Source organism: Tsukamurella spumae, assembly GCF_012396015.1.
Taxonomy (GTDB): Bacteria; Actinomycetota; Actinomycetes; order Mycobacteriales; family Mycobacteriaceae; genus Tsukamurella; species Tsukamurella spumae.
On sequence record NZ_JAAXOQ010000012.1, the window covers coordinates 1 to 113,041 of the forward strand.

The following is a 113,041-nucleotide window of genomic DNA, read 5'->3' on the forward strand; positions in this document are numbered from 1 at the left end:
GGGCGGACGCTCCAGGTCGGCGCTCTCGCGCTGGATCGGGCCCGACGGGCGGGCCAGGCCGGCGAGGTCGGCGCCGGGCTGCGAGGCCGGACGGGGCAGCGGGTCGCTCGGGTGCGAGTAGGCCTGCGGCGGCGCCGACGGTGCCGGGCGCCGGCCGGGCTGCCCCGGGGCCGGGCGGTGCGGACGCGCCGCGGGGAAGTTCTGCGTGGGCGGCTGGGGGGCCTGCGGTGCGGCACCGTCGACCTGGCCGCGCTTGATCGCCCGGAAGCGGTCGGTGAAGTACACGGGCTCCGGGTCGCCGGGCCGCTCGTTGTAGGCGCGGTCGAAGTCCTCGCGGCGGATCGCGGCGAACGAGCCCGAGGTGACATCGCCCTCGATGGGCTCCCAGTCGTCGTCGACGTCGTCGTCGTCCTCGAAGGCCTGCGCCGGGAAGGACGTGGACGGGATCGCGCCGCCGGACTTGCTGGACTCCTGGGCCGCCTGCCCCTCGGCGACCTCCTCGGGGGTGAACCGCATGAACGGCACGACCACCAGGCCGGCGACGATGAGGATCACCGCGCACGCGATGAACGCGAGGCCGTAGCCGGAGGCGAGCGCCTTGAGCTGGTCCGCGTGCACCGCCGGATCGGAACTGAGCTCGCCGCTGGTGGGCCCGCCGTCCGCCATGATCCGCGAGGTCACGGCGACCTGGACCGACGCCAGGCCGATGATGCCGCCCAGGTTCTGGCACACCTCGACGAGCGCGGACATGGGGCCGATCTCGGTGGGCCGCACGCCCGCGAGCGCACACAGCGGCAGCGGGATGATCGCGAAGCCCACACCGATGCCGATGAGGAACACCGGCACGCCGATGTACGGGAAGTAGGTGACCGAGGACGGGTCACGGGTCATCAGGGTGGGCACGTACAGGCACGGCAGGAAGACGATGACGCCGCCCAGCAGCACGAGCCAGCGCGCCTGGTACTTGAGCACGAGCTTCGATGCGACCAGGGTCGAGATACCCATGCCCACCGCGAACGGGACGAGCGCGAGGCCGGACTGCAGCGGCGTGTACCCGAGCACCTGCTGGAAGGTGAGGGCGACGTAGAAGCCGAGCGTCGGGATCAGGGCGCCGCACACGAGGATCGCGATCATCGCGGCCACGCGATTGCGGTTGTGGAACAGCGAGAACGGCAGGATCGGGTTCTTGGCCGTCCGCTCGACGTAGAGGAAGGCCACCAGGCACACGGCGCTGACGGCGGCCGCGGCGTAGACCGCGGGGCTCTGCCAGTGCGATTCCGGTCCCGCGGTCAGCGCGAACACGCCCGTGACGCACCCGGCGACCGCGAGGATCGCGCCCTTGACGTCCAGCGCGTGCCGCCGGTCGGACATCGACTCCTCGAGCGCGAACCGCCCGCCGATCACGCAGGCGACGCCGACCGGGACGTTGATCCAGAAGACGAGGCGCCAGTCCCAGGTCGCGAGGAGACCGCCGGCGATGAGGCCCGCGACCGAGCCGAGCCCGCCCATCGCGGCGAAGATGGCGAACGCCTGATTGCGGGCCTTGCCGGGCGCGAAGGTGGTCGCGATGAGTGCCAGCGCCGTCGGACAGGCGATCGCGGCGAAGAAGCCCTGCCCGGCGCGGGCCGCGAGCAACCACACCTCGTTCGTCGCGAAGCCGGTGAGCAGCGAGGCGAAGGTGAAGCCGCCCACGCCGAGCATGAACATCCGTTTTCGGCCGAAGGTGTCGCCGAGCCGGCCGCCGAGCAGCATGAAGCCGCCGAAGGTGACCGCGTAGGCGCCGAACACCCACACCTTCGCGGCATCGGACAGGTGCATGGCCTCCTGGATGCGCGGCATCGCCACGAACACCACGGTGCCGTCGAGCACGGCGAGGAACATCATCCCGGACAGCACGACGATGGCGATGCCGAGAGCGCTGCCCTTGACGCGATAGGTCTGCGCCGGGCCGCCGGGGGCCATCGTCGTGGAAGTCATGGAGTCCGAGGCTACCGGCTGATAGAAGGTGCCCGGAAATCGTTCATGCCGATTTTCGCAACCCGAGTTACTGGAGTGACGAATATTCCGTGCAGTCAGCACCCATTTCCGACGGCTGTTTCCGCAGACCACAGGGCCGATCCGGGGATCGGGAGCCGGGCGGGCCATCGGAAGATCACAATTCGGACGACACGCCCCCGCCGACGGCGCTCGACCGCGGTCTCGACCGGACCTTCAGTCCTCCCGACGGTGCCGGCGCGCCCGGCTCACGCGGTCCGCCTGCTCCGAGGACTCCGGATGGTGCATGCCGTCGGGCGCGGGCGCGGCGTGCCGGCCGCCGCCCTCACTCGGGGCCGGCGCAGGCGCCCGCTGGGGCGCGGGCCGCGGATCCTGCGGCTGCGGGCCCGACCCGCGGTACTGCGGGGGCTGATTCTGCGCGGGGCGCGGCATCGTGCCGCTCGGGCGTTGGATCGGCGGGCCGGCAGGGGGGACCCGGCCGCCGGGCCGGTGGATCGGGGCGCTCGGCCGGTGGATCGGGGCGCTGGGCCGCTGCGCGGGTACGCCGGGCGGGTACGGCTGCTGCGGTGCCTGCCCTCGCCCCTGCTGCTGCGGGGGCGCGGGTGGGCGCGGCAGGTCCGCGCTCTCGCGCTGGATCGGTCCGGACGGGCGGGCCACGCCGGCCAGATCGTCGCCGGGCGCGCCGGTGCGGCGCGGCAGCGGGTCACTCGGGTGCGCACGGGCGCGGTCGGGATCCGACGGTGTCGGCCGCTGCGGCCGCGCCGCGGGGAGGTTCTGCGTCGGCGGCTGCGGGGCCTGCGCGGGTCGCTGCGGAGCCCGCGGCGGCTGTGCCCCGGGCGCCTCGACGGCGGAGCGCTTGATCGCGCGGAACCGGTCGGTGAAGTAGACGGGTTCCGGGTCACCGGGCTTCTCGTTGTAGGCGCGGTCGATATCCACTCGGCGGACCACCGGGATCGGGCCCGAGGTCACGTCGCCCTCGATGGGCTCCCAATCGTCGGCGACATCGTCGTCGTCCTCCTCGAAGGCCTGCGCCGGGAAGGAGGTCGACGGGATCGCGCCGCCGGACTCGCTGGACTCCTTGGCCGCCTGGCCCTCGGCGATCTCCTCCGGGGTGAACCGCATGAAGGGCACCACCACGAGGCCGGCGAGGATCAGGATCGCCGCGCACGCCAGGAACGCGAGCCCGTAGCCGGAGGCGAGCGCGTGGATCGCCTCGCCCGTGAGCTCCTTGTGCCGCAGGTGCCCGGTGGTGGGCCCCTGCTCCGCCATGATCCGCGAGGTCACCACGACCTGCACGGACGCCAGCCCGACGATGCCGCCGAGGTTCTGGGCCACCTCGATCAGCGCGGTCAGCGGGCCGATCTCCGACGGTCGCACGCCGGCGACCGCGCCCAGGGGCAAGGGCACGACCGCCAGGCCGACGCCGATGCCGATGAAGAACACGGGCAGCGCGATCTGCGGGAAGTAGGCGATGGTCGCGGGCGCCCTGCTCATCAGGGTCGGCACGTAGACGCAGGGTAGGAAGACGATCACACCGCCCGCGGCGACCAGCCAGCGCGCCTGGAACCGCCGCACGAGCGAGGCGCTGACGGCGACCGAGATGCCGAAGCCGACGGCGAAGGGCAACAGCGCCAGACCCGACTGGAAGGGCGAGTACCCGAGCACCAGCTGGAAGGTCAGCGCCACGTAGAAGCCGAGCGTCGGGATCAGGGCGCCGCACACCAGGATCGCGACCATCGCCGCGACCCGGTTGCGGTTGTTGAACAGGGAGAAGGGCAGGATCGGGTTCTTCGCCGACCGCTCGACCCAGAGGAACAGTGCCAGACACACGACGCTGACCGCGGCGGCGACGTAGACCGCGGTGCTCTGCCAGTGCGCCTCCGGGCCCGCGGTCAGTGCGTAGACGCCGGTGACGCAGCCGGCGACGGCGAGCACCGCGCCCTTCACGTCGAGGGCGTGCCGCCGCTCGGACATCGCCTCGTCCAGGGTGAACCAGCCGCCGATCGCGCAGGCGATGCCGACGGGGACGTTGATCCAGAAGATGAGGCGCCACTCGATGGTGGCGAGCAGGCCGCCGGCCACGAGGCCGGCGATGGAGCCGAGCCCGGCCATGGCGCCGAACACCGCGAAGGCCTGATTACGGGCCTTGCCGGGCGCGAAGGTGGTCGCGATCAACGCCAGCGCGGTCGGCCCGGCGATGGCGGCGAAGAAGCCCTGGCCGACGCGGGCGGCGAGCAGCCACACCTCGTTGGTCGCGAATCCCGCGAGCAACGAGGCGATCGTGAACCCGACGACGCCGAGCAGGAACATCTTCTTGCGGCCGAAGGTGTCGCCGAGGCGGCCGCCGAGCAGCAGGAACCCGCCGAAGGTCAGCGCGTACGCACCGAACACCCAGACCTTGGAGGCGTCCGAGAGCCCCAGGGCGTCCTGGATCTCGGGCATCGCGACGAAGACGACGGTGCCGTCGAGCACCGAGAGGAAGATCATCCCGCACAGCACGAGGATCGGGATGCCGACGGCGCTGCCCTTGACGCGATAGGTCTGCGCCGGGCTGCTGGGCGCCATCGTAGAGGTCATGATGCCCGAGGCTACCGAGTGAGCAGGCGGATTCGGAAGTCGATCCCGGTCACGAGTGGGGCACAAGTTGCTGAAGTGACAGGTGTTATGCCGGATCGGCGGCGGTGAATCCCGCCGTCGTCCCGACCACCAGCACCGCGGGCGGCTTCACCTCGGCGGCGGCCGCGTCGGCCGCGATGGTGGCGAGCGTGCCCCGGACCGTGCGCTGCCCCCTGGTCGTGGCGTTCTCGACGACGGCCGCCGGGGTCTCGGCGGGGCGGCCGCCGGAAATCAGGGCCGCCGCGATCGCGGCGAGCCGCTCCACGGCCATGAGCACGACGACGGTGCCGCGCAACCGCCCGAGCGCGTCCCAATCGACCAGGCTGTCCGGGTGACCGGGGGCCACGTGCCCCGACACGACGACGAACTCATGGGTGACGCCGCGGTGCGTCACCGGGATCCCGGCCGCCGACGGCGCCGCGATCGACGACGTGATGCCCGGGACCACCGTCACCGGCACGCCCTCGGCCGCGAGCGCCTCGAGCTCCTCGAACCCGCGGCCGAAGACGTACGGGTCGCCGCCCTTGAGCCGGACCACGAACTTCCCCTCGCGCGCGCGGTCGATGAGCACCTGATTGATGGCCTGCTGCGCCATCGCGCGGCCGTACGGCACCTTCGCCGCGTCGATCACCTCGACGTGCGGCGCGAGCTCGGCGAGCAGCCGCGGCGGCGCGAGCCGGTCGGCGACGACCACGTCGGCGAGGGCCAGCAGCGACCGCCCGCGCACCGTGATCAGGTCCGGATCGCCCGGACCACCGCCGACGAGCGCCACGCTCCCCGCCAGTCCCGCCTTCCGGCCCTCGGTCGACGGCGCACCGTCGGACTCCCCCGTGAGGACCGCGCGCAGGCCGTCCCGGACGGCGGCGGACCGTCGGTGATCCCCCGACGCGAGCACGCCCACCTGCAGCCCGTCGGCGGCGACGGTGGCGGGCGTGACGGCGGTGCCCTCGCGAGCGAGGTCGGCCCGGACGCAGAAGGTCCGCTGCACCTCGGCCTCCGCGACGACCGCCGCGTTCACGGCGGGGTCGTTCGTGGCGGCCAGGACGTACCAGGCGCCCAGGAGGTCACCGGGGGCGTACTCGCGGCGATGCCAGACGATGCCGGGCGTGGACTCGACGGCGGGCGTGGCCTCGGGGGCGATGACGTGCACGTCGGCACCCGCGGCGAGCAGTACGGGCAGGCGGCGTTGCACCACCGTGCCGGCCCCCACGACGACGACACGGCGCCCTCGCAGATCCAGACCGACGAGGTAGGGATCGTGCGGGGCGCCGTGGCTGTTCATTCCGCTCAGTTTAGTGAGCGGCCGGGTCGACTACGCGCGCGGCTCGGCGTGCTTGGTCGCGGTGTGCACGATGTCGAAGTACACGGCCTTGTTCGAGGCCTCGGGGTACACCCGGTAGGTGAACTCCTTCTCGGTCAGGGCGACGATCTCGACGGTGCGCTTGTACTGCACGCTGCCATCGGCGTTCAGCGCGGTGATCTCGCGCGTCGTGCCGTCGGCCGAGACCGTCCACAGGCCCTTGCCCTTGGCGCTGTCGTCCAGGTTGTAGAGGGTGAAGGTGCCGTCCTTCTTGAAGTACGCCCAGCCCACGTAGTTCTTGACGTCCTTGTCGGTCAGCGCGACCTTGGCGCCCTTGGCGTCCTTGGCCGAGGTGGTCTCCCACGCGGTCGAGGCGAGGATCGCGCTCGGGGTGCCGGCCTTGACCGGGACGGCCTTCGGAGCGGCGGCCTTGGCCGACGACGGGGCGGCCTTGGCGGAGGACGGCGCGGCCTTGGCCGACGACGGGGCGGCGTGGCTGGGCTTGGCCGAGGCGCTGGGCTTGGCGGACCCGGAGGGCGAGCCGGGGGCGGCGTAGGAACCGGCGGCGCAGGCGGAGGTGGCGACCACGGCGGCGGCGGCGAAGGTGACGGAGACGAGCTTGAGCGAGGTGTGCATGAGGCTTTTGTACAGGAACCTCTCAGCCTGCGCGAGACCAGCACTCAGGGTGAGACGAATTCCTCATTCGACGGCCCTGACCAGCTGTTCTGTCATCTCGGGGTATCCGGCAGGGTGCACGTGGAGATACGAGGAGTGCACTGCGGACGAGACGTATCCGTCGGTCGTCGGGACCCCGTCGCCGTCCCGCCATCCCCACGCCGGCGAGCCCCCCGGGGCGGCGCCGCCGACGAGGGCCGTGCGGTGGAACTCGTGCCCCGTGACTCGCCGCCCCGCCTCGAACAGCGGGCTCGGTGCGAGGGCCACCGCGTCCCGGTAGCCGAGCCGCAGGCGCCGGGTGAAGGTCGCCGTGCCGGGCACGATCCCGCACATGGGCACACCGTCGAGCGACTGGGCGAGGTAGAGCAGGCCCGCGCACTCCGCGTGCACGACGCCGCCCGCATCCACGAGGGCGCGCAGCTGGGTGCGCAACACGGAGTTGGCCGACAGCTTCTCGGCGTAGACCTCGGGAAAGCCGCCCGGGAGGACGACCGCGCCCGCCCCCTCGGGCAACTCGTCGGTGAGCGGGTCGAAGCGCCGCACCCGCGCGCCCGCGGCGCGCAGCAGCTCCTCGTGCTCGGCGTAGCCGAAGCTGAACGCCGGACCGCCGGCCAGGGCCACGACCGGGTCGCCCACACGCGCCACCTCGTCCGACGGTGACCACACCGGCCCGTCCGCGACGGGTCGCGCGAGCTCGCGGATCCGCTCGACGTCCACGTGGCCTGCGACCAGCTCCGTCATCGCGGCGACGGCGTCGACCGCGTCGGCGCCGCGCTCGGCGGCGGGGATCAGCCCGAGGTGCCGCGCGGGAACCTCCAGCGCGGCGTCGCCGGGCACCGCGCCGACCGCCTCGAGACCGGCGTGCGCGCAGGCGTCCCGGAGCACTCGCTCGTGCCGCGCGCTGGAGACGCGGTTGAGGATGACGCCCGCGAGCGCGACACCGGGCCGGTACGTGGCGAATCCGGCGAGGAGCGCCGCGAGGGACTGCGAATGGCCGCGCGCATCGACGACGAGCAGGACCGGGGCGCCGAGGATCTCCGCCACATCGGCCGTGGACCCGATGCCCTCGATCGCCGCGCCGCCCGGGCCGTCCACGATCCGGCCGTCGAACAGGCCCATCACGCCCTCGACCACCGCGATGTCCGCGCCCCGCGCGCCGTGCCGGTACAGCGGCGCGATCCGGTCCTCCCCGCACAGCACCGGGTCGAGATTGCGGCCCGGCCGGCCGGTGGCGAGCGCGTGGTAGCCGGGATCGATGTAGTCGGGGCCCACCTTGAAGGGCGCGACGGCGCCCGTCCGTGCGAGGGCCCCCATCAGCCCCGTCGCGATCGTCGTCTTGCCGCTCCCCGACGACGGGGCCGCGATCACGACCGCGGGAGCTACCACTCGATCCCCCTGCTCTCCCCGACCACCGCGACTCCCGAGATCCCGGAGCCGTTCCTCACCACTCGATCCCCCTCTGCCCCTTCCTACCCACATCCATCGGATGCTTCACCTTGGTCATCTCGGTGACCAGGTCGGCGGCGTCGAGGAGGGCCTGCGGGGCGTCGCGCCCGGTGATGATCACGTGCTGGTTCCCGGGGCGGTTCACCAAGGTCTCGACCACCTCGTCGACGTCGATCCAGCCCCACTTGAGCGGGTAGGTGAATTCGTCGAGGACGTAGAAGCGGTGCTGCTCGACACTGAGCCGGCGCGCGATCTCGCGCCACCCGTCGCGGGCGGCCTCCGCGTGGTCCTGCTCGGCATCGTCGGAGCGGCGCAGCCACGACCAGCCCTGCCCCATCTTGTGCCACTCCACGGGCCCGCCGGCGCCGGTGCGCTCGTGCAGCTCATGGAGCGCGAGCATCGTGGCCTCCTCGCCGACCTTCCACTTCGCGCTCTTGACGAACTGGAAGACGCCGATCGGAAAGCCCTGGTTCCAGGCCCGCATGGCCATGCCGAACGCGGCCGTCGACTTCCCCTTGCCCGGACCGGTGTGCACCGCGAGCACCGGCTGGTTGCGGCGCTGCCGGGTGGTGAGCCCGTCCTGCGGCACCGTTTCGACCTTGCCCTGCGGCATGGCTTCTCCTTCGTCAGGCCGCGCGGGCCAGGTCGGTGGGGCGCAATCCGTCGAGCGGGAGCATCGTGGCGCCGAGGGCCGCCGCCACCTTCGCGGCCAGACCGAGCCGGACCACGGAGGTCTCGCAGTCCACGACCACGCTCGCACGGGCGTCCGCGTGCAGACCCGCGGCGGCGGCCAGCGCACGCGGCAGCGGGTCGCGGCCGGCGGTCGCGCGGCCATCGGTGAGCAGCACGACCAGCGGGCGCCGCGCATCGGGCCGCAGATCCTCGCGACGCAACAGCTTCCGCGCCTCGATCAGGCCCTCGGCGAGCGGGGTGCGGCCGCCCGTGCGGGCGCGGGCGAGCCGGCCCACGGCCACGTCGACCGACCGGGTGGGCGGGACCAGCAGTGTCGCCTCGGTGCCGCGGAAGCCGATCACCGCCACCTTGTCGCGCCGCTGGTAGGCGTCGCGGAGCAGCGAGACCGCGGCCTCGCCGACCAGCGCGAGCCGCTCCCGTGCCGCCATCGAGCCGGACAGGTCCACGACGAACACGACGAGGTTGCCCTCCGTCGCCTCGCGCACCGGGGACCGCAGGTCGGACGGGGCGAGGCGCAGCGGCCCGTCGGATCTGCCCCGCGCGGCCTGTTCCGGCGCGGCCGCCCGCAGCGTCGCGGCCAGGTGGAGGCCGGAACCGGTGCCCGCCGGCGCGGCGCGGACGACGCTGCCGCGGTCGGAGCGGGTCTTGGAGCGGCGTCCCGTCGCCCCGCCGGTCCCGGTGCCGGGCACGGTGAGCTTCGCGACGGTGCGGTGCCGCGCGGTCGGGAGCGGGGCGTCGCCGGCCGATTCCCGGTGCTGTTCCTGCGATCCCGCCGAATCGGGCCCGGACGGCGGCGGTTCCGGGGTCTCGCCGCCTCCGGGTCCGTCGGGATCGGGGTCCGGCTCGGGTTCCGGGTCCTCGCCGGCGCGGGCGTCGTCGAAGGCGCGGTCGAGCTCGGTGTCGTCGAGGCCCGGCTCGTCGAAGGGGTCTCGGCGCTTGCGGTGCGGCAGGGCGAGCGCCGCGGCCGCCCGGACATCGTCCTCGGTGACCTCGGCGGCGCCGCGCCAGGCGGCGTGGGCCAGCGCGGCGCGGGCGATGACCAGGTCGGCGCGCATGCCGTCCACGTCGAACGCGGCGCACACCGCGGCGATGCGGCGCAGCTCGGCGTCGGGCAGCGCGACGCCCGGAAGCCGGTCGCGGGCCTCGCTGATGCGGCGGGCCAGGTCGGCATCGGCGTCGGCGTACTCGGCGGCGAACGCCGCGGGGTCGGCCTCGAAGGCCAGGCGTCGCCGCATCACCTCGACGCGGACCTCCACATCGCGGCTCGCGTGCACGTCCACGGCGAGCCCGAAGCGGTCGAGCAGCTGCGGGCGCAGCTCGCCCTCCTCCGGATTCATGGTGCCCACCAACACGAACCGGGCGGGGTAGGCGCGGGAGATCCCGTCCCGTTCGACGGTGACGCGCCCCATCGCGGCGGCGTCGAGCAGGACGTCGACCAGGTGGTCGGAGAGCAGGTTGACCTCGTCGACGTAGAGGATGCCGCCGTCGGCGTCCGCGAGCAGGCCGGGCGTGAAGTCGACCGCACCCTCGCCGAGCGCGCGGTGCAGGTCGAGCGAGCCGACGACGCGGTCCTCGGTGGCGCCGATGGGCAGCTCCACGAGGCGGGCGCGCGCACCGTCGGGCCGGGCGGGCAGCAGCGGGGCGAGCGCCCGCGCGGCGGTGGACTTGGCAGTGCCCTTCTCGCCGCGCACGAGCACGCCGCCCACGGCGGGCGCGATGGCGCACAGCGTCAGCGCGAGCCGCAGCTCGTCATGGCCCACGACCGCGCTGAACGGGTAGCGGTCAGTCACGTGCCGGCCTCCTCATCGGGACGTGCGGGATGCCGTCCTCGACGAATTCGTCACCCTCGACGACGAATCCGTACCTCGCGTACATCGGTTCCAGGTGGGACTGCGCCTCCAGGAGGCACGCCCGGTCGCCGAGCTCGTCGATCGCGGCCGCCATCAGCAGGCCGATCAGCCCCTGCCCGCGGGCCGACGGTGCCGCGCACACCCTTCCGATCCGGGCCAGGCCCGGTCCCTCGTCGGTGAGCCGCACCGTCGCGACGACGTCAGCGCCGGGCCCGGGCGCACCGTCGGGCAGCCAGAAGTGGATCGTCGACGGATCGAGGTCGCGCCCGTCGATGTCGAGCCAGGGACTCTGCTGTTCGGCGATGAACACCTCCGCGCGCAGCTTGAGCAGTGCGTGGAGGGTGCTCGCATCGAGCTCGTCGCCGGGTGCGCGGCGCACGACGCTAGGCCTGTGCGTCGGCCCCGACGCCCGGGGCCAGCTGCAGCGTGCGGTCGGTCCACTCCCAGACCTGGGTGAACAGCTGCTTGTTGTCGTTGAGCGTGGTGCCGTACGACGGAATCATCTCCTGCAGCAGCGGCTTCCACGCCTGCATGTGCTTGGGGAAGCACTTGCTGAGCACATCGAGCATCGCCGGGACGGCGGTGGAGGCGCCGGGCGAGGCGCCGAGCAGACCGGCGATGGACTCGTCGGCGGCGGCGATGACCGCGGTGCCGAACTCGAGGTTGCCGCCGCCCGGGCCCTTGCGGATGACCTGGACGCGCTGACCGGCGGTGATGAGCTCCCAGTCCTGCCCGTCGGCGCGGGGCACGAACTCGGAGAGGGTCTTGACGCGGTCCGCCGGCGACTGCATGAGCTCGCCGATGAGGTACTTGGTCAGGCCCATCTCCTTGAGCCCCACGGCCATCATCGGCAGGAGGTTGTTGGGCTTCACGGACAGGGGCAGGTCGGTGTACTGGCCGGCCTTGAGGAACTTCGGCGAGAAGCCGGCGTACGGGCCGAACAGCAGGCCCTTGTTGCCCTCGATGACGCGGGTGTCCAAGTGCGGCACCGACATCGGGGGCGCGCCCACGGCGGCCTTGCCGTACACCTTCGCGGCGTGATGGTCGATGAGCTCGGGGTTGCTGCAGCGGAAGAACTGGCCCGAGACGGGGAAGCCGCCGAAACCCTTGGCCTCCTTGATGCCCGACTTCTGCAGCAGCGGCAGCGCTCCACCGCCGGCACCGACGAAGACGAAACGCGCGTCCACGTAGGACACCTCGTGGGTGCGCAGGTTCTTGACCGTCAGGCGCCAGCCGTCCTTGGTGCGCCCCAGGTTCGTCACCTTGGTCCCGAAGTGGACGGCGCCGCCCTTGCCGACGAAGTTGATCAGCTTCTTGGTCAGCGAGCCGAAGTCGACATCGGTGCCGCCCTCGTACCAGTTCACTGCGACCGGGTCGCCGAAGTTGCGGCCCGCGGCCATGATCGGCAGGCGCTCGCTGAAGGTGGCCGGGTCGGTGAAGAACTCCATGCCCTCGAACAGGGTCTGCCCGGAGAGCGCGTCGTAGCGCTTGCGCAGGTACTCGACGTTGTCCGCGCCGTGCACGAAGCTGGCGTGCGGGATGGGGTTGATGAAGTCCGACGGGTCGTCGAGGACTCCGGCGTCGACCGCGTACGACCAGAACTGGCGCGAGACCTGGAACTGCTCGTTGATCGTGATGGCCTTGGAGATGTCGACGGAGCCGTCGGCGGCCTGCGGGGTGTAGTTCAGTTCGCAGAGCGCGGAGTGCCCCGTACCCGCGTTGTTCCACGGATCGGACGACTCGGCGGCGGCGGCATCGAGCGCCTCGAACACGGTGACCGACCAACTGGGCTCCAGCTTGCGGATCAGGGTGCCGAGCGTGGCGCTCATGATTCCCGCTCCGACGAGCGCGACGTCCGTGCTGATCACGTTACGGGCCATCTGGTAGTTCACTCCTCGACGTGGGGCGGGGCCGCAGCATCGGGGCCCCCTTCTGGGCGAGAACCTTACTCTGGCGCAGTCCGACGGTGCGCGGCACACCGGGCAGTCCGACGGTCGCCCGCACTCGTGTCTCCCGGTGACCCGGATCCGGCCGCGCTCACTACAGTGAAGTCGTGGCGACCACTGAGCTGACCTACTCCCCCGACATCCTCGGCGACGACTTCGTCGCCCACACCTTCGAGCTGGGACCGGACCCGGACGGCGAACCGGGCGGCGATGTCGTGGCGACGCTGGTCAAGCACGTCGCCGGCCCCGAGGACCCGCAGCACGCGGTGCTCTGGGTGCACGGCTTCTCCGACTACTTCTTCCAGACCGGGCTCGCGGAGTACTTCGCCGACCGCGGTTACGCCTTCTACGCGCTGGACCTGCGCAAGTGCGGACGCTCGCTGCGAGAGGGCCAGTCCGCGCACTACGCGACCGACTTCACGGTCTACGACCGGGAGCTGGACCTCGCGGTCGCGGCGATCGAGCAGGAGCACCCGGGCCTGGGCATCGTGGTGGCGGCGCACTCCACCGGCGGCCTGATCACCCCGCTGTGGCTGGATCGGCGCCGCAAGGCCGGCCGGACCGCCCCGATCATGGGCCTCGTCCTCGACAGCCCCTGGTTCGACCTGCAGGGCTCGGTGGTCCTGCGCGAGGTCGCGACGCCGGTGGTCAAGCTCATCGGCAAGGCCGTCGGCACCCGACCCGTGCCGGTCGAGGCGGTCGGCGTCTACGGCCAGACCATCCACGTCAGTCAGCACGGCGAGTTCGATTTCGACGTCCGCATCAAGCCGATCGAGGGGTTCCCGGTGCGCTTCGGCTGGCTGCGCGCGGTCCGCGTCGCGCACAGCCTGCTGCACCGCGGCCTGGACATCGGCGTCCCGTCGCTGGTGCTGCGCTCGACGAAGAGCTTCGCCCCGAAGGAGTGGAGCGAGGAGGCGGCCCGCGCCGATGTCGTGCTCGACACCCGGCAGATCGCCAAGTGGTCCGGCGCGCTCGGCGGCCGCCTCTCCGTGGTCCCCGTCGAGGACGCCAAGCACGATGTCTTCCTCTCCGTGCAGCCGGCGCGCGATCGCGCCTACGCGGAGCTCGGCGCCTGGCTGGCCCGGGAGATCGAGGCCTGACATGGACGAGCAGGTGTTCGACCTCGTCATCATCGGGTCGGGAGCCGGAAACACCATCCCCGACCACCGCTTCGACGACCGGTCCGTCGCGATCATCGACAAGGGGTCGGCGTACAACGGTGCGTTCGGCGGCACCTGCCTGAACGTGGGCTGCATCCCCACGAAGATGTTCGTCTACCCCGCGGACGTCGCGGAGGAGGCCCGCGGGGCCGGACCGCTGGGCGTCGACGCCGAGGTCACCGCGACCCGCTGGGCGGACATCCGCGACCGCGTGTTCGGTCGGATCGACCGGTACGCGGCCGGGGGCCTGCGGTACCGGGTCGAGAAGTGTCCCAACATCACCGTCTTCCAGCAGGAGGCGCACTTCCTGCCGAAGTCGGGCGACGGCCTGCACCGTCTGGAACTGGCCGACGGTTCCGTGGTCACCGGGCGCGAGGTCGTCATCGCCGCGGGCTCGCGCGCGATCGTTCCGCCCGTGTTCACCGCGGGCTCCGCACCGGTCCACACGAGCGACTCGATCATGCGGCTCGACGCCCTGCCCGGGCACGTCATCATCGCGGGCAGCGGGTACATCGCCGCCGAATTCGCGCACGTCTTCGCCGGGCTGGGGTCGGAGGTCACCATCGTCGCGCGGGGCCCGCGCCTGCTGCGCTCGCAGGACGAGACGATCTCCGAGCTCTTCACCGAGCTCGTCTCCGACAGGTGGGACGTGCGGCTGCGCACGGAGGTGACGGCGACGCGCGCCGTCGGGGACGGCGTCGAGGTCGACCTCACGGACGGCACGACGGTGGCGGGCGATGTCCTGCTCGTCGCGACGGGCCGCACGCCCAACGGCGACACCCTGGCGCTGCCGGCCATCGGGATCGAGCTCGACGGTTCCGGGCGCATCCCCGTCGACGAGCATCAGCGCACCTCCGTGCGCGGCGTGTGGGCGCTCGGCGACGTGAGCACGCGGTTCCCGCTGCGGCACGTCGCCAACCACGAGGCCCGGGTCACCGCGGAGAACCTGCTGTCCGGCTGGGACACCCCCACCGCCACCTCGGACCACCGGTTCGTTCCGGGCGCGGTGTTCTCGCATCCGCAGGTCGCGTCGGTCGGGCTGAACGAGTCGGTCGCCCGCGCCATGGGCATCGACGTGGCGGTGGCCGTGCAGCGGTACTCCGACGTCGCCTACGGCTGGGCGATGGGCGATGTCGCGGGCGTGTGCAAGCTCGTCGCGGACCGCTCGACGGGACTGCTCATCGGCGCGCACATCGTGGGGCCGCAGGCGTCGACGCTGATCCAATCGGCGATCACCGCGATGTCCTTCTCCATCCCGGCGCTCGAGTTCGCGCGGGGGCAGTACTGGATCCACCCGGCCCTGCCCGAACTGGTCGAGAACGCGCTGCTGGGACTGGCGAAGGACGCGTGATCGCGGGCGCCGCACGGGGTACAGTCACATGCATGATTGAGCATGATTCGAAGGTCCCCGGCTGCTCCAACCCGAACTGCACGTGCGAGAACTGCTCGTGCGGCGACAGCTGCACCTGCGGTAGCGACAAGTAACCCCCGCCGCTCCGGGACGATCGCGCGAGCGCGCGGTCAGTTCCGGAGCGTGCGCAGCGCGATCTCCGAGGCCAGGGCCGCGGGGGCGCGCAGCGGGAGCCAGTGGTCACCGTCGGGCACCTCGGACAGCCGGTAGTCGGCGCGCAGGTAGTGGGCGGTGCCCTTGGCCTGGGCGGCGCCGGCGATCGCGTCGCGGTTGCCCCACACCAGCGTGGTCGGCACCTCGATCACGGGGCAGTCCAAGCCCTCCCCGCCCGGGACGAGGTTGGCGCGGTACCAGTTCAGGGCGGCCGTGAGCGCGGGCTCGTCGGCGAGCGCCTCGATGCCGCCGCCCGGCGCGGTGGCGAGCAGCGTGCGCGCGTTGTTGTCGAGCAGCGCCTTCTCCGCGACACCGGCCTGCAGGAACAGCTCGAGGTACCGGGAGCGCTGCCGCTGGTCCTGATCGGTGGCCATCGCCGCGCCGAACGCCGACGGATGACCGAAGGAGACGGCGGTCAGGCTCATCGCGCGCAGCGGGTAGGCGGCGGCGAAGTGCCAGGCGACGGTGGCGCCCAGCCCGTGCCCGACGACGTGTGCGTACGGCACGTCGAGCGCATCGAGGATGCGGGCGGCGTCCTCCGCGAGTTGCTTCATCGTGTACTGATCGGCGCCCAGCGGCCGGGCCCCGGAACTGTAGCCGCGCTGGCGCGGCGCGATGGTCCGCAGCCCCGCCTCGTGCAGGCGTTCGCGGACCTGGTCGAAGCACTCCTCGGTCTGCGGGAACCCGTGCAGCAGGAGGACGGGTACGCCGTGTTCAGACCCCCCGACCGACACGTCGAAGGTCCACGATCCCGCGGGCACCTGCACCGTCTGCGCTGAATCGATCCCCATGACCGGTAACGCTAGTCACTGATGATCCGGATTGACGGCAGGATCGCCGAAAACGAACCCCTGGAACGCAGCGGTTGCAGCACCGCATCGACATCGCAATGCTCCTCGATCGCGTCGGCGATCACGTCGAGCTGGGCGAGCCGGGCCGCGGCGTAGCCGGCACCGGACGCCGTGGGCGCGGCGTACCGGGCGCCGAAGGTCCGGGCGAGGTAGGCGCGACGGAACTCGTCGGAGCCGAACAGGCCGTGCCAGTGCGTCCCCAGGACGGCCTCGCGCAGCGCTCCCTCCGGCCCCTCGGGGCCTTGCAGCACAGGGCTTTCCGTGGTCCGTACGACGGTACCGTGGTGGATCTCGTAGCCCGCCGCGGACGCACCGAGGCCGGTCCCCTCGACGTTCCGGACGGTCTTGTCGGTCGCGAACTCGACATCGAGGTCGAGGATGCCGAGGCCCTCCACCCGGGTGCCCGACGGTGCCTCGATGCCGTGCGGGTCCGCGATCGTGCGGCCCAGCATCTGGTAGCCACCGCACACCGCGACCAACGGGGCGCGCGTGTCCGCGCGGCGTTGCACGGCGGCGGCGAGGCCGGTGTCGCGGAGCCAGGCCAAGTCGCCGACGGTGCTCTTCGTGCCGGGGAGGACGGCGAGATCGGCCGCGAGCACGTCGGCGGGCCGGGTGGTCCAGCGGACCGTCAGGCCCGGCTCGACGGCGAGTGCCTCGACGTCCGTGGTGTTGGAGACGCGGGGCAGGGCGATCGCGGCGACGGTGATCGGGTCCGCGGCGGTCGCTCCGCGGCCGACCAGGTCCGTGCCGAGAGCGGCGAGGGAGTCCTCGGCGTCGAGCCAGAGATCGCTGAGATACGGGAGCACGCCGACTGTGGGCCGCCGCGTGATCGCCTCCAGCTGCTCGAGGCCGGGCTCCAGGAGCGAGACATCCCCGCGGAACCGGTTGATCAGGAAGCCGTACACCAGGCGCTGATCCTCGGGCGGCATCACGGCGAGGGTGCCCGCGAGGTGTGCGAGCACTCCCCCGCGGTCGATGTCGCCGACGATCAGCGTCGGTAGGTCCGCGGCCCGGGCGAGCCCCATGTTCGCGATGTCGGTGGCGCGCAGGTTGATCTCGGCGGGGCTGCCGGCGCCCTCGCAGAGCACGACGTCGAACTCCTCGCGCAGCGCGGCCAGCGTGGTCGTCACCTCATCGAGGAGCCATTGCCGGCGGGTGATGTAGTCGCGGGCCCCCACATCGCCCACGGGCCTGCCGTGCAGGATCAGCTGGCTGCGCCGGTCGCTGCCGGGCTTGAGCAGGACCGGATTGAACCGGGTCGACGGTGCCAGGCCGCACGCGAGGGCCTGGGTCGCCTGGGCGCGGCCGATCTCACCGCTCGTGCCGTCGGGCTCGACGGTGGCGACGGAGTTGTTGGACATGTTCTGCGCCTTGAACGGCGCGACCCGCACGCCCCGTCGGGCGAGCAGGCGGCACAGTCCGGCCGTGACGGTGGACTTCCCGGCGTCCGACGTGGCGCCGGCGATGAGCAGGGCGCCGTGCAGCTCCATCGGGCTAGGCGGCGGAATCGCTCGGCAGAGTGAGGATCTCGGCGCCGTCGTCGGTGACGACCAGGGTGTGCTCGAACTGGGCCGTCCACTTCTTGTCGGTCGTGGCCACGGTCCAGCCGTCGGACCAGATCTCGTAGTCGAGGCCGCCGAGGTTGATCATGGGCTCGATGGTGAAGACCATGCCGGGCTCGAGCACCGTCTCGATGTTCGGCGCGTCGTAGTGCAGCACGACCAGCCCGTTGTGGAAGGTCTCGCCGATGCCGTGACCGGTGAAGTCGCGGACCACGCTGTAGCCGAAGCGATTCGCGTAGGACTCGATCACGCGCCCCACCACGTTGAGCTCGCGGCCGGGCTTGACGGCCTTGATCGCCCGCATCGTCGCGGTGTGCGTCCGCTCGACCAGCAGGCGGTGCTCCTCGGAGACCTCGCCGGCGAGGAAGGTGGCATTGGTATCGCCGTGCACGCCGTCGATGTACGCGGTCACGTCGATGTTGACGATGTCGCCGTCCTCGATCACCGTGGAGTCCGGGATGCCGTGGCAGATCACCTCGTTGAGGCTCGTGCAGCAGCTCTTGGGGAAGCCGCGGTAGCCCAGCGTCGAGGGGTAGGCTCCGTGGTCGATCATGTACTCGTGCGCCACCCGGTCCAGGTGATCGGTCGTGACGCCGGGCCGCACCTCGGCACCCGCGGCCTGTAGCGCGTCGGCCGCGATCCGCGAGGCCAGGCGCATCTTCTCGATCGTCTCGGGCGTCTGCACCCACGGCTCGTTCCCCTCGTTCGCCGAGGGCTTGTCGACGTACTCGGGCCGCACGATCTTCGCGGGAACGGCCAGACGGGGCGAGACGGTGCCGGGAACCAGTGCAGCGCGAGTCATCGCACCAGCGTATCCGCCGCCCGACGGTGCCCGACGCGGGGAGAGGCCCACGCTCGGAAGTTCCCGCGGGCGGATGCTCCGCCGCGCCGCCGCGACGTCCTCAGCCCGGAACCGCGGCGACGGGTGCATCGAAGCGGTCGAAGAACTCCTTGGTCACCGCGACGGCGTTGTCGGAGCTGCCGCCGAGCACGATCAGGGTGGCGAAGGCCAGATCGCCGCGGTAGCCGACGAACCAGGCGTGCGAGCCACCGTCGACCTCCGCCTCACCGGTCTTGCCGAGCACATCGCCGGCACCGCGGATGAGCTCGGCGGTGCCGGAGGCGACGACCTCGCGCATCATGGCCCGCACCCCGTCGACGGCCTTCGGATCCAGCGGGGGCCGCTCCCCGTCGACCTTCGTGGGCTTGCCGAGCATCAACTGCGGGGTCACGGCACCACCGTGCGCGACGGACGCCACCGCGAGGGCCATCGAGAACGGGCTGACCAGGACCTCGCCCTGGCCGAAGCTGTCCTCCACCTGGTTCACCATGGCCTTCGGCAGCGGGTACTGGCCGGACGAAACCGGAAGCGCGGCGATCGTGTACTCGGGCCCGATTCCGAGCTCGGCGGCCGCGGTGTGCAGCGCGTCCGGCTTCATCTTGGCGCCGAGGAACGCGAAACTGGTGTTGCACGACCGGGCGAAGGCGCGCTGCATCGTGACGTCACCGAGGGAGAACTCGTTGTAGTTCGGCACGGACCGCTCGCCGATCGTGATGGTCCCGGGGCACGGGACGATCGTGTCCGGTGTCGCGAGACCGGTGGAGATCGCGGCGGTGGCCGTGACGATCTTGCCGGTGGAGCCGGGCGGGTACTGGCCGGTGGTGGCGAGCGAGCCCAGCTTGTCGGCCTCGGGGTTCTGGGCGACCGCGAGCACGTTGCCCGTGGACGGCTGGATCACGACCATCATCGCCTGCCGGTCGCGCCGCGTATCGACCGCGGCCTGCGCCGCCGCCTGGGCGATGGGCGAGATGCTCACGGTGGCCGCGGACGCGGTCTGCGGCGCCGTCGAGGCGAGGGTCGTGACGCGCGCCCCGGTATCGGCCTGGGCGATCACCTCCCAGCCGTCCTTGCCCGCGAGATCACCCGTGACGTTCTTCTTGATCGACGACATCAGCGCCGGCGCGAAGGTGCGGTCGGTGGGCACCAGGTCCGCCTGCTCGACCAGCGTGACCCCGGGCAGCGCGGTGACATCCCCGGCGAGCTTGCGCAGATCGGACTGATTCACCGAAGCCACCACGTAGGGCGCCCGCAACGAGGTGGCCTGCTCGGTGATCTGCACCGGGTCCAGACCCGGAACGATCGGCTGCAGCGCGCGCACCAACTGCCCCGCCACGTCGAGCACCGTGGTCGGCGCCGGGACCTTCGACGCCTCGAGCCGGATCCGATTGATCACGCCCGGCACGAGCACGGCCCCGCCGGACGCGGAGTTCACCGGCGCCTTGGTCGCGGCGAGCGAGCGCAGCACCATGGTCTGGTTCGCACCGAGCCGCGGGTGCAGCACCGACGGTGCCCACCGGACCTTCCACTGCCCGTTCTCCTGGACGCTGGTGAGCGATCCCCGGTAGTCCCAGGTGCGGCTGGACCGTCCCTCGTCGGCGGGCAGGTCCCACACGTACTCGTACTCGACCTCGCTCGTGGCGCCGGTGGTGCGCGCCTGGCCGACCTTGATCCGCACCCCCCGGGCCTGCAGTCCGTCGAACGCGGCGCGCAACGCGGCCTTCGCGGCGTCCGGGGAGGTCGTCAGCGCGGCGGCACCGTCGAAGTTCTTGTCCGCGAGCGCGGCACCGAACCGGACCGCGACGGGGCCCGGGCCGTTCGTGTTCTCGGGAGCGCACGCCGAGGGCGCGATCATCGCCACGACGACCGCGACGATCACCACCAGACGGGCGCGCAGCTTCTCCACGCCGCAAGGCTACGACGGGGCACCGACAGTTCCGGTGCGCCGCGCGGGGCTGTGACCAGTGAGGCTCAGGTGACCGAGAGGCCACCGTCGACGCAGAGGTTCTGGCCCGTCACCCACGCCGAGCCCGGGCCCGCCAGGAACACCGCCGCGGCCGCGGAGTCCGACGGTGCGCCGAGCGTCCCGGTGTGCGCGCGACGCCGGAAGTACTCGGAGCGTTCGGGATCGGCGAGCACGGCGGTGGTCATCGGCGTCGCGACGAGGCCCGGTGTGAGCGAGTTCGCCGTCACCCCGCGCGGCGCCCACGCCTCGGACTGCGAGCGGGTCAGGCCCGCGATGCCGGCCTTGGCGACGCCGTAGACGCCGCTGTTGCCGAAGGCGCGGTGCGCCTGCGTGGAGGCGACGTTGATGATCCGGCCCCAGCCGCGCTCGGCCATCCGCGGCCCGTAGTGCTGGCCGAGCTGGAAGGGCGCGTCGAGGTTGACCGCGAGGATCGCGCGGTACAGCGCGTCGTCGATGTCGCCGAGGGGCGGGCGCGGGTTGCTGCCCGCGCAGTTGACCAGCACGTCGACGGTGCCGCCCTCCCCCAGTCGCGTGTCGACCTGCGCGATGAGTTCCGCTGTGCCGCGGGCGAGATCGGCGCTGATGCCGTCGGGGCCGAGCCGGGCCCGATCCCGCCCGGCGCGCAGGACGCGGGCGCCGGCACCGTCGAGCGCCTCCGCGATCGCCGCCCCGATCCCCGAACTCGCACCGGTGACCAGCGCGGTGCGGCCGGTGAGGTCGAACAACGCAGCGGTCAGAGGATTCATGTCCGTCACCCTACGGAACCGATCGAGCGGCTGGCGCGTCCAATGAGTAAGGGGAAAGAGACGATCGGGGGGACCCATGATCAACGAGGCATCATTCGAGGGCGAGTTCGCGGTGGACCCGCCCCTCACCATGGAGGCACGGCAGGCGATCGCCGCACAGGCTCAGCCGGTGCCGGAGCGGGCGAAGGTTCCGCGCGGCGCGTGTCACTGGGTGTCCAACCGGGACGGAACGGCGATCATCTGGGATCGTGACCCCGACTTCGATCGCTCGGCGGAGTGGCTGCGGTTCCTCGTTCGCCACTATCTCAAGCCGAGGGGCCACGTCATCAAGGGAAGGGTCGTGGCACGGGGGCCCGACGGATCGCGGTCGGAGATCCGCGCCACGAAGGCCAGCGTGAGCGTCCACTTTCTCAACGGGCCGATCGCGGAGGAGTACGCGTTCGTCATCGGTCCCCGCGGACGGCGCGCGGGATACGGATACGACTCCTACGAGCGCAGCTACGAGTCCCAATACGAGTGCCGCGACTGCGGGAGCCGTGATCCGCTGGGGTACAACTACCACAACGGTTTCAGTCGCTCCGACGACCGCGACTACGGACGCGAGTACGACGCCGCCTTCGATCGCGACCCGGACACCGAGTCCCGGTTCAACGGCCACGGGGATTCGGACCGCGACGAACAACTCGTCGCCGTCCGCGAGTTCTGCGCCGGCTACCCGGGTGGCTTGCACCTCGTCCAGAACATGGAACTGCGCCGGGGGCGGTTGGACACGGAGATCTTCGCCGACGCCGGTAGTGGCGTGGTGTTGGAGGTCCGCAAGGGCGGGATCATGGTGATCTCCATGCCCATCGCGACGAACGCGCACCGCATCACCGACGCCTTCGACGAGGTGCTGGCGTTCGCCAACGCGCTCGCCACCGAACTGCACTGGGTGGTCTGGGACCCCGCACAGCACCTCGCCGCGCGTCCGGGAACCCGGTTCCGCGACCGCGCCATCGCCTTTCTCGAGCATGGCCGGCGGCCCGAGTACCCGTTCCGGTCCCGTCGCGCGGCGTAGGCCGCCGTATCGGCGGTGGCATCGGGTGCCGCGCCGCCGCACGGATCACCACAACCGGAAAGTAGGCGTACATCCGGACCGGTGGATCCGCCGATGAGTCAGCTCATCACGGCCGCGAGCCAGATCCCGATCGCGCAGAGCGCACCGGCGAGGTCGATCAGGATGAGCAGGCCCGCGGCCTTGGTCGCGGCCACGGCGGCCGACCATCCCGCGCGCGCATCGCGCAGGCGCGCCGCTTCGGCCAGGAAGGTACCGCCGATGAAGCCGATGAGCAGGCCGATCACGGGGATCACGAAGAACAGCACGATCCCGGCGACGCCGCCCACGACGAGCGACCACCTCCCGACGCCCGCCTTCGCCATCGTCCGGCCGCCGACCAGATACTTCACGCCCCACGCGAGCACCATCGCCGCGAGCGCGGCGGCGAACACCCACCAGGCGGAACCGCCGGTGAAGATCGCCCAGATCAGCACACCGAGCGCCACCAGCGTCGAGCCCGGCAGCACCGGGATCAGGATCCCCAGCAGACCGACCGCCATCAGCACGACGACGGCCACGTACCCCCATGTGTTCACGAGGTACTAGGTAAGCAGAACGGTGGCGAAGGTCGCCACTTGGCGGAATCCGACGCGCTCGTAGGCGCGCCGCGCGGCGATGTTGAAGCTGTTGACGTACAGGCTCGGGATCCGACCGGAACGTCGCACCGCCTCCGCGACCGCGGCGGTCCCGGCGCCGCCGAGCCCCTGCCCGCGCAGGTCGGGCCGCACCCACACGCCCTGGATCTGCCCGACGGTGCGCGAGACCGCCCCGACCTCGGCCTTGAAGGCGACCTCGGCACCGTCGAACAGGACGTACGCGCGCCCGCCGAGGATCGTGTTGGCGACTCGGCGGCGATAGGCGCGGCCGCCGTCAGTGCCGCGCGGATCGATGCCGACCTCGGCGGTGAACATGGCGATGGACGCGTCGAGGTAGCGATCGATCTCCGCCATCGTGGCCGGCCGCACCCCGGGGTGCGCGGAATCCGAGGGCTCCGTCATCGTCATCAGCGGCTGCTCCGGGCGGACCTCCCGGGCGGGCCCCCAGGCCGGCTCCAGCTCCTCCCACAGCGGCATCGCGTACTCCGCACGTCCCACGATGGACGCTGCGGTCCGTGCGCCGCGGGCGGCCCGGACCGCGAAGTACCGCATGTCGTCGAGGTCTCCTCGCAGTGGCATGAGGTTCGCGCCCGCGAAGCACAGCGAGGTGCCCGCGTCGCGATGGGTCCAGAGCTCCCCGCCGAGGCTGCCCGGATCGGTGCCGCACTCCTGGACCCGGCCGGCGACCATGCACGAGGCGACGGGATCGGCATCGAGGACGGCCAACACCTTCGGCAGATCCCGCGCGGGCACCGGCCGCTCGTGCAGCATCCTCAGCACCGGCAGCTCCTCACACCTCTGGCGCATCGACTCGTTCGGCTGCGCGCACTCCCAGGCGACGGGCGAGACGCCCCTACGTCACCGTCACGACCGGCGCACCGGTCTCACTATCCCCCGACTCCTCCGCGATGCGCAGGGCTTCCTCGATGAGCGTCTCGACGATCTTGGACTCGGGCACGGTTTTGATGACCTCGCCCTTGACGAAGATCTGCCCCTTGCCGTTGCCGGAGGCGACCCCGAGGTCGGCCTCGCGGGCCTCGCCGGGCCCGTTGACGACGCAGCCCATGACGGCGACGCGCAGCGGCACCTCCATGCCCTCGAGCCCCGCGCTCACCTCGTTGGCGAGCTTGTAGACGTCCACCTGGGCGCGCCCGCAGGAGGGGCAGGAGACGATCTCCAGCTTGCGGGGCCGTAGGTTCAGCGACTGCAGGATCGCGTCGCCGACCTTGATCTCCTCGGCCGGCGGCGCCGACAGGGACACGCGGATGGTGTCGCCGATACCCTCGGCGAGCAGCGCACCGAAGGCGACGGCGCTCTTGATGGTGCCCTGGAAGGCGGGCCCGGCCTCGGTCACGCCGAGGTGCAGCGGGTAATCGCACTGGGCGGCGAGCTGACGGTAGGCCTCGACCATGATCACCGGGTCGTTGTGCTTGACCGAGATCTTGATATCTCCGAAACCGTGCTCCTCGAACAGCGACGCCTCCCACAGCGCGGACTCGACCAGCGCCTCGGGGGTGGCCTTGCCGTACTTCTCCATCAGCCGCTTGTCCAGCGAGCCGGCGTTGACGCCGATACGGATCGGGATGCCCGCGGCACCGGCCGCCTTCGCGACCTCTCCCACCCGGCCGTCGAACTCCTTGATGTTGCCGGGGTTCACGCGCACCGCGGCGCAACCCGCGTCGATCGCCGCGAAGATGTACTTCGGCTGGAAGTGGATGTCGGCGATGACCGGGATGTTCGCCTTCTTGGCGATGATCGGCAACGCGTCGGCGTCCTCCTGCCGGGGGCAGGCGACGCGCACCATGTCGCAGCCCGACGCCGTGAGCTCCGCGATCTGCTGCAGCGTCGCGTTCACATCGTGCGTCTTGGTGGTGCACATGGACTGCACCGAGATGGGGTGATCGCTGCCGACGCCGACGCCACCCACGTTGAGCTGGCGGGTCTTGCGGCGCGGGGCCAGAACGGGGACCGGGGCTGCCGGCATTCCCAAACCTACGGACATTTCCTGCTACTCCAGTTCAGTTGAAGAGCTTGATCGGATTGACGATGTCGGCGGTGAGTACGAGCAGCATGTACCCTGGGCCCGGAGACCTCGGTGAGGTCCTTGCCGTCGGCCGTTGGGCGCCATTTCTTGCTGATCAGGGGGTCGACGGTGACCGTGCGCTCCTGCCCGTCCCGCTCGATCCCCAGCGCGATCGGCCCCGACGCGCTCTGCAGCGCGTCGAACACCGAGTCGGCGTCGACGGCCTTGCCGTTCACGGACGTGATGACGTCACCGCGCTGCAGACCGGCCTGGGCCGCGGGGCTCGGACGGCACTCGCCCACGGGCTTGCTCGGCTGCTCCTTGCTGGGCTTGGTGGTGGCGTCCGCGACGCAGCCGGTGGCCGCGACCGCCGCCCGCGGGGTCGCGTTCATCGCCGGCAGGCCCGCGGTGACGGCCACGCCGTAGATCAGCAGCGCACCCAGGATGAAGTTCATACCCGGCCCGGCGAACATCACGAACAGGCGCTTCCACGCGGCCTGCTTGTACATCGCCTTCTCCTGCTCGACGGGCGTCTTGAGCTCGTCGAGCAGGGTCATCCCGGCGATGTCGCAGAAGCCGCCCAGCGGCAGGGCCTTGACGCCGTACTCGATGCCGTCGGGGGTGTTCGGCCGGCGGGTCGACCAGAGCGTGGGCCCGAAGCCGATGAAGTAGCGCCGGACCTTCATTCCCGTGGCCTGCGCCGCCCACATGTGCCCGCACTCGTGCCACGCGATCGAGAAGAGGATGCACAGCGCGAACGCCGCGATACCCAGTGCGTACATCATGCGCCCCAGAATACCGGTCGGATCAGACCATCCCCACCAGCTGCGACGCCCGCGACCGGGCCCACTCCTCGGCGGCCAGCACGTCTGCGATATCGCGCGGCTCGGCCTGCCACTGCGCACCGTCGGACACGACCTGCGCGACCGTGTCGACGATGGCGAGGAAGGACGTGCGGCCGTCGAGGAAGGCCTGCGCGACCACCTCGTTCGCGGCGTTGAACACCGCGGTGAGGCTGCCGCCGCGGGTGCCCGCGTCGCGGGCGACGGAGATCGCGGGGAAGGTCTCGTCATCGACGGGGGCGAAGGTCCAGGTGTGGGCCCGGGTGAAGTCGCAGGCGGCGGACGCGCCCGGCACCCGGTCCGGCCAGCCGAGCGCGAGCGCGATCGGCAGCTTCATCGACGGCGGCGAGGCCTTCGCGATGGTGGCACCGTCGACGAAGGTGACCATGGAGTGCACGACGGATTGCCGGTGCACCGTCACGTCGATGCGGTCATAGGAGACGCCGAACAGCAGGTGCGCCTCGATCACCTCGAGGGCCTTGTTCACCAGGGTCGCCGAGTTCAGCGTGATCATCTGCCCCATCGACCACGTGGGGTGCTGCGCCGCCTGCTCCGGCGTGACCTCGGCCAGCTCGGCGCGAGTGCGCCCGAAGAAGGGGCCGCCCGATGCGGTCAGGATCAGTCGATCCACCTCGGCCGCGCTGCCGCCGCGCAGACACTGCGCGATCGCCGAGTGCTCGGAGTCGACGGGCACGATCTGGCCCGGCGCGGCGCGCTTGAGGACGAGCGAACCGCCGGCGACCAGGGACTCCTTGTTCGCGAGCGCGAGCCGTGCGCCGCTGTCGAGCGCGGCGAGGGTCGGTCCGAGTCCGAGGCTGCCGACGACGCCGTTGAGCACCACGTCCGCGTCGACCGTCTCGACGAGTCGGGTCATGGCATCGGGGCCGGTCAGAGCACCGTCGAAGCCCGCGGCGCGGGACGGATCGGCGATGCCGATCCGGGCACCGTCGAGCCCCGTGGCGCGCGCCTGCGCGGCGAGGAGGTCGGCGTTGCCGCCGCCCGCGCCGAGCCCGACGACCTCGAAGCGGTCGGGGTTCTCCGCGATCACCTCCAACGCCTGAGTGCCGATGGAGCCGGTGCTGCCGAGGATGAGGACGCGGGTGGTCACCAGTTCAGACTAGAAGGCATCATTCGATGAGTGACGCGGCATCCAGGTCGACGGGGAACGGGACGTCGACGTGAAGCCGCTCGCCGGGCCGGACGACCTGCGTGCGCGTGTAGTCGAGGCCGTCCGGATCGGTGTGGATCGTCACGGTCCCGTCCGCGTCGACGCGCCAGTACGACGGGATCATCGCCTCCGCGTACTTCGCGGCCTTGAGTGTGCGATCGGTGACCCGCGTGGAGCGCGATGCGATCTCGACGACCAGCACCACGTCCTCGGACTCACTCCACACAGGAACTCTGGCGGCTCCAGGCTGGAGCACCACGATGTCGGGGATGAGGTTGCCGCCCTGCACGCGCACGCCGACCTCGTACAGTCCGCGGAAGCCCCGAGGCATGGCGAGCCGGAGCGCCACGAAGAGGTTTCCGCCAATGCTCTGGTGCCCCTGCGACGGTGGTGGCGTCATGAGTAAGCTCCCGTCCACGATTTCGTAGCGGTGCCCGTCGTCCGGCAACACCGCCAGATCCGCCTCACCCCACGAGGTTTCGGGGAACGAGGCCACGTGCAGCTCGCCCGCCGTTTCCACCGCCGACACCGGGATCGGGCCGTAGACGTGCGGGAACAGCTCCTCCACGCCGGGCGCCGGAGGCTCGTAGCGCACGTCGAGCCCCGTCGGGTCGATGGACAGCAGGACGAGGTCCGCGACCGGCACGTCGGCGTAGAAGCGCTCCCGCACGCCGCGCCACTGCTCCGCGGTCGAGCAGTGCACGAACCCGACGTCCGCGAGTGAGGCGCCACGGGTGGACACGGTGTACTCGCCGGCCGCGCGGGCGGCGTTCCAGTCGGCGACGAGCGCGAGGTGGAAGATCACACCGCCACGCTACCCACGCGTTTGCGCGCCCCTCGTACGACGCACGGTCGTAGCGGGATAGGATTCACGCGTATCCCGGGCCCGCGCCCGGTGTGCATCGCGGGTCGCCCCGATGCGCAGCTGACGGAAGCGACGAAGGAGAACGCAGTGGCAACCACCGACCTGGAGCGTCAGAGCACTTCGAAGGTCGACGTCGCCGACGTCCCGTCGCGTGACTGGGGCTGGAGCGGCAACGCCCCCCGGTCCGCGCGCATCGCCGGCGTGCTGTTCGCCGCGCTGCTGCTGTTCATGATGCACGGCAACCACCAGGGCAAGGTCGAGGACGTCTTCCTCATCGGCTTCGCCGTGGCGATCCTCGGCACGATCCTCATCCAGTGGCTGGTCACGCGCCGCCGCAAGTGGCAGTACTGAGCTACTTCTCCTCGGCGGCCAGCTGACCGCAGGCCGCCGCGATCTCCTGTCCGCGGGTATCGCGCACGGTGCACGAGACACCCTGCGCGATCACCCTGCGCACGAACTCGTCCTGCCGATCCTTCGGCGACGCGTCCCACTCGCTGCCCGGCGTCGGATTCAGCGGGATCAGGTTCACGTGCGCGAACTGGCCCAACTTCTTGCGCAGCTTCTCCCCCAGCATGTCGGCGCGCCACGGCTGGTCGTTCACGTCGCGGATCAGCGCGTACTCGATCGACACCCGGCGGCCGGTCCGGTCCGCGTAGTACCGCGCCGCATCGAGCACCTCGGCGACGCTCCACCGGTTGTTCACCGGCACCAGCGTGTCGCGCAACTCGTCGTCGGGGGTGTGCAGCGACACGGCCAGCGTCACCGACAGGCCCTCATCGGCCAGCTTCCGGATGGCGGGCGCGAGCCCGACGGTGCTGACCGTGACGTGCCGCTGCGAAATGCCCATCCCCTCCGGGGCGGGAGAGGTGATCCGGCGCACGGCCTGGACCACCCGCTTGTAGTTGGCGAGCGGCTCGCCCATGCCCATGAACACCACGTTCGACAGGCGTCCCGGCCCGCCGGCGACGTCACCGTCGGCCATCGCCCGCGCGGCGCTGCGCACCTGATCCACGATCTCCGCCGTCGACAGGTTGCGGTCGAGCCCGCCCTGCCCGGTCGCGCAGAACGGGCAGGCCATGCCGCAGCCGGCCTGGCTGGAGATGCACAGCGTGGCGCGGTCGGTGTAGCGCATCAGCACCGACTCGAGCAGGGTCCCGTCGTGCAGCCGCCACAGCGTCTTGCGGGTGGTTCCGCTGTCGGTCGCGATGTGCCGCACGGGCGTCATCAGCTCGGGGAGCAGTGCCTGCCCGACGGTGTCCCGCGCACCCGCCGGCAGGTCGGTCATCGTCGACGCGTCGGCCTCGAGCCGGCCGTAGTAGTGGCGCGCGAGCTGGTTCGCGCGGAACGCGGGCAGACCGAGGTCCTTGACCGCGGTCTTGAGTTCGTCGTCGGTGAGATCTGCGAGGTGGCGCGGCGGCTTGCCGCGCTTGGGGGCGTCGAATACGAGGGGCAGAGAGGTGCTCATAACCAGTCCATCCTCCCACGTCAGCGACGAACGGACGACCACGACCATCAGCGGGTGATCCCCGCCACCGCGCGTCATCGCTCACCGCCCACCGACAGATGGCAGGATAACCGCCATGGCGAAGGACGAAGACCGCGTTCGTGACAGCGAAGCGTCTCTGGAAGTACCCGTGCCGGACGAGGCCGCGGACGACGCGCGGCTACCCGTGACGCGGGACCGAACAGATCTCGACGGTGCGGCTCCCGGCCCGGCCGCCGGCAAGAGCGCGGACGCGGCGCCCACGAGCAAGCGCGGCGTCGACACCCGCAATGCCTACCAGCAGGTCAAGCACACGCGGTCGGCCGCGCTCTGGTCCGGGCTGCTCGGCGGCGCGGTGGTGCTGCTGCTCCTGCTCGTGTTCATCGTGCAGAACCAGCAGAACACCGAGATCAACCTGATCTTCTGGAAGGCCACCCTGCCGCTGGGCGTCTCGTTGCTCATCGCCGCGATCGGCGGCGCGCTGCTCGTGGGCCTCGCCGGCGCGCTGCGCATCATCCAGCTGCGGCGCGCGGCGAAGAAACTGCAGGACTGAGCCGCCCGGCCTGGGGGCCGTGCCGCTGGGCTCGCGGGCCGTGACCCACCCGCGCCCGGCCGTCGGAGCGCACGGTGGAACGATGGATCCATGCGCGCATGGATCGTCTGGTCGGTGGCGACCCTCGCCTACGTGATCGGCGTCCTGCAGCGGACCTCGTTCGGCGTCTCGGGTACCGATGCCGCGGCACGGTACGGCGCGGCGCCCGCGACGCTCTCGGCGTTCGTCGTCCTGCAGCTCGTGGTGTACGCGGGCATGCAGATCCCGGCGGGCCTGATGCTGGATCGGTTCGGGTCGCGGCGGCTCGTGTTCACCGGCGCGATCATCATGGCCGCCGGGCAGATGAGCCTCGCGCTCACCGAGTCGTTGCCCCTCGCGATCGCCGGCCGCGTCGCGGTGGGCATCGGCGACTCGCTCACCTTCGTGTCGGTACTGCGCCTGGTCCCGGCGTGGTTCCCGGTCCGACGGATTCCCCTGGTCACCCAACTGACCGGCATGACGGGCCAACTCGGCCAGATCCTGTCCGCGGTGCCCTTCCTCGCGCTGCTGCACGCCGAGGGCTGGACTCCCGCCTACCTCGGTGCCGCGAGCCTCGGCCTGATCGCCGCGGTCGCGGTGCTGGCGTTCGTGCGCGACGCGCCGCCCGAGAGGGTGGCACCGACGATCACCGTCCGCGCCCAGGACATCCCCGGGATCCTGCGCTCCACGTGGATGCACCCCGGCACCCGGCTCGGCTTCTTCACCCACATGGGTGCGATGTTCTCGGTGACGGCCTACATGCTCATGTGGGGCGTCCCCTACCTGACCACCGCGCAGGGCCTCTCGTCCGGCGAGGCGGGGGCGATCGTGACCTTCGGTGTGGTGGCGACGCTCGCGGCGGGACCCGTCATCGGTTACCTCACCGGGCGATTCCCGACCCGCCGCTCGTGGATGGTGATCGCCATCATCATCGGCAGCGCGGCGGTCTGGACCGCGGTCCTGGTGCGCGACGAGCCCTCACCGGTGTGGCTGCTCACGGTACTCGTGCTGGTGATCTCCGTCGGTGGGCCGAGCAGCGCGATCGGCTTCGACTACGCCCGATCCTTCAACACCACCCGGGTGCTCGGCACCGCACAGGGCATGGTGAACATCGGCGGCTTCCTCGCGAGCCTCGTCCTGATCCAGGCGATGGGCTCGATCATGGGCGCCGGCGCGGGCCTGACCTTCGACGGCTTCCGCGCGGCCTGGCTCGCGCAGTACCCGCTCTGGGCGATCGCACTGATCGGCGTCGTCGTCACCCGCCGCAAGGCCCGGCGCCGCGAGGGCGTCGTGCCGCGGCCCCTGCGCGAGGCCCTCCGCCGGGCGCGCTGAGGCGGACCGTCGGGCCGGGTACCGTGCGGGAGCGCGGGACCGTCAGCTGCCCATGAGGGCGGTCAGTGCCGCCCAGACCACGACCGCGCTGGGCAGCAGCGAGTCCAGCCGGTCCATCAGGCCGCCGTGACCGGGCAGCAGCGTGCCCATGTCCTTGATCCCCAGGTCGCGCTTGACCTGCGACTCGAGCAGATCGCCGAGCGTCGCGGTGATCACCACCACCGGGCCCAGCAGCAGGCCCCACAGCGGGTTCACGTCGAGCAGGAACTTGAGCACCAGCACCGCGCCGACCGCGCCCGCGACCATCGACCCCGCGAAGCCCTCCCAGGACTTCTTCGGGCTGATGGCGGGCACCATCGGATGCTTGCCGAAGAGCACGCCGGCCGCGTAGCCGCCCACGTCCGAGCACACCACGAGCAGCACCAGGGCCACGACGCGCTGCGGGCCCCGGTTGTCGGGCAGCACCAGCATGGCGCCGAAGGCCGCGAACAGCGGGATCCAGGCGAGGACGAACACCGTCGTCGAGATGTCGCGGGTGAACGAGTTGGGTGCGGCGGTGCTCTGGTGTCCCAACAACCGCCAGATCATCGCGACCAGCACGGTGGCCACGAACGCCGCCAACACCCCCTCGGGGCCGAGCGGCCAGCTGAGCCAGATGATCGCCTGGCCGCCGATGAGCATCGGCCACAGCTCGAGATTCGTGCCCGCGGCGCGGAACCGTTTGACGACCTCCCAGGTCGCCAACGCCACCGCCGCCGCGACGAGCGCAACCCACAGGTGCGGAGCGAAGACCAGGATCGCCACGATCATCGCGCCCAGGCTCACGCCCACGCCGATCGCGGCCGGAAGGTTGCGCCCGGCGCTGATCTTGCGCTTCTCGGGGGCCGACGGTGCCGCGGGCGCGCCCGGGGCGGGGCTGTCGGCGCCGACCGAGTCGGGGGATTCCGGCACGGCTAGACCTCCATCAGATCGGCTTCCTTGCGCGCCACGAGGTCCTCGATCTGGGCGACGTACTTGGCTGTCGTCTTGTCGAGCTCCTTCTCGGCGCGGGCCACCTCGTCCTCGCCGGCGTCGCCGTCCTTGACGATCTTGGCCAGCTGGTCGTTCGCCTTGCGCCGGACATTGCGGATGGACACCTTGGCGTCCTCGCCCTTGCCCTTGACCTGCTTGACCAGGTCCTTGCGGCGCTCCTCGGTGAGCTGCGGGATGCTCACGCGGAGCAACTGGCCGTCGTTGGTGGGGTTCACGCCCAGGTCCGAGTTGCGGATCGCCGTCTCGATGTTGCCGAGCTGGTTCGCCTCGTAGGGCTTGATCACCACGAGCCGCGCCTCGGGCGTGGTGATCGAGCTGATCTGGGTGATGGGCGTGGGCGAGCCGTAGTAGTCCACGACCACCTTCGAGAACATCCCGGGGTTGGCGCGGCCGGTGCGGATCGACTGGAAGTCCTCCCGAGCCACCGAGACGGCCTTCTCCATCTTCTCCTCGGCGTCGAAGAGCGTTTCGTCGATCACTTGCGTCACACGTCCTTTTGTCTGTCCAGTGGTGGTGGTCTTCGGGCCGGCGTCAGGGCCGGACGAGGGTGCCGATCTTCTCCCCCGCGACGGCGCGGGCGATGTTGCCCTCCTCCAGGAGATTGAACACCAGCATCGGCATCTTGTTGTCCATGCAGAGGCTGAACGCGGTCGCGTCGGCCACCTTGAGGCCCTTCTCCAGCGCCGTACGGTGGGTGATCTCGGTGAACAGCTTCGCGTCCGGGTTGGTGCGGGGGTCGCTGTCGTACACGCCGTCCACCGCCTTGGCCATGAGCACCACCTCGGCGCCGATCTCCAGCGCGCGCTGCGCGGCGGTCGTGTCGGTGGAGAAGTAGGGCATGCCCATGCCGGCGCCGAAGATCACGACGCGCCCCTTCTCGAGGTGTCGCTTGGCGCGCAGCGGCAGGTAGGGCTCGGCGACCTGGCCCATGGTGATCGCGGTCTGCACGCGCGTGTCCACGCCCTCCTTCTGCAGGAAGTCCTGCAGCGCGAGGCAGTTCATCACGGTGCCGAGCATGCCCATGTAGTCCGATCGCGCGCGGTCCATGCCGCGGTTCTGCAGCTCGGCACCACGGAAGAAGTTGCCGCCTCCGATGACCACCGCGATCTCGTGGCCGCTGCGCGAGACCTCGGCGATCTGCTGCGCCACCGTGGTCACCACATCGGGGTCGAGGCCCACCTCGCCGCCGCCGAACATCTCCCCGCCCAGCTTGAGCAGCACCCTCTTGTAGCCGTGCCGTGCCTGATCCTGCGTCGCGTCCTGATCCGTCTGAAGTTCCTGGGCCGTGTCCGTCACGACGACCATCCTATGCGGGCCGCGCGGTTCCTCGGAGCCGGTCCTCGATCAGGTTGCCCAATGCGCGCTGTCCGGCGGCCGTCGGGTGCAGTCCGTTGGCCTCGGGCTCCTGCTTCTTGAGCTTCGGGCCGCCCAGCCGCGTGTAGGGATCCGGATCGCAGGCCGTGTGGTCGAGCGGCGGTTGCACGTACATCACGGCGCGGTCGGCGGCCACCTCACGGATCAGCCGGTCGACGCTGCGGTACCAGGTGCGCCAGTGCCCGACGTTCTGCTCCGGGATGCCGGCCCGGTCGAGACAGGCGCGGTCCAGCGGACCGTCGAGCGGGAACAACGGGAGATAGCCGACGAGGACGATGCGCACGTCCGGCGCGGCCGCCCGCCTGATCGCGTCGACGGTGGCCGCGTACTGCGCTCGGACGAAGTTCCAGCCCTGCGAGCCCGGAAGGTCCTGCGTGGCGACGGCGCCGCAGCGATCGTCGGGATCGCCGAAGCAGTGCACGACGATGTTGCCGAAGCCCAGCGAGTTGGCCCCGATGACGATCGTCACGAGCCTGGTGAACGGTCCGACGCCGTAGATCTGGGGCGAGGTGTTGGGCTTCGGCGAGGGCTGGGTGAGGTCGTCGAGCGTGGAGCCCGAGCACGCCCGGTCGGTGAACGAGTAGGGCTGCAGGCGCTGCGCGAGGACGTGGCCGAGATCGTCGCCGTTGCGGGCGCAGAGGTCCATCGGCCGCACCTTGGCGTGCGAGCCGGACGCGGCGTAACTGTCCCCCATCGAGACGTACTGCGCCCCGCCCGGGAGGTCGGGGATGTAGCTGACGGCGTTGCGCTGGTAGTGCGTGTAGCCGCTTCCGCCGCCGATCGCGGTGGACCCGGCGACCGCGAGCACGAGGCAGGCCACGAGGGCCAGTGCGGTCGCACGGCGGATCCAGGACACCCCGGCGAGACTACACAGGCGTGAACTCACCCCGCCGACGCGCGAGGTAGGCCGACGGTGACAGGCCCAGGAAGGAGCGCACCTCGCGACCCAGGTGCGCCTGGTCGGCGTAGCCGCGGCGCACCGCGATGTCCGCCGCGGGGATGCCCGCCTCGAGCTCGCGCCGTGCCGCGTCGAAGCGCATCAGCCGCGCCGCCTGCTTGATCCCCATGCCGTACTCGGCGGTGAACTTCATGGCCAGGTACCGGGCCGACCACCCCGACCGCTCGACGAGTTCGGCGACGGTGACCCGACCCTGCCGGGCGGCGAGGTGGGCCCAGGCCGCCGCGGCGTCCGGCTGCACCTCGCGGCCCGAAACCGCGTGCCGGGCGAGCACCGCCGCCGCGACGGCCTCACGTTCCCCCGCGGGCGCGGCCACGACACGCCCGTACAGCTCCGCTGCGAGCCCGGGGCGGAGGTCGTCGAGCTCGACCGCCTCTCCCCCGAGTTCGGCCGCCGGCGCGCCGGTGAGCGCCCGGACGAGGCTCGGCCGCACGTCCACCTGGACGCCGCGCTGCAGGCCGTCGTGGTGGACCAGGTAGGGCGTCGGATGCATCCCCGAGATGCACAGCCGGAAGGTCGTGCGCTCGGGCAGGCCCGGGCCCGTCAGGTCCAGACCGTGCCCGAGGTCGATGATCAGCGTGAGCGTCGGTGAGGGAACGGCGAGGTGCGTCCCGGGGAGCACGCCGGTGATGTCGTAGGCGGTTGCCCGGGCGATCCCGGGAGCGCTCACCCCGCGTAGGTACCGAAACTCCACGTGTTGCCCTCCGGGTCGGCGACGGAGAATCCCTTGGAGCCATAGTCCTCCTCCGCCATGTCGCGCACCAGGCGGGCGCCCAGTTCCTGTGCGCGGGCGTAGACGGCGTCGGGGTCGTGCACCACGACGTACACGCCGGAGGTGCCGGGCGGGTTGGTGAAGGTCTTGTCGACCTTGCACAGGCTCGAGACCATCACTCGGCCACCGTCGGGCCAGAGCATCTCGGAGTGGACGACCTCGCCGTCACCGTCGCCCTCGACGAGGATGCCGTCCTCGAAACCGAGGCGGCGCAACCACTCCCGCTCCGCGAGCGGATCGTCACAGGTGATGCCGGGCCAGATGTTGATGTCTTTGCGTGTGGTGTTCATGCCCTCAAGACTCGCAGCCGCGGCCACCGTCGGGCTTGAAGAAATCCGCACGCCCCGGAGAGACGACGAGGCCCGCACCGACGTGGCGGTTTCAAGGGGTCGACGCAACACTGCCTGTTAGTTGGTGGTGATTAGATCACGCAGACGCTCGGCTGGGGTATCCCAGTCGAGCGTTTTGCGTGGGCGGCCGTTGAGCTCTTGGGCGACGTGCTCGAGGTCGGCGTGACTGTAGATGCTCAGATCGGTGCCTTTGGGGAAGTACTGGCGGAGCAGCCCGTTGGTGTTCTCGTTGCTGCCGCGCTGCCAGGGGCTGGCCGGGTCGCAGAAATAGACGGCGAGGTCGGTCGCGACGGCGACCTGCTTGTGTCGGGCCAGTTCAGCGCCTTGATCCCAGGTCAGCGACCCACGTAGGTGCGCGGGCAGGTCCTTCATCGCCGTGATGATCGCGTCGCGGACCTGCTCGGCGTCATGCCCGTCGGGCAGGTGCAGCAGCATCGTGTAGCGCGTGGAACGCTCGACCAGGGTGCCGATCGCGGTCTTGTTCTGCTCACCGCAGATCAGATCCCCCTCCCAGTGCCCGGGAACAGCGCGGTCCTCGACCTCGGCAGGTCGGTCGCTGATCATCACCATCGGGTCGATGAACCGCTGATAGCGCTGCCCTTCCTTCCGCTGCGGTTTGCGTCTGGTCCGTCCGGTCCGCAGTGCTTGCTGCACTTCACGTTTCAACCCTCCGCGGGCTTGGAAGTACAACGCCTGGTAGATCGTTTCGTGGCTCACCCGCATGCTCTCGTCGTCGGGATGATCCCGGCGCAGGCGGTACGAGATCTGCTCCGGCGAGAACTTCCTCGACAAGCCCTCCTCGACCGCTGCCCGCAGGACCGCGTTCACCACCAGTTTGGACTGCTTCGGCCGCGCCCGAGCTGCCGCGGCTGCCCGATCGGCCTGATGCGGCAGATACCGGCCGGCGACGCTGTGCGCACGGACCTCCCGCGAAATCGTGGAGACGTTCTTGCCGATCCTCGCCGCGATGGTGCGCATGGAATCCTTGAGCACCAGACCGTCAGCGATCGTGATCCGGTCCGCGAGCGAGAGATACCGATCGCTGATCACCGAGACAGCGGCATCTGTGCAGTTCACACTGTTCACGGGCTGTTTATAGACCGATCCGGAGCGATAGTCCACGACCGTGCCGTCCGGGTAGATCCGCCTACCGCTCGTGTGTCGGATTCCCCTGTGCCAGTCCTGGCCCGTGCGCCGGTTCACCCCCACCTCACGCGCTGCACAATTCACCGACCACCCCTGCTCGATCAGCGCGAGGAACTGCTTCTTCGCCTCTGGCTTCCCCACGGTGAGCCTGGCAGCAGACACCCGGTCAGCGTTGACCAGAATCCGGCGAGCCACAGAGAACGCCACGCCGCACTCGATCGACGCCCTGTTGATCGAGCCGGTCCGATCGAACACCGCCACGATCGACTCCGGATCGGCAGGCTTGCCCGGCCCACGCGGCTGGCCTACCGGCCGGCCTATCGCCCGCAGGATCGCGTAACACCGCTGCCGCGGCACACCAACCGCAACAGCGGCCTCCTTCACCGGCACCCCGGCATCAACCAGCCTCGCCAGCGCATCACCGAACCGGACACAGTCCCCCTGAAACGACATGATCGCCGCAACCTCTCATCGAGAGTGTTGCGACGATCATGTGAACCCGCCCGTCATCGGTGCGGGCCTCGTGCGTAGAACGGAAGGATTACTCCTGGCCGACCTCGAAGCGGGTGAAGGCGAGGACCTTCGTACCGGCCTCGTCCAGCACCTGCTGGACCGACTTCTTGCTGTCGGTCACCGACGGCTGGTCGGGAAGAACGGTGTCCTTGTAGTAGGCCACGGTCTTGCCCTCGACGATCTTCGACAGCGCCTGCTCCGGCTTGCCCTCGGCACGCGCGGTCTCCTCGGCGATGCGACGCTCGTTCTCGATCACGTCGGCGGGGACCTCGTCCCGGCTGGCGTACTTCGCCTTGAGCGCGGCGACCTGCATGCCGGCGCCGCGAGCGGCCTCGGCAGCGGTGTCGCCCTCGCCCGAGAACGAGACCAGCACGCCCACGGCGGGGGGCAGGTCCGAGCTGCGCTTGTGCAGGTAGACGGCGACGGGGCCGTCGTAGCGCGCGATGCGACGCAGCACGAGTTTCTCGCCCAGCTTGGCCGACGCGGCCTCGATGCGCGAGGCGACGGTCTCACCCTCGAGCGGCAGCTCGAGAACGGCCTCGACGGTGGCGGCGTCCGACGCTGCGGCAGCCGCGACGATCGCATCGGCCAGCTCCTGGAACTCCGCGTTCTTCGCGACGAAGTCGGTCTCGGAGTTGAGCTCGATGAGCACGCCGCCCTTGGCGGCCACGAGGCCCTCGGCGGTGGAACGACCGGCACGCTTGCCGACGTCCTTCGCGCCCTTGATGCGCAGCACCTCGACGGCCTTGTCGAAATCGCCGTCGGTCTCGGTGAGCGCGTTCTTGCAGTCCATCATCCCCGACCCGGTGAGGTCGCGAAGACGCTTGACGTCAGCGGCGGTGTAGTTCGCCATTGATGCGGCTCCTGTTCGTAGAAGGGAAGTGCGACCGGAGGCCGATCAGGCTTCCGGGGTCTCGGTGGGCGCCTCGGCCGGAGCCTCGGTAGCCGCGGCCTCGGCAGCGGGGGCCTCGGCGGCGACGGTGGCCGACTCGAGCAGCTCCTGCTCCCACTCGGCGAGGGGCTCGCCGGCGCCGGCCTCGGGCTTGGCATCGCCGGTGGCGACGCCCGCACGGGCCTGCACGCCCTCGGCCACGGCCGAGGCCACGACCTTGGTCAGCAGCGCGGCGGAGCGGATCGCGTCGTCGTTGCCCGGGATCGGGTAGTCGACGAGGTCGGGATCGCAGTTGGTGTCGAGGATCGCGATGACCGGGATACCCAGCTTGCGGGCCTCGCCCACGGCGATGTGCTCCTTGTTGGTGTCCACGACCCAGATGGCCGAGGGGACCTTGGCCATGTCGCGGATGCCGCCGAGGGTGCGCTCGAGCTTGTTCTTCTCACGCGTGAGCATGAGGATTTCCTTCTTGGTGCGACCCTCGAAGCCACCGGTCTGCTCCATGGTCTCCAGCTCCTTCATGCGCTGAAGACGCTTGTGGACCGTCTGGAAGTTGGTGAGCATGCCGCCCAGCCAGCGCTGGTTCACGTAGGGCATGCCGACGCGGGTGGCCTCTTCGGCGATCGACTCCTGGGCCTGCTTCTTGGTACCGACGAAGAGGACGGTGCCACCGTGGGCGACGGTCTCCTTGACGAACTCGTAGGCCTTGTCGATGTAGGTCAGCGTCTGCTGCAGATCGATGATGTAGATGCCGTTGCGGTCGGTGAAGATGAAGCGCTTCATCTTCGGGTTCCACCGACGGGTCTGATGACCGAAGTGCGCGCCGCTGTCCAGCAGCTGCTTCATGGTTACGACAGCCATGATGCCTCTTTCGTAGTTGCAGTTGTACACGCCGCGACGACCGGTTCCCGCAGTTCAGCGAGCCGGACGGTGCGCGGTGTCCTGGTGTTCCGCCGCGCTGCACTCCTTCGAGGAAGGAGACCGCGCTGCACGGCGCGCCGCGAGCGGCGCCTGGGGAACACGCGTAGTCACTCCGCCATCTGGACGGAGTGCAAGGGCAAGTGTACGCCGGTCCGCACGACCAGCGAAATCGTCACGGAACCGCAGGTCGACGATGCCGCCCGCGGCCCCGTAGCGCGCCGGCCGTCCGACTCAAGCCTCCGGCCCCGCGAGGCGGGCCGCCAGCCCGCCGAGGAGGAACCGCACGGCATCGTCGAACCGCTCGTCGGGCGGGCCCCACGCCGTCGGTCCCGCCTGCGCCGCGAGCGGGTAGTCCGCCGCGCCGATCGCCGCGGCGCGGTGGTCCGGGTCGTACCCGGCCCGCGGCGCACCGTCGGGCCCGAAGACCTCCTGCTCCTCGATGACGAAACCGACGACCAGGTCGCGGAGCGTGGACATCGCGAGCGCGGCGTCGCGCAGCGCGAATCCGGCGTCGACCAGCATGCGCAGCGGCCGCTCGCGAGCGCGGACGACGTCGACGTCGGTGAACCGCGACCCGCTGAACACCCGCGCGCCGTCGGTGTGGGCGCGCAGGACGGACCGCAGCCGCCGCGCACCGTCGAGCAGTTCGGTGCGCCAATCGTCGGCCGGCGGCCCGACGGGCAGAGCGCGCCGCATGAGCTCGGTGGCCATCTCGTCGACGAGGTCGCCCTTGGACGAGACGTGCCAGTAGAGCGCGGGCGCCTTGACCTCGAGCCGATCCGCGATCCGACGCAGCGTGAGGCCCTCGACGCCCACCTCGTCGAGTACGGCCAGTGCCGCAGTGACCACGTCCGCCCGGTTCAATCCCACACCCCCACCTTAACGGTGTTAAGCTCGATTCGAATTTAACGCCGTTAAGGAGACCGCCGTGCACGCCGCCATCGCCACCTACGCCGACGCCCCGATCTGGACCGAAACGCCCGAGCCGCCCTCTGGAGAGGGACTCGTCACCGTCACCATGCGGGCCGTCCCGCTGCACAACCTGGCGCGGGGCGTCGCGGACGGCCGCCACTACTCCTCCCCCGCGAGCCCGGGCTTCGTCATCGGGGTCGACGGGGTGGGTGTCACCGAGGACGGCCGGCGCGTCTACGTCACCGCCCGCGGTACCGCGGCGCAGACGGTGGCGGTCCCCGAGGCGGCGCTCGTCGAGATCCCGGACGCGCTCGACGACCTGCAGGCCGCCGCCGCGATGAACGCGGTCATGTCGTCCTGGATGGCGATGACGGTGCGCGCCCGGGTCCGGCCGGGCCAGACGGTGCTCGTCCTGGGCGCGACGGGCGGCTCCGGGCGGCCCGCGGTGGCCGTCGCCCGGCACCTGGGCGCCCGCGTGATCGCGGCGGGCCGCAACACCGCGGTGCTGGCGGCCGTGGGCGCCGACGCGGTGATCGACCTCGGCGCCCCCGAGGCGGAGATCGCGGAAGCGCTGCGCCGCGAGAAGATCGACATGGTGGTCGACTACCTGTGGGGCCGCCCGGCGGAGCTGACACTGGCGGCGCTGCAGAAGCGCGGACCGGCCGAGTTCGTCCAGATCGGCACGATGGCGGGCGCGGAGATCGCGCTGCCCGGCGCGCTCCTGCGGTCGACCGACATCCGGCTGCTGGGCAGCGGATTCGGCTCGTTCACGATCGCCGAGGTGCTCGCAGCACAGCCGCGGATCCTCGAGGCGGTGGTCGAGCTGGGGATCGAGATCGACGTCACCGCCGTGCCCGCGGAGTCCGTCGCCGAGATCTGGCGGGCGGACACCGCGGGTCGGCGGACGGTCCTCACGCTGTAGCGGGAACCCGCTCCGCCGCATCGGAATCGGCGGACTCGTCCGCGTACACGTCCGTGCGCGGAGCGTTGTAGGCGTCGAGGTCGAGGATGCCCTCCTGCTTGGCGACGATGGTCGGGATCAGCGCCTGGCCGGTGACATTGAGCGCGGTGCGGCCCATGTCGACGATCGGCTCGACGGCGAGCAGCAGGCCCACGCCGGCCAGCGGCAGCCCGAGCGTCGAGAGGGTCAGCGTCAGCATGACGGTCGCGCCGGTGGTCCCCGCGGTGGCGGCGGAGCCGATCACCGACACGATGACGATGAGCAGGTAGTCGGTGAAACCCAGCGGCACATGGAAGAACTGCGCCACGAAGATCGCCGCGATCGCGGGGTAGATCGCCGCGCAGCCGTCCATCTTCGTGGTGGCTCCGAGCGGCACCGCGAAGGACGCGTACTCGCGCGGGACGCCCAGGTTCCTCTCGGTGACCCGCTCCGTGACGGGCAGCGTGCCGATCGAGCTGCGCGAGACGAAGCCGAGCTGCGCGGCCGGCCAGACGCCGCTGAAGAACTGCTTCACCGAGAGCCCGTGCGCCTTGACGATCAGCGGGTACACGACGAAGCCGACGATGAACAGGCCCAGGTAGATCGCACCGGTGAACACGCCGAGCGAGCCGATCGCGTCCCAGCCGTAGGTCGCGACCGCGGTGCCGATGAGCGCGGCGGTGCCGATCGGCGCGAGCCTGATGATCCACCACAGCACCTTCTGGATGATCGCCAGCAGCGAGGCGTTGAAGGTGATGAAGGGCGCGGCCTTCTCGCCCACCTTGAGCGCGGCGATGCCGATCGCCGCGGCGACGACGAGCACCTGCAGCACGTTGAAGCTGAGCGAGACGGAACCGTCGGAGGCCTTGGCCTGCAGGCCGAGGAAGTTGGACGGGACCAGGCCCGTCAGGAAGGCCCACCAGGACCCGGTGCTCGACGGTGCCTTCCCCGCGCCCGTCACGGTGGTGTGCGTGCCGGGCTGCAGCACCAGTCCGAGGATGATGCCGATGATCACGGAGATGAACGCGGTGATGGCGAACCACAGCAGCGTCTTGCCCGCGAGCCGCGCCGCGTTCGTCACGTTGCGCAGGTTCGCGATCGACGCGATCACGGCGGTCACGACGAGCGGCACGACCGCCACCGTGAGCAGCTTGACGTAGCTGGAACCGATGGTCTTGAGCGTGCCGATCAGCCAGTTGACGTTGCCGTCGGCGGCCGGCGCCATGCTGCGGGCGAGCAGGCCCAGGAGCACGCCGGCGATCAGGCCGACGACGATCTGGAAGCCGAAGTTCTTCAGCAGTGCGGGGACCCGCGAGGGGGACGCGGACGTGGTGGTGGACATGAACAGCGCCAACGCCGTTCGACGGTGCCGTGTTCCCCTGGAATCATCGTGAGCGCAATACTCGCACTGCGCCCCGAGCCGGGCGTAGTCACAGCCCGGATTTCGCAGGCGGCGCGCACCTGCGGTTGGATCGACCCGTGTCGGAATCCTCCTCCCGGGCACAGCGGGGAAACCTCCGGCTGGCCCTGATCCTGGGCTCGCTGTCGGCGTTCGGTCCCATCACGACCGACCTCTACCTGCCCGCCCTCCCCGCCGCGGCCGCCGACCTGCACGCCTCGCAGCCCGCCATTCAGGCCACCCTCACGTCCTGCCTCATCGGCCTCGCCGTCGGGCAGGTGGTCGTGGGCCCGCTGTCGGATTCGATCGGGCGGCGCCGGCCGATGGTGATCGGGATGGCGCTGTTCGTCGTCAGCTCGCTGCTGTGCGCCGTGGCACCGTCGGTGTACCTGCTGGACGTGGCGCGCCTGTTCCAGGGCCTGGCGGGCGCCGCGGGAATCGTGCTCAGCCTGGCGATCGTCCGGGACCTGTTCGACTGTGTCGCCGCCGCCCGGATGATCGCGGCCCTCATGGCGGTGGGCGGCGTCGCGCCGATCATCGCGCCGCTCGCCGGATCACAGTTGCTGCGCGTCACCGACTGGCGCGGCCTGTTCGGGGTGCTCGCAGCGCTCGGCGTCGCGCTGCTCGCGATCGCCGTGGCGAAGGTGCCGGAGAGCCTGCCGACGGCGGACCGTCGACCGGTGGGCTGGGGTTCCGTGGCGAAGGGTTTCGCCTCGCTCGCACGCGACCGCCGCTTCGTCGCGCTGACCCTGTCCGGCGGACTCGGGTTCGCGGCGATGTTCGCCTACATCTCCACCTCGGCGTTCATCTTCCAGAGCCACTACGGGTACTCGGAGTCCCAGTTCAGCGTGGTGTTCGCGGTGAACGCTCTGGGCCTGCTCGCCACCAACCTGGTCGCCGGACGGTTGGTCGGGCGGGTCCCGGTGTCCACGCTCGCGCGGATCGGGTTGGCGGGCATGGTGGTGGGCGCCGTCGCCTCGCTCGTCACCCTCGCGATCGGGCAGCCGCCGCTGGTGATCGCGTCGTTGTTCGTGACGGTCGCGAGCCTGGGCCTGGTGATGCCGACGGTGGCCGCGCTCGCGCTCGACGACCACGGCTCGCTCGCCGGCAGCGCGTCCGCCGTGATCGGCGCGGCGCGCATGATGCTCGGTGGCATCGCGGCACTGTTCGCCGGGATCGGCGGGAACCCCGTGGTCCTGGGCGCGGTGATGGTGCTGTGCGCGGTGGGTGCCGCGGCGACCTTCGTCTGGCCGAGCGATCGGCCACCGCCGGACGGTAGCGTGGGCTCATGACCGATTCGGTGTCTCGAACCTACCGCTCACTACCGGGAATCAGCACGCGCGCGTGGGAGCACCCCGCGGACCGCGCCGCCCTCGTCGCGCTGCGCAACCTCAAGGGCTTCGACACGGTCCTCAAGGCCATCTCCTCGCTGCTGCGCGAGCGCCAGCACCGGCTGCTCTTCCTGGCCTCCGGCGTCCGGGTGGACGACCGCCAGTTCCCGCACCTGAACGACCTGCTCGCCGACTGCGTGCGCGTGCTGGACGCCTCGTCGACCCCCGAGCTGTACGTGGTGCAGGATCCGACGGCGAACGCCATGACCATCGGCATGGACCGGCCCTTCATCGTGATCAACACCGGCCTGCTCGAACTGCTCGACGAGGAGGAACAGCGGTTCGTCGTGGGCCACGAGCTCGGCCACGCGCTGTCCGGGCACGCGGTGTACCGCACGATGCTCATGCACCTGCTCCGACTGGCGGGCAGCTTCGGGTGGGTACCGATCGGCGGCTGGGCACTGCGCGCGATCGTCGCGGCGCTCATGGAGTGGCAGCGCAAGTCCGAGCTGTCCGGCGACCGGGCAGGCCTGCTCTGCGTGCAGGACCCCGATGTCGCGATGCGCGTGCACATGAAGACGGCGGGCGGCACCAAGGTCTCCGAGATGGACACGCAGCGCTTCCTCGCCCAGGCGGCCGAGTACGAGCGGACCGGCGACCTGCGCGACGGCGTGCTCAAGCTGCTCAATCTGGAACTGCAGTCGCACCCGTTCTCGGTGTTGCGCGCCGCGGACCTGAACCGGTGGGTCGAGCGCGGCGACTACGGGCGGATCGTGAGCGGCGAGTACCCGCAGCGAGTGGACGACGACAAGGCCAGCGCCGCAGAGGAATTCCGCACCGCGGCCCGCGGCTACAAGGAGGGCTTCGACGCCTCCGCCGACCCGCTGATCACCACGCTGCGCGACTTCGGTTCGTCCGCCGTGAACACCGTCGGGCAGGGCGTCACGGATGTCGCCACCGGCATGGGACGCAAGATCGACGAGTGGCGTCGCAACTCCCAGCGCAAGCAGGACGAGGGCGAGTAGGAATCAGCCGAGCGGCTCCAGCGCGTCGAGATCGATCGACAGGTCGCAGGGCACCGACGTTGTGAAGGTGCCGCGCTCGGTCCGGCCGCGGTAGGCACCGCCCTCCAGCGTCAGGATCTCCGCGGACGGGCCGGCGTCGAGGTCGACGATCCAATAGGCGTCGATTCCGGCACGCTCGTACTCCTCCCGCTTGGTCACCTGATCGGTGCGCCGAGTGCCCGGCGACAGGATCTCGATCGCGAGACGCACCTGATCCGCCGGTAGCGGCTGCGCCGCGGGCAGATCGAACACCACGACGTCCGGAACCCGCACGGTGGCGTGCGGACCGGCGCCGACAAGCACATCGAATTCCACCAGGCACACACGCGGCCGATCGATCTGGCGCTGGATCTGCAGACACAGCTGAATCATCGCCGACGAATGATCCGGTCTCGGCCTCGGAGACACCTGCACGACCCCCTGTACCAGCTCGTACCGGGCCGCGGTGTCCTCCCCCAAGGCGCACCACTGGTCCAACGACATCGTCTCAAGATGCTGCGGGGCCGCGGTCATGGCCCACATGGTACTCCCGCAATCCTCCGGACCGCAGTCCGAAAGCCTCCTCCGGCACGCCCCTGTGGATAGCCGGATCTCCTCCACAGGCAGGCACTTCCGGCCCGATTCCCGACGGTGCCGTGCGGCATCGTCGGGGCATGCGCACCGTCACCCGAGCCTCCTCCGTCGCCGCCCTCACGGTCCTGCTCGCGGGCGCACCGTCGGCGATGGCGCGCGACTACGACTGGCCCCTGGACCCGAGGCCCTCGGTCGCGCGGCCCTTCGCCAATCCCCACAAGCGCTGGCAGCCCGGGCACCGCGGGGCCGACCTCGCCGCGGTCCCGGGACAGGCGGTGTACGCCGCGGGCGCGGGCAGGGTGAACCACGTCGGACGCGTCGACGATCGGGTCGTCGTCTCGGTGCTGCACCCGAACGGGATGCTCACCACCTACGAGCCGATCGACGCACCGCTCGTGCGGGAGGGCGACGAGGTCGGCACGGGTACCGCGCTCGGCCGCGTCGCCGCGGGCCACGAGGGGTGCCCGGCGAGCGCCTGCCTGCACTGGGGACTGCGCCGGGGGTCCGGCCACGCCGCCGAGTACTTCAACCCGCTGCTGCTCGTCGGAGCCGCCCCCGTGCGACTGCTCCCCGACGCGGGCGGCACCTGATGGCGCCGAACGACGCCGCCCCGGAGCGCGCGGAAAGCCAAACCCGACGCGGACGGGGCGGGAGTGCGACGATGGTCCGGTGACGGACGAACAAACCCCCGACAGCACACCGTCGGACACGGGCGAGGGTGACGCGAACGCAGAACGACTGAAGGAGGCGCAAACCATCGCCTACCCGAGCGGATCGACGCGCCGCTCCCGCAAGACCTCGCAGGACGACCCGACCCTGGTCGTTCTGTTCGGCGCCACCGGCGACCTGTCGCGGCGAAAGCTGCTGTGCGGCCTGGGCTACCTCGCGGTGTCCGGGCTCGCGCCGGACATGCGGGTGATCGGCACCAGCCTCGACGACATGACGGACGAGCAGTTCCGCATCTTCGCGAAGAAGGCGATCGACGAACTCGGCAACCGCAAGCTCACCGACGCGCAGTGGGCGTTGTTCGCACCCAAGCTGTCCTACGTGAACACCTCCGCCGGGCCCGAGGCGCTGGCCGCGAAGGTGGCGGAGGAGGAGAAGATCCTCGCCGACGCCGACGAGCACGGCGATCCCGGTCGGGTGCGCCGCCTCTACTACCTCAGCGTGCCGCCGAAGGCGGCCACGAAGGTGATCGCGACCCTCAACGAGGCAGGCCTCGTGGACCGTTCGCGCGTGGTCATGGAGAAGCCCTTCGGCGAGGACCTGGAGTCCGCCCTGGCCCTCAACGACGAGGTGCACAAGACCTTCCGGGAGAAGCAGATCTTCCGGATCGACCACTTCCTCGGCAAGGAGCCGGCGCAGAACATCCTCGCGTTCCGGTTCGCCAACGGCCTGTTCGAGCCGATCTGGAACCGCAACTTCATCGATCACATCCAGATCGACATCCCCGAGTCGCTGGGCCTCGACGCGCGCGCCGCGTTCTACGAGCCCACCGGCGCGTACAAGGACATGGTGGTCACGCACCTGTTCCAGGTCATGGCCTTCGTCGCGATGGAGCCGCCCACGGCGCTCGAGCCGCGCGCGATCTCCGAGGAGAAGAACAAGGTCTTCCGTTCGCTGGAGCCCATCCGCCCCGAGGACGTGATCCGCGGGCAGTACGCCGGGTACCGGCAGGAGGACGGAGTCGACCCGGAATCGGACACCGAGACCTTCATCGCGCTCAAGGCGCGGATCGACAACTGGCGCTGGGCCGGCGTGCCCTTCTACCTGCGCACCGGCAAGAAGCTCGCGCAGGGCATGCGGATCATCTCGATCGCCTTCAAGGAGGCGCCGAAGTCGATGTTCCCGGCCGGATCGGGCATCGGCCAGCAGGGTCCGGACCACCTGACCTTCGACCTCGCCGACGAGTCCAAGGTGTCGCTGTCGTTCTACGGCAAGCGCCCCGGACCGGGCATGCGCCTGTCGAAGCTGTCGATGCAGTTCTCCACCGAGGAGACCGAGCAGGCCGACGACGTGCTCGAGGCGTACGAGCGGCTCATCCTCGACGCGATCAACGGCGACCACACCCTGTTCACCACCGCCGAGGGCATCGAATCACTCTGGGAGCGGTCGATTCCGCTGCTCGACGACCCGCCGCCCGTCCGGCAGTACGAGCCCGGCTCGTGGGGGCCGAACTCGATCCACCAGCTCATCGCCCCGAACGCCTGGCGCCTGCCCTTCGAGCGCAACTGGCGCGAGTAGGACCTACGCCCGCGGGTGCGCCTGCTCGTGCGCGGCCCGGAGCCGGGCCACGCTCACGTGCGTGTACAGCTGCGTGGTGGCCAGCGACGAGTGGCCCAGCAGCTCCTGCACGACGCGCAGGTCCGCGCCACCGTCGAGCAGGTGGGTGGCGGCGGAGTGCCGCAGGCCGTGCGGCGCCACCTCCCGCCCGCCCGGCACCGATGCCGTGATCTCGTGCACGACGGTGCGCGCCTGCCGCGGGTCGAGCCGTCCGCCGCGCGCCCCGAGGAACAGTGCGCTGCCCGAGCGCGCACCCACCAGGCCGGGCCGGGCCTCGTCGAGCCAGCGACGCAGCGCCGCCGCGGCGGGCGCCCCGAAGGGCACGGTCCGCTCCTTGTCGCCCTTGCCGATCACGGTGAGCACGCGCCGGCCATGGTCGACCGAACCGAGGTCGAGCCCGCACAACTCGCTCACGCGGATCCCGGTGGCGTACAACAACTCCGCGATGGCGAGGTCCCGCACCGCGATCGGGTCGCCCTCCGCGGCACCGGACGCCGCGTTGCGCAGGGCCTGCCCGGCATCGTCGGAGGTGAGCACCGTCGGCAGCGTGCGGTGCGCACGCGGGGCCTTGAGCCGGGTTCCCGGGTCCTCCGGCAGCAGCCCGCGCCGGGCGGCCCAGGCGGTGTAGGTCCGCGCCGAGGACGCCTGCCGGGCCAGCGTGGTGCGGGCGGCACCGGCGGCCGCCCGCTCCCCCAGCCAGGCCCGCAGGGTCGCCAGGTCCAGACGGTCCGCCGTCACTCCGCGATCGTCCGCGAACGCGAGCAGGGCGGTCAGGTCGGCGAGGTACGCGCGCACGGTGTGCTCGCTGCGGCCGCGCTCGAGCCGCAGGTGGGTCTCGTACTCCGCCAGCGCCTCGGTCATGGTTTCGACGATAACGCCCGGGCCGGCGTCGACGTCCTCGACTCGCGCGACGGGCGATCACCCTCAGGACGCCTCACTCGGCCGCACCAGCCGCCACATCGCGCCGTCACGCCGGACCAGCCCCTGCGACTCGAGCAGGGCCAACTGCCCCATCACCGCCCGGGCGGGCAACCCGGCGAGCACCGCGATCTCCGTGACCGGGAGCGCCGACTTCGCCGGCAGTGCCCCGTGCACGCGCAGCGCCGGACCGTCGAGACCGTCCGTCGGGCGGGTGGGGACGGGCAGTTCGAGCGCCAGCTCGCCGATCCGCCCCACCTCCTCGATCACCTCCGCGGACCGGGTCACCAGCACGGCCCCGTCGCGGATCAGCTGGTGACAGGTGACCGACGTGGCTGCGGTGACCGGTCCGGGAACCGCGCAGACGGGGATTCCCCGTCTACGCGCCCAGGTCGCGGTGTTCTTGGTCCCCGAGCGGAAGCCCGCCTCCACGACGACCACGCCACCGGTCGCGGTTCCGACGATGCGGTTGCGGTTGAGGAACCGGTGTCGTGCGGGCACGCCGCCGGGCGGGTACTCCGACACCAGCAGGCCCTCGTCGGCGATCCGACGGAACAGCCCGGCGTGCCCGGCGGGATACGGGCGGTCCAATCCGCCGGCGAGGAAGGCCATCGTCGGGCCGTCGGCGGCGAGCGCGGCACGGTGCGCGACGCCGTCGATCCCGTAGGCGCCGCCGGAGACGATCGTGAAGCCCTCCGCCGCGAGGTCGCCGGCGAACTGATCGGTGACCCGCTCCCCGTAGCTCGACGGTGCGCGCGTCCCCACCATCGCGACGGACCGGTCGAGCAGTTCGTCGAGCCGCCCACCCCCGATCACCCACAGGGCGACCGGCCGGAGTTCGCGCACCTCGTCCTCGTGTTCGGTGGACTCCGAGGGCGTTCGCTCCGCGAGCGCCCGCAGTGCCCGCTCCGGCCATTCCTCGTCGTCGGGAGTCACGAGCCTCCCGCCGAGCTGTGCCATGTGCGCGAGATCGGCCTCCGCACGGTCGGTCTGCGCGCGCCCGACGGTGCCGTCCGCCGCCTCCGCGAAGCCGTCGGCGAACTCCTGCCGGCGCACCATGTCCGCCGCGACCACGGGCCCCACCGCGTCGATCAGCGCCACCAGCGGCCCGCACGGCGGCTCCGCCACCCTGCTGAGGTAGGCCCACGCCCGTCTCGCCTCGTCCGTCATTTCCACCCCTTGTCCCGGAACTGCAGGGCCTGCGTCACCTCGGCCTCGCCGGGCGCGTCCAGCCCGAGGAGATCGGCGAGGGACCAGGAGACGCGCAGACAGCGATCCGCGCCGCGCGCGGTGATCTCTCCCGCACGCAGGTACGCCTCCACGGGGCGCAGGGCCTTGGCCGGGAGCCGGAAGCGGCGGCGCAGGACGACGCCGGGAACCTCCGAGTTCGTCAGCCACCCCTCTGCGCCCCACCGCGCGGCCGCCGCCTCCCTCGCCGCCCGCACCCGCGCGCGCACCGTCGCGCTCGACTCCTCCGCCCCGCCGTCCGCGTGCAGGGCCCCGGTTCCGGGCGGCTCCATGCGCACCCAGAGATCGACCCGGTCCAGCAGCGGCCCCGAGAGGCGGCCCAGGTAGCGGCGACGGATCGTGGCCGTGCAGGTGCAGTCGCTGTCGCGCGCGGGCGCACACGGACAGGGGTTCGCGGCCATCACCAGGAGGAACCGCGACGGGTACTTCACCACACCGTCCCTGCGCGCCAGCCGGATCTGCCCCTCCTCCAGCGGCGTCCGCAGCGCCTCGAGGGAGCGTGGTCCCATCTCCGCGCATTCGTCGGACATTTACACACACCCCTCGATGTGAGAAAATGAGGGCAGGTTAATAATTATGCACGACGCTCCAAACACATCTACTCCCAACGCTTTTCGCTCCGCAGCGGTCTACTGCCGGATCTCATCGGACAAGACCGGGGCAGGGCTCGGCGTGGACCGCCAGGAGGCAGACTGCCGAGAGCTCGCGGAGCGGATCGGGTTCACGGTTCGCTACGTGTTCAGCGACAACGACATCAGCGCCTACAGTGGCAAGCCCCGGCCTGGCTATCAGCGGCTTCTCGAACTCATGAAGGCTGGAGAAATCGACGGGGTGGTGTCCTGGCACCAGGACCGGCTTCATCGGTCCCAGGTCGAGCTTGAGGACTACGTCGCCGCGTCTGAGCATTCAAGCATCCCGACCTACACGGTGAAGGCTGGTCTGATCGATCTATCGACACCGGCCGGTCGCTTCCAAGCAAGGATCATTGGGGCTGCAGCCCGCTACGAAGTTGAGCACATGATCGAGAGACAGAGGGCCGCGAAGCTTCAAGCCGCGAAAGACGGAAAGTTCCTCGGAGGCCAGCGCCCGTTCGGCTTCGAGCCACGACGCGTGGCGATCCGCGAAGATGAAGCGGCACTCCTACGAGACATGGCTCAGCAGGTGATAGCAGGGCATTCGTTCCGGACGGTTGCAGTCTCTCTCAACAGGCAGGGCATCACCACCCAGCACGGCAAGGAGTGGAACGCACTGAAGGTACGCAACGTGCTCATCCGGCCGATCAACGCTGGCATTGTGCGCCATCACGGCATCGAGCACGAGGCTAAGACACCGGCGATCTTCACCCCATCGGAGTGGGAAGATCTCAACCACGCCATCCGCGAGCATCGAGTTCGTTCAAGTCACCCGGGAACCTTCCGGAAACACCTACTGTCCGGCTACCTGCATTGCGGGCATTGCAAGTCCAGGATGTACCACAAGACCAAGATCCAGCGCGATGGGAGCAAGGTCTCCGTCGCAGCCTGCACGACCAACGATACGAACACCGGGATGCCTAGCGGTTGCGGCAAGGTCAGTAGACGGACCGATCCAATCGTGGACCTGATCACGGAAGCCGTCATGTATCGGCTCGACTCGCCGGCGCTAGCTGCTGAGCTTGAGCGGCAAGAAGGCTCGAACCCGACTCGGTCGCTCGCCGCGCAACTACGCACGCTCGAAGCTCGGCTGACCGAACTCAACAACGACTACTACGTGACGAAGCTCCTCGATCGCACTGAGTTCGAGGAGCTTCGGACGGCAGCCAAGTCCGAGATCGCGAGCCTTGAATCGACGATCGACGAAGCCCGTGCCACTACGCTTCTCGGCGGCATCGATGTCGGCAAGGACTTGCGAGGCAAGTGGGACAGCGAAACTGTCGAGTGGCAGCGAGACCTGCTTGACCAGCTGGTTCGAACGATCTACGTGCACCCGCGGGGCGCAACTTCCGGCTACACCGTACCGACGTACAAGCAGTGGAAGTTCGATCCAAACCTCATCGACATTGTGTGGAAGGTATAGCCACTCCCCCACTCTCGCATGGGCGAACAGTCCAACAGGGGTGGAGAATATTGACCACTCTCGATCTAGTGTCTCAGGGCCAGTAGGGAAGGGCACATATAGCGTTTTCGAGCCAAACCACTTCCCCGACGCTTGCAATCCGTCTAGTGCCGGGGAAGTGGTTAGAAGACACTAGATCTAGTGTGCATCGTCATACGCATCGAGCAGCGTCTGCGGGATCCGTCCACGATCGCTGACCTCGTGCCCGTTTGCCCGAAGCCACTCTCGGATAGCGAGCAGCTCGTCCTTCGAACGGCCCGAGCCGGTTCCGGGGCGCTTGCTCGCAACCGTGCCGCCACGTCCTCGACTGGTCCGGCGAGCACTGCCGACGTACGGCTTGATCAACGCCTCCAGCTTGTCTGCGTTCTTCTTGCTGAGATCGATCTCGTAGCTCGCGCCTCCCCATCCGAACTGGACGGTCTGAACCTGCCCCTCCTCCAACGGCGAGCCGTCGAGGTCGTCTACGTACTCCACTACCTGGATGATCTTCTTCGCCATGACAGGAGGGTATAGCACAAGCGCGTTATAGCGCAGCCAACACGCGTTAGAAGCGCGAAGATACAAGAAGAGCGCTCCACGTGATGGGAGCGCTCATATTCGATCTGACGTTGTTTGACGCTATATATCGTCGTCCGGCGTCGGAACATTGAATCCCGCCAGGCCGCATATAAACACATTCACACCATTTACTAGGGCAGCTTCTGCCGCGCCAAGCGCACCCACCGCAACCAAGTAGATCGACACGAGGTTTGCAATACCCGCGATCACGTAAACTGCAAACCTGATTCTACTATTTCGAACTGATTGATCCATATCCCTATTTCCTTCCTATTAGTTTACCGAGCGCAACCAGCAGCGAGCTACCGGTCGCTGTGGCAGTATCCAACTCCGATTGCTTCGCGTCCGCCGTAGCCTGCAGTTGCTCCTGCTTCTTTATGAGCGCCGAGTTCTCCCGTACGAGCTTCTCGATCATCGACTTATCGGCGGCACCGCTCTTCGCTGCTGCGTCCAGCGCTGCGTTTGCCTTCTTCAGCTGAGCTGTAACTTTCGGCAACTGAGCTGCCTGATCTTGAGCGACAACGCCTCGCTTCTTCTGCGCACCAAGTAGCTTGTCCACCAGGTATCGCCAGGTCCTACCTGTGTAGTCCTTCAGCTCCGCCGCTGTAGGCTCGCGCTTCTCCCAAGACCTGAAGTAGTCTTTTACGTCTTGATCCTTCGGCATTATCACCTCCTCTTTGCATTTAATGACTCGCTTGCCGCCGATATCCTCGGACCATCCCACATACTTCATGCCGTAAATTCGCTCAACCTCTTCGATCGAATCGAGCTTGTCGTAGGACGCCTTGTCCGTGTACGGCGACGAATAGATTGCGCCGTCTTTATAGACTGCGACGTGTCCGGACCTGTTCCCGTCCCACCATCCATCGAACCAGATCGGGACGTACACACCCTTCGGAATATTGCGATCGGCGTGCTTGTGCTTAACAAAGCGCTGCCACTCGTCCCAGGCACTGGTACCAAGCCCGGCCCCGCCAAATGCGCGTCGCGAGTACAGCAAGCACCATCCCAGCCATGTAGCACCGTTGTAGCCGTACGACCGGATGTCCCCGGATATGTTGACGTTTAAGTTCGGCTTCGCGGTTTGCTCATACATGCTCACCTCCCGCCATCCAATGCCTGATCAATGAAGTAGAGTGTGACCGCGGTGATGATCGCGCCGAACACGCCCGCAGTCGTCGTGTTGACGATTGTCTTCCGCCGCTGCTCCTTCTTGTATCCTTCGAACTCAGCCCGAGAGACGTAGTCCTGAGCAGCCAGTGCGTCCTCGATGCGTTTTAGAGTCGGCTTTATTGCTTCTTCGAGCGATGTTTTTATCTCGACTACATCGAGTTGTACTTGCTTGAGTTCGTCTTTCTCATGCCTCGTAGCCATCACCTACCCCAAGAACAGGAACGCAGTAGTCCCTACACCACTAGAGTTGGCAGATACGTTGACGGTGCAGCCGTTGCTAGACAGACCAGTTATACGGCCAACGAACGTAGCCGATTCGTCGCCTGAGACGAATGAACCGCCCACGATCAATCCGCCAACCGTCGAGGACTCGGTTCGCGAGTATGCACCGCTAGTAGCTTGCGTTCTCGCACCCATTCTCTGGTTCACACCAGTCGATCCATCGTACATAGTTAGACCCATCATGCCGTCGACGGTGCTACTAGACTTAAGCGGCATTGCGATCACAGCCTTTGGCGCGAAGCCCGCGCCTGACACGTTCTTAATGCCAGTCCCACTCAGCTCGGTTACAACAAGCTTGAAACCACCCGAGCGCTTTTCCGGCGTTACCGATGCGTCTGGAACCACGTGCTGCACCGGGACTTTCTTCGTCGTGTTCGTGGTCGAGTCCACAACTGGCACATAGTCCCCCGTATTCGCCTTGGCGAGTAGCGGTAAGTCGGTGATCTTTTTATCTGCCATATTCGAATATTCCTTTACTTACTAAGTTATCATCATCCAGGCATTCCTGGAATACCTTGATACGTCTCATTAGAGAGACGTTTCTCCATACTGGTCATAGTATCTGCGACACGGTCGAGAACTACTCCGAGTTCCAACGTCACCATCGAGGGCGTGTATTGTCTTGAAACGATCTGCATCGGCGGCACAGAGTCGATATAATTCCCGTTGTTCTTAAATCCAACGGTCTGCCCCACCCGAATACTTTCGAGGTCGTACCTGCCTGAAGTGACTTTTACCGTCGCTGAGAATATCGGCGCATGTCGCCTACTGAGGACCTTGTTAGCGCGTCGCGCCATCGATGCACCTACGAGGTAGCGCCGGTCGGTGATTCGTTCCAGACCTTTTCTCCACGCCGCATAGCTAGCCGGGTTAGTGTACTTCCGGTACATCGTCGTGTTCACGTTGTTCGGATCCGTCTGGCCGCCGACGAAATAGACGGTATTGACAAGGTTTTCGAGCGAGCGCTTGAGCCGCAGCTCCTTGATGTGCCACCCAACGATGAACGTGTGGTCATAGCCGCTACTGAGCGGCTGGAGGTACACGTTGTTCTCAGCCACGTCGCCACGCCACCACCAGCCGTCGGGAGCGAGATCAAACGCCGACTCCATCACTTCGAGCTTGGTATTTAGCTGCGCCACAACCTGATCGGTGACTCCAGTGTCGATAATGGTGGTCGGCTCGTAGGACATCCGGCCGGGGTTGGAATTCAACACTCCACGGAAGATCGCGCCCGTATCCTGCCCATTGAAGGTGACGTTGGTGTTCTCGCCCGTGCGCACCACCTCGTTTGAGAGCTCAAACCCATGCGACGACAGCGTGACCCACACTGCCTGCTCGTCTCCGTATACAGCTTCGTAGTCCAGGACGAACCCACTGAACACTCGTGTCCCCAGCGGCGCACCGGACACGACGATCAAGTTGTCTTCGGATTCCGTTGTGATCGGTTCGGATAGCTGAGTGACGATCTTGTGGAACTCGCCGTAGCAGACATATACGTCGACGTTGTAGTTGAGATCGACGTCAGTGTCTTCTCCAACTGTGTTCGGTGTCTCGTATACCGCGATGAGCCGGTGGCCATCCTCGGTCACGATCTGGTCGCTTGCCTGCGTCACGAGGCCCGCTCGTGCTTCGGCAGTCGAGTCGGCCGATCGAGCAAGTTTCACCGTCGTCGTGGTCCCAGGTGAGTTGATCCGCTCGGTGAACTCAAGCTCGTCCGCGACAGTGGCCCATACGCCGACGTAGGTTCCATCCGGCTTCGAGACCTTGTAGAGGAAGGTCTTGACGTCGAGCTTCCCGACTGCCGACCAGTCAGCGGGCGGGAGCGGTGGAGGATCAAGCTGCACTAGCTCGGGCTCAGAAACAACAGCGGTGCCGACAATCGAGGCAGGGTCTGTCAACGCCATTAGTGCCCGTGGGCCAGGTACGGTGGCGTGGCTCAGTATCGAGGGCATTGACAGTGTTGTCGGGCCGGGAGCGACATCAGGCGAAGCGAGTATGTTGCTCGACCGGACTGGGTCTGCCAGGAGCCTGTTCGGCGGCAGGACATAGTTAGCCCTTGCCCTGAAGGTATCGATAGAAAACACACCATCAACGATCTTATAGATGATGTTCATCTCAAGCGAGATTAAGGTAGTATCTGGCGTGATCTCGTCACTAAAGTCAAAACCTGATATCCGGCATCCGCGCAACAGATAGGAGTCTCCAGGAGGCTTAATCGTCGCCTCCATCTGTAGATCTTGAATGAAGTCGAGGTCAAATGCGTAAGGCGTGGCGATGTCCGCGCTATATGAATACGACGTGGACTTCAGAGTCGCTGAAGGCAGGATATTTCCAGCCGCGTAGCCCCTATTGTATTTGAGAGTCCCTCGGAAACTAGCTGTAGAATCAGCCGGGAAAGCGGCGGTCGCAAACTTGCCATCTTCAACAAGGGCTCTCACTGAGTTTGAGAACACGTCACCAGTGAAGTTCACGGCCTTCGTTCCGTAGTGCCAGCTTGTCAAAGGCATATGGTTACAGCCTTCCTACAGCGCGATGATGCGGTTAGCGCTGTTCGACCACTGCACGACGATGTCACCGCCGTTCGGCGTTATCGGCAAGCCCTGCGCTGCGTCGATATATGCGATCAGGCGGGACGAACTTGGAGATCCTGTGTCTTTGTATAAGACAATCGCCTCGACTGACGGGCCCGTCGCTAACGGGAAGGTAATGTCAGCGGCATCCGCCACGCCGTCGGTAGCTGACTTTCCTGTCAAGCTACCGCTCGTTGCAATTCTTGCCGCTGACGGGATATCAGTTAGAAACTGGTTGGTCGTAACCGATGGGGTGTACGCGCCGGTGTCAACCAGAACCGCCTTTATATTGTCGCTCGTCCAGCTGATCGCTCCAGTCAGTAGCGCTTCCTTCGCTTTGCTGTACAGTACGTTCGCCATATTCAGTTGTCTCCTGTTAATCCTTTTACTTTAACCTAAAGCCAGCGACGGGTATAGGCGCCGTCCAGTGTGACCGACCGGCTGGTGAAGTCATCCAGATAGGTAAGGCCACCCGCCCCCGGCTTCCACTCTGGAAACTGACCGGTGAATTCCGTCGGCACACTGTTAACGAACACCGTCTTGTGTAACGAGTCAGTCTGCAGCACATCGCCTGGCAGCCAGTTTCGCTTAACCGAAAGTCCTCGTTGAGTTGCCTCGTTGGAAATTGTCACGGTCCTCGCCACACCACTGCCGATCGCATTGACTATTAGCGTCAACTCGGGCTCTGCCTTATAGGTACCCTCGACCACGAGCGGTAGCGTCACCACGGAGTCCACGATCGTTGTCGGGTTGAGGAGTACCGATCGATCGAGACTCCACCCCACACCGTCCGGGCAGATGAACTGGACGTTGAACAGTGCACTGGTGTTTCGGGCCTTCCGTGTGATTATCGGGGCAGTGGGGTAGGACAGGAATCGCCTGACGCCGTTCGCGTAGTCCAGGTCCATCGCCTGGTTGACCGTCGCCATCGCGAGCTTCAACTCATCGATGGCCAACTCCAACTCAGCGATCGACTCACGGCGGATCACGCCTTGGATCGAGTAGGGCTTCGGCTTCAGCCGCTGATCGACGACCACTGCCCCGTCAGCACGCGCCAACGTCTCGGCCTGAACCTGCGACTCTGGCGATGAGTAGATGTCCGTCTCGCTCACCCAGATTCGAGGCGGGTCCTGCAGGTTGTACTCGCCGAACTTCATCCCGATCATGCGAGCCCCCGTGCGGCGAGGCGTTGCTGTTTGTCGATCCTCCCCCAGAAAGCCTCTGCGGCCTGAGGTGTCTCGTTCGTGACGTTGCCGTAGAGGTTGATGATGGTGTCGCCGCCGGACGGCTGCATCTGTCGTGTCTTGTAGTTCGGGTGTACCTGCGCACCGCGCGGAAGGTTCACTAGCTCAGGGCCGTGCTCACCCACCAGGGTCGTACCACCTGCTGAGTAGTTGGTGCCGATCGCGTTCTTCGCGAACGGGGCGTTCGGGTGCTCCTTCTTGTAGTTGGCCTCCGTGATCTCCGCGACGCTGTAGCTGACCTTCTTCCCGTTGAGCTGATCGAGCGACAGCCCCAGACGCTTCACAGCGCCTGTCTGACCCAGTACTGCGTCCCGGGTGCTGTAGAACGCGGCACGTTTGCTCGATTCGGCGGAGACCACAGCCGCCTTCTTGTTCGCCTGGTTCTGCTGAGCAGAAGTGTTGCCATCTGTGGCAGCCTTGGTTTCCCTGTTCGCTGCGCCGAGCGATTCTTGGGCTCGCTTCAAGCTGTACGCAGCCTCGCGTGCTTCGAGTGATCGAGGACCGAACTGTCGCACCGCCTCGTTGTAGGTGCGTTGCGCACGTTCCACAGATAGAGCGGCGCCTTGAGCAGACACCTGGGCCTCGCGCAATCGGTCTTCAGCCTGCTTGGCTTGATCGTTCGCCGCCGCGAGCTCGCGGCGTGCACTGTCCAAACGCTTTGTCGCCGAAGTGCTGTTGTTGGTCTGCCCAGTGACAGCGACGAAAGCGGCTACCAGCCCTGTGACCCCAGCGATCAACAGTCCGACAGGGTTCGCCTTCATCACCAGGTTGAGGGCGGCTTGCGCCATCGTCCAGGCCTTGGTCGCAGCGGTGACGCCGGTCGTTGCTGCGCCGTAGGCCAGAAGCCCCACGCCAAGGCCAGTCAGGACCGGAGCCTGACCCGACAGCGCTGCGGAGAACATGTTGAAGGTCGTAATCGCCGAGCCGCTGAGAAAGTTGACGAAGCCAGTGACGGACGGGAGCAGCTTGGTACCGACCTGCACGCTGAGATCCTCCAGTGTGTTGTTCAGACCCTCCATCGCCCGTTCGTACGGTCCCATCTGCGCTCGTGCAGCTTCCTGCGCGGCTCCAACCTTCCCGACCGACTTGCTCATGCCGTCGTAAGACTTGCCCGCGTTGTCAGAGAGCACCGCGGCCGCACGAAACGCATCAGTTCCAAAGATCGTGGCGAGAGTGTTCTGCTTCTGCTCGTCAGTCAGGCCGGCGAGTCCCCGCTGAAGTCGGATCGACATCTCGCGGAGCCCGACGAACTTGCCCTGCGCGTCGTACGCGTTGAAGCCGATCTCCTTCATCGCATTGGCTGACGCCTTTGACGGCTTCGAGAGAGCGATGAGCATCGTCTTGAGCGACGTACCCGCGTCACTCCCCTTGATTCCGTTGTTCGCGAAGAGCGAGAGCGCGGTGACGTTCTCGTTCAGGCTGAGCTTGAATTGCTTTGCTACCGTGGCCGATTGCTGCAGCCCGAGCGCCAGGTCGGAGAGTTCGGCCTGCGAGGCGTTGGCACCGGCAGCGAGCGTGTCTGCGACCTCGTTTGCTTTGTCACCTTGGAGACCGAACGCATTGAGCGCGCTGGCCGCGATCACGGCCGCGTCGGCGAACTCGATGTTGCCCGCCTTTGCGAGGGCCATCGCCCCCTTCGACGCATCCAGGGTGTCCTTCACAGACAGACCGGCCTTGGATAGCTCGGTCATCGTCTTCGCGGCATCCGCTGACGTCACACCCGCGAAGTCGTTGCTCCGACCCAGCTCTTGAGCCTTGGCCGACATCTGGGCCATCTCGTCGGCCGTAGCCCCTGACGCTTGCTTGAGCTGTGACAGGCTCGATTCGTAGTTGCCCGCCGCCTTCACGGCGTCGACACCGATCTTGACTGCCGCTGCTGTCGTGGCGAGCGCTGCAATCTTGGCGGCTGCCGCCATCTTCGCTGACGCGGCCTCGACGTTGCTGCCGGACCTCTTGACCGTATTGCTCGCTTGGTCTTGCGCCTTGATCAGTATCGAGATGGTATTGCTAGCCACTGCGGTTTAGATGTTTGCCTTTCTGCTCTCTAACTTATCACGTTCACTGTCGAGCGACCATACAAGCATAGCCTTCCGGATCTCTGCAGCCGGCTCATGAAGCAATTCGTTATAGCTCATACGGAACTTCTCACGGTAACGAAACACTTTGATCTCTTCCGCGATGCGCAACGGCACTGGTAACTCGCGAACTATTGCGTCTCGGTAGTAGTCGTAGGTTGTGGAGGCGACGTCAAGTCGGTATCCGTCGAGGATGGTTCGTCCTGCGTCGTCTCGCCTAAAGGGTCGGCATCATATTTCACCCCCGTCATATCGGCGTAGATCCGATCAATCATCGAGGTTGGCATAGCTTCGAGGTCTGAGCTTTCTAGGCCCACAAGCTCGACACTCCCGCCCTTTGCTAGCACTTTGACCTTACCGCCAACCACACGTTCCTTAATCAGATCGAGGACAGCGCGCTCGGCATCTTCTTCAGACATAGTGGAGTAGTCCGTGCGGATGGTCCGCATAGTCTCAAGATAGTTAGAAGGCACCCACTCGACGTAGCAGCCCTCCCAGCCCTTGTAGAACGACAGATCGGTCCGTTCGACGACTGCGAGTTGACGCCCCACTTACGCGGCCTCGTAGGTCGCACGACCGTTCTTAAGCAGCACCTCTACAGACTTGGCTGTCGCGACATCATATTCAGCTTTAATACTCAGCGTCTGTGTGACGATGCCGTCCTTGTTCTTGGAACTCTCAACCTCACGATAGCGCACTTTAGAAAACGAGAACGTCAGGCTTCGATCGCCGTTCGCCAGGGAAACGCGTAACGCGTTGACCGCATTGTTCAGGAAGTCATCCTCGTACTGCGTGTCGGTATATCGAATGACCAGCTCACCAGAAGCGGTGAACTCTCCCCGATCGAATTCGGGCTCTTCGTCCGTCCCGAGTGGGTTGAACGCTTCTGAAGACCGTTCAAACTCAAGTTTCACAGATGCGGCCTTGATCGGATTCGCAGAGTCAAGGTCACCCACGCTTGGCGAGAGCTTCACTGTCGTATGTTTGCTTGTGAACTCAGTCTCGGCAACGAAGGCAGGCGTCAGCGCTGCCGCTTGTCCGAGGCGAGCCTTGATCGCAGCCTCTACCTGGACCCATCCACTGGCCTCTACTTCGAAACTCAACCTGTCGATAACGGCGTACGAATGTTGTTGAGGCGCCAGAAGGTCATTACGAGATACAGTCAGCGTCGTTCCAATACTCGACTGATTCATCACAAACGCGTGCGGATATACGCCGTTGTCGATTGCTCCAGTGACCGGCTTGCCGAAGAACCCACTCAGCAGGAAGCCGACACCTTCGTCGGTCACCTTTCCTCCGATAGTTCCTTCCGCCCATTTCGCCGTTACCTCTGAGTCGTTAACTGCGTCGACAACGCCCATCGCGCTCTCGTTCTCGACCACTTCCGTCTTGTTCTGAAGGTCTTGGTCTAGCCATCGCAGCCACGTCTGTGCTGTTGCCGCGGTACCTGGCGTCGCCTCTATGCTTAGCCCGATACCTTCCCTTCGTCCGATGTATTGTTCACCTGTCGCCATATCAACCTTCTTTCCTCTCTCTTAATTTCCGTTCCAGATCCTCGAGATCAATAGCATCTATCGCGCCAACCCCAGGCACGAAATACGTGCGAATCACTGTCGCCACTTCAGCCGCCGGAACTTTTATGTTTTGCTTGCGAGTCTTCGTCTTCATAACCTATATTTATCACGTTCGATCATTCTTTACTAGGGCAGCTCGACTACATCAGTGCTGTACTGAACACTAAAGCGAACATGGCCCTCCTGCGTCCAAATACCTTTATCGCCGTTCAGTCTCGGCACCTGCCCGTACTCGATAGCAAGATCACTACCGATAGCCGTGATACCCTCGGTCCCCGTGTGCCGCAATGCATGTTTGATTGTGTTAGGTAGATACTGCCCGCTATCTGGGTCGCGCTCACCGATCACGCGGCGGATCTTTCGACTAGTGAGATTGTTTGGATTAATGCCTGATGCGTAGTCATCAGCCTTGTTGTAGATAACCTTGATCACGAGTCTGTCTGTCGTATCGTCCTGACCGAAAGCTGCTGCTTCGGTATCTTCATTCGTCTGATCGACAACGATGCACGGCAAGTTGAAAGCTGGTATCTGATCAGGATCACCGTCATAGAACTCCTTGAACTCGCCCTCCCCCTCGAAGGTCTGCCGCAACAGCCGCAAGATGCGCTGTGTGTTCGCCTCGTACGGGCTCGCCATCACGTGTTCTCCTTGATGGCCTTGGCCACATGCGCCACCAGCATCTCGACGATCCTGTCGTAGCGCGTATCACCGGACCGAACATCCATCATTGGCCGGTAGGGCAAGATCCGACGGGCTGCATCCGACTGGTGGTAGACGAAGTGTCTTGCCGTGTTGGTGATCTCAACCTGCATCGGAGCGGCGTTCGAAATGAACGATCGTTGCATCTCGCCGGTCGCTACGAGCACACCCCGACCTGCGTACTTACGTGCCTTCTGTGCCGCGTAGACAGGCGACAAGCGCGCCCAGGGGTGTCCGATCACCCCTCCGCGCGAGGCGAACACCTCGCCCGCGAAGAAGTCCTTGAGGTAGTCCCCCACGTCACTCATGACTGGCTTCAGGTCATGTACGTCCGCGCCAATCCTCCGCAGCGCGAGCGCAACCTCGTCCGCTCCCTCTACCTCGACGCTGAGGGTGGTGGCTGTCATCAGAACCTCATCCCGATCCGGAATGCGCGGGGATCATCTGAGCCAGGGTGGAAGCTCACGCCTGCACCACGGACATCGTTGCCGTTCTCGTCAGTGATCGAGCTATCGCCGTTCTGGATCGCTTTGATCTTCACCCGCACGTCACTGAGACGGTCCTTCCAGAGCGCAGAGCTGCCCGGGTAGGTCGCTTGAAGCAGCAGGGCCGCTGCGAGCTGGACGGTGAGGGTGTGGATGATCGGCGGGACCGGAGCGAATGGGATCGCCACGCTCAGCACCCCTCGAAATGCTGCGTTGAGCTCGTTCTGCGCATTGAGTCGACACTGCGCGACCAGCGTGTCCCCCAGGTTCACGGCATTGAGGAAGCCTGCCTCCTCACGGATCTCCCGCAGGCTGGCGTAGTTGCCGTAGCTCGAGCCCTGGACGGGTACCGACGCCTCGCTCTCGTAGCTGCCCGCCTGATTCACGTACGTGTAGCGGTACCAAAAGGACTCGCTGCCGTCCGGATCGCGGTACCAGGTCGAGATCTGGTCAGGATCGATCGCGCGCTCGGCGAGCTGGCTGAACGGTCCCCCCTTCGAGGTCGACCGGAAGACACGGATCGTGTCGCCATGTACGGCTGTCACCGCACTGTGACCCTCGTGAGCACGAATCAACGGCTCGACCAGGTTCACGGTCGTCTCATCGTCCACAGTCGCTACAACGGCTCTCTCACAGCCTTCGAGCTTTGTCGTGCCGATATAGATCGTGTCGCCGGCCTGGATATTCTGTCCCGTCACCAGCTCGATCGTTTGCGCCTCTGCGGCAACTTCATCCCGAAGCGACGAGCGCTCCTTGATCATGAATTCTTGAAACGATTCCAGCTGTACGTTATATGCCATCTACTTCTATTGACGCACAAAGGTCAGGATTAGTAAAGATCACATCGGTACGAAACAGAAAGAGCGCCAACATGGTTAGCGCTCTTATATCGTTAGGATCTAACCTACTTCTTGTCGGCCTTAACCTTCGGCTCTACCAGCTTTGCAGTCACCCGCTCACCGATCTTCAGCTTCACGATTTCATTCGCTTCCGCGTCTGATACCTCGATCACCTCACCGGCTTCGTAGGTTCGCGTGCCGTCGAGCTTGACGTTCTTCTTCAGCGTTACCTTCGGCATGTCGGCTCCTTAAAGTACGTCCGCGATTAGGTAGTACACGTCAGTTGAGAAGATCGTCTGGGCATACTTGTCGTTGTCACGCACGAAGTGGCCTTTTGGATCTCGCTCTTCCCACTTGTCGACGTAGTTGTATCCATCCTTGACGAGCGTGTAGCCGCCGTTGACAGACATCAGCTCAGGTCGCGGAGTGATGTACGTGAAGAGCACGTTGTCGCCCCACAGATCAACTGCAGTCGGAGCGACATCAGGGTTCTCAGTATCACCAAGGAAGCCTTGAGCTTTCGCGATCTCGATCGACTGGATCCCGTACGGCGCAAGCACGCGAAGGATCTCGTCCTTGCCGATGATGCTCGCCTGGACGTACTTGAAGCGCTCGATCACTGCTGGGTGGTTGATCAGCGCCAACCAAGCGTCGTAGCCGATCGCCATCGTGTTCGGCAGTTTGAAGGCAGCCTTCCGGAACTGCTTCAACGCATCGATGAGCGTCGCGATTGGGTCAACACCGGAGACAGTGAACTTCGAGCCCGACGTCAGCGTGATGTTGTTCGTGATGATATTCGGATCAGTCAGGATCTTCGCCCCCGAGTACTCCTCAGCAAGGGCAGTCTGCTCCTTGAGGACCAAGAGCGCCGCGCTTTCCGTCTCGAATGGTGAGTCGTACTGGCTGTACTGGTCTTTGTCGACCCAGATCTTGAGTGCCTTCTCAGTGAGCGGTCCCCACACGTCGGTGTGACGGGTCAGGTTGATCTCACGAGTGAGCGAGCGGCCAGTACGGGAAAGATCCTGCTGGATCACGAGGGCTTCTTTCCCCCAGATCGGGAACACACCCGAGTCCTTCTTAACTGATACACGTGGCAGAAGCTTCGGGATGATCAGAGAGTCATCCTCGTTCTTCCACAGTTGGCTCATCGTCGTGAGCTGTTGGTCTACATAAGGTTCCATATTCAGTTATCCATCAATCCTTTCCGTTACGCCGCCACTCGGTCAGCTTTTTCGTATTCGACAACGTCGTGCTCGGCAGCGTCAGCTCGCGCGACACCGAACACTCGATCGCCAGGCGTTGCGACAACCGCCGTGCCCGCAGCGTCAGCAGTCAGCTCATCGCCCTTCGCCACCGCTGCCCCGGTGCGGACCTTGAACGAGCCCTGGCCGTTGACGCGTGCGTAGGACACGAGAGCATCTTGCTTGCCAGGTTTCTCCACCACGCCGACGATGGCGTCGGTTCCTGCTGTTGCCAGCACTACCTTGTCGTCACTGTTCCGCTTCACAACCACGTAGGCTGCAAGATCTGTTAGCGCTACACCTGTGTCGTAGCCTCCATCTCGAAATGCTGTCATTACTGACCTCCCTCTTCTTTAAATTGCTTCGCAAGCTCCTGGTCCGACTTGAGCACCTGCAGGACCGCGTCGCGGTGGCCGAGCTTGCTGTCCGCCTTCACCAGGTCTCCTGCTTTCTCGAATACTTGAGTCGTTGCCGACACCGCACCCTTCGAAGCGCCCGATCCACGCTCTGACGCGTTGATCTTGTCGTTGGTTGGCAAGCCTTCGAGCAGCGCTTTCGCTTGTGTGCGTGCGTCTCCCGTTGATGCCAGGATGAGCTTCACTGTTGCATCGAACTGCTCGCTCTTAATCTGGCCGGCCTCGACGCGTTGAGTCACGAAGTCTCGTGCATCGCGCTCGTCAGCCTCACGTCGGAGCTGCGCCGCTTCGTCACGTGCCGCTTTGGCATCGGCTTCAAGCTTCCGCATCCGTGCATCGACGCTCGCGTTCACGCTCGTTGGCGCTTCAGTCTCAGCCGGAGTCGGCGCCTGTGTTTCGGGTGCCTCAGTCTCCTGCTCACCAAGACCGAGTGCTGCGATCTCATCGGAATTCAGCTCGTCCTTGTGGTCAGCGAGGAACTGTTTCTCTTCTGCTGTAAGGTCTTTCACCTCTTTCGCACGTAGTTCTTCTAGTGTCATGTTGTCTCCTTGATTACGTTTGTTGCTCGCGCCTCCTTGGTCAGCAGTGACACCGCCAGGCGGCACCCGCGAGGCCATGATCGGCTTGAGCTTCTTGAACAGTGGGATATTGGTGAGGCCCGCCCCGGTCAGCACGTTGTTGACGAAGCTGAACTCTTCCTCGGGGTCCTCCCACGGACAGCCGCGAGGATTGAACTCGGGTGAGATGTACTTCCACTCACCGTCTTTGAGCGCTTCCGCAGCGCGCGGGGTCCACTCGATGCCTTCACCCAGGAGCGCTTGGCCGTCGTCGCTTACACGGAGTCGGGAGATCCAGGCCGCAGCCTTGTCCCACGACTCGTGGGCGTAGTTGATAGGGGCACGCGCATCAGCGTCGACCAGGCCGACACCATTGCCAAAGTTGGCCACGAACTCGTGCAGATCGTCGGTTGTAATTGCGAAGTCGCCGTGCCACGGAGTATGCCATATACCCACCCGCAGCAGCTCAATCGAATCTGGCGCGTTACCCTGCGCGTCTGCCTTTATTGATCGAGCTATTACTGGCTTGCGGTTCATCTACTTTAAACATGCGGAAGTAAATGACTTTTGTCAATAGCAATCAACGTAAAGCGACAGCCTTCTAGAATAGAGAACGCCGCCCGAATCCACCCTGCATCTCGTAACCCCGTAAACACTGACGGATTTGCTCCTTGAGCCAGTCAGATAGAACGTAAACGTCATTACCCTCGACGTTAATGTTATAGGCTCGAATTAGAGCCGTCCCGGTATCGCTCGCCGCGAACCAGGACCGATCGACAGAATCTAAGCGCAATTCATCAGACCAGCGGCCCTTGCCGCCAAGCTTATCCCAGGCGGTCCCGACACGACGGTAAACCTGCTGAGGGAGGTGAACTAGTCGCTGAGGATCGAAATACATATCGGTGCCCGGAATCGCCCCTGCGCGCTGAAGCAGCTCTACGTCATGACGAAGACCTGACACTAAACTCTGAATCTCTTTGTCCCGTCGCCGCTTCGCAAAGATTCCTGTCTCATTGTTTTTCAACTCCGGGGCCCCTGCATCGAGCCAACGGTTTTGGTCGAAGTTCAACACGCCCTCGAGCTGCACGTTCTGGTCATCGTTGTTCCTGCGCGTGAGGTTGTAGAGATTGCCAGACACCCCTAGCAGGAAGCCATCGATTTTCCAACCCGAATCAACAAGCTCAGTTTCCGCCGGAACACCAAACGTCACCGAGGTAAATCTGCGCGACCTACCACTGAATTGGTGGGGCCCGTCGCCGTCAACCCGTACGAATAGCTTTCCGCTCATTACAGAGCATTGGAGCGGCACTCTTGATCCGAGAAACTCTGCGGCTTCTTTCAATGACCCCGAGACTTCGCGCGCAACCTGGTCCCCGTACCTCTTCAGAGTGGAACTGACGATGCTCCGCGCAGCGTCCTCCGCCTCAAATTCCCTGTTTAACTCTTCGCCAAAGCTCTCCATGACAGCCTTTCTGCTAGCACATCTCGCTGGTAGTCAGATCCTGCCCGCCTACTTCTCGGGCGCCCGCTCTACGAGGATCTTGTCAGTCTGCACATACTTCGTCCCGGTCGGGATATGTGTGACCTCTATCGTGTAGTTGTACGTACCGTATGCCGTCAGTACGTGCGTTGACACACCGTCGGACCAGTCGTTCTCGCAGCGGCCGCTCTCGCGAGTCTTCGTCTCCGCGTATCCCTTCGGGCCTGTCATTGTGACTATCGCGGAACACTTGTCGCCGCGCTTCCAGTTCTCCAGCTCCCACTGGACCATGATCCTGGCTTCGAGACCGTCGTCTGCCACCTGTTTCTTGTAATCGTCGTCCGGCGTGATCTTGAAGTGATTGCGGCCAACGTGCGTACTAGAAAACAGTCGAGGTGCGCCACCTCGCCCGGCTTGCTGCACCAACTTGAGATTGGTATTCGGCGTCGTCGAAGGCACTGCTATAGACGAGATCGGCGCTGCGCGGGTGATCGTCACGGTCGTGTTGTTGTTGCCGTCACCGAGTCGCTTGATGTTCTCGAGGAACTGGCCAGCAAAGCCGGTGAATTGCTGCGCCCAACCGAGTGGCTTCAGGAATTTATCCAACGATGGGCCTTCAACCGACTTAGAAACCTCAGCAGCCTTCTTTTCCTTGCCTGTATCCGGGAGGCAGCCTTGCGCGACCCGGGTGATCTCCCCGAGCAAAGCAGCATCGATGTTGTCGCCTCTAACGCCAAGCGTGCTCTGGATGCAATCAGAGAGCGACAACAAGGCCGCCGAAGTCTTTATAGCGCTATTTCCCTTGTCCCCCATAATGCCGAGACTCAGTCCCCACGCCTGCTGCAGGATCGAGTAGACGCCCGCAGTGCTGAGCTTCGCCTCTGCGGTCGTGAACTTGTCGGGCAGCTCAAGTCGAGCACCAGAGAACGGGTGAAGCAACGGACTTCCGCCGTGTATCCCGTCTGCAGCAGCCCCCGGAGTTGAGGGACCTCGTATCGACGTGAACTTCGTATCCTTCGGGTCCAGCGTGACCGAGAAGAACTGCGCGGTGCGATTCGTCAGCGAGGCAGTGACCTTCCCGCCGTTCACCTCAAGGCACGGCCACAGGGTCTGGTTGTCACTGACCTCGATCTTCACCGGTCCTGTCGAGTCATTGACTGTGGTCTGACAGTTCGCGGGCTCGTCAGGACGCTTCAAGCCTGCGAAGCCGGCCGCGAAGTCGGTCACCTCTTTCGGTAGCTCAATGAAGCCGAAGAGCTTGACCGAGAAGTGGTCGACCTCAGCGCTGATCGTCTTCTTCGTCGGATCCCACTTCGCGTCATAGACCTGCGCGTTCTCCGTGCCAGGGTCCGACAGCACAACAGGCACGAGCCCTTCATCGAGCTTCGCGGCAAGGCTGGTCTGCCCCGACAGGTCCATGGTGATCTGGACCGGCTTGTCGGGCTGACGGTCCCCCGACAGCTTCACGTCGATACCGTCGCCTACGTAGGTCACTGCCTTCGACGAGGGCTCCGCCCCTGTAACCGGAGTTGCAGTAAGTGTGGTTCCTGCCGGAGCCGCTCCCGCAGGCAACGACACCGTGATCGGCGCGCCACCCGACTTGAGCTCGACCTTGCCGCCAGACTCAGCCGATACCGTGACTTCGGTCCTGCCCGACTCCACGAGGTGCCCCGGCTTCGCCGTTGAGTTGCCCGCAGATTGCGAGTCGCCCTCCGACGTGTCAGGGCTACACGCTGCGACGCTGAGCAGCAGCGACGTGACCACGAGCGCCAAGCCACGTGATCGAACTGGTTTCACTCGCGAGCCCCCGGCAGAGTTCCTGTAGTCAGCCACGAACCGAAGCTTATGGCTCGGTATGTCGTTTGACCAGCAACGGCAACCCAAGTTTCAGGTTGATGGATTCCGGCCGTTCAACCGATAGACCGGCCACGGCCCCTGTGCTAGCTTCCAGCCATGAAAACGCCGTACGGTATCGCGACAAGCGGTTGCTGGTCGCCCGTTCGGTTTCTGGCGCTTCAGATCAAGCCCCTCACCCCACAGGAACGATGCTTATGACCGGCACGCCGCCCTTCAGCCCGCAATACCGAAAGCAGTACTCAAGACAACGCTCATCCTCCTTGGCGATTGCTCCCCTCGAACGTGTTAGAACGCTCCACTCCGACTTTGTGGAGCAGCCTCAGGCAAAGCGGTACCTCGCAACCCGCAAAAACAAAGTTGCCCAGAGATTGTCAATTTGGGCGCCAATGATGAACTTTTGCGGGCCCGAATTCTCGATCGCAGTCGGGGAACGAAGCATAAAGCAATACGGCAAAACGTCTCGGTCGACACTATGGTCCGTAGTCACGATGGCAATCGTGTTCGCCCTCGGGGCGGCGATAGTCGATTCGATTCTCGTAGCATCCCACAAATCGATGATCACTTACAGCGCGAAGGAGATGTCGTCCGTAATATCATTCATGGAGGTCTGGGACTCAGGCCGTCTTGAGCGTCTAAGCTGGTTGATCCCTGACGGCGTCCTCTACACGCACCCGCTGCCAGTCTTGTCGTTCATCGAATACTCAAACATCACTCTGATTGGCGCTGCACTTTTCGCCGCCGTACAGCCCATGCGCCGACTCGGTGTTATTGCAGCTATTAGCCTTCCCTTGACTGTGACTGTTGCCTACATTACTGGCCTGGGAATAATTCCAGGGTTTCGCATCTTCGTTCTACTATTCGGGCTGGTCAGTACGGCGATTGCCCTAGTAGTCGTAAGGCGATCTAGGTCCTGGATCACCCGAAAAAAGGCCGCTAATTCGTATTTCTACTCAACCTATTGGCCGCTCATTAAAGATGACAGCGCAAAAGCGGCCCAACTCGCTACAGACGAGGAGAAGGGGCGACGCGACTGGGTAGCATTTGAGAGAAGCACCAGGAACCGCAAGCTGTTCGACAACCGGAATAATTCATCGGGCGATTGGCAGAAATTCATCGATGCCGAGCGATCCGAGAACAATGTCGGGCGTTCGTCGATGCCTGGCACCCTGGGCGTAAATCATTCTTTTGGCCAACGCTCGCTTGGCGAGATCATCGCCGCATCTCGATCCACTCCGTGGGCAATAACCCCGGAAGAACTCGCGCACGCGGCAGACATTAGCGTCTCAGACGCGCAATGCATTCTGAGCAGGGGTCGAGCGAGGGACCTATCTCCACATGCTTACCAAATCTACCTTGCTATAAACGAAAAGTAGTATCAGGATCAATATTCGTAGTAGACGCCGCACCGGCATCGCACATGCCCTGCCGGTAGCAGGACTTCGGTCCCGTCCGCGAGTCTGAACGTCTCGTCGATCTTGCGCTTCTGGCCGTTGATCGGACCGCACCGCTTCTCACACGCACCCGGTAGTGACTCCCAGGTCTTCCGTTTCGCCCCGGTCTCGGTCGCGTACTGGTGCTGGCCGATCGCGTAGGCGTTGACGCTCTCCGTCTGCGCGATCATCTCGGCGCGCACCGGGTTGTTGATGATCGATCGCAACCGCTCGATGGCCTCAGACGTTGTCTCGCCGCGCGTGAGCGATTGTTTGATGCTCAGACGGATCTTGTTGCGGGTCGTATCTGTCACGCCGCTTACGAGCCCTGCGATGTGCTCCTGCGCGGCTAGCGCAACGAAGTCCTGGATGCTGTCGATGTGAAGGGGCATCTTGTAGCGCTTGAGCGCGGCGTCTACACCGATCGTCGCGATGAGACTGATGGCCTCGATGATCGCTCTGGTGAGGTCGAGCGCCTCTCCCTTCCACACGGCGTCCTTGCCGCCAGGTATGAGATCGTCCTCGTGCGTTGCAGCCTGGACCTTCGGCTGTGCCGCGACCTGCCGCTCGTATCCCGCCCAGTCAACGTATCGATCGACTCGATGAGACAGCGAGTACAGGTACTCCTCGGCATCGCCTTGAAGGTCAGCTTCAGCCTGGACCAGTGCGCGGAAGGCCGCTCGATCACTCTTGTACCCCGGCGCCCACTCTTCCGATGCTCGTATGCCGGCGCGCACAGTTGCGAGCGCTTCAATCCTTGTCTGTCGGTCCATAGAGGCTCTTCTCCAGCAGACGCTTCATGGTGCGTGAGGCAGAGAGAAAGCGAGCCCGCATCGCGCGGTTGGCCTTCACGTCATCGGCTGGTGCGTCACCGATCTCCTGGTCCTCGTCAGCTTCCTGCTCGCCGTCGGCCTGTGCTGGTGCGGGCGTCCCATCAACTACGCGTCGCTCTTCGCCCTCTTCCGCCTTCGGTAGTCGGATCAACTTGCGCAGGTACGCCTCGTCCGCATCGCTCGGCGTGAGCACCTTGGCGTCGATCAACGTCTTCACCACACTCGATAGAGTCGTCAGGTCTTCCTTGCCGACCTGTTCAGCAACAACAGTCGGGTACTCTGTCACGTTGAAGTTCGAGTCGACGAGCTGCTTCACGACCTGCTCAGTCACCTCGGCAGCGATGTTGTCAGCAACGGCCTTGTTCGCAAGGTCGAAGAGGCGACTCTGGTCCCCTGACGCGGCGAGAGTGCCGGACGAACCTTGTGCACCGATCTCGAGCCACTGAGCGAGCACGTTCTTGCTGATCTGCCGGTCGTGATGGTTCAGGCTCGGCTCGATGTCCTTGAGCGTGCCCGCCTTCATATCCATGAACTCGATCGCCCACCCCTCGGGCTGGCGGATGAACGCTTCCTCGTTCGCACGTAGGTTTCGCGCGGCCTCTTCCGCCCGCTCGATGTCCTTGCCGTCTGCGTTAGACGGATGCTGTATCCGGACCACGCCCAGCGCCTGGCGCTCGTGGCCGATCGCATCGATCTTGTAGAGGTTCTTCATGATGTACCAGTGCTGGTACGCCGAACGTAGGACGCTCACACCCTCGTAATTGTCGCCCTCCTGCTGATTCGTGATGACTAAGAGTTGGTCCGCGGGGATGCTGAACCGCTCGCCCTGATGAGTCCACTGCGTGACGCCAGGCTTGCCGTCCTCCTGGACCCACTTCGAGATCGTGGTCTGCTTCCTGAACGCGAGCTTCTTGACCACCACGCGAGGGATCCCGTCAACCTCCTGCACACCCCAGACGCACTCGAACACAGCAAAGCCGAAGTCCAAGTGCGTCAGTGCTTCCGAGAGAAACGCGCGCCACTTAAGGATCTTCGTCAGGTTGTACTCGACGAACTTGGCGACCTCTTCGTCCTTCGGGTCGCTCGACGCAGCCTGCACGCCCCAAACGGCAGAGATGACGGGCAGCTTGATCGCGGAGAGCACAGCACGAACGGTCGCGTTGCTGCGGCGCATCTCATCGTAGATCTCATACGCTCGCCGGCCGACGAGGTCCTGGTTGTATTCCTCCCCCGTGATAAAGCCATCGAATATGTTAGTGCCGGATTTGCCGATCTCTTTTGATCTTTGTTTGGAGAGACTCTTCGCCATATATCTTCAATGTAAACTAGAACCGCTTATTTAACAATCCTGACGTATGCGGCTTATCCGGACGATTGTTCTCTGATTTCGACTCGTACGCAAAGCGCTGGACTGGACGGAGGGCGACGTAGAGACCCATAATTACCGCGTCAAAGATGTCAGGGCTCACTCCAAGTCGCTTCTTGATCTGCTTCTTACTCTCGACCTTCAGCACCTTGTCTGTGACGTCAAAGTTGTGCATCATCGCCTCCTTCTGCAGCTCTTTGAGGTACGGGCATCCTTTGTAATGCTTGATGATTGCTAGCTCGAGGCCACGAGCGTAGAGGTAGACCATCTGCGACCGAAGATCGGCGAAGTGGAGTGGCGCCGGCGCGACGCCAGGCAGCATCACCTTTGGATCAGGCGCACTACCGCTCATGAACTCGAACGGGTGAAGACGACGAGTCACCAGATCCCCGACGACACCACCCCCGATGCCGACAGCGTCGACCGCCAAGTCAGCTATCCCGTACCCGTTATCGACCGCATCCGCTTCGAGCCACTCGGCCTGCTCAGCCGTCTCCATGCGCTCGTTCTTCGCCTTCACCACCGCAAGGTCTGCGACGGTCAGTCCGTACATCAGGCTACGGGTCGAGCGGTCCTCGCCCTTCCACGCCACGTCGTAGCCTGCGGACCGCTTCGCTGCTGCGTCGAGTTCGTCGACCAGGGACGATGCGAAGTGGCGCGATTTGAACAAGGACGCCGACTCGTCCGAGTAATCCCAGTTGTTACGCATGAAGCGCTCGACCCACCACTCGGGGTTCGTCATGAGCGCATCGATGTCGCCCGGTGACTGCCACGAGTCCTCGATACCGAACTCGATCACCCTGATACGAGCGGGCAGTGTCCCATCTTTCCACCGGTCGTAGATGTGTTCCTTGAGCCAGCCGTCGTTCGGGTTGGCGGTGATCACCGAGAGCGACGGCTGTCCATGCTCGTTCTTGCGCCCCTTACGAGAAGTCGCTTGCAGGTACATCTCGAACTCGAACTCGTCCACCTCATCCAGGTGGTTGCCGGTAGCGTTGATTCCCTTGATCTTCTTGCCGCCGCGGTCCTTCGTCGCGTCAGCCTCACGGAACGGGATCGTCGAGCCGTTGGGGAAGGTGATGCGGTACGGCTTCTGCGTGTAGGCGAAGTCTTTGCCCTGGACCAGTCCCATGCGCTCCGCCATGTCGAGGTAGCTCGGGATAACCGTCTCCACCGCTGTGGACTGGTTCACACGGAACACTGGCCAACGGGTCTTCGCGAAGGCGTGGCAGATCGAAAGCACCAGGTGAGCGGCGATATCTGTCTTGCCGGTGCCGACCGCCCCGATCAGTACTATCGTATCGACCGTCGGGTCATTCGCCGCCTCGATGACCTCAGCTTGCTTCTGCTTGAGCTTCAGCGGCTCCATCGTTGTCGTGACCTCGCGGCTTAATCTTGCTGATCACCAGCGGGGCAACCTCGACGCGCTCGCCGTCCGAGACGAGGTCAATCTTGGTCCCATAGCCATACTTCGCGAGCCAGTCGCGCGCGGCGTGCCGTGCCTGATGAGGGTTGTTCGGGTTGAAGGCCTCGATCATGGCGGTCGTGACGATCGCCTTCATCGCCGTGCCCTGGAACTCAGGGTCCGCCTTCTTCACCTCGTCCTGCAGCTTGCCGCTTAGGCGCTCGATGAAGCGCTCATCGTTGAGCAGGTCCTGGATCGTGCTCGAGAGACTCTTTCGACCCTTGGGCCTGCCAGCGGGGTTACCGGACTGCCCCGCCTTGAACTGGGTCTTCGCACCTATGTTCGGATCGAACTCGCCTGATCCGAGCCTCTTCGTCGCCTGTTCTTCGCCTGATGCTGATGTATCTGCCATATGCAACCATTTATGCACGCCAGGGCGGTTTTGTGAAGAGGCAGGTCGTGTCAGCGGTGCCGAGTACGATCAGTAGGTCAACACTCGTCCGCCGAAGGGTTCTGCTTTGTCACTACTCGATGACATCGATACTCAGATCGACAAGACGATTAACACGTCGATGTCGATCACGACGCGATCTCAGAACTCGGAGGACCAATCAGTCCCCAAGCCAGAGGACCTAGCCTACAACGGCGGCAAGATTATTCGAGCGACGTATCTCTATACCGATATGCACGACTCATCCAAGCTGGCAGCCGACGCTTCACAGGAGAGTGCCGCAAGGGTATTCCGTGGCTACCTAAACGTCAGCACGAAGGTCATCCGCTCACATGGCGGGCACATAAGGAGCTTCGACGGCGATCGGGTCATGGGCGTATTTACCGGGGCCGATCAACAGGATCGCGCAGTCAAATCGGCCATGATGATCAAGTGGGCTGTAGCAAACAAACTAACGCCCGCCATTCACGCATCAATCCCTGAACTACAGGACGCCGGATGGACGTTGCGCCAGTCAAGCGGAATTGCAGTGGGTGATACGCTACTAGCCCGAGCAGGGTTCCGAGACAATAATGACATGATCTCGATTGGTGCTGCACCAAACCTCGCCGCGAAACTTAGTGACATTCGCAATACCGGTGACGACGCAAAATTCGAGACATTAATCGGCAAAGGTGCATATTCAGGACTATCGGATAGCTGCAAGATCTCTGATGGTAAGAATATGTGGCAAGGGACCTATTCGATAAACCTCGGAGGGAAGAGCTACAGCTACTACCGAACGTCGTACCATTGGAAGGTCTCGTGACGGCACCCGACCCCATAGACACCGCCTGGAAGATCCACGCCGCCTTGGCGGACTGGACCGGCAAGGTCGATACGAAGGCGTCTTTCGCCCTCACCATTGAGTCCGCCCTTCTCGCAGGTGTCGTCACCCTCTCTGCGGACGGCCGCCCACTGAACGGGCTCACAGGATGGGCCTCAGCCTGGTATTGGGTAGGCGTATTCGCGCTGGTGGTTGGAGTCATCTGCGCAGGGATGGTCGTGCGACCGCGCCTCCGACGTGGGGCGCTCGAGGTAGAAGCCGAAAACAACTTCATCTACTTTGGGCATCTTCAGCACCTCACGACTGAACGAATCGCCGAGCACCTCGAACAGACGCCGTTGCTTCCTGTTCTCTCGAAGCAACTGTCGGAGATGAGCAAGATTACCTGGCGGAAGCATCGCCTAGTTCAGCTCTCCTTGAGCCTTGCTCCGTTCGGCGTATTCTGCCTGTTCGTCGCCTCGACGTATGGCTAGATGGCGGCAAGTAGCGTGCGCGGGTTAGCCCTGCGCCCTTTCGATATCGGGCTGCCTACGACGCGTTTACGTCTGGTCCGTCTCCCCGTGTGGTCCAGTCGGAGTAGGCGCACAAGTACGTCCCTTCTGCCAACCGACCATCGGGTTTTGTGTCTGGATCGCCGTAGAAGCCGACGACCCACCTACTGTAGGTCGAGTCGGATTCTCTCTTTGAAGGGTCTGCCTTCTCGAAGAGCTTCTCCCAGCTAGTCTGCAAAATATCGATCTTATCCTCTGGGATCTCCGTAATAGTCCCACCAGAGGGGCCTAGTTCCAACGCCGATGGCTCTTTAATCCCATATTTGTCTGGGCTACTAACACTCTGTTCGTAGACGAACCGAGGGCCACTCTTCGAGCCCCTACCAATCTGCCACGAAGACGCTGCCGCCTCCTTGCAACTCGCCCCGAACAGCACCTCCTTGCCCGCCTTCGCCTTCGTGGCAGGCGCGCCACCGTCGTCGGTGCTGCTTGAGCAGCCCGAGACGAGGAGGGCGGCGGCGAGGAGGGGCGCGGAGATTGCGTACGGCGTTCTCATGGGCGGAGTGTAGCAATGTGGACAAGGGGATGGTGTCGGTCAAGCGAGGGGTTTTGCTGGCACACCGCTAGAGTCGCCCGAAGTGCGCCACCACCAGCGCGCACCCCTCGTCGTCCTCGGCGACCCTGTAGCCCACCTGTCGGTAGTCGCCGGTCAGTACCTCTTCGTGCACCGGGCTCTTGATCCAAGCTTGCACTACGTCGAAGCCGTCATCGAAGCAGCGAGACAGGTTCTCCCCCGCCTTGTCATACGCGTAGCCCGCCTCGGTGAAGAAGTGCCAGGGTTCAGTGCCGTCTGGCGCGTTGTGATCCCAGTAGCCCTCTCGCGCCATCTCATCCGCCTTAGCCTGGGCGCTCTGGTTCAGCCGGCGATCGACTGCAAGCTCTGGCAGCCCCTGCGAGGCGCGATAGCCGTTGATCCGGTCCGTCATGCCCGCAAGCGGCTCAACGTCCTCCTGCGTTGCCTGAAGGGCGAATGCGGTCACGATAAGTGCGGCGGTCACCAACGCCAGGATACCTATTCTTCCAATATTCATTTATGAGTTCTCCGTTTATTAAGTTGTGACTCCATTATGCGCTTATGGTTAAATAAGTCAAGTACCTATTTACAGAATCGCACTATTGTGTTATATTTAGAATTAAGATGATAGTCAAAAGAAACAGCCGAATCGACATAAATCAAACTGCAACCGTACTTGTGCGGCCGATCATCGTTCGGGCAATCGGCAATGTAGATCGATTCTTTGAGACACAAGCAGGAACACGGCAGAGTCACTAAGCCACACGGCATTCGCGACAGTCGCAGGCCGGATTCCCTACGACGCGATTACGTCTGGTCCGTCTCCCCGTGTGGTCCAGTCGGAGTAGGCGCACAAGTACGTCCCTTCTGCCAACCGGCCGTCAGGCTTCGTGTCTGGATCGCCGTAGAAGCCAATCTGCCAACTGCTATACGAGGAATCTGTCTTCAGTTTTTCAGGGTCTGCCTTCTCAAAGAGCTTCTCCCAGCTAGTCTGTAGCGCGTCAATCTTGCTGGCAGGAATATTCAAGATCGTGCCCCCGTGCGCGCCCATTTCCAGGGCGGAAGGCTCCTTTATGCCACCGTCTTCCGGTGATTGTTCACCCAGTGCTACCAGTTTTCTCGGATCAATGTCGTTATTAGCTCCGAACACAGCGTCGTGCGCCGCCTCCTTGCAGCTCGCCCCGAACAGCACCTCCTTGCCCGCCTTCGCCTTCGTGGCAGGCGCGCCACCGTCGTCGGTGCTGCTTGAGCAGCCCGAGACGAGGAGGGCGGCGGCGAGGAGGGGCGCGGAGATTGCGTACGGCGTTCTCATGGGCGGAGTGTAGCAATGTGGACAAGGGGATGGTGTCGGTCAAGCGGGGGGGCTCGCACTACCAGCTCTCCACAACCATCTCGATACGCCGCTTGCTCTTGCACTGCCCGCAGGCGAGGACGATGAAGTAGCTCCTGCCCTGGCGATAGTCATAGCCATGCTTGATCGCCTTCGCGTCCCGAGACGGCGTGATCGTCTCTCGGTAGCGCTTCCACTCGTGCGCACACGGCGGCGTATCAGGCACCGGGGGTCGTCGGGTCATCTTCATCCCGCACCTCCTGGTACCACTCCAGTACGCGCTGTCGCTCGTCCAACACGTGCTCGCGCTCAGCCCCGTCCACGACAAGCGACCGGATCTCAAGATCGCAGACTCGCATGGCGAGCCGTGCCAGCTTTCGCTCATGCGTCTCGTCCAGGCCCAGCTCACTCGCGATCCACTCGTACGCCCGCCGGTTTCGGTGGTAGTACTGCATCAATGCCTTGCGCCGATCGAACTTGCGAGGAGCTTCACGCTCCTTGGACCGCCGTGGGCGGAATGGGATCAACTCGCCCATGCCTGCTCCTTTGGAACTCGGCCGGCCTCGATGATCGAATCTGCCGCCTTGAAGATCGCTCTCACGTCTCCGTCAGTGGGTCGCTCCCCCGCAGACCAGGTCTGTATGTACGCACGACTCACACTTGCCATCTCAGGCGTCAGTAGCCCGAGCTCGTTCGTGACGAGGTGCGCGACCGCCTCAGCCCCAAGCTCCATTGGACCGCGATGGCGAAGGTAGTTGGCGTGGGCGTCTGAATCTGTGTGTCCTAGCTCGATGTGGCCAAGCTCGTGGAAGAAGGTCTTCGCCGGGTACTTCGCCGCCGGGTTGATCGCGATCTCCCTACCGGCGCTGTAGCCCTGAGTGTTCGCTACCTGAGTCTGAAATGCCACCTCATGGATTGCGAGAGCAGCAAGCGCGCGACTCCTACTCCACTCCGGCAACTCGATCTCTGGTAGTGGTTCGCCCTCCGTCATCGACACCGGGAACACGCTCTTGACCGGCATGAACCGCTGGATCTTCTTGTCCTCGCCGGTCTCTTGATCGACTTCTCCAGTCTTCACGAGGATCGGACGCTGAATGTAGAACGCCGACGCTCCCTTCGTCACGTGACGATCGACGGCCTTCCACCCGGCGAACGTCGCTACGGGCTCGACCGGACAACCCTGCATGAGTAGGAACGCACAGTTCCGAGTGCTGTACTGGCGGAAGCGGCGATACGTGTCACCCAGGGAGCCTTCAACATTCAGGGCGTGAGTGAGCAGGTCCGACCAGTCAGGGTGCGCGAGGTGCCCGGGGACCTCCGCTGGGGCACGGTTACGACGACCGGCCACCTACGTAGTCGCCTCCTGTGGTGGACACACTTCGTGCACGACCTGGTAGTGACCATCGTTCCGGTCACGATTGAACGGATCATCCACCACCCACGCGCTAAGAACCTGATCACCGTCACTCACCTCTCTGTCGCAGTACATGCAAGTTGGGTCGGTGGTAGTTGCGCAGGCACATATGTCAGGGTTGACATCGGAACATCCAGCGAAGCCCTCATACACATATGCAAACGGCTCATGGTACGAATCGATCCGGTCGAGTACGTGCTGCTCAATCAACTCCGCGAGACGAGCTTTGGTTCGAAACTGAGGCGCGGCCGAATAGAACTCGTCCGCTAAGGACCGATCTCGCCCACTCATATCACCGCCTTTACTACGTGGCGACGCGAGTTGGCGCGCTCTCGCGCACGATCCTTCAACTCAGTCTCATATTCAGCCACGATGTCAGTCATCTCCACAATCGCTTCACGACCCGCAGCTTTGTCGAACAACCTGATCCGCTCGTACGTGTAGGGAGGCTGCTGCAGCATCAGCCTCATTCCATGGACTTCGATGTACAACTTCAGAGCCCTCTGCTGTTTTGGCGACATATTATTCCCTAACCTCCATCTCGACGTACTGCAGAGCCTCCCGCTCTGATATGTAGTCGCGAATCGCTATCAGCTTTTGCCCTCGCTTAAGCGCATACCTACTTCCGAACTCCTGCTGAAACTCTTCCGCCGTCAAGTAGCGCTCGGTGAAGTACTTCGTCGTCACATTTCCCGAACTGTCCACATCTGTAGACTTAACCACTGTTGTCATATTGATCTCCGTTTATTTAGTAGTAGTTCCAGTATGCGCTTATGGTAAGCAAAGTCAATAGCATATCGAATGGTCGAGCCAGCTTCCCTATGGATAACTGCGCATAAAGGGGACGAAAGCTACCCTGTAGACTCTATGCGTACCCTAGAGCACCATAGATCGCTGCGATTCAGTTACATGCGCTAGTTTCAATATCAGGGCGCGGACTTCCCATACCGCCTTTACCTCGTAGGCCTCCCCTCCTGATGGAGGGTTGCTCTCCCACATCTTTACTCCTAGCCGTGCGATATGTGCAGAGGTACGCCCAGGTTGTCAGCCTCCGACAGAGCCTGGAATTTGCTCCACACACATCTACGTCTTTGTTGTTATGAGATCGTACAACTCATTTTGCATATAAAAGGTCTTGCATAAAGTTCGATCGCGCCTTATAATCATAAGTGACTGTGAGCACGAAAAGAGTCAGCCAATGAGCTGGCTCTTTACTTTTTCTCGAATCCTTATACCCCGGTATTGTGCAACATTGACTGTGGGCACTCACGGTACTCCCTATTTATGCACATCACACGCGCCCTTGCAATACACAAAACCGCCCCACCAAAGGATGGGACGGTCTCACATAGCAGGTGGAGGGTAAGAAAACCTGCTGTTACGTTGCCTACGGTCCGCGAGGAGCATAGGCGAAGGTGGGAGTACAATTGTGTGAAAGGTGCGGGCGCAACGTGTCGCGTCTAGTCCTATTTAAGCACAATTGAACATATTCACAAGAGCTCCACACTATGAGATAGTGGGAGCACATGACAAAAGAACACACGCCAACTCAACGACCAACGGTTAACCCGTCAAAGCTAATCAATATCAAATACGCTATCGATCAGAAGGGCGTACCACGTTCATCTGCAGAGGTGATCAAGGAACGGGCTGAGGCTCGACGGCACGCGCTTACACGATGGCAGCCCAGTGACCGGGCAACTCGTGCTGCGACTAAGACGGATACCAAACACTCAGCATAGAGTGTTCTGACATTACTCCCATTAGTTAGTCCACAACTCATGAAGGGTTTCGGTAGTCCTCACGTCGAACAGCTTGCGGGCGCTCTCGGGTATCTCTCCGATGATGTGGCGCAGTTCGCTCGCCCGTTCCTCATCTATAGCTACAAACACGATATATGGGAAGTGGCCGCCAAACATGTCCACATCGCCCCAGAAGCGGTGCGCGTGCCGATAGCGGGCAATCTTATCGGTGATCTTCTGCCGACGTTCTGTCGCCATGTCAATCTCTAGCCATACCCTCCGCCTCACCCCACGCGGCAAGTCAAAGCACACGTACAGGTCGGGCCGGATATCTGCCTGCCCTACCGTGAACCACGTGTCTGGCTCGGTGATCGTCTCTTGGAGCCGTAGATTCCTCTCACGTTCAGCGTGCACAAGCTGCACGTATGACTCAGTGATCTGTAGGCGGTGTCGATCAAGGACCCGGTACGGCTGATACTTGCCCTCACGTCGCAGGTAGTTCCATCCCTTGCGGTCGAGCTGGTAGACGTACTGGCCGGAGCCGTGTGCCCATCCCCCAATCGGTCGCTCCCCCATACGTCGCAGCATGTTGGTTTTGACGAGTCGAACCAAGGCACGCTGGCACGGCGTGTTGGACGCGTTCTCATGGAACAGGATCGACTCGATCTGCCCGGATGCGACCTGCCCAAACCTCCCCACCAGGGCGATTATTTGGGCGTCACGGGGCGACAAATTCATAAGACACATTGTGATGCGGAGCAGTCCGCGCCGTCAAGCGTGTAATGCCCTGGTCACGAGCATATTCAGGGTGTGCCTACGACCACGTCAGATCCACAGAGACTCACACGTGGCTATGAGATATGTTGAGCGCCTGTGGATAACTAACAGCATAGCTCCAATTATTGCGCTTTTGCTATTGACTTATTGCGCCATAAGCGCATAATGGAAGTAACCTACCGGGCGGAGACAAGCAACATGCAGTTCGCGCCATCGAGATAGGCGCACAGTTATAAATCTTAAACGGAGAAAAGACACGTGACGACAGAGTCATCTTTAGAGAACTCTGAGCTATATGCTGCACTCGTTTCGTTCCAATCTGAGGTGCCGAGCGTAGAAAAGAAACGAACCGCCCAGGTGACCACGAAGAGCGGATCGACCTACGAGTACTCATACGCGGATCTAGCGGACATATGGGCAGCGATACGCGAGCCTTTGAAGAAGAACGATCTAGCCGTGCTACAGCCGCTTTCCGGCGGGAATAGTGGCGAGGTAATACTCACGACGATCGTGGCCCATAAGAGCGGCCAGAAGCTGATCTCGGAGCTACCAATAAGTATCGCTGGAAAGAACGCGCAAGAGCAAGGCTCGTTGTTCACCTACATGAAGAGATACACGCTCGGAGCAGTGCTGGGCATCGCAACCGAAGAAGACGATGATGGGGTTGCTGGCAACCAAGTACAACGAGCCGCTAAATCGGGTTCCAGTAGAGGGGCCACACTACCACCAAAGGCTTCGGCTAAGCGGGTGGCCAGTCAGGGTCAACTGAAGCTCATCGGTAAGCTCGCCGGGGAGGCCGGCTACGACGACGCGTGGGTCGCGAACGCACTGATGAAGGTTAATACATCAGCGGACGCAAGTACCTTGATCGACAAGCTCAGACAGAGCACAGCGGGGGTCGATCATGGATAACCCACCGTGCATCGCATGCATGGATCTACGACCGGTCATCTATGACCAGGACGAGAACGGGCTATGCGAGCCCTGCCAGCCGACGGATCCGGAGATCTATGCAGCTTTACTGAATCTAATCTACAACTAGGTCGGTGCTCAGCACCAGAGGAACCATGCCAAGTAAAGGCACCAAACGAATAACACCAGCAATCTATAACCAAGTGCGGACGAGCATCGTGAAGAACGGCTTCGATCCGACGGTCCAGGAGTTCGGCTACAGCCTGCGGACCATCCGCACGATCGCCCACTCCCAGGACTACGTCTCATGGCGCGATGCACGACGTCGCGACAATAAAGCGACTCAGACGCCGGAGACACCCCCCGTGTCCATCAAGAAGCCTGGACACGGGTCACAGATCGGACCCACTCCGGCACAGGCAAAGACGGCTACTCACGACATAGGAGGCCTCGAAGCTCAGGTGTCCAGCCACCACGTGCGTATCGCGACCCTCGAGCGCTTGGTTCGACGTCGAGACAGCGAAGATGCAGCACTCTCGATCACCGAGGCTGATCGTCGCAGTCGGCCAGGTCTACTGCGACGCATCGCCAAGAGACTCGGCCGATGAGCGGCACAAGAGAAGGCGGTGCGAAGACCGCAGCAACGATCATCAAGCGGCACGGCAAGGACTACTACAAGAAGATCGGGGCCAAAGGCGGGCGGGTACGTTCCCCGAAGGGCTTCGCGCTCATGACCCGAGAGTCCCATCGCAAGGCAAGCGCGAAAGGTGGTCACATAAGCCGTATAAGAAGGAGGACGGAGGATGGCGAAGTTTAAACGATTCGATAACCGAGAGTTCGTGGTCACCTGGCTTAACAGCGAGTCAGCCCAGCAGGTCGCTCAAACCTTGGGTCGATCGGTAGGGGGGTGGAGCAGAAGGCGGCGGCGCTGCGAAAGCGAGGCGTAAAGCTGCCCCGCTTCACCGGTCGGCAGTCTGAGACTGAGCGTCGCCTGGAGGTGGCTCAGCTCAATAACTTGATCAACAGGCATCAGAAGGCGAATCCCTAAAGATCGCCCGCGCGCCTGCAGTGGCGGCACACGAAGGCCAGCGAGCCCAGGTCATCATCCTGCCGGAGTTGCCGAAGGTAGGGCTCAGCGACCGATACGCGGCCGCATACGAAGCAGTAGCGCCGATCCAGTCCGTTCTGCTCCATCCAGGCGATCACACGCCGCCGCATCGGGTCACGAGCAGCATCCGGTCTCGGCGGGGACGGGCCAACGTACTTGCGCACGGCGCGCTGTACGGCCCGCTCCCCCACGCGGAGTCCGAGTTGATCGATGATTTCACGGGCCGATAGACCTGCCTCTGCGCAGATGATCAGTTCGTCGATATCGTAGCTCGGTCGCCGCATTACTAAACCGATTATCTCATAGTTCGCATTGTTTCGATTCGCCCAATGCGGATTGTGCGACGAGACTACCTCTGTCGGTAACGCCAATCCGGACTGCGACACATATCAGCAGATTCGTCAATTAGCCGGATCGCTAGCGAGTAGCAGGAATTTCTTGTCTAGCTACAACGCAAGAACACCAAAAGGCCGGCCAGTCAATTCGACGCACTGATCCGACTTTTCCACAACCATCAACTAACCGCAGATCACTGCAAGGATGAATTCCAATGGAGATCAACCCACACTTTGGACAATTTGAAGAGCCGACCGCCGGGGAGGTGCGAACAAAGTTTGTAGAGCTTATGGCCGTACTGCCGTCACCTGATGAGATGAACGATCTACAACTCGATCGGTGCGCTGAAGTACTCGCACAGGTGTCGATCGATACTATCGACGCCCTGAAGCTGATGGAGGCCGAGATCGTACGGCGCGGTTTGGACGATTAGCAACAGTCGCTACAACGGGACTTGAGAGTATTGCAAATCTCGTTAGAATTGACCATAATACAACCAACAACTTAATAACGGAGATCCCATGAACACTACATCGCTTCTATCGCAGCACCGACTCGAATACGAAGACGCTCAACCGCCAGCCTTCTGGAGAGCAGTACGCGTCAGCCTACGTCACTCAACTAAGGTCCAGAGGCTTCTTGCTCGACTAGCACAGAGGTAGGTAGTGCGCAGGTGCCCGTCAGACCGCGAGGGAGATGCCCCCTCGGCACCGGCACACTTACCTCAGATCGACGATTAAGTACAGCTCATGGTTTTGTAGTCCCGTGAGCTGTACTGGGTGGTCGAGTAGCGATGCCTAGAGCGTTTTCTCCGTTTAAGTTGACTCTCTTCGGCCACCCTTCACGACAGCTTGTCGACCTGCTTTTAGGGATGAACTCACCTCAGGCCTGACAGTAGATCAATGGGCTGCCGATAATTGAATGTAAACAAGGACTCGATCATGGAGAAGGGCGCACCACTAGAGCACAACGATCCACGCCGCGAACGCGGCATTCAAAAACTGCAGCGATACGTGCTATTCGAGCATTTCATGCAGGACGTAGACAGCGGCCACGTTAGCCGCGACGATGCCATTGCCAGCCTCACCGCGCTCAACTTGATCACGCCACGAGGCGAGCCAGAATGAGTCCGATCGACCGCCTTCACATCGATCTGACCATCCCGCCAACAGAAGATGACGATCAGCTTTCCTTCGGCAACGAGCGCGCTTTCCTGGAGCTGCAAGATCCCCAGTACATCAAGGCTCTTGGCGCCAGGGCACTGGTGGCAGCTCAGCGATTACTGACGCTCGCTTACACGGCACGGGATGTCTTGCAAGACTGGGACGAGGTACCTGCGGCCCGCCGCAAGAAGATCGATCTACTCAATGCCGTACCTAACCTCATTGAGGATGCTCAGTGAGCAGCAACACGACCCCGCTAGAGCGCGAAGAGCAAGCCCGCCTCGTGGCTTGGCTGGAGGACCGTGGAGTCCGTGTCACTGCAGTGCCAAACAGCACCTTCACCACGAGCCACAAACAGAAGTCGATCAACCGAGCTACTGGTTTGCGACCGGGCTTCCCGGATCTGATCGTGCTCATAGCGCCGAGCCAGTCGCACGATGGCCGCGGTTACCTGCTCATGCCTGAAATGAAGCGCTTGAAGGGTGGCGTTGTGTCACCGCTGCAGCGCGAGTGGATCGCAGCACTCAACGGGCTCGGTACAGAGCAGGTAGAGAGTGTGGTCGCACACGGAGCTGACGAGGCTATCGAGTACGTCAGCGGCTACTTGTCCGAAGACACCATCCGGAACGGCAGCCCCTTCTAATTCGCGGAGAGCACTCTGCGCCCAACCGGGCGTAGAGCACATCTTCACGAGAGGAACAGCTATGAGCACTATTCGCGCAGTCCACGTCCCCGCTGACGAGGATGAGGCGGTGTCAGTTCTCGACATCGGTGCAGGCGACTACCAGGCGTGGCAGAAGCGCGTCGGTGGGACGTTCGACGTCATGAACATCTATCGGCCCGATGCCGGCCTGGTGATCCATGACGAAGGCAAGATCATCGGGTTGCCGTTGAACCGCCGAGCATCGCTACTGCTATGGGTACACAACAGCCCATTCAGAGGCGTAGACACCATCATGGGCGAGTGTCTGATCGTGGGCGCTCCGGACGACGAGGGTGAAACGCAGAGCTGTCCAGCCGAGCTGCTCGAGAGCCTGACCCGGCCGCATGGTGAGTGGCGGTACGAGGTCAAGGTGCACGGTGAGCCCGGATGGCACGGCAACCAGATCGTCCACTCCAATGTGTGGGACGCGTACAACGATGGTCTTGCACTTGCAGAACGCTGGTTGCGTGTAATCGACGTACGTGTCGTGCCGGTCGCAGCTTGATCCCGTGACAAAGCCCCAGTCCAAACGACTGGGGCTCTTCAATTTCTTGTACCGCTGGTCAGCCAACCGATAGACCCGACACGGCCCCTGTGCTACTTTCCGCCCATGAGAACGCCGTACGCAATCGCCGCGTCCCTCCTCGCCACAGCTCTCCTCGTCTCGGGCTGCTCAAGGAGCACCGATGACGGTGGCGCACCCGCCACGAAGGCGAAGGCGGGCAAGGAGGTGCTGTTCGGGGCGAGCTGCAAGGAGGCGGCGCACGATTCCTTAGAGGTCCGAGTTCCACGAGATTCCCAAGATCCGCGATCAATCTTTGCGCTTAGTCAGAAGCAGCCGGAAAAGTTCGGATTCAAAGAACCTACCGCACTGGAACTAGGCCCCTCTGGTGGGACTATTACGGAGATCCCAGAGGATAAGATCGATATTTTGCAGACTAGCTGGGAGAAGCTCTTCGAGAAGGCAGACCCCGAGAAGATGAAGACTTCAATCTACCGTGATTGGGTCGTTGGCTTCTACGGCGATCCAGACACGAAGCCTGACGGCCGGTTGGCCGAGGGGACGTACTTGTGCGCGTTTCAGAACTCGCCAGACGGAAACGGACCAGGCGCAAACGGGTCGTAGGGAATCCGGATTGAATCGACGCAGCGCAGTAACGTGAAAACCCCTCCTGCCTCCGAGCGTGGCAGCTCAAGAAGACAGGAGGGGCGCTTGTTGGGTTGGGATCACTCGCCAGGGCGGTAGCCCTTGCGACGGCCTCGGGTGCCGTCAGCTCGCTTCAGGATGTCGACTGAGACCACCTTGGCGAGTTCGGTTTTCGTCGCGAATACCGTACGGGAATCCCCGTTCGCTGCTCGAAACTCCAACTCCACCAGGCCAGACACGGTCTTGATCGACTTCGCCTCGACCTCGGACACGTCGATCTGCTTCGGTTCGTCGAGGTCATCGTGGTTCTTCACGACGATGTTGACGTACGTACCTTCGTCCAGCTCTTCGCCGGACACATCGCTTACGCGACGATTAACGAGGGCCATTGCGCTCACCTACTCCAATCTAGTTGCGACAGAACACATTTGTGTTCCATGCACTTAGTTATGCATAAACGGACTCGCATGTAAACGCCTATAATGCCTGGTCAGAGGCGGATTGATCGGACAGTGTCCAACGCGTTGTCGAGTTCACTACGGAGAAGGTGTTCAAGTTCGTCCGCAGTCGATCGCAGTGCGACGATATCGTCGTACGTCGCGTTACCTTGACGGAGCCGCTCGGCAGCATGTCGAATCTCGCGCGCTTCGGTGGCGATGCTCTCGGCCCGGATCTCTACGTTCGTCGCCTCAGTGCAAACCTGATCGGCAAACCGATGGAGTTGCTCGACTTCATTCATCCTGTCATCCCTCGCTATCGAAAGGCTCGATTGGCTCATCCCCGCCGAGCGCACCGTCTCTGTCCTGCTGTTCCGTCACTCCGCGAGTAGCGCGCACCTCTTGGTCGACCTGGGCCTTGCTCTTCGCGTACCGGGCGTTGGAGTGCCAGACCGCCCGCTCCCCCAGTCCGTACCCATCCGCTTCGGGGATGGTCTTCAAGCTGAGCACTGGGCTCTGCCCCTGCTCGGTCATAACCCGGCCGACAGCGTTGAACTGCTCAAGGTTCTGCAGCAGCTCCTTGTTGACGTTGCGGTCTCCGAACTGATTCGCAAGCACTCCTGCGGCCTCCGGACCACAGGTGAAGGTGAGCTGAGTGCGAGCGTTCGTGCCGATTGCGTATCGAAGGTCTCTGCTCAATCGCTCCGGATACTGTGTCGCGAGCACCAGGCCGAGGTTGCGTTTTCGTGCAGTTGCGAGTGCATCGATCACTAGGCCATCGATCTTGGTGAACATGTGACACTCATCGATCAGCATGAAGTTTGCGAGCGCAGGGCGGATCGTCTTCGCTGAATCCCAGAAGATGCCGACGAGCATCGATCCGACAACCGAGGCGACCGTCTCGGGGACTCCCTTCAAGTTGACCAAGACAATCTTGTTCTGCTCCAGAGCATCTCGCGGGTTGAAAGCTGATGTCGGCTGGTTGAGCATGTAGCGACTCTGCACTGGTAGCAGCAGCTCGTACAGACGGCGGTAGACCGGTTCGAACTCCCTGAGGCGACCTTCTCTGTTACGACCGCCCATATCCGATCGCCATTTCTTCATGAAGGATCGAACCTCTACGTCCGTGATCGAATCATCGATGTGCCTCGCCCACACCACGTCATCGCGCCGCGTTGGGTTCAGGTAGGTCGGGAGATCTGCGATGGTGCTGCCAGGCACTGAACCGATCGCTCTAAGCGCGTGCCCGAGTAGGACGCGAGTGTTGATCGACTGGTTCTCGTAGATGCTCTCGAAGATCGTGACAAGACGGCTCGCGACGTGTTCAGGGCTTTCCAAGTCGAGGTAGTTCAGGCCTACAAAGTTTGTGTCGTCGGCATAGTCGAGGACGATCACGTCCTGCAGTCGGTGCGGTGGCACGTGGGCGAGCACCCGCGTGATCAAGTCGCCATCTGCTTCGAGCACGAGGAGACCGTGGCCTCCGGCTATAAGTTGCTCAGCCATCCCAACAGCGACAGTCGTCTTTCCTGTTCCGTTCGAGCCGAACAGAGCCGCGTGCATGATCATTGCGCCCGGCGTCAGCGCGACCTTCCGCTCACTGCCGGGCAGTGTCGACCGACCAATCACGATGCCATCACGAGGAACGACCTCTGGGACCGGGAAGTGCCGCGTATACCGCCGTGCCAAGCCAGCGACGTAGCCCTTGCCGAGCGGCCAGGCGAGGGCAGCGGTTAGCTCGGTGGCCGTCATCTGCATCCGCATCTGGTTTGGTGTCGATGCCAGCGCGAGCTGCTCCCCCGCCGAACCTGCTCGTTGCCACTTCGCCTTGATCGACGTATGAGGGCCGCTCTCTGCCCGCAGTGCGCGAAGAACGAAGCCGACCCGCGCCTCTGCAGCCTGGGCGCCGCCGAGACTGCTCGCCGCGATTCGGCCGGCGACGAGGTAGTTCTGTTCGTTCAGCTTGGAACGACGAGTTGAGACCTCATCCGACGTTGCGAAGTTCAGGCCGAGCAACGAGTCGACGAGATTGAACTTGGTGCTTGTCGCGCCCGGTTGAGGCAGCTTGTTTCGACTTGTGGGCGTGATGACCCACTGCAGGACAATCGTTTCGCCATCACGGGTGCCCTGCATTGATGAGAGGATGCGACTCGACAGATCGGCCGTGTCCGCAATCTGGAGCATCCTGTCGGGAGCCGACATTGCGAGATCCACGAGTGCCGTTGGTTGCCAGTCCGTGTCACTGACCTCGATCGGCTGGTAGTCGAGCCCTGGCACCGCCGAGACGAGTTGAGCGATCACATAGGCGGAATCAGGACTTGGAATCCGGAGCCTATGCCGGATCACACCGTCTTCTGCGACGACCTCGAATACTGTTGTCGGCACTGCAGTTTGGAGCATGCCTCGTGGCGCGACACCTCCGAGCGCGTAGATGAAGCTGACTACCTGCTCAGGGGCTACGTCGGTCGGGAAGGTGACTCCATACGTCACTCGCTGCCGGTCGAGTGCTTCCTGCTTTCGCCCCAATGCCCTCACCACCTCTCTGCCGATGAAAGACGTTGCCAATAGAGAAGCGGCGAGGGTGAGGATGAAGAGGTAGACCATCTACCCCTCATCTTCTCACCTTCGCCGCCTTACGGAAAGCGCGCACCTCCTACCCCTTGTACCGAGAGTTCCACTGCCGGAACATGATCACGACCAGCACGATCACCACAAGGCCGATCACGATGGCGAGCAGGTACTGACTGATCATCGCGATCAACGCTTGGACGAACAAGCTGACCCCGAACAGCAGAAGTGCGCCGACGATCAGCTTGTCCAGTAGGCGGTTCATTCCCTAATCGTCCCGTTCGTCCCAAATCTCGCCGAGCAGATCCACATCCCGCTTATAGCGCATCACTTGCAGCTTGAGCTTGCGCTTGCGCTGCCTCCGGTCACGCTCCTGCAGTAGCGGCAGCACGAACTTGTTACCAATCCATACCGCAGCCACGATGAACGCGATGACCCCAGCCAAGTAGACCCACCCGAGCAGGTTCACAATCTCGTCGTTGCTCATTTCCGACTCCTCATCCTTCCGTTCTGGACCTCTACGGCGAACTGCAGCTCCGAGAGCGCGTGCCTGCTTGCCTGATCACTGAGAACCTCAGCGGCCTCTGCCATCGTCAAGGCATCCGGATCAAGCGGTAGTCGTTGAGCCTCTACCGAGTCCGCCTCCGGTGAGGAGGCGATCCCCGCCGCAACCAGGATGGCTATCGCCACCATCCCGATCACGGCGACGACCCACTCAGCGCTCATTGATCCAGCGCCCGCTCGTACATGTTCACGATGAACTTCGCGTGCGCTTGTGCATCGATCTGGTCGACACGGTTCGCGTACTTCGCCGCCAGTTCCTGCTCTTCCTGAGTGTCAGCCATTCGATCGAGCTGATTCACGAAGTCTCTGGACTGCTTGTACATGTCGACCGTCAGTCCGTGTCCAATCGCTTGGCTTCGGACCAGGTGCTGCGCCCCCTTCATGTCGCGCATGCTCGCAACCACGTTGCGATGCTCAAGGTCACCGAGCGCGCTCGCCGTCCTCTCAGCCCGCCTGCTGACCTGCGTGTTGGCGTTGCGCCGCACCGCAGGTTGGATGTGCTTCTTACTCAATCGCCCGCTCCCGTCTTGATGATCGCCGTCACCTCTTTGGCAACACCGTCAAACTAGCGTCATGCGGCTATTTACGTCAAGTGTGAGGGTTGACGTGAAACGAAACTGACAACCCTGATGCACGCGGGTGGGTCCACCATTGCCACGAGATTCGGAGCCTTTCACCTGCTAGAGTGACGACAGAAGAGACAGACACGACAATGGAGGGTTAGTTGTCATCGATCGATCCAAAGGACTGGTCGGATGCGATTCAGGCTCGCATAGTCACGGAGCTCAAGGAGATGCGTCGGGACGGGTTGACCGTCGAGTCTCTCCGGCGATCCCCCGTGCTTATGACCGGCTGGAACTCATACGATGCCGCCAAGCGCGACCTCGAAGGATTGATCAACGATGAGGCCAGCAACCGATCACTCGCGTGGCTCGCCGCCGCGTTGGTTCCTCCACAGCAGCTTCAGTCGCTCGACCTCACGCGACGGCGTGAGCGATTCGCGAGCACTATGAACATCAGCACACGCACGCTGATTCGTCATGAGGACGAGGCGATCGACTGGCTTGCAGAGCAGATCACAAGCAGGATCCTCAAGACGAAGGCAGGAGTAGAGCTAGCCAAGAGTCTGCGGTCCGAGTTCCATGCCGACTTGATCGATCGCGCAGTAGCGAACTTGGACCGCCAAGGACCTGCGCCGAAGAAGGGTTCGAGCGCAGAGTCACGCGCACCCCGACCCGGTGCGAGGCCAACTCCTCCGCCGACGGCAGAGCAGCGCATGTCGATCGCCGACGCGCTTGATGCTCAGGATGAGGTTAACGAGAAGATCCGCAAGGCGACCGCTGGACTTCGAGACCTGATCACCCGGATCGACGAGTTGGTGGGCAAGCGTGATGCGCTGCTCCTTGAGACAGAGGCACTACATGACCAGGCACGACGGCTCCAGGCGCGAATCAAGTTGGGCTAGTTCGGTATCGACTGAATGCCCTTACCGTGAGATAATTAGCATAGATGAACACATCTCAAATCAAGCAAATCGTTGAAGACTCGGCCGCATCCAGCTCGGTACCTACCAAGCTCGTCAACAAGCCCGCCATCCGTCGCATAGCTCGGCTTTTGTCCCGCTGAACTGCACCGATGTGGGTCGCCTAACGTCTTGCCGCCTATCAGGTATGGTCCTGCGTCATGGACTACATATCGATCGCCCTCGGCTGGATACTTGTGGCGGCAGTAGCTGGATACTTCATACGTAGAGCAGCAAAGAAGGTGGGTCAAAGGGCGGACTCCAATAGCAGCCCAATCGGGTACGCTCCCGACGGACAGCCTGTCTACCAGGTAGTTGGCTATACGCCCGACGGACAGCCGGTTACGTCAGATCGAGTCGTCGGCGGTCGTCCCTACAGCCCGCATACCAACTCGCTAGCGGTCGTTGCTCTTGTTCTCGGATTCGTGGCTGGACCCCTGGCGATCCCCGTCGGGCACATTTCTCGGGCACAGATTCGCAGGACAGGAGAGCAGGGCGGAGGTATGGCGCTCGCTGGTCTGGTGTTGGGCTATCTGTCGGTGACGGCACTCGTCGCGACTGCGGTCACGTTCGCAATCCTCTCGAACGTCTGACTTGAACACTCGTACCTGACATTCGCATCGTCGCCGCGATATCCTGCAGTCCCTACCGTGGGGTGTCTTTGATCCTTCGACTCGTCGAGGAACAGCACGCCCCGGTGCGCGAGTGAGACCGCGCCGGGCCGGGCCAGGCCGCTGCCCCCGCCGACCAATGCGCTGACCGACGAGGTCTGGTGCGGTGCGACGAAGGGCGCGACGGTCACCAGCGGCCGGTCCGCGCGCAGGCTCCCCGCGATCGAATGGATGGCGCTCACCTCGAGGGCCTCGCGCCGACCGAGTGGGGGCAGGATCCCCGGCAAGCGGGACGCCAGCATCGTCTTCCCGATCCCGGGCGGTCCGGTCATCATGATGTGGTGCGCGCCCGCCGCGGCCACCTCGAGGGCGTACTTCGCCTCCGGCTGCCCCACGACATCGCCGAGATCCGGCACGTCGGGATCGGGCCCGTCGACGGGGAGCGGCCCCGGGGTCGCCAACGCGCCCTCGCCCGACAGCCAGGCCACGACCTCCGCCAGGTGCGCGGCGCCGAGGACCTCGATGCCGTCCACGAGCCCCGCCTCGTCGAGGTTGGCCAGTGGGACGACGGCGCGCCCGAATCCGGACTCCTTGGCCGCCAACACCGCCGGCAGCACGCCGCGCACCCCCCGCACGCGCCCGTCGAGGGCCAGCTCACCGAGCAGGACGGCCCCCTCGACGCGGTCCGACGGTGCCTTCTCCGCGGCGAGCAGGATGGCGACGGCCAGCGGCAGGTCGTAGACGGACCCCACCTTCGGCAGCGTCGCCGGCGACAACGCGACCGTGACCCGGGTATCGGGGAACTTCATCCCGATGTTCACCACGGCCGCGCGGATCCGGTCGCGGGACTCCTTGAGCACCGTGTCGGGCAGCCCCACGAGGTGCACCGCGGGGAGCCCCGCGCCGATGCAGCCCTCGATCTCGACCACGGCACCGTCGACCCCGGTGATCGCGACGGAGTGCACCTTGCTCAGCGCCGACATCACGCCACCCCCGCCCGGTACTCGAGCGTGACCGGGCCGCCCGGCGGCGTGAAGACGGACGCCACGTCGATCCGGACCTGCGCGAAGGCCCCCTCCTTCTCGGCCAGCCACCGCGAGGTCAGGGCCCGCAGCTGGGCGACCTTGCGGGGCGTGACCGCGTCGAAGCCGGTGCCGAAGGCCGTGCCCGATCGCGTCTTCACCTCGACGATCGCGAGCAGCCCGTCCGGAGCGCGAGCGATCACGTCCAGCTCGCCGCGCAGGCCGCCGCCCGAGTACCGCCAGTTCCGATCCAGCACCGTCCACCCGCGGTCGGTCAGGAAGTCGCAGACGACGTCCTCGCCCACACGCCCCGTCTCGTTGTTCCCCATGGACCGATCCTGCCGCCGGGGCACGACTGGCTACGCCGGCGAACGCGGCGCCTGTGGAGGAAAGAAATTATGTACGCAAATGTGTGGACGGAGCCCCGCCGCACGGGCGGGCGCTAGTCCGGAAGCCGCAGATCAGGCTTGTCCAGCTCCTCGATGTTGACGTCCTTGAACGTGACCACGCGGGCCTGCTTGAGGAACCGCGCCGGGCGGTACATGTCCCACACCCAGGCGTCGGTCATCCGCACCTCGAAGTAGACCTCGCCGTCCGCGTTGCGCGGGATCAGATCCACCCCGTTGGCCAGGTAGAACCGACGCTCCGTCTCCACCACGTAGGTGAACTGACTCAGCACGTCCTTGTACTCGCGGTACATGGACAGCTCCATCGCGGTCTCGTACTTCTCGAGATCCTCTGCGCTCACGTCGCCCTCCTCACCTCGGGTCACCGAACGTAACCGCTCCAGATTACCGCGCCGCCGCGGCGCCGGCCGCCGACGCGGCCAGTGCCGCCCGCACGTTCTGGTAACGCATGCGGTGCTGGCTGCTCGGGCCGAGCTCCGTCAGCGCGGTCATGTGCACGGCCGTCGAGTACCCCTTGTGCACCGCGAAGCCGTATCCGGGGAAATCGCCGTCGAGCTCCGCCATGACCCGATCGCGCGTCACCTTCGCCAGCACACTGGCAGCCGCGATGCACGATGCGGATGCGTCGCCACCGATCACGGGTAGCGACGGCACACCCAGGCCGGGCACGGTGAAACCGTCGATCAGCACGTACCCCGGACGCACCTGCAGGCCCGCCACCGCGCGACGCATGCCCATGATGTTCGCCACGTGCACCCCGATCCGGTCGATCTCCGGCGCCGGGATCGACACCACCGACCAGCTCACGGCCAGTTCGAGGATCTTCGGATACAGCTGCTCGCGCGCGTTCTCGGTCAGCTTCTTCGAATCATCGAGGCGCGCCAGCGAGGGAGGGATCCGCGCCGGCAGGATGCACGCGGCCACCGTCATCGGACCCGCGCAGGCACCGCGCCCGGCCTCGTCGATGCCCGCGACCGGACCGAGCCCCGCCCGACCCAGCACCGTCTCCAGGGTGCTCAGGCCCGACGATGCCCGCACCACCGGCCGCGGCGGCCACCGGTCCCGCACCGCGGATCAGCCCTGCTGCGGGTTGATCGCCTTGACGGTCTGCCAGCGGCTGAACGGGTAGATGATCGCGACGACCTTGCCGCGGATGTCGGCCTTGGGGATCGTTCCCTGCAGCTCGTCCTCGAGGTGGTAGCGCGAGTCCGCCGAGGCCATCCGGTTATCGCCCATCACGAACACATTGCCCTCGGGGACGGTGATCGGCCCGAAAGGCTTGCCCCAGCACGCGTCCTGATCCTTGGCGAAGGCCTTCGCGTTGTCCGCGATGTACGGCTCGACGAGCTTGCGGCCGTTCACCGTGACACCGGTCTCGGGGCGGCACTCGATCTTCTGACCGCCGACGGCGATCACCCGCTTGACCAGATCGTTCTCGTTCGGCGGCTGCAGGCCCACGTACGACAGAGCCTCCTGGACGCCGCGGATGACGGTGTTGTCCGAGCGCACCTTCTGCACCGGGTCGAGCCCCCACGACGCGGTCGGGCCCTTGAACACGATCACATCGCCCGGCTTCGGGTCACCGGTGAAGTAGCTGATCTTCTGCGTCACGATCCGGTCGCCGGTGCAGCCCGCGCAGCCGATCAGCGTGGGTTCCATCGATTCCGACGGCACGTACCACTGCCGGCCGACGAAGGTCTGCAGGCAGAAGCTCAGCACCAGCGCGACCAGGATGATCGCTCCGACCTCGAGCGGCCAGTTGGTCTTCTTCTCCCGCTCGGCCTTCTCCTCCCCACCGTCGTCCGACGGTGCCGGGTCCGGCGCGGCGTGTCGGCCGCCGTTGCGGGTGGGCTCGACGGGGCCGTCGGCCCCGGAAATGCCGGGACCCCCGGCCTGCGATACGGGATCGCTGGGCTCGGGGGTCTCCGGGGAGTTCGTCTGCTCGGGCACGGGTACACACTACCGAGCAGGCGGGTCGGTCTCGTCCAGGCGGACGGTGACCGGCGCTGGTGTCAGCGCTTCTCCTTGATCTTGGCGGCCTTACCGCGCAGGTCGCGCAGGTAGTACAGCTTCGCGCGACGGACGTCACCACGGGTGAGGACGTCGATCTTGGCGATGTTCGGGGAGTGCACGGGGAAGGTGCGCTCCACACCGACGCCGAAGGAAACCTTGCGCACGGTGAAGGTCTCGCGCACACCGCCGCCCTGGCGGCGGATCACGACGCCCTTGAACACCTGGACGCGCTCCTTGCTGCCCTCGATGACCTTGACGTGCACGTCAAGGGTGTCGCCGGGGCGGAAGTCGGGCACATCGCTGCGCAGGGACTGCTGGTCAATGAAGTCGAGCGTGTTCATCGCTGGATCATCCGTTTCTTACATGTCTTCGCGAGCAGAGGACCCTGGCGGCCCGTCACGACGACTGCCGCGGGGGTTCGACCGGTTCGTACTCCTGTCCTGCCGACTGCTCCGCAGTCGGATACACCCGGGCAGCACGCAGCCCGGGCAACCTGTTGATTGTGCCAGATCGGCGCCGATTCTTCGAAATCGTCAGGCGGCGGGCCATGGACCTGGGTCGACGGGGCGGGGCCGGCGCGGGCACGACGGTGCGGTCCAGCTCGCGCTCCGCGTCCTCCCGCAGGTGCGGCAGCAGGTCCGGGCGGCCGGCCATCAGCTCCTGGAGGGCGATCTTCACCCGGATCAGCGGGCGCCGCAGCCGGCGCTCCCGGCGCAGCGCGCGCGCCATCCGCCGGGGCTTGCGCTGATAGCGCCACCGCGCCCACGGCGAACCCGGCCGCGCGAGCCGGATCGCGCCGATCAGCAGCAGCGGGAAGAAGAACATTCCCACGAGCCCGGTCCAGATCTTGCCCTTGAGCAGCACGATCGCGGCCGTACCAAGGCTGATCACGCCGAACAGGATCTGCGCCGCCCGTTCCGGCGAGTCCCGGAACCCGGCGGTGTCCACCAGGTCCAGCGGGCGCAGACCCAACAGGAGCAGTCCCGTCACCGCGACCGCGACGAACACGGCGTCCACCGACGCGCGCCCCTCCTCCTGCCAGTACACGTCACGCAGATACAGGATCAGCGCGAACTCGTCGAGGATCAGCGCCGCGCCCAGCCCGAAGACCCCGGCCAGCACCGCCGCCGTCGTCTGGGTGGCCCGGTCGAAGTTCGCGATGAGGCCGATCGCCGAGCCCATGCACAGCACCACGCCGTACACCATGTGGTGCAGGTGCAGGCCGCCGGGCGTGACATTGCCGAACCACCACCGCACCTCGGCCCGGATCAGCCGCACACTGATGCGGATGCACACGAAGCCCGCGATCAGCCCGACGAAGAAGGCGAACAGCGGCAGCCGTCCCCCCTCTATGATGTCGTGCTGGAACCAGGTGGACATGCCTCCAACCTAGCGCTGCGACCCATCACCGCAGGTCAGTCGCCCCTGCGGCTGCGGCCCCGACGACGACGCCGTCACTTGCCGAAGCCGGCCTGGCGCAGCGCGTCCGCCATCGAGCCCGACGGTGCCTGCTCGCGCCCGCCGCGCTGCCCGCGGCCGTCCTGCTGACCGCCACGATTCCGCCCGCCCTGGCCGCCCCGGTTCTGCCCACCGCGCGACTGCCCGCCGCGATCGCCGCCCCGCTGACCGCCGCGGTCGCCGCCGCGCTGCCCGCCCTCGCGCGGCCCGCGCTGCTTGGGGGCGGCATCGTCGTTCAGGCGGAGCGAGAGGCCGATGCGCTGCCGCTCGACGTCCACGTCGACCACCTTGACCTTGACGACCTGCCCGGACTTGACCACCTCGTGCGGGTCGGAGACGTACCGGTCCGACATCGCGGACACGTGGACCAGCCCGTCCTGGTGTACGCCCACGTCGATGAACGCACCGAAGGCCGCCACGTTGGTCACCACGCCCTCGAGCACCATGCCCGGCTTCAGATCGGACACCTTCTCGACCCCGGCGGCGAAGGTCGCGGTGGCGAACGCCGGCCGGGGGTCGCGGCCGGGCTTGTCGAGCTCGGCGAGGATGTCCGTCACCGTCGGCACGCCGAACCGCTCGTCGGCGAGATCCGCCGCGATGTCCGCCGGGCGCAGCTTCGCGAGTGCCGCGGTGTTGCCGATGAGCTCGGCCAGCTGCAGACCGGACCGGTCGAGGATCTTCCGGACCACGGGATAGGCCTCGGGATGCACGCCGGACGCGTCCAGCGGGTCGTCGCCGCCGCGGATCCGGAGGAAGCCGGCGCACTGCTCGAAGGCCTTCGGGCCGAGCCGCGGGACGTCCAGCAGGCCGGACCGGCTGCGGAACGCGCCGGACCGGTCGCGGTACGCGACGATAGCCGCGGCCAGCGACTCGGTGACGCCCGATACGCGGGCGAGCAGCGGCACCGACGCGGTGTTCAGGTCCACCCCCACGGCGTTCACCGCGTCCTCGACCACCGCGTCCAGCGACCTCGCGAGGCTGGCCTGCGACACGTCGTGCTGGTACTGGCCCACGCCGATCGACTTGGGGTCGATCTTCACCAGTTCGGCGAGCGGGTCCTGCAGGCGGCGGGCGATGGACACGGCGCCGCGCAACGAGACGTCCATGTCCGGCAGCTCCTGGGAGGCGTACTCCGACGCGGAGTAGATCGACGCGCCGGCCTCGCTGACGACGGCCTTCGCGGGTACGCGCGCGCCGGCCTTCTTGATCTCCCCGAGCAACTCCGTGGTCAGCGCGTCGGTCTCCCGCGAGGCGGTGCCGTTGCCGATCGCCACGAGCTCCACGTCGTGCCGGGCGATGAGCGCCGCCAGCAGCGCCTTGCTCTTGTCCCACTGGTTCTGCGGCTGGTGCGGGTAGATGATGAGCGTGTCGAGCACCTTGCCGGTGCCGTCGACGACGGCGGTCTTCACGCCGTTGCGGAAGCCCGGGTCGAGGCCCAGCGTGGGCCGTGTACCGGCGGGGGCGGCCAGCAGCAGATCCTTGAGGTTGGTGGCGAACACGGTCACCGCGTCCTCCTCGGCGCGCTGCCGCAGCCGGGTGCGGGCATCGACGGTCGCCGAGACCATCAGCTTGGTGCGCCACGCCCACCGGGCGACGGTGCCCAGCCACTTGTCGGCCGGCCTGCCCTGGTTCGAGATCCCGAGCGTGGCCGCGACCAGCGCCTCGTAGGAGGCGTCCTCGCCGCCGTCGAACTGCAGGGAGAGCACCTCCTCCTTCTCCCCGCGCAGCACGGCCAGCACCCGGTGGCTGGGCATCTGCTCGATCGGTTCGGAGAACTCGAAGTAGTCGCGGAACTTCTGCGCCTTCTGCGGGTCCGCGCCCTCGCGGACACCGGTGCGCAGAGTCGACTCACCCCAGAACTTCTCGCGGACCGTGCCCACGAGCTCGGCGTCCTCCGCGGCCCGCTCGACGAGGATGTGCCGAGCCCCCTCGAGCGCCGCCGCCGCATCCGCGACGTTCTCCCCGAGGAACTCCCCCGCCAGCTCCTCGGGAACCAGCGTGGGATCGGCCAGCAGCCGTTCGGCGAGCGGGGCGAGGCCGTTCTCCCGCGCGATCTGCGCCTTGGTGCGCCGCTTGACCTTGTACGGCAGGTAGATGTCCTCGACGCGCGCCTTGGTATCGGCGGCCAGCAACGCCGCGCGGAGCTCGTCGGTGAGCTTGCCCTGCTCCTCGATCGAGGCGATGACGGCGGCCCGGCGATCGTCGAGCTCCCGCAGGTAGCCGAGCCGTTCCTCGAGCGCGCGCAGCTGCGCATCGTCGAGGCTGCCGGTGACCTCCTTGCGGTACCGGGCGATGAACGGCACCGTCGACCCCTCGTCCAGCAGCTGGACCGCTGCGGCGACCTGGTTCTCCCCCACCGAGAGCTCCTCGGCGATGCGGGCGGATACGGACTTGCTCGGCGCGCTCGAATTCACGCGGCCACCCTACCGGCGGCCACCGACGAGTTCGGCGATCACCGGCTCCGTGGCGCCGCACACCATCACCGCCTCGTACGCGATGTCGGCCAACGCCTCCCCGCCGTCGCGGACGAGGAAGTGCAACGCCGACAGCGCCCGCGCCGCCTGGAAGCCCAGGACGTAGCCGGTGTGATCGCCGTCGCGGCGGCACCGGTGCGCGGCCCGGTCGAGGTGCTCGGCCGCCGCGGCCAGACGGTGCGCCTCCCCGCGCCGGCAACCCGGCGCCCGCCGTTCGTCGAGGAGCACCTCACCGGCGTCGTCGAGCCGCGGGTCCGCCGCGCGATCCAGCGCTCCGGCCACGAGCCGAACGCCCGCGGCGTGCCGACGGTCCGCCGCCACGGCGGCGACGGCCTCCGCCAGCTCCGGCAGGCTAGTCGACCTGTGCATCGACGTCCCCTCCTCCCGCCGCCCACGCGTCGCCCGACCAGCTCGGCGCGAAGCCCGACGCGCGCAAGTGATCGCACACCTCGTCGGGCGGCGGGGTCGCGCCGACCACGGGGCCGGGCGCGAAGCCGCGGGCGGCGCAGAAGGTGGCGATGGACAGCTCCGGCCAGTCCTCGTTCCCGGCCGCGAGCTCCCCGTCGCGCAGCACCACGCCGGGCCGTAGATAGCCGTCGAGCTCCGTGGTGCCGATCAGCCGCCAGGGCCGGCCGGCCTCGTCCACGACCTCCGCGACCGCGATCCGGACCCAGTCCCGGGCCGCGCCGCCGATGGCCGCGCACAGCTCCCGCAGCCGCAGGTCCAGGTCGGCGGGGGCCGCGACGGGCACGACATAGTGCGCTGCGCGGTGCGCACCGTCGGCCCCGAGGGACCGGCCGAGCACGCCCAGGCCCCCGAGGGGCGCCATCGCGCCGACGGCGGAGCCGTGCCCCGCGGCGAGCTCCCCGGATCGTCGCTCCGCCTCCTCCGCCGCGTCCTGCGCCTCGGCCCGGCCCCGCAGGTCCGCGAGGTCTGCCGCCTCGTCGGCCGCCGGATCGCCGGGCGGGCGCCCGCCGCGGGCATCGAGGCGCGCGAGCGCGGTCCGAGCGGCGATGCCGGTCATCCGCTCCCTCGTGTCCTCGACGAGCACCGCGTAGTCGCCGACGAAGGCGGCCCGGGCCTCGTCGAGCTCGCCGGCCCGGAGCAGCACGTCCGACGGTGCCCGTACGCCCAGCCGGGAGGCGATCCGCCGGGCCTCGGCGTGCGCGGCGCGGTACTGCTCGGCGGCGCCGGCGAATTCGCCGGGCGAGCGGGGCCAGAACTCGGTGTCGCTCATCCCGCCGCCTCGATCGCCCGGGCGGCGGCGCGATCCGCGGCCGTCGCCGTGCGGGAGCCGTCGCGGATGCGCTCGGCGAGCGCCCGCAACTCCGCCACAGACGACGCGTGCAACTCGCGCGCAGCGGCGTCGGACGCGGCGGGGATCGCGCCGAGCGCCCGCGCGTACCGGTCCTCGGGGAGCGGCAGGGCGGCCGGTGCGGGCATCGCCTCGGTGAGGGCGTCGACGGTGCGCGCGAGCCGCTCCCACGCCGCCGGATCCAGTTCGAAGATCATGCGGGGGTCCGGGCGAGCTCGGCGCGCCGCGCGTAGTACTCGCGCAGTGAATCGGCCGCGCGCTGCGCGAGCTCGACGATCAAGGGCCCCAGCCGTTCCGGCGGGTGCGCCCGGGCCGACGCCGGCGCCAGATCGACGTCGACGACGTGCCCCCGCACGTCGACGGTCACGGAGACCGTCCGGTCCTGCGACCGCGCGGTGACCCGCGCCGTGCGGAACTCCTCGTCCAGGCGGGCCAACTCCGCCTCGCGCCGCTCGACCTCGGCCAGGAGCGCGGCGGCACCGCGCGCACCGTCGACAACAGTCATGATTCCCCCGAGTCCCGGGCGCCCCCACGCCCGCTGCGGCCATCATGCCGCGCCGCTCGGTTCGTGGGGACCGATCTACGGAATCGGTGCCGGCGCGGGCAGTTCCACGCGCAGGCGCGCCCCGCCCGACGGTGCCTCCCCGACCCGGATCGTCCCCTCGTGCGCCCGGACGATCTCGGCGGCGATGGCCAGCCCGAGGCCGGAGCCGCCGTCGTCGCGGGACCGGCCCTCGTCGAGGCGCAGGAACGGGGTGAACACCTGCTCCCGATCCTCCGGCGCGATGCCGGGGCCGTCGTCGTCGACGTCGAGGACGACGGCACCGTCGACCTCCCGGACGGTGAACGAGACGGCCGACCGGGCGTGCCGCGCCGCGTTGTCGACGAGGTTCTGCAGCAGCCGCGTCACGTGCTGCCGAGATCCCACGACGAGGGTCGCGGGATCGACGTCGACGGTGTACGCGACGTCCGTCGGGGGCCGCACGGGCCCGAGCACCTCGAACAGCGGCAGGATCTCGCGCTTGGGCTTCTCCCCCGCCTCGAGCCGGGCGAGCGTCAGCAGGTCGGTGGCCACGGACTGCAGCCGATCCACGTCGAGCAGCGCCTCCCGGACCGCGACGACGGGGTCCACCTGGTCCGGATAGGCGGCCGCCACCTCGAGGTCGGCGCGGACCGCGCCGATCGGCCCGCGGAGCTCGTGGGCCGCGTCGGCGACGAACCGCAGCTGCCGGTCGGACGATTCCTGCAGCAGCTCCAACGTGTCGTTCATGGTGCGGGCCAGGCGGGCCACCTCGTCGTCGCCCGCGGGCTCGGGGACGCGCAGGCTCAGGTCCCCGGAGGAGAGCTCACGGAACCGCTGCTCGATGGCGCCGACGGGCCGCAGCACCCGGCCCGCGACGAACCACGCGATGAGCCCCGAGATCGCCCCGGCGAGCGGCGCGGTCGCGAGGACGGCGATCCGGCCCCACTCCGAGAGCGCCTGGCGCACCTCGAAGGCCGTACTGGATCCGGGCACCGACGGACCCTCGACCGGCGACACCCCGGTGGTTCCCCACACCGCGCCGCTCGAGGGCGGCACGTCGGTCGCGGGGGTGATCTCGCCGAGCACGACATCGGTGAGCAGCCAGATCACCGCCAGCGCGATGACGGCGTAGCCGATGAACACGATGACGCCCGTCAGCAGCGCCAGCCGCATCCGGACGGACCCGAGGTGCCTCACGGGCGGATCCGATAGCCGTAGCCGCGCAGCGTCTCGATGGATGCGGTGGCGAAGGGCGCATCGACCTTCCGCCGCAGTGCGCTGATGTGGACCTCGATGCGGTTGTCGGCGACATCGGCGGCCTCGTCCCACACGGCCCCGGCGAGGTCGGTCTTGGACACCGGCCGGCCGGGCCTGCGCGCCAGGGCGGCGAGGATCTCGAACTCCTTGACGGTCAGCGGGATCGGAACACCGGCGCGGGCGACGGTGCGACCGGTCACGTCGATCTCCAGGTCGCCGACGGTGAGGACGACGGCCCGCTGCTGCCCGGCGCGACGCATCAGTGTGCGCAGGCGCGCGAGGAGCACGACATAGGAGAAGGGCTTGGTCAGGTAGTCGTCGGCGCCGGCATCGAGCCCCTCGGCCTCGTCGTACTCGCCGTCCTTCGCGGTGAGCATGAGGACGGGCGTCCAGTCCTCGCGGGCGCGCAGCGCGCTCACCACCTGGTAGCCGTTGCGCTGCGGCATCTGGACGTCGAGCACGACGACGTCGAATCGCGTCACCTCGGCGGCCAGGAGGGCGGCGGCACCGTCGCCGACGGTCTCGACCGCGTAGCCCTCGCAGCGCAGGCCCTCCGCCAGGCCGCGCAGCAGGCGCTGGTCGTCGTCGGCGATCAGGATGCGGGGCAACGGCCCTCCCTCCACTCGAGCGCGGGCGGCACCGCCTGCCCTATCCGACTCGACGGTACCGCCCGGGGCGGACCTGTCTTTGCAGTACTACTTCACCGGCCCCACGACGACGCCCTGGCCGTTCTCCCCCACGCCGGTGGGACCGGTCACGGTCCCGGGCTTGGCACCCGGCCCGTTCCCGGCGACGGTGCCCGTGACGGTGCCGGTCTTCGGGTCGTACTTGCCGATCACGACGCCCTTGCCGTCTCGGACGGTGCCGGAGGCGTCGATCTGGAAGGTGGCGCCCGAGGTCGGGACCTGCGAGCACGGAAGCGTCTTCTGCGCCTCGCCGTTGATGCCGGTCGTGCCGCAGACCTTGCCGGGCTTCGGCGCGGCGGTGTCGCCGCCCGCGGAGGCGATGCCCGCCCCGAGGATTCCTCCGCCGACGATGGCGAGGCCGGCGGCTGCGGCGGCGGTGCGACGGATCTGGATCTTGCGCATGGGATGTCTCCTTCACGTGGACCGGCGGCGGCCGGTTTCGAAGCACTCGCTTCGGTGACACCACACTGCAGGCGGCGTGCTGTGGCCCACCTGAAGCCACCTGAACGCCCCTTCAGGTCAGGATGTCTGTGCAGGTGGCAGTAGGTCGGGCCGACGGTCCGCCGTCCGCGCGAGGGACTGTTCGCGGCGCCACTGCGCCACCTTCGCGTGGTCGCCCGAGAGGAGGACGGGCGGCACCGTCAGGTCGCGCCAGGTCTCGGGGCGCGTGTACGAGGGGCCCTCGAGGAGCCCGTCGGCACCGTCGGAGAAGGAGTCGTCCTGATGGCTGAGGCGGTTGCCGAGCACGCCCGGGATGAGGCGGCCGAAGGCCTCGACCATGACCAGGACGGCGACCTCGCCGCCGATGAGGACGTAGTCGCCGATGGACACCTCGACCACACGGACCCGCTTCGCGGCGTCGTCGAAGACGCGCTGATCGATGCCCTCGTAGCGCCCGCAGGCGAAGACGATGTGCTCCTCGTTCGCCCATTCGTGCGCCATGGCCTGGGTGAAGGGCACGCCCGCGGGCGTGGGCACCACGAGGAGCGCGTCGTCGGGGCAGATGTCGTCGAGGGCGGGACCCCAGACGGTGGGCTTCATGACCATGCCGGGACCGCCGCCGTAGGGCGAGTCGTCGACGGCCTTGTGCACGTCGTGGGTCCAGTCGCGGAGATCGTGCACGCCGAACTCGAGCAGCCCCTTGTCGACGGCCTTGCCGAGCAGCGCCTGGCGCAGCGGCGCGAGGTACTCGGGGAAGATCGTCACCACGTCGATGCGCATGCGCTACTCCGGGTCGAGGAGGCCCTCGGGGGCGTCCACCAGGACGACGCCGCCCGCGATGTCGATCTCGGGCACGATCGCGGTGACGAACGGGATGAGGATCTCGCGGCCATCGGCGGCTTTCACCGACAGGAGCTCCCCGCCGGGCGCGTGCAGCACCTCGGCGATGACGCCCACGTCCGCACCGTCCACGGTGCGCACGGCGAGGCCCTCGAGTTCGTGGTCGTAGAACTCGTCGGGATCGTCGCTGGGCTCCACGTCGGCGGAGTCGATGAAGAAGAGGGTCCCGCGCAGTTCGTCGGCCGCGGTGCGGTCGCTCACGCCCTGCAGACGCACCAGCAGCCTCCCGGAGTGATTCCGGGAGGCTGCCACGGTGTACGTCTGATTCTGCTTCTCGCGGGGGCGGCGTCCGGTGAGGACGACGCCGTCCGCGAAGCGGAGCTCGGGTGAATCGGTGCGCACCTCCACGACGATCTCGCCGCGGATGCCGTGCGACTTGGCGACACGGCCGATCACGAGCTCCATCGGGTCAGCGGACCCGATCGGTGTCGACGACGTCGATCCGGATGCCCTTGCCGCCGATGCCGGTGACGAGGGTGCGCAGGGCGGTGGCGGTGCGGCCGCTGCGGCCGATCACCTTGCCCAGGTCGTCCGGGTTCACGTGCACCTCGATCACGCGGCCGCGACGGCCGGTGATCAGGTCCACGCGGACGTCGTCCGGGTTCGACACGATGCCGCGCACGAGGTGCTCGACGGCATCAGCGACGACGGCGCTCATTTACTCGCCCTCGGCCGGAGCCTCGGCGGCGGCCTCGGCCGGAGCCTCAGCGGCGTCGTCGGCCTTCTTCTCGGCCTTCTTCTTGGGCGTGGTGGCGGCCGCGGCGGGCTCCTTGTCGGCCTCGGCGAGGGCGGCGTTGAAGAGGTCCAGCTTGGACGGCTTCTCGGCGGCGGTCTTCAGGGTGCCCTCGGCGCCGGGGAGGCCCTTGAACTTCTGCCAGTCACCGGTGATCTTCAGGAGGGCGAGCACGGGCTCGGTCGGCTGCGCGCCGACGCCCAGCCAGTACTGCACGCGCTCGGAGTCGATCGCGATGAGCGACGGCTCCTCCTTGGGGTGGTACTTGCCGATCGACTCGATCGCGCGGCCGTTACGGCGGGTGCGCGCGTCGGCGATGACGACGCGGTACTGCGGGTTGCGGATCTTGCCGAGCCGCGTGAGCTTGATCTTGACAGCCATGTGCCTTGGTTCCTTCGTGTGTTGTCACGTGTGCAATTCAGCGATGCGTCAGGATGAACGCACCCGGTTTTGCCGTCTTCATGCGTGACCGCCGGGCGGTATCTCAGCCGCTGCCGGTCAGCAGCGATCCATTGTGCCATGTCGCGCGAGCTGCACGAAATCGCCCGGGCTGCCACGCCCGGCCCGCGGCGGTAGCGTTCGGTCATGTCCACGAATCCGCTCGACGACGACGCCGTCCTCATCCCCGCCTACGCGGGACGACTCGGCACCGACCCCCTCCCCCGCGCCAAGCTGGCGGACGGCGAGACGACCTCGGCCGAGGCCTACCGGTTCATCCACGACGAGCTGATGCTGGACGGGCAGTCGCGGATGAACCTCGCGACCTTCGTGACGACGTGGATGGAGCCGCAGGGCCAGGCCCTGATGGCCGAGTCCTTCGACAAGAACGCCATCGATCACGACGAGTACCCGGCCACCTCGGCGATCGATGCGCGCACGGTGGCGATCGTCGCGGACCTGTTCCACGCCCCGGGCCTGGATCCGGCGGACCCGGCGTCGGCGACGGGGACGACCACCATCGGCTCCTCCGAGGCGGTCATGCTCGCCGGCCTCGCCCTCAAGTGGCGGTGGCGAAAGGCCCGGCAGGCGCAGGGCCTCGACACGAGCCGGCCGAAGCTGGTCCTGGGCTCGAACGTGCAGGTGGTGTGGGAGAAGTTCTGCCGCTACTTCGATGTCGAGCCCGTCTACCTCCCGATCGAGCCGGGCCGCTATGTCATCACCCCCGAGCAGGTGCGCGCCGCCGTCGACGAGCACACGATCGGCGCCGTCACGATCCTGGGCACCACCTTCACCGGCGAGTACGAGGACGTCGCGGGCGTGTGCGCGGCGTTGGACGAGCTCGCCGCGCAGGGTGGGCCCGACGTACCCGTGCACGTCGACGCCGCGAGCGGCGGCTTCGTCGCCCCGTTCCTGGACCCGGACCTGCACTGGGACTTCCGGGTGCCGCGGGTGGCGTCGATCAACGCCTCCGGCCACAAGTTCGGCCTCACCTACCCGGGCATCGGATTCGTCGTCTTCCGCGACCGCGCGGCGCTCGACGAGGACCTCGTGTTCCGGGTGAACTACCTCGGCGGGGACATGCCGACCTTCACCCTCAACTTCTCCCGTCCCGGCGCGCAGATCATCGGCCAGTACTACAACTTCGTCCGTCTCGGACGCGACGGCTACACGAAGGTGATGCGGGCCCTGCGCGGGACCGCGACCTGGCTGGCGAAGGAGCTCGGCACCCTGCCGCACCTGCACGTCGTCACCGACGGCTCGGCCCTGCCCGTCGTCACCCTGACCATCGACGACGGTGCGCCGTTCACGGCCTTCGACGTCTCGCACGAGTTGCGCGCGTACGGATGGCAGGTCCCGGCGTACACGATGCCGGCGGACGCCCAGGACGTCACCGTCCTCCGGATCGTCGTGCGCGAGGGCTTCTCGGGCGATCTGGCGGGCCGGCTGCGCGACGATCTCGCGGCCGCGCTCACCCGGCTCGGCCGGACGGACGGGCCCGCCGACCGCCGCTCCGTCTTCCACTACTGAGCGTCCCTGCGACCCGGCCGTCGGCGCGCGGCTCACCGCCCCGGCGCCGAACGGCTGGTAAACTGGTGGCCGAACACGGTCGTCTTCGCGTGACGCGCGCCACTTCCGGCGCGTTGCACTCCCAACAGAAGATTACCCGCGGGTAAACTCGGCACGACGTTGCAGCCTGTGCCCCGCACCTCAGCCCGGTGTAGCCCACTGCCAGGCCGCGTACAGCCACCTCGCAGGATCGGACCACAGACTCTTCATCATGGCCACGCACCTGGACCACACCTCCTCGTCACCGGTGATCACCGGTGACGGAGCGGTCGCGCGGCCCCGTGCTGGCTACCTGCACCAACTCGACTTCGTCCGGACGATCACGTTCCTGCTGGTGGTGTTCATCCACACGCTGACGAACACCAACGACGAGGTCAACGGCACCGTCACGAACGCGATCGCGATGAACCTGCACTTCACGCGGAACGCGTTCTTCGCGCTGACCGGCCTGGTGCTGGCGTACGGGATCGTCGAGCGCGGTGCGCAGCTGAGCCCCGTCCGGTTCTGGCGCAAGCGCCTCAAGCTGGTGGTGATCCCGTTCGTGCTCTGGGCGTTCGCGTACTGGGTCTACGACATGGCGGTCCGCGGCGACGGCGCGGCCATCCCCCGGAGCCTCGGCGACTTCTGGAACAACCTCAAGTGGGGCGGCCTCAACGGCTACCAGCTGTACTTCATCTTCGTGACGATCCAGATCTACCTGCTGTTCCCGCTGATCTTCGGGTTCGTGCGCCGCACCCGCCGCTTCCACGGGCGGATCCTGCTCGCGAGCGCCGTCCTGCAGGTCGGGATCTACGTCGCGGCCACCTACTGGAACCCGACCACCGGCTGGTGGGGCGAGAACTTCTGGCACCTCTACGCCACGTTCATCCCGTACCAGTTCTTCATCCTGCTCGGCGTGATCACGGCCTTCCACCGCGAGCGGGTGGAGGCGGTGCTCCTTCGGCACACCCCGCTCGTCTTCGGGCTGGCGATCGGCACGGCCGTCGCGGCGCAGGCGCTCTACCGGGTCCGCCTGAGCGACGAGACCGCTCCGATCGTGGCCTCGGCGGTGTTCCAGCCGGCGAACTTCGTGCTCTACATCGCGCTGGTCGCCGCGGTCTACACGACGGGCCTGCTGCTCGCCCGCAACCGGCACCGGCTGCCGAGGCTGACGCGGTTCGCCTCGTACGGCGCGAAGCGCTCGTTCGGCGTCTTCCTCGTGCACGTCATGGTGCTCTCGGTGCTGCTCCTGCCCAAGTCGGGCGACGGTGCGCCGTGGCTCACCACGGTGCTCCCCTCCCCGTTCGGCACGGCCGTCGCCTACCTGGTCACCATCACGGTGACGCTCGGCGTCGTCGAGCTGCTCAGCCGCGCGCCGAAGGCCCAGTGGTGGGTCGGCCGCCCCCGGCCGAAGAAGCGCGTCGCGCGGGCTCAGGCGAGCGCGCCCCGCACCACCACCGCCGACGGTGCCGGCAGCGCGCCGTGCGCCAGCGCCACGCGCGGGTCCTCGGCGTAGATCACGAGGTCGGCGGGGGCACCGTCGTCGATGCCGGCGTAGCCGAGCCACTGCCGGGCGCACCACGACGCGGCGGCGATCGCGTCCTCGGGCGGCATCACCGCGGCGAGGGCGGTGATCTCGCGCGGCAGGGCGCCGTGCACGTTGAAGCCCCCGGCGTCGGTGCCGGCGTACATCGCGACCCCCGCCTCCCACGCGGCGCGGAAGGTCGCCTTCCGGCGGTCGTGCAGCGCCAGCATGTGCCGGTGGTAGGTGGGGAACTTCTCGGCGGCGGGCGCGGCGATGGACGGGAAGTTCTCGATCTGGATCATGGTGGGCACCAGGCCGATTCCCTTCTCCACCATGACCTCGATGGTGTCCGCGGTGAGCCCGGAGCCGTGTTCGATCGCGTCGACGCCGGCGGCGAGCAGGCCGGGCAGGGCGTCCTCGCCGAAGACGTGCGCCGTCACGCGCGCCCCCGCGTCGTGGGCGGCGGCGACGGCCTCCGCGAGCGCGTCGTCGGGCCACAGCGGCGCGAGGTCGCCCACGGACCGGTCGATCCAGTCCCCCACGAGCTTGATCCACGGGTGCCCCTCGGCGGCCCGGCGACGCACCGCGGCGACGAGCTCCGAGGGATCCTCGAGCTGCTCCCCGAGGCCGCGGGTGTACCGCTTGACCAGCGCGATGTGCCGCCCCATCCGGACGAACCGCGGCAGGCCCGGCTGCCCGTCCAGGGGCGAGGTGTCGAGGTCGGAACCGGGTTCGCGGATGACGGTGACGCCCACCGCGACGTCCTCCAGTGCGAGCGCGCGGCCGCGGACCAGGTCCGGCTCTCCGTCCTCGACGATGCCGACGTGGCAGTGGGCGTCGACGTACCCGGGCACCGCGTAGCCGGTCAGTTCGGTCCGCGGGCCGGTCGCGCCCGGATCGGACAGGTGCACGGCACCGTCGGACACCCAGAATTCGCCCTCGCCGCCGGGCAGCACGACGCCGGAGAAGTGCAGATCGCTCACCCCGGCACTGTAACCCGGCTACCGCTTCTTGCGGAGCTGCTCCTCGAGCGCGGCCATGTCGATGCCCTCGAGCCCCGGGGGCAACTGGTCAAGGCCCTTGGGCATGCCGGAGAGGTCCATACCCGCGGGCATCCCGGGCATGCCGGGGAAGCCGCCGCCCATCCGCGGAGCCGCCGGACCGGTCTGCCGGGCACGGTTGTTCTTCTTGCCCTGCTTGCCCTTCTGCTTGCGCTTGGACAGCCGCTTGGGGACGCCGCCGCCGAAGCCGGCCATCTGCGACATCATCTTGCGGGCCTCGAAGAAGCGATCGACCAGCTGGTTCACGTCGGTCACGGTGACGCCGGAGCCCTTGGCGATGCGCAGGCGGCGCGAGGCGTTGATGATCTTCGGATCGTTGCGCTCGGCGGGCGTCATGCCGCGGATGATCGCCTGGATCCGGTCGAGCTGGCTGTCGTCGACCGCCGCGAGCGCGTCCTTCATCTGGCCCGCGCCGGGCAGCATGCCCAGCAGGTTCCCGATGGGGCCCATCTTGCGGATCATCAGCATCTGATCGAGGAAGTCCTCGAGGGTCAGCTCGCCGGAGGTGATCTTGGCGGCCGCCTCCTCCGCCTTCTGCTGGTCCATGTGCTGCTCGGCCTGCTCGATGAGCGAGAGCACATCGCCCATGCCGAGGATCCGCGAGCTCATGCGGTCCGGGTGGAAGACGTCGAAGTCGTCGAGCTTCTCGCCCGTGGACGCGAACAGGATGGGCTTGCCGGTGATCTCGCGGACCGAGAGCGCGGCGCCGCCGCGGGCGTCGCCGTCGAGCTTGGTGAGCACGACACCGGTGAAGTCGACACCGTCGGCGAAGGCCTGGGCGGTGGTCACCGCGTCCTGCCCGATCATGGCGTCGAGGACGAAGAGCACCTCGTCGGGATCCACGGCGTCGCGGATGCCCCGCGCCTGGCCCATGAGCTCCTCGTCGATGCCGAGGCGGCCCGCGGTGTCGACGATGACCACGTCGTGCTGGCGGGCCTTCGCCTCGGCGATGCCGCCGCGCGCGACCTCGACGGGGTCGGCCGCACTGACGCCCAGGGTGCCCTCGCCGCCGACGGAGGTGCCGGGGTGCGGCGCGTAGGTGGGCACGCCCGCCCGCTCACCGACGATCTTGAGCTGGTCGACGGCGCCCGGACGCTGCAGGTCGCAGGCCACGAGCATGGGCGTGTGGCCCTGCTTCTTGAGGAAGTACGCCAGCTTGCCGGCGAGGGTGGTCTTACCCGCGCCCTGCAGGCCCGCGAGCATGATCACCGTGGGCGGGGTCTTGGCCAGGTTGAGCCGCCGGGTCTCGCCGCCGAGGATGCCGACGAGCTCCTCGTTGACGATCTTGACGATCTGCTGCGCCGGGTTGAGCGCCGCCGAGACCTCGTGGCCCTTGGCCCGCTCCTTGACCCGCGCGACGAAGGCACGCACCACGGGCAGCGCGACATCGGCCTCGAGCAGCGCGAGGCGGATCTCGCGCGCCGTCGAGTCGATGTCTGCGTCGGTCAGCCGGCCCTTGCCGCGCAGGTCCTTGAGCGCGCCTGTGAGCCGATCGGAGAGGGATTCGAACATTGCTCCAGCCTACCGAAAGCCCTGCGTCTGCCCGCCCTCCGGTGGCTCGGGCGGTGCGGCCTCGGGCAGGACGGCGAGGACGGCGCGCTCCGCGCGGGCCCGCACGCTCGGCTCGTCGGCCGGGACCGCGAGGCAGAAGGCGTCCACCACGGTGGCGCCGAGCGTCGCGACCCGGGCCCAGCGCACGTCGAGTCCGGCGTCGTCGAGGGCGCCCGCGATCCGCGCGAGCAGGCCCGGGGTGTCCCCGGCCCGGACCTCGAGGACGACGGTGCCGGGCGCACCGTCGAACCAGCGCAGCCGGGGCGGCGCGGCCACCCGCAGCGGGGGCGCGGCGTCGGACCGGTCGACGGGGGCCGCCGCCGAGCGTTCGCGTTCGACCAGCTCGGCGAGCACGTCGGCGCCGTCGAACGCGGCCAGCAGGCTCTGCCGGACGACGGCGGGGTCGGGCGGATCACCGAAGCTCGGGACCACGACGAAGGTGTTCACCGCGGAGTCCTCGACACCGGCGACGGTGGCGGTGTGCACCCGCAGTCCGGCGAGCGCCAGGACCGCGGCCATGCGGGCGAGCACGCCGCGCCGGTCGGGACCGACGACCACGACGGTGAAGGTGTGCGGTCCCAGCGCGGGCGCGGGCGCGATCCGCACGTGCGTGCCACCCCCGGCGGCGAGCGCGACGACCTCGTCGGACATCGGTGCGGGCTGCGGCGCGGGCTCCCCGGCCAGCACGCGAGCGGTGCGCCGGACCAACTCGCCGATGAGCCGGGACTTCCAGTCGCCCCACACGCCGGGCCCGGTCGCCAGCGAGTCCGCCTCGGCGAGCGCGTGCAGCAGTTCCAGCAGCACCGGGTCTCGGCCGATCCTGTCCGCGACCATCTCGACGGTCGCGGGATCGTCGAGATCGCGCCGGGTCGCGATCTCGGGCAGCAGGAGGTGGTGCCGCACCATGGCGGTGAGCAGTCCGGTGTCGCGCTCGTCGAGGCCGAGGCGGGTCGCGATCGCCCCGGCGAGCTCGGCGCCGATCACGCTGTGATCGCCGCCGCGGCCCTTGCCGAGGTCGTGCAGGAGCG

118 protein-coding genes and 2 pseudogenes (1 of these 120 cut by a window edge) are annotated in these 113,041 nt (G+C 66.3%); 27 read left to right on the plus strand and 93 right to left on the minus strand.

Annotation, left to right across the window (positions count from 1 at the left end; translation table 11 throughout):
* The 9 genes from HF999_RS10535 to mqo all read right to left on the minus strand — a co-directional run.
* On the minus strand, positions 1 to 1,977 hold a 1,977-nt coding region (locus HF999_RS10535; protein WP_246207618.1), incomplete at its 3' end, for an MFS transporter.
* 234 nt (positions 1,978 to 2,211) lie between these two features.
* Complete coding sequence (locus HF999_RS22800) at positions 2,212 to 4,572, minus strand: MFS transporter (protein WP_281347345.1); 2,361 nt, start codon at positions 4,570 to 4,572, stop codon at positions 2,212 to 2,214.
* An 85-nt stretch (positions 4,573 to 4,657) separates the two neighbouring features.
* The gene (gene cobA, locus HF999_RS10545) at positions 4,658 to 5,893 is read right to left on the minus strand and encodes a uroporphyrinogen-III C-methyltransferase (protein WP_168545840.1); all 1,236 of its coding nucleotides are present in this window, start codon (positions 5,891 to 5,893) and stop codon (positions 4,658 to 4,660) included.
* A gap of 30 nt (positions 5,894 to 5,923) precedes the next feature.
* A complete protein-coding gene (locus HF999_RS22215; protein WP_210733702.1) occupies positions 5,924 to 6,547 on the minus strand; it encodes a DUF4822 domain-containing protein in 624 nt (207 codons plus the stop codon).
* A 63-nt stretch (positions 6,548 to 6,610) separates the two neighbouring features.
* Positions 6,611 to 7,972: a cobyrinic acid a,c-diamide synthase CobB gene (locus tag HF999_RS10555; RefSeq protein WP_312854095.1), complete on the minus strand. Its 1,362-nt coding sequence runs from the start codon at positions 7,970 to 7,972 to the stop codon at positions 6,611 to 6,613.
* Positions 7,973 to 8,027: 55 nt separating this feature from the next.
* The gene (gene cobO / locus HF999_RS10560; protein ID WP_168545842.1) at positions 8,028 to 8,645 is read right to left on the minus strand and encodes a cob(I)yrinic acid a,c-diamide adenosyltransferase; all 618 of its coding nucleotides are present in this window, start codon (positions 8,643 to 8,645) and stop codon (positions 8,028 to 8,030) included.
* Between the two features lie 13 nt (positions 8,646 to 8,658).
* Positions 8,659 to 10,515, minus strand: coding sequence for a VWA domain-containing protein (locus HF999_RS10565; protein ID WP_168545843.1), 1,857 nt, complete (start codon positions 10,513 to 10,515; stop codon positions 8,659 to 8,661).
* Positions 10,508 to 10,954 carry a GNAT family N-acetyltransferase gene (locus HF999_RS10570; RefSeq protein ID WP_168545844.1) on the minus strand — a complete coding sequence of 149 codons (447 nt, stop codon included), beginning with the start codon at positions 10,952 to 10,954 and terminating at the stop codon, positions 10,508 to 10,510. Before HF999_RS10570 ends, HF999_RS10565 begins: the two co-directional genes overlap by 8 nt.
* A 4-nt stretch (positions 10,955 to 10,958) precedes the next feature.
* A complete protein-coding gene (gene mqo, locus HF999_RS10575; protein WP_210733703.1) occupies positions 10,959 to 12,455 on the minus strand; it encodes a malate dehydrogenase (quinone) in 1,497 nt (498 codons plus the stop codon).
* 173 nt (positions 12,456 to 12,628) lie between these two features.
* Here mqo and HF999_RS10580 point away from each other — a divergent pair, with 173 nt between their 5' ends.
* Together HF999_RS10580 and HF999_RS10585 are read left to right on the plus strand one after the other, a co-directional pair.
* Positions 12,629 to 13,621, plus strand: a complete 993-nt coding sequence (locus tag HF999_RS10580; RefSeq protein WP_168545846.1) for an alpha/beta hydrolase — start codon at positions 12,629 to 12,631, stop codon at positions 13,619 to 13,621.
* Positions 13,622 to 13,634: 13 nt separating this feature from the next.
* Complete coding sequence (locus HF999_RS10585) at positions 13,635 to 15,032, plus strand: mycothione reductase (protein ID WP_312854101.1); 1,398 nt, start codon at positions 13,635 to 13,637, stop codon at positions 15,030 to 15,032.
* 170 nt (positions 15,033 to 15,202) lie between these two features.
* Here HF999_RS10585 and HF999_RS10590 read toward each other — a convergent pair whose 3' ends face one another.
* The 5 genes from HF999_RS10590 to HF999_RS10610 form a co-directional block, all read right to left on the minus strand.
* Positions 15,203 to 16,036, minus strand: coding sequence for an alpha/beta fold hydrolase (locus HF999_RS10590; protein ID WP_168545848.1), 834 nt, complete (start codon positions 16,034 to 16,036; stop codon positions 15,203 to 15,205).
* An 11-nt stretch (positions 16,037 to 16,047) separates the two neighbouring features.
* Entirely contained in the window at positions 16,048 to 17,586 is a 1,539-nt protein-coding gene (locus tag HF999_RS10595) for a cobyric acid synthase (RefSeq protein ID WP_168545849.1), read from the minus strand.
* Between the two features lie 4 nt (positions 17,587 to 17,590).
* Positions 17,591 to 18,460 carry a type I methionyl aminopeptidase gene (gene map / locus HF999_RS10600; RefSeq protein WP_168545850.1) on the minus strand — a complete coding sequence of 290 codons (870 nt, stop codon included), beginning with the start codon at positions 18,458 to 18,460 and terminating at the stop codon, positions 17,591 to 17,593.
* A 100-nt stretch (positions 18,461 to 18,560) separates the two neighbouring features.
* The gene (locus HF999_RS10605) at positions 18,561 to 20,351 is read right to left on the minus strand and encodes a penicillin-binding transpeptidase domain-containing protein (RefSeq protein WP_168545953.1); all 1,791 of its coding nucleotides are present in this window, start codon (positions 20,349 to 20,351) and stop codon (positions 18,561 to 18,563) included.
* Positions 20,352 to 20,467: 116 nt separating this feature from the next.
* A complete protein-coding gene (locus tag HF999_RS10610) occupies positions 20,468 to 21,208 on the minus strand; it encodes an SDR family NAD(P)-dependent oxidoreductase (protein WP_168545851.1) in 741 nt (246 codons plus the stop codon).
* 76 nt (positions 21,209 to 21,284) lie between these two features.
* Between HF999_RS10610 and HF999_RS10615 the strand changes: the two genes are divergently transcribed.
* A complete protein-coding gene (locus tag HF999_RS10615; RefSeq protein ID WP_168545852.1) occupies positions 21,285 to 22,265 on the plus strand; it encodes a hypothetical protein in 981 nt (326 codons plus the stop codon).
* 98 nt (positions 22,266 to 22,363) lie between these two features.
* Here the strand turns inward: HF999_RS10615 and HF999_RS10620 are convergent, their stop codons facing one another.
* The 6 genes from HF999_RS10620 to HF999_RS22980 form a co-directional block, all read right to left on the minus strand.
* A complete protein-coding gene (locus HF999_RS10620; RefSeq protein ID WP_168545853.1) occupies positions 22,364 to 22,840 on the minus strand; it encodes a DUF456 domain-containing protein in 477 nt (158 codons plus the stop codon).
* 6 nt (positions 22,841 to 22,846) lie between these two features.
* Positions 22,847 to 23,680: a GNAT family N-acetyltransferase gene (locus tag HF999_RS10625; RefSeq protein ID WP_168545854.1), complete on the minus strand. Its 834-nt coding sequence runs from the start codon at positions 23,678 to 23,680 to the stop codon at positions 22,847 to 22,849.
* Between the two features lie 73 nt (positions 23,681 to 23,753).
* Positions 23,754 to 24,902, minus strand: coding sequence for a flavodoxin-dependent (E)-4-hydroxy-3-methylbut-2-enyl-diphosphate synthase (gene ispG, locus HF999_RS10630; RefSeq protein ID WP_168545855.1), 1,149 nt, complete (start codon positions 24,900 to 24,902; stop codon positions 23,754 to 23,756).
* Positions 24,893 to 25,708, minus strand: a complete 816-nt coding sequence (locus HF999_RS10635) for a M50 family metallopeptidase (RefSeq protein ID WP_168545856.1) — start codon at positions 25,706 to 25,708, stop codon at positions 24,893 to 24,895. Before HF999_RS10635 ends, ispG begins: the two co-directional genes overlap by 10 nt.
* Before the next feature lie 22 nt (positions 25,709 to 25,730).
* On the minus strand, positions 25,731 to 26,873 hold the full coding sequence (gene dxr, locus HF999_RS10640; RefSeq protein ID WP_168545857.1) for a 1-deoxy-D-xylulose-5-phosphate reductoisomerase: 1,143 nt from the start codon (positions 26,871 to 26,873) through the stop codon (positions 25,731 to 25,733).
* Positions 26,874 to 26,892: 19 nt separating this feature from the next.
* Complete coding sequence (locus HF999_RS22980) at positions 26,893 to 27,738, minus strand: DUF952 domain-containing protein (protein WP_168545858.1); 846 nt, start codon at positions 27,736 to 27,738, stop codon at positions 26,893 to 26,895.
* A 147-nt stretch (positions 27,739 to 27,885) separates the two neighbouring features.
* On the opposite strand from HF999_RS22980, the gene HF999_RS10650 reads away from it, so the two are divergent.
* Complete coding sequence (locus HF999_RS10650; protein ID WP_168545859.1) at positions 27,886 to 28,149, plus strand: DUF2631 domain-containing protein; 264 nt, start codon at positions 27,886 to 27,888, stop codon at positions 28,147 to 28,149.
* Between the two features lies 1 nt (position 28,150).
* On the opposite strand, the gene rlmN is transcribed toward HF999_RS10650, so the two are convergent.
* Positions 28,151 to 29,263 (minus strand): dual-specificity RNA methyltransferase RlmN, encoded by a 1,113-nt coding sequence (gene rlmN / locus HF999_RS10655; protein WP_068570624.1) that lies wholly within the window; start codon positions 29,261 to 29,263, stop codon positions 28,151 to 28,153.
* A 115-nt stretch (positions 29,264 to 29,378) separates the two neighbouring features.
* On the opposite strand from rlmN, the gene HF999_RS10660 reads away from it, so the two are divergent.
* Entirely contained in the window at positions 29,379 to 29,834 is a 456-nt protein-coding gene (locus HF999_RS10660; protein WP_168545860.1) for a LapA family protein, read from the plus strand.
* Between the two features lie 90 nt (positions 29,835 to 29,924).
* Positions 29,925 to 31,184: an MFS transporter gene (locus HF999_RS10665; protein WP_168545861.1), complete on the plus strand. Its 1,260-nt coding sequence runs from the start codon at positions 29,925 to 29,927 to the stop codon at positions 31,182 to 31,184.
* A 42-nt stretch (positions 31,185 to 31,226) separates the two neighbouring features.
* On the opposite strand, the gene HF999_RS10670 is transcribed toward HF999_RS10665, so the two are convergent.
* The 10 genes from HF999_RS10670 to HF999_RS10715 all read right to left on the minus strand — a co-directional run bounded on the left by HF999_RS10670 (position 31,227) and on the right by HF999_RS10715 (position 40,012).
* On the minus strand, positions 31,227 to 32,135 hold the full coding sequence (locus tag HF999_RS10670) for a phosphatidate cytidylyltransferase (RefSeq protein WP_376766486.1): 909 nt from the start codon (positions 32,133 to 32,135) through the stop codon (positions 31,227 to 31,229).
* Positions 32,136 to 32,137: 2 nt separating this feature from the next.
* Positions 32,138 to 32,695: a ribosome recycling factor gene (gene frr / locus HF999_RS10675; RefSeq protein ID WP_068570628.1), complete on the minus strand. Its 558-nt coding sequence runs from the start codon at positions 32,693 to 32,695 to the stop codon at positions 32,138 to 32,140.
* A 52-nt stretch (positions 32,696 to 32,747) separates the two neighbouring features.
* Entirely contained in the window at positions 32,748 to 33,512 is a 765-nt protein-coding gene (pyrH, locus tag HF999_RS10680) for a UMP kinase (RefSeq protein WP_376766487.1), read from the minus strand.
* Between the two features lie 10 nt (positions 33,513 to 33,522).
* Complete coding sequence (locus HF999_RS10685) at positions 33,523 to 34,446, minus strand: SGNH/GDSL hydrolase family protein (protein WP_168545863.1); 924 nt, start codon at positions 34,444 to 34,446, stop codon at positions 33,523 to 33,525.
* Positions 34,447 to 34,456: 10 nt separating this feature from the next.
* Positions 34,457 to 35,218, minus strand: coding sequence for an AraC family transcriptional regulator (locus tag HF999_RS22810; RefSeq protein WP_312854097.1), 762 nt, complete (start codon positions 35,216 to 35,218; stop codon positions 34,457 to 34,459).
* The gene (locus HF999_RS10695; protein ID WP_168545865.1) at positions 35,215 to 35,610 is read right to left on the minus strand and encodes a VOC family protein; all 396 of its coding nucleotides are present in this window, start codon (positions 35,608 to 35,610) and stop codon (positions 35,215 to 35,217) included. Before HF999_RS10695 ends, HF999_RS22810 begins: the two co-directional genes overlap by 4 nt.
* Before the next feature lie 117 nt (positions 35,611 to 35,727).
* Positions 35,728 to 36,918 carry an IS30 family transposase gene (locus tag HF999_RS10700; RefSeq protein WP_425580056.1) on the minus strand — a complete coding sequence of 397 codons (1,191 nt, stop codon included), beginning with the start codon at positions 36,916 to 36,918 and terminating at the stop codon, positions 35,728 to 35,730.
* A gap of 439 nt (positions 36,919 to 37,357) precedes the next feature.
* A complete protein-coding gene (tsf, locus tag HF999_RS10705) occupies positions 37,358 to 38,182 on the minus strand; it encodes a translation elongation factor Ts (RefSeq protein WP_168545866.1) in 825 nt (274 codons plus the stop codon).
* Positions 38,183 to 38,227: 45 nt separating this feature from the next.
* The gene (gene rpsB / locus HF999_RS10710; RefSeq protein ID WP_168545867.1) at positions 38,228 to 39,082 is read right to left on the minus strand and encodes a 30S ribosomal protein S2; all 855 of its coding nucleotides are present in this window, start codon (positions 39,080 to 39,082) and stop codon (positions 38,228 to 38,230) included.
* Between the two features lie 291 nt (positions 39,083 to 39,373).
* Positions 39,374 to 40,012: a TetR/AcrR family transcriptional regulator C-terminal domain-containing protein gene (locus tag HF999_RS10715; RefSeq protein ID WP_168545868.1), complete on the minus strand. Its 639-nt coding sequence runs from the start codon at positions 40,010 to 40,012 to the stop codon at positions 39,374 to 39,376.
* Positions 40,013 to 40,070: 58 nt separating this feature from the next.
* On the opposite strand from HF999_RS10715, the gene HF999_RS22985 reads away from it, so the two are divergent.
* The gene (locus HF999_RS22985) at positions 40,071 to 40,976 is read left to right on the plus strand and encodes a zinc-binding dehydrogenase (RefSeq protein WP_168545869.1); all 906 of its coding nucleotides are present in this window, start codon (positions 40,071 to 40,073) and stop codon (positions 40,974 to 40,976) included.
* Here HF999_RS22985 and HF999_RS10725 read toward each other — a convergent pair.
* Positions 40,966 to 42,336: a dicarboxylate/amino acid:cation symporter gene (locus tag HF999_RS10725; RefSeq protein WP_168545870.1), complete on the minus strand. Its 1,371-nt coding sequence runs from the start codon at positions 42,334 to 42,336 to the stop codon at positions 40,966 to 40,968. The two genes, HF999_RS22985 and HF999_RS10725, sit on opposite strands and share 11 nt — an antisense overlap.
* 137 nt (positions 42,337 to 42,473) lie before the next feature.
* Here HF999_RS10725 and HF999_RS10730 point away from each other — a divergent pair, with 137 nt between their 5' ends.
* Together HF999_RS10730 and HF999_RS10735 are read left to right on the plus strand one after the other, a co-directional pair.
* Positions 42,474 to 43,685: a multidrug effflux MFS transporter gene (locus tag HF999_RS10730; protein WP_168545871.1), complete on the plus strand. Its 1,212-nt coding sequence runs from the start codon at positions 42,474 to 42,476 to the stop codon at positions 43,683 to 43,685.
* A complete protein-coding gene (locus tag HF999_RS10735) occupies positions 43,682 to 44,749 on the plus strand; it encodes a M48 family metallopeptidase (protein WP_168545872.1) in 1,068 nt (355 codons plus the stop codon). The genes HF999_RS10730 and HF999_RS10735 overlap by 4 nt, the downstream gene beginning before the upstream one ends.
* Positions 44,750 to 44,752: 3 nt before the next feature.
* On the opposite strand, the gene HF999_RS10740 is transcribed toward HF999_RS10735, so the two are convergent.
* Entirely contained in the window at positions 44,753 to 45,301 is a 549-nt protein-coding gene (locus HF999_RS10740; protein WP_168545873.1) for a Uma2 family endonuclease, read from the minus strand.
* 140 nt (positions 45,302 to 45,441) lie between these two features.
* Between HF999_RS10740 and HF999_RS10745 the strand changes: the two genes are divergently transcribed.
* Together HF999_RS10745 and zwf are read left to right on the plus strand one after the other, a co-directional pair.
* A complete protein-coding gene (locus HF999_RS10745) occupies positions 45,442 to 45,951 on the plus strand; it encodes a M23 family metallopeptidase (protein WP_168545874.1) in 510 nt (169 codons plus the stop codon).
* A gap of 148 nt (positions 45,952 to 46,099) precedes the next feature.
* On the plus strand, positions 46,100 to 47,605 hold the full coding sequence (gene zwf, locus HF999_RS10750; protein ID WP_168545956.1) for a glucose-6-phosphate dehydrogenase: 1,506 nt from the start codon (positions 46,100 to 46,102) through the stop codon (positions 47,603 to 47,605).
* Between the two features lie 3 nt (positions 47,606 to 47,608).
* On the opposite strand, the gene HF999_RS10755 is transcribed toward zwf, so the two are convergent.
* From HF999_RS10755 to HF999_RS10765, 3 genes and pseudogenes are all read right to left on the minus strand, one after another.
* Positions 47,609 to 48,505, minus strand: coding sequence for a tyrosine recombinase XerC (locus tag HF999_RS10755; RefSeq protein WP_168545875.1), 897 nt, complete (start codon positions 48,503 to 48,505; stop codon positions 47,609 to 47,611).
* A 63-nt stretch (positions 48,506 to 48,568) separates the two neighbouring features.
* Positions 48,569 to 49,732, minus strand: coding sequence for a DNA-processing protein DprA (gene dprA, locus HF999_RS10760; RefSeq protein WP_168545876.1), 1,164 nt, complete (start codon positions 49,730 to 49,732; stop codon positions 48,569 to 48,571).
* Positions 49,729 to 50,334 (minus strand): annotated as a pseudogene (locus HF999_RS10765) (ATP-binding protein); the annotation flags it as partial. The pseudogene HF999_RS10765 and the gene dprA, both read right to left, overlap by 4 nt.
* 52 nt (positions 50,335 to 50,386) lie before the next feature.
* Between HF999_RS10765 and HF999_RS10770 the strand changes: the two are divergent.
* The gene (locus HF999_RS10770) at positions 50,387 to 51,865 is read left to right on the plus strand and encodes a recombinase family protein (protein ID WP_168545877.1); all 1,479 of its coding nucleotides are present in this window, start codon (positions 50,387 to 50,389) and stop codon (positions 51,863 to 51,865) included.
* 177 nt (positions 51,866 to 52,042) lie between these two features.
* Here HF999_RS10770 and HF999_RS10775 read toward each other — a convergent pair whose 3' ends face one another.
* The 18 genes from HF999_RS10775 to HF999_RS10860 all read right to left on the minus strand — a co-directional run bounded on the left by HF999_RS10775 (position 52,043) and on the right by HF999_RS10860 (position 68,870).
* Positions 52,043 to 52,402: a histone-like nucleoid-structuring protein Lsr2 gene (locus HF999_RS10775; RefSeq protein WP_168545878.1), complete on the minus strand. Its 360-nt coding sequence runs from the start codon at positions 52,400 to 52,402 to the stop codon at positions 52,043 to 52,045.
* Positions 52,403 to 52,721: 319 nt separating this feature from the next.
* Positions 52,722 to 53,564 carry a hypothetical protein gene (locus HF999_RS10780; protein WP_168545879.1) on the minus strand — a complete coding sequence of 281 codons (843 nt, stop codon included), beginning with the start codon at positions 53,562 to 53,564 and terminating at the stop codon, positions 52,722 to 52,724.
* Entirely contained in the window at positions 53,561 to 53,836 is a 276-nt protein-coding gene (locus HF999_RS10785) for a hypothetical protein (RefSeq protein WP_168545880.1), read from the minus strand. Before HF999_RS10785 ends, HF999_RS10780 begins: the two co-directional genes overlap by 4 nt.
* A 572-nt stretch (positions 53,837 to 54,408) precedes the next feature.
* The gene (locus HF999_RS10790) at positions 54,409 to 56,424 is read right to left on the minus strand and encodes a hypothetical protein (RefSeq protein WP_168545881.1); all 2,016 of its coding nucleotides are present in this window, start codon (positions 56,422 to 56,424) and stop codon (positions 54,409 to 54,411) included.
* Between the two features lie 15 nt (positions 56,425 to 56,439).
* Positions 56,440 to 56,847, minus strand: a complete 408-nt coding sequence (locus HF999_RS10795) for a hypothetical protein (RefSeq protein WP_168545882.1) — start codon at positions 56,845 to 56,847, stop codon at positions 56,440 to 56,442.
* Positions 56,848 to 56,882: 35 nt separating this feature from the next.
* Complete coding sequence (locus HF999_RS10800) at positions 56,883 to 57,653, minus strand: phage tail family protein (RefSeq protein WP_168545883.1); 771 nt, start codon at positions 57,651 to 57,653, stop codon at positions 56,883 to 56,885.
* The gene (locus HF999_RS10805) at positions 57,650 to 59,746 is read right to left on the minus strand and encodes a phage tail tape measure protein (RefSeq protein WP_168545884.1); all 2,097 of its coding nucleotides are present in this window, start codon (positions 59,744 to 59,746) and stop codon (positions 57,650 to 57,652) included. The genes HF999_RS10800 and HF999_RS10805 overlap by 4 nt, the downstream gene beginning before the upstream one ends.
* Positions 59,747 to 59,937: 191 nt before the next feature.
* On the minus strand, positions 59,938 to 60,357 hold the full coding sequence (locus tag HF999_RS10810; RefSeq protein ID WP_168545885.1) for a hypothetical protein: 420 nt from the start codon (positions 60,355 to 60,357) through the stop codon (positions 59,938 to 59,940).
* Positions 60,358 to 61,320: a phage tail tube protein gene (locus tag HF999_RS10815; protein ID WP_168545886.1), complete on the minus strand. Its 963-nt coding sequence runs from the start codon at positions 61,318 to 61,320 to the stop codon at positions 60,358 to 60,360.
* A gap of 186 nt (positions 61,321 to 61,506) precedes the next feature.
* Positions 61,507 to 62,016 carry a hypothetical protein gene (locus tag HF999_RS10820; protein WP_168545887.1) on the minus strand — a complete coding sequence of 170 codons (510 nt, stop codon included), beginning with the start codon at positions 62,014 to 62,016 and terminating at the stop codon, positions 61,507 to 61,509.
* Positions 62,016 to 62,486: a phage virion morphogenesis family protein gene (locus HF999_RS10825; RefSeq protein ID WP_168545888.1), complete on the minus strand. Its 471-nt coding sequence runs from the start codon at positions 62,484 to 62,486 to the stop codon at positions 62,016 to 62,018. Before HF999_RS10825 ends, HF999_RS10820 begins: the two co-directional genes overlap by 1 nt.
* Entirely contained in the window at positions 62,486 to 63,325 is an 840-nt protein-coding gene (locus HF999_RS10830; protein ID WP_168545889.1) for a hypothetical protein, read from the minus strand. Before HF999_RS10830 ends, HF999_RS10825 begins: the two co-directional genes overlap by 1 nt.
* Positions 63,326 to 63,468: 143 nt before the next feature.
* A complete protein-coding gene (locus HF999_RS10835) occupies positions 63,469 to 63,642 on the minus strand; it encodes a DUF7210 family protein (protein WP_168545890.1) in 174 nt (57 codons plus the stop codon).
* 9 nt (positions 63,643 to 63,651) lie between these two features.
* Complete coding sequence (locus HF999_RS10840) at positions 63,652 to 64,584, minus strand: major capsid protein (RefSeq protein ID WP_168545891.1); 933 nt, start codon at positions 64,582 to 64,584, stop codon at positions 63,652 to 63,654.
* A 26-nt stretch (positions 64,585 to 64,610) separates the two neighbouring features.
* Entirely contained in the window at positions 64,611 to 64,979 is a 369-nt protein-coding gene (locus HF999_RS10845; RefSeq protein ID WP_168545892.1) for a hypothetical protein, read from the minus strand.
* A complete protein-coding gene (locus HF999_RS10850) occupies positions 64,979 to 66,154 on the minus strand; it encodes a phage protease (RefSeq protein WP_168545893.1) in 1,176 nt (391 codons plus the stop codon). The genes HF999_RS10845 and HF999_RS10850 overlap by 1 nt, the downstream gene beginning before the upstream one ends.
* Before the next feature lie 64 nt (positions 66,155 to 66,218).
* Complete coding sequence (locus HF999_RS10855; RefSeq protein WP_168545894.1) at positions 66,219 to 66,827, minus strand: hypothetical protein; 609 nt, start codon at positions 66,825 to 66,827, stop codon at positions 66,219 to 66,221.
* Positions 66,828 to 67,127: 300 nt separating this feature from the next.
* Complete coding sequence (locus HF999_RS10860; protein ID WP_168545895.1) at positions 67,128 to 68,870, minus strand: hypothetical protein; 1,743 nt, start codon at positions 68,868 to 68,870, stop codon at positions 67,128 to 67,130.
* A gap of 572 nt (positions 68,871 to 69,442) precedes the next feature.
* Between HF999_RS10860 and HF999_RS10865 the strand changes: the two genes are divergently transcribed.
* On the plus strand, positions 69,443 to 70,327 hold the full coding sequence (locus HF999_RS10865) for a hypothetical protein (protein WP_168545896.1): 885 nt from the start codon (positions 69,443 to 69,445) through the stop codon (positions 70,325 to 70,327).
* An 8-nt stretch (positions 70,328 to 70,335) separates the two neighbouring features.
* Here the strand turns inward: HF999_RS10865 and HF999_RS10870 are convergent, their stop codons facing one another.
* Genes HF999_RS10870 through HF999_RS10885 form a run of 4 tightly spaced genes read right to left on the minus strand, consistent with a single transcriptional unit; the run spans position 70,336 to position 74,400 of the window.
* Positions 70,336 to 71,157: a phage minor head protein gene (locus tag HF999_RS10870; RefSeq protein WP_168545897.1), complete on the minus strand. Its 822-nt coding sequence runs from the start codon at positions 71,155 to 71,157 to the stop codon at positions 70,336 to 70,338.
* A complete protein-coding gene (locus HF999_RS10875) occupies positions 71,135 to 72,526 on the minus strand; it encodes a phage portal protein family protein (protein WP_168545898.1) in 1,392 nt (463 codons plus the stop codon). Before HF999_RS10875 ends, HF999_RS10870 begins: the two co-directional genes overlap by 23 nt.
* A gap of 16 nt (positions 72,527 to 72,542) precedes the next feature.
* Entirely contained in the window at positions 72,543 to 73,952 is a 1,410-nt protein-coding gene (locus tag HF999_RS10880; protein WP_168545899.1) for a P-loop NTPase family protein, read from the minus strand.
* Complete coding sequence (locus tag HF999_RS10885; protein ID WP_168545900.1) at positions 73,918 to 74,400, minus strand: DUF5681 domain-containing protein; 483 nt, start codon at positions 74,398 to 74,400, stop codon at positions 73,918 to 73,920. Before HF999_RS10885 ends, HF999_RS10880 begins: the two co-directional genes overlap by 35 nt.
* A gap of 106 nt (positions 74,401 to 74,506) precedes the next feature.
* Between HF999_RS10885 and HF999_RS10890 the strand changes: the two genes are divergently transcribed.
* Complete coding sequence (locus HF999_RS10890; RefSeq protein ID WP_168545901.1) at positions 74,507 to 75,247, plus strand: adenylate/guanylate cyclase domain-containing protein; 741 nt, start codon at positions 74,507 to 74,509, stop codon at positions 75,245 to 75,247.
* The gene (locus tag HF999_RS10895; protein ID WP_312854098.1) at positions 75,244 to 75,738 is read left to right on the plus strand and encodes a Pycsar system effector family protein; all 495 of its coding nucleotides are present in this window, start codon (positions 75,244 to 75,246) and stop codon (positions 75,736 to 75,738) included. Before HF999_RS10890 ends, HF999_RS10895 begins: the two co-directional genes overlap by 4 nt.
* A gap of 55 nt (positions 75,739 to 75,793) precedes the next feature.
* On the opposite strand, the gene HF999_RS10900 is transcribed toward HF999_RS10895, so the two are convergent.
* The 5 genes from HF999_RS10900 to HF999_RS10920 all read right to left on the minus strand — a co-directional run bounded on the left by HF999_RS10900 (position 75,794) and on the right by HF999_RS10920 (position 78,783).
* On the minus strand, positions 75,794 to 76,312 hold the full coding sequence (locus HF999_RS10900) for a hypothetical protein (RefSeq protein ID WP_168545902.1): 519 nt from the start codon (positions 76,310 to 76,312) through the stop codon (positions 75,794 to 75,796).
* A gap of 67 nt (positions 76,313 to 76,379) precedes the next feature.
* Positions 76,380 to 76,814 carry a CAP domain-containing protein gene (locus HF999_RS10905; RefSeq protein WP_168545903.1) on the minus strand — a complete coding sequence of 145 codons (435 nt, stop codon included), beginning with the start codon at positions 76,812 to 76,814 and terminating at the stop codon, positions 76,380 to 76,382.
* A gap of 312 nt (positions 76,815 to 77,126) precedes the next feature.
* A complete protein-coding gene (locus tag HF999_RS10910; RefSeq protein WP_168545904.1) occupies positions 77,127 to 77,642 on the minus strand; it encodes a hypothetical protein in 516 nt (171 codons plus the stop codon).
* Positions 77,643 to 77,878: 236 nt separating this feature from the next.
* Positions 77,879 to 78,196, minus strand: coding sequence for a hypothetical protein (locus HF999_RS10915; RefSeq protein WP_168545905.1), 318 nt, complete (start codon positions 78,194 to 78,196; stop codon positions 77,879 to 77,881).
* Positions 78,184 to 78,783, minus strand: coding sequence for a zincin-like metallopeptidase domain-containing protein (locus HF999_RS10920; protein WP_168545906.1), 600 nt, complete (start codon positions 78,781 to 78,783; stop codon positions 78,184 to 78,186). The genes HF999_RS10915 and HF999_RS10920 overlap by 13 nt, the downstream gene beginning before the upstream one ends.
* Positions 78,784 to 78,927: 144 nt before the next feature.
* Between HF999_RS10920 and HF999_RS10925 the strand changes: the two genes are divergently transcribed.
* Positions 78,928 to 79,344, plus strand: a complete 417-nt coding sequence (locus HF999_RS10925; protein WP_168545907.1) for a hypothetical protein — start codon at positions 78,928 to 78,930, stop codon at positions 79,342 to 79,344.
* Between the two features lie 1,493 nt (positions 79,345 to 80,837).
* Here HF999_RS10925 and HF999_RS10930 read toward each other — a convergent pair.
* Entirely contained in the window at positions 80,838 to 81,554 is a 717-nt protein-coding gene (locus HF999_RS10930; RefSeq protein WP_168545908.1) for a replication-relaxation family protein, read from the minus strand.
* Between the two features lie 297 nt (positions 81,555 to 81,851).
* Here HF999_RS10930 and HF999_RS10935 point away from each other — a divergent pair, with 297 nt between their 5' ends.
* From HF999_RS10935 to HF999_RS10965, 7 genes are all read left to right on the plus strand, one after another.
* On the plus strand, positions 81,852 to 82,505 hold the full coding sequence (locus HF999_RS10935; RefSeq protein WP_168545909.1) for an ERF family protein: 654 nt from the start codon (positions 81,852 to 81,854) through the stop codon (positions 82,503 to 82,505).
* Between the two features lie 1,658 nt (positions 82,506 to 84,163).
* Positions 84,164 to 84,382, plus strand: a complete 219-nt coding sequence (locus tag HF999_RS10940; protein ID WP_168545910.1) for a hypothetical protein — start codon at positions 84,164 to 84,166, stop codon at positions 84,380 to 84,382.
* 508 nt (positions 84,383 to 84,890) lie between these two features.
* Complete coding sequence (locus HF999_RS10945) at positions 84,891 to 85,076, plus strand: hypothetical protein (protein ID WP_168545911.1); 186 nt, start codon at positions 84,891 to 84,893, stop codon at positions 85,074 to 85,076.
* On the plus strand, positions 85,073 to 85,351 hold the full coding sequence (locus HF999_RS10950) for a hypothetical protein (protein WP_168545912.1): 279 nt from the start codon (positions 85,073 to 85,075) through the stop codon (positions 85,349 to 85,351). Before HF999_RS10945 ends, HF999_RS10950 begins: the two co-directional genes overlap by 4 nt.
* On the plus strand, positions 85,348 to 85,755 hold the full coding sequence (locus tag HF999_RS22535; protein WP_168545913.1) for a VRR-NUC domain-containing protein: 408 nt from the start codon (positions 85,348 to 85,350) through the stop codon (positions 85,753 to 85,755). Before HF999_RS10950 ends, HF999_RS22535 begins: the two co-directional genes overlap by 4 nt.
* Before the next feature lie 61 nt (positions 85,756 to 85,816).
* Positions 85,817 to 86,320 (plus strand): DUF3846 domain-containing protein, encoded by a 504-nt coding sequence (locus HF999_RS10960; protein WP_246207620.1) that lies wholly within the window; start codon positions 85,817 to 85,819, stop codon positions 86,318 to 86,320.
* 105 nt (positions 86,321 to 86,425) lie between these two features.
* On the plus strand, positions 86,426 to 86,941 hold the full coding sequence (locus tag HF999_RS10965; RefSeq protein ID WP_168545915.1) for a hypothetical protein: 516 nt from the start codon (positions 86,426 to 86,428) through the stop codon (positions 86,939 to 86,941).
* A gap of 101 nt (positions 86,942 to 87,042) precedes the next feature.
* On the opposite strand, the gene HF999_RS10970 is transcribed toward HF999_RS10965, so the two are convergent.
* The 7 genes from HF999_RS10970 to HF999_RS11000 all read right to left on the minus strand — a co-directional run bounded on the left by HF999_RS10970 (position 87,043) and on the right by HF999_RS11000 (position 91,040).
* Positions 87,043 to 87,360, minus strand: a complete 318-nt coding sequence (locus tag HF999_RS10970) for a hypothetical protein (RefSeq protein ID WP_168545916.1) — start codon at positions 87,358 to 87,360, stop codon at positions 87,043 to 87,045.
* 92 nt (positions 87,361 to 87,452) lie between these two features.
* A complete protein-coding gene (locus tag HF999_RS10975) occupies positions 87,453 to 87,701 on the minus strand; it encodes a hypothetical protein (protein ID WP_168545917.1) in 249 nt (82 codons plus the stop codon).
* A gap of 4 nt (positions 87,702 to 87,705) precedes the next feature.
* Positions 87,706 to 90,000, minus strand: a complete 2,295-nt coding sequence (locus HF999_RS10980) for a type IV secretory system conjugative DNA transfer family protein (protein WP_168545918.1) — start codon at positions 89,998 to 90,000, stop codon at positions 87,706 to 87,708.
* Positions 90,001 to 90,049: 49 nt separating this feature from the next.
* The gene (locus tag HF999_RS10985; RefSeq protein WP_168545919.1) at positions 90,050 to 90,229 is read right to left on the minus strand and encodes a hypothetical protein; all 180 of its coding nucleotides are present in this window, start codon (positions 90,227 to 90,229) and stop codon (positions 90,050 to 90,052) included.
* A gap of 3 nt (positions 90,230 to 90,232) precedes the next feature.
* A complete protein-coding gene (locus HF999_RS10990) occupies positions 90,233 to 90,451 on the minus strand; it encodes a hypothetical protein (protein WP_168545920.1) in 219 nt (72 codons plus the stop codon).
* Positions 90,448 to 90,690, minus strand: a complete 243-nt coding sequence (locus tag HF999_RS10995) for a hypothetical protein (RefSeq protein WP_168545921.1) — start codon at positions 90,688 to 90,690, stop codon at positions 90,448 to 90,450. The genes HF999_RS10990 and HF999_RS10995 overlap by 4 nt, the downstream gene beginning before the upstream one ends.
* Positions 90,687 to 91,040, minus strand: coding sequence for a hypothetical protein (locus HF999_RS11000; RefSeq protein WP_168545922.1), 354 nt, complete (start codon positions 91,038 to 91,040; stop codon positions 90,687 to 90,689). Before HF999_RS11000 ends, HF999_RS10995 begins: the two co-directional genes overlap by 4 nt.
* Positions 91,041 to 91,252: 212 nt before the next feature.
* Between HF999_RS11000 and HF999_RS11005 the strand changes: the two genes are divergently transcribed.
* Both HF999_RS11005 and HF999_RS11010 read left to right on the plus strand, forming a co-directional pair.
* A complete protein-coding gene (locus tag HF999_RS11005) occupies positions 91,253 to 91,993 on the plus strand; it encodes a hypothetical protein (protein WP_168545923.1) in 741 nt (246 codons plus the stop codon).
* A 218-nt stretch (positions 91,994 to 92,211) separates the two neighbouring features.
* Entirely contained in the window at positions 92,212 to 92,643 is a 432-nt protein-coding gene (locus HF999_RS11010) for a DUF4190 domain-containing protein (protein ID WP_168545924.1), read from the plus strand.
* A gap of 14 nt (positions 92,644 to 92,657) precedes the next feature.
* Here the strand turns inward: HF999_RS11010 and HF999_RS11015 are convergent.
* From HF999_RS11015 to rpsP, 19 genes and pseudogenes are all read right to left on the minus strand, one after another.
* A pseudogene (locus HF999_RS11015) lies at positions 92,658 to 93,644 on the minus strand (YifB family Mg chelatase-like AAA ATPase); the annotation flags it as partial.
* Positions 93,644 to 94,012, minus strand: coding sequence for a YraN family protein (locus tag HF999_RS11020; RefSeq protein ID WP_168545925.1), 369 nt, complete (start codon positions 94,010 to 94,012; stop codon positions 93,644 to 93,646). The pseudogene HF999_RS11015 and the gene HF999_RS11020, both read right to left, overlap by 1 nt.
* 113 nt (positions 94,013 to 94,125) lie before the next feature.
* Positions 94,126 to 94,431: a DUF2469 domain-containing protein gene (locus HF999_RS11025; protein WP_013126285.1), complete on the minus strand. Its 306-nt coding sequence runs from the start codon at positions 94,429 to 94,431 to the stop codon at positions 94,126 to 94,128.
* A 43-nt stretch (positions 94,432 to 94,474) separates the two neighbouring features.
* Positions 94,475 to 95,158: a ribonuclease HII gene (locus HF999_RS11030; RefSeq protein WP_168545926.1), complete on the minus strand. Its 684-nt coding sequence runs from the start codon at positions 95,156 to 95,158 to the stop codon at positions 94,475 to 94,477.
* A gap of 6 nt (positions 95,159 to 95,164) precedes the next feature.
* Positions 95,165 to 96,040, minus strand: a complete 876-nt coding sequence (lepB, locus tag HF999_RS11035) for a signal peptidase I (protein WP_168545927.1) — start codon at positions 96,038 to 96,040, stop codon at positions 95,165 to 95,167.
* A gap of 62 nt (positions 96,041 to 96,102) precedes the next feature.
* Positions 96,103 to 96,444 (minus strand): 50S ribosomal protein L19, encoded by a 342-nt coding sequence (gene rplS / locus HF999_RS11040; RefSeq protein WP_019203499.1) that lies wholly within the window; start codon positions 96,442 to 96,444, stop codon positions 96,103 to 96,105.
* A 55-nt stretch (positions 96,445 to 96,499) separates the two neighbouring features.
* Positions 96,500 to 97,483 carry a hypothetical protein gene (locus HF999_RS11045; RefSeq protein ID WP_168545928.1) on the minus strand — a complete coding sequence of 328 codons (984 nt, stop codon included), beginning with the start codon at positions 97,481 to 97,483 and terminating at the stop codon, positions 96,500 to 96,502.
* A 74-nt stretch (positions 97,484 to 97,557) separates the two neighbouring features.
* Positions 97,558 to 99,975 carry a Tex family protein gene (locus tag HF999_RS11050; RefSeq protein ID WP_168545929.1) on the minus strand — a complete coding sequence of 806 codons (2,418 nt, stop codon included), beginning with the start codon at positions 99,973 to 99,975 and terminating at the stop codon, positions 97,558 to 97,560.
* Between the two features lie 9 nt (positions 99,976 to 99,984).
* On the minus strand, positions 99,985 to 100,404 hold the full coding sequence (locus tag HF999_RS11055) for a hypothetical protein (RefSeq protein ID WP_168545930.1): 420 nt from the start codon (positions 100,402 to 100,404) through the stop codon (positions 99,985 to 99,987).
* A complete protein-coding gene (locus tag HF999_RS11060) occupies positions 100,388 to 101,272 on the minus strand; it encodes a hypothetical protein (RefSeq protein ID WP_168545931.1) in 885 nt (294 codons plus the stop codon). Before HF999_RS11060 ends, HF999_RS11055 begins: the two co-directional genes overlap by 17 nt.
* Complete coding sequence (locus HF999_RS11065; protein ID WP_168545932.1) at positions 101,269 to 101,547, minus strand: hypothetical protein; 279 nt, start codon at positions 101,545 to 101,547, stop codon at positions 101,269 to 101,271. Before HF999_RS11065 ends, HF999_RS11060 begins: the two co-directional genes overlap by 4 nt.
* Entirely contained in the window at positions 101,544 to 101,855 is a 312-nt protein-coding gene (locus HF999_RS11070; protein ID WP_168545933.1) for a YbaB/EbfC family nucleoid-associated protein, read from the minus strand. Before HF999_RS11070 ends, HF999_RS11065 begins: the two co-directional genes overlap by 4 nt.
* Before the next feature lie 75 nt (positions 101,856 to 101,930).
* On the minus strand, positions 101,931 to 103,070 hold the full coding sequence (locus HF999_RS11075; RefSeq protein ID WP_168545934.1) for a HAMP domain-containing sensor histidine kinase: 1,140 nt from the start codon (positions 103,068 to 103,070) through the stop codon (positions 101,931 to 101,933).
* Positions 103,067 to 103,738 carry a response regulator transcription factor gene (locus HF999_RS11080; protein ID WP_168545935.1) on the minus strand — a complete coding sequence of 224 codons (672 nt, stop codon included), beginning with the start codon at positions 103,736 to 103,738 and terminating at the stop codon, positions 103,067 to 103,069. The genes HF999_RS11075 and HF999_RS11080 overlap by 4 nt, the downstream gene beginning before the upstream one ends.
* 87 nt (positions 103,739 to 103,825) lie before the next feature.
* Positions 103,826 to 104,218 carry a hypothetical protein gene (locus HF999_RS11085; protein ID WP_168545936.1) on the minus strand — a complete coding sequence of 131 codons (393 nt, stop codon included), beginning with the start codon at positions 104,216 to 104,218 and terminating at the stop codon, positions 103,826 to 103,828.
* Between the two features lie 117 nt (positions 104,219 to 104,335).
* Positions 104,336 to 105,037, minus strand: coding sequence for a tRNA (guanosine(37)-N1)-methyltransferase TrmD (trmD, locus tag HF999_RS11090; protein WP_168545937.1), 702 nt, complete (start codon positions 105,035 to 105,037; stop codon positions 104,336 to 104,338).
* A 3-nt stretch (positions 105,038 to 105,040) separates the two neighbouring features.
* Positions 105,041 to 105,562 (minus strand): ribosome maturation factor RimM, encoded by a 522-nt coding sequence (rimM, locus tag HF999_RS11095; protein ID WP_168545938.1) that lies wholly within the window; start codon positions 105,560 to 105,562, stop codon positions 105,041 to 105,043.
* 4 nt (positions 105,563 to 105,566) lie between these two features.
* Positions 105,567 to 105,815, minus strand: a complete 249-nt coding sequence (locus HF999_RS11100) for an RNA-binding protein (RefSeq protein WP_013126270.1) — start codon at positions 105,813 to 105,815, stop codon at positions 105,567 to 105,569.
* Positions 105,816 to 106,271, minus strand: coding sequence for a 30S ribosomal protein S16 (gene rpsP, locus HF999_RS11105; RefSeq protein ID WP_168545939.1), 456 nt, complete (start codon positions 106,269 to 106,271; stop codon positions 105,816 to 105,818).
* A 204-nt stretch (positions 106,272 to 106,475) separates the two neighbouring features.
* Here rpsP and gad point away from each other — a divergent pair, with 204 nt between their 5' ends.
* Both gad and HF999_RS11115 read left to right on the plus strand, forming a co-directional pair.
* Positions 106,476 to 107,858, plus strand: coding sequence for a glutamate decarboxylase (gad, locus tag HF999_RS11110; RefSeq protein ID WP_168545940.1), 1,383 nt, complete (start codon positions 106,476 to 106,478; stop codon positions 107,856 to 107,858).
* Between the two features lie 250 nt (positions 107,859 to 108,108).
* A complete protein-coding gene (locus HF999_RS11115) occupies positions 108,109 to 109,392 on the plus strand; it encodes an acyltransferase (protein WP_168545941.1) in 1,284 nt (427 codons plus the stop codon).
* On the opposite strand, the gene HF999_RS11120 is transcribed toward HF999_RS11115, so the two are convergent.
* The 3 genes in view from HF999_RS11120 to HF999_RS11130 are tightly spaced (at most 18 nt apart) and all read right to left on the minus strand, a layout consistent with a single transcriptional unit that may run on beyond the window.
* A complete protein-coding gene (locus HF999_RS11120) occupies positions 109,308 to 110,384 on the minus strand; it encodes an amidohydrolase family protein (protein WP_312854099.1) in 1,077 nt (358 codons plus the stop codon). The two genes, HF999_RS11115 and HF999_RS11120, sit on opposite strands and share 85 nt — an antisense overlap.
* Positions 110,385 to 110,402: 18 nt before the next feature.
* Complete coding sequence (gene ffh, locus HF999_RS11125; RefSeq protein WP_168545942.1) at positions 110,403 to 111,974, minus strand: signal recognition particle protein; 1,572 nt, start codon at positions 111,972 to 111,974, stop codon at positions 110,403 to 110,405.
* 9 nt (positions 111,975 to 111,983) lie between these two features.
* Positions 111,984 to 113,041, minus strand: the 3' end of a protein-coding gene (locus HF999_RS11130; RefSeq protein ID WP_168545943.1) for a [protein-PII] uridylyltransferase. It continues 1,435 nt past the right edge of the window; 1,058 of the gene's 2,493 nt are visible here — the last part of the coding sequence; its start codon lies beyond the right edge, outside the window; it ends in the stop codon at positions 111,984 to 111,986.

Coding starts and splice junctions, on each gene's coding strand:
- HF999_RS22800 (WP_281347345.1), bottom strand. CDS start 4,572: ATGACCTCTACGATGGCGCCCAGCAGCCCGGCGCAGACCTATCGCGTC.
- cobA (WP_168545840.1), bottom strand. CDS start 5,893: ATGAACAGCCACGGCGCCCCGCACGATCCCTACCTCGTCGGTCTGGAT.
- HF999_RS22215 (WP_210733702.1), bottom strand. CDS start 6,547: ATGCACACCTCGCTCAAGCTCGTCTCCGTCACCTTCGCCGCCGCCGCC.
- cobO (WP_168545842.1), bottom strand. CDS start 8,645: ATGCCGCAGGGCAAGGTCGAAACGGTGCCGCAGGACGGGCTCACCACC.
- mqo (WP_210733703.1), bottom strand. CDS start 12,455: ATGGCCCGTAACGTGATCAGCACGGACGTCGCGCTCGTCGGAGCGGGA.
- HF999_RS10590 (WP_168545848.1), bottom strand. CDS start 16,036: ATGGGGATCGATTCAGCGCAGACGGTGCAGGTGCCCGCGGGATCGTGG.
- HF999_RS10595 (WP_168545849.1), bottom strand. CDS start 17,586: ATGGAGCTGCACGGCGCCCTGCTCATCGCCGGCGCCACGTCGGACGCC.
- map (WP_168545850.1), bottom strand. CDS start 18,460: ATGACTCGCGCTGCACTGGTTCCCGGCACCGTCTCGCCCCGTCTGGCC.
- HF999_RS10605 (WP_168545953.1), bottom strand. CDS start 20,351: ATGATCGCGCCCTCGGCGTGCGCTCCCGAGAACACGAACGGCCCGGGC.
- HF999_RS10610 (WP_168545851.1), bottom strand. CDS start 21,208: ATGAATCCTCTGACCGCTGCGTTGTTCGACCTCACCGGCCGCACCGCG.
- HF999_RS10615 (WP_168545852.1), top strand. CDS start 21,285: ATGATCAACGAGGCATCATTCGAGGGCGAGTTCGCGGTGGACCCGCCC.
- ispG (WP_168545855.1), bottom strand. CDS start 24,902: ATGTCCGTAGGTTTGGGAATGCCGGCAGCCCCGGTCCCCGTTCTGGCC.
- HF999_RS10635 (WP_168545856.1), bottom strand. CDS start 25,708: ATGATGTACGCACTGGGTATCGCGGCGTTCGCGCTGTGCATCCTCTTC.
- rlmN (WP_068570624.1), bottom strand. CDS start 29,263: ATGAGCACCTCTCTGCCCCTCGTATTCGACGCCCCCAAGCGCGGCAAG.
- HF999_RS10660 (WP_168545860.1), top strand. CDS start 29,379: ATGGCGAAGGACGAAGACCGCGTTCGTGACAGCGAAGCGTCTCTGGAA.
- HF999_RS10665 (WP_168545861.1), top strand. CDS start 29,925: ATGCGCGCATGGATCGTCTGGTCGGTGGCGACCCTCGCCTACGTGATC.
- HF999_RS10695 (WP_168545865.1), bottom strand. CDS start 35,610: ATGAACACCACACGCAAAGACATCAACATCTGGCCCGGCATCACCTGT.
- tsf (WP_168545866.1), bottom strand. CDS start 38,182: ATGGCGAACTACACCGCCGCTGACGTCAAGCGTCTTCGCGACCTCACC.
- rpsB (WP_168545867.1), bottom strand. CDS start 39,082: ATGGCTGTCGTAACCATGAAGCAGCTGCTGGACAGCGGCGCGCACTTC.
- HF999_RS10725 (WP_168545870.1), bottom strand. CDS start 42,336: ATGTCCACCACCACGTCCGCGTCCCCCTCGCGGGTCCCCGCACTGCTG.
- HF999_RS10735 (WP_168545872.1), top strand. CDS start 43,682: ATGACCGATTCGGTGTCTCGAACCTACCGCTCACTACCGGGAATCAGC.
- HF999_RS10740 (WP_168545873.1), bottom strand. CDS start 45,301: ATGACCGCGGCCCCGCAGCATCTTGAGACGATGTCGTTGGACCAGTGG.
- HF999_RS10745 (WP_168545874.1), top strand. CDS start 45,442: ATGCGCACCGTCACCCGAGCCTCCTCCGTCGCCGCCCTCACGGTCCTG.
- HF999_RS10755 (WP_168545875.1), bottom strand. CDS start 48,505: ATGACCGAGGCGCTGGCGGAGTACGAGACCCACCTGCGGCTCGAGCGC.
- dprA (WP_168545876.1), bottom strand. CDS start 49,732: ATGACGGACGAGGCGAGACGGGCGTGGGCCTACCTCAGCAGGGTGGCG.
- HF999_RS10770 (WP_168545877.1), top strand. CDS start 50,387: ATGCACGACGCTCCAAACACATCTACTCCCAACGCTTTTCGCTCCGCA.
- HF999_RS10775 (WP_168545878.1), bottom strand. CDS start 52,402: ATGGCGAAGAAGATCATCCAGGTAGTGGAGTACGTAGACGACCTCGAC.
- HF999_RS10785 (WP_168545880.1), bottom strand. CDS start 53,836: ATGGCTACGAGGCATGAGAAAGACGAACTCAAGCAAGTACAACTCGAT.
- HF999_RS10790 (WP_168545881.1), bottom strand. CDS start 56,424: ATGCCTTTGACAAGCTGGCACTACGGAACGAAGGCCGTGAACTTCACT.
- HF999_RS10795 (WP_168545882.1), bottom strand. CDS start 56,847: ATGGCGAACGTACTGTACAGCAAAGCGAAGGAAGCGCTACTGACTGGA.
- HF999_RS10800 (WP_168545883.1), bottom strand. CDS start 57,653: ATGATCGGGATGAAGTTCGGCGAGTACAACCTGCAGGACCCGCCTCGA.
- HF999_RS10815 (WP_168545886.1), bottom strand. CDS start 61,320: ATGGCGACAGGTGAACAATACATCGGACGAAGGGAAGGTATCGGGCTA.
- HF999_RS10820 (WP_168545887.1), bottom strand. CDS start 62,016: ATGGCGAGCCCGTACGAGGCGAACACACAGCGCATCTTGCGGCTGTTG.
- HF999_RS10825 (WP_168545888.1), bottom strand. CDS start 62,486: ATGACAGCCACCACCCTCAGCGTCGAGGTAGAGGGAGCGGACGAGGTT.
- HF999_RS10830 (WP_168545889.1), bottom strand. CDS start 63,325: ATGATCAAGGAGCGCTCGTCGCTTCGGGATGAAGTTGCCGCAGAGGCG.
- HF999_RS10835 (WP_168545890.1), bottom strand. CDS start 63,642: ATGCCGAAGGTAACGCTGAAGAAGAACGTCAAGCTCGACGGCACGCGA.
- HF999_RS10840 (WP_168545891.1), bottom strand. CDS start 64,584: ATGGAACCTTATGTAGACCAACAGCTCACGACGATGAGCCAACTGTGG.
- HF999_RS10845 (WP_168545892.1), bottom strand. CDS start 64,979: ATGACAGCATTTCGAGATGGAGGCTACGACACAGGTGTAGCGCTAACA.
- HF999_RS10850 (WP_168545893.1), bottom strand. CDS start 66,154: ATGAACCGCAAGCCAGTAATAGCTCGATCAATAAAGGCAGACGCGCAG.
- HF999_RS10865 (WP_168545896.1), top strand. CDS start 69,443: ATGGCAATCGTGTTCGCCCTCGGGGCGGCGATAGTCGATTCGATTCTC.
- HF999_RS10870 (WP_168545897.1), bottom strand. CDS start 71,157: ATGGACCGACAGACAAGGATTGAAGCGCTCGCAACTGTGCGCGCCGGC.
- HF999_RS10875 (WP_168545898.1), bottom strand. CDS start 72,526: ATGGCGAAGAGTCTCTCCAAACAAAGATCAAAAGAGATCGGCAAATCC.
- HF999_RS10880 (WP_168545899.1), bottom strand. CDS start 73,952: ATGGAGCCGCTGAAGCTCAAGCAGAAGCAAGCTGAGGTCATCGAGGCG.
- HF999_RS10885 (WP_168545900.1), bottom strand. CDS start 74,400: ATGGCAGATACATCAGCATCAGGCGAAGAACAGGCGACGAAGAGGCTC.
- HF999_RS10900 (WP_168545902.1), bottom strand. CDS start 76,312: ATGAGAACGCCGTACGCAATCTCCGCGCCCCTCCTCGCCGCCGCCCTC.
- HF999_RS10910 (WP_168545904.1), bottom strand. CDS start 77,642: ATGAGAACGCCGTACGCAATCTCCGCGCCCCTCCTCGCCGCCGCCCTC.
- HF999_RS10915 (WP_168545905.1), bottom strand. CDS start 78,196: ATGGGCGAGTTGATCCCATTCCGCCCACGGCGGTCCAAGGAGCGTGAA.
- HF999_RS10930 (WP_168545908.1), bottom strand. CDS start 81,554: ATGAATTTGTCGCCCCGTGACGCCCAAATAATCGCCCTGGTGGGGAGG.
- HF999_RS10940 (WP_168545910.1), top strand. CDS start 84,164: ATGGAGATCAACCCACACTTTGGACAATTTGAAGAGCCGACCGCCGGG.
- HF999_RS10945 (WP_168545911.1), top strand. CDS start 84,891: ATGGAGAAGGGCGCACCACTAGAGCACAACGATCCACGCCGCGAACGC.
- HF999_RS10950 (WP_168545912.1), top strand. CDS start 85,073: ATGAGTCCGATCGACCGCCTTCACATCGATCTGACCATCCCGCCAACA.
- HF999_RS10960 (WP_246207620.1), top strand. CDS start 85,817: ATGAGCACTATTCGCGCAGTCCACGTCCCCGCTGACGAGGATGAGGCG.
- HF999_RS10965 (WP_168545915.1), top strand. CDS start 86,426: ATGAGAACGCCGTACGCAATCGCCGCGTCCCTCCTCGCCACAGCTCTC.
- HF999_RS10975 (WP_168545917.1), bottom strand. CDS start 87,701: ATGAATGAAGTCGAGCAACTCCATCGGTTTGCCGATCAGGTTTGCACT.
- HF999_RS10980 (WP_168545918.1), bottom strand. CDS start 90,000: ATGGTCTACCTCTTCATCCTCACCCTCGCCGCTTCTCTATTGGCAACG.
- HF999_RS10985 (WP_168545919.1), bottom strand. CDS start 90,229: ATGAACCGCCTACTGGACAAGCTGATCGTCGGCGCACTTCTGCTGTTC.
- HF999_RS10990 (WP_168545920.1), bottom strand. CDS start 90,451: ATGAGCAACGACGAGATTGTGAACCTGCTCGGGTGGGTCTACTTGGCT.
- HF999_RS10995 (WP_168545921.1), bottom strand. CDS start 90,690: ATGAGCGCTGAGTGGGTCGTCGCCGTGATCGGGATGGTGGCGATAGCC.
- HF999_RS11010 (WP_168545924.1), top strand. CDS start 92,212: ATGGACTACATATCGATCGCCCTCGGCTGGATACTTGTGGCGGCAGTA.
- HF999_RS11020 (WP_168545925.1), bottom strand. CDS start 94,012: ATGGGGAACAACGAGACGGGGCGTGTGGGCGAGGACGTCGTCTGCGAC.
- rplS (WP_019203499.1), bottom strand. CDS start 96,444: ATGAACACGCTCGACTTCATTGACCAGCAGTCCCTGCGCAGCGATGTG.
- HF999_RS11045 (WP_168545928.1), bottom strand. CDS start 97,483: ATGTCCACCTGGTTCCAGCACGACATCATAGAGGGGGGACGGCTGCCG.
- HF999_RS11055 (WP_168545930.1), bottom strand. CDS start 100,404: ATGCACAGGTCGACTAGCCTGCCGGAGCTGGCGGAGGCCGTCGCCGCC.
- HF999_RS11060 (WP_168545931.1), bottom strand. CDS start 101,272: ATGAGCGACACCGAGTTCTGGCCCCGCTCGCCCGGCGAATTCGCCGGC.
- HF999_RS11065 (WP_168545932.1), bottom strand. CDS start 101,547: ATGATCTTCGAACTGGATCCGGCGGCGTGGGAGCGGCTCGCGCGCACC.
- HF999_RS11070 (WP_168545933.1), bottom strand. CDS start 101,855: ATGACTGTTGTCGACGGTGCGCGCGGTGCCGCCGCGCTCCTGGCCGAG.
- HF999_RS11085 (WP_168545936.1), bottom strand. CDS start 104,218: ATGCGCAAGATCCAGATCCGTCGCACCGCCGCCGCAGCCGCCGGCCTC.
- trmD (WP_168545937.1), bottom strand. CDS start 105,037: ATGCGCATCGACGTGGTGACGATCTTCCCCGAGTACCTCGCGCCGCTG.
- rimM (WP_168545938.1), bottom strand. CDS start 105,562: ATGGAGCTCGTGATCGGCCGTGTCGCCAAGTCGCACGGCATCCGCGGC.
- HF999_RS11100 (WP_013126270.1), bottom strand. CDS start 105,815: ATGAGCGCCGTCGTCGCTGATGCCGTCGAGCACCTCGTGCGCGGCATC.
- rpsP (WP_168545939.1), bottom strand. CDS start 106,271: ATGGCTGTCAAGATCAAGCTCACGCGGCTCGGCAAGATCCGCAACCCG.
- gad (WP_168545940.1), top strand. CDS start 106,476: ATGTCCACGAATCCGCTCGACGACGACGCCGTCCTCATCCCCGCCTAC.
- HF999_RS11115 (WP_168545941.1), top strand. CDS start 108,109: ATGGCCACGCACCTGGACCACACCTCCTCGTCACCGGTGATCACCGGT.
- ffh (WP_168545942.1), bottom strand. CDS start 111,974: ATGTTCGAATCCCTCTCCGATCGGCTCACAGGCGCGCTCAAGGACCTG.